The 115343-nt window shown below is 47.7% G+C and carries 104 protein-coding genes (1 of these 104 running past the window's edge); 51 read left to right on the top strand and 53 right to left on the bottom strand.

Features of this window, described 5'->3' with window-relative positions; translation table 11 throughout:
• The 3 genes in view from iolD to rlmB are tightly spaced (at most 42 nt apart) and all read left to right on the top strand, a layout consistent with a single transcriptional unit that may run on beyond the window.
• A protein-coding gene (iolD, locus tag OXH00_24855; GenBank protein ID MCY3744256.1) for a 3D-(3,5/4)-trihydroxycyclohexane-1,2-dione acylhydrolase (decyclizing) crosses the window boundary here: on the top strand, window positions 1-154 show its 3' end. The gene continues 1712 nt to the left of window position 1, outside the view; only the last 154 of its 1866 coding nucleotides appear in the window; its start codon lies beyond the left edge, outside the window; it ends in the stop codon at window positions 152-154.
• Window positions 155-186: 32 nt separating this feature from the next.
• On the top strand, window positions 187-426 hold the full coding sequence (locus OXH00_24850) for a hypothetical protein (protein MCY3744255.1): 240 nt from the start codon (window positions 187-189) through the stop codon (window positions 424-426).
• 42 nt (window positions 427-468) lie between these two features.
• Entirely contained in the window at window positions 469-1209 is a 741-nt protein-coding gene (gene rlmB, locus OXH00_24845; GenBank protein MCY3744254.1) for a 23S rRNA (guanosine(2251)-2'-O)-methyltransferase RlmB, read from the top strand.
• Between the two features lie 5 nt (window positions 1210-1214).
• Here rlmB and OXH00_24840 read toward each other — a convergent pair whose 3' ends face one another.
• Entirely contained in the window at window positions 1215-1961 is a 747-nt protein-coding gene (locus tag OXH00_24840) for a JAB domain-containing protein (protein ID MCY3744253.1), read from the bottom strand.
• Window positions 1962-2283: 322 nt separating this feature from the next.
• Between OXH00_24840 and OXH00_24835 the strand changes: the two genes are divergently transcribed.
• The 6 genes from OXH00_24835 (at window position 2284) to OXH00_24810 (ending at window position 8171) form a co-directional block, all read left to right on the top strand.
• A complete protein-coding gene (locus tag OXH00_24835) occupies window positions 2284-2631 on the top strand; it encodes an STAS domain-containing protein (protein ID MCY3744252.1) in 348 nt (115 codons plus the stop codon).
• Window positions 2632-2692: 61 nt separating this feature from the next.
• The gene (locus OXH00_24830; GenBank protein MCY3744251.1) at window positions 2693-3043 is read left to right on the top strand and encodes an STAS domain-containing protein; all 351 of its coding nucleotides are present in this window, start codon (window positions 2693-2695) and stop codon (window positions 3041-3043) included.
• Between the two features lie 316 nt (window positions 3044-3359).
• A complete protein-coding gene (locus OXH00_24825; protein MCY3744250.1) occupies window positions 3360-4121 on the top strand; it encodes a universal stress protein in 762 nt (253 codons plus the stop codon).
• A gap of 50 nt (window positions 4122-4171) precedes the next feature.
• A complete protein-coding gene (locus OXH00_24820; protein ID MCY3744249.1) occupies window positions 4172-6505 on the top strand; it encodes a PAS domain S-box protein in 2334 nt (777 codons plus the stop codon).
• A gap of 59 nt (window positions 6506-6564) precedes the next feature.
• A complete protein-coding gene (locus tag OXH00_24815) occupies window positions 6565-6984 on the top strand; it encodes a response regulator (GenBank protein ID MCY3744248.1) in 420 nt (139 codons plus the stop codon).
• A complete protein-coding gene (locus OXH00_24810; protein ID MCY3744247.1) occupies window positions 6981-8171 on the top strand; it encodes a SpoIIE family protein phosphatase in 1191 nt (396 codons plus the stop codon). The genes OXH00_24815 and OXH00_24810 overlap by 4 nt, the downstream gene beginning before the upstream one ends.
• 19 nt (window positions 8172-8190) lie before the next feature.
• On the opposite strand, the gene OXH00_24805 is transcribed toward OXH00_24810, so the two are convergent.
• Entirely contained in the window at window positions 8191-8622 is a 432-nt protein-coding gene (locus OXH00_24805; protein ID MCY3744246.1) for an ATP-binding protein, read from the bottom strand.
• Between the two features lie 20 nt (window positions 8623-8642).
• A complete protein-coding gene (locus tag OXH00_24800) occupies window positions 8643-8987 on the bottom strand; it encodes an STAS domain-containing protein (protein ID MCY3744245.1) in 345 nt (114 codons plus the stop codon).
• A gap of 634 nt (window positions 8988-9621) precedes the next feature.
• Between OXH00_24800 and OXH00_24795 the strand changes: the two genes are divergently transcribed.
• The 7 genes from OXH00_24795 to OXH00_24765 all read left to right on the top strand — a co-directional run bounded on the left by OXH00_24795 (window position 9622) and on the right by OXH00_24765 (window position 16771).
• Window positions 9622-12138: a 30S ribosomal protein S1 gene (locus tag OXH00_24795; protein ID MCY3744244.1), complete on the top strand. Its 2517-nt coding sequence runs from the start codon at window positions 9622-9624 to the stop codon at window positions 12136-12138.
• A 253-nt stretch (window positions 12139-12391) separates the two neighbouring features.
• On the top strand, window positions 12392-13516 hold the full coding sequence (gene metK, locus OXH00_24790; GenBank protein ID MCY3744243.1) for a methionine adenosyltransferase: 1125 nt from the start codon (window positions 12392-12394) through the stop codon (window positions 13514-13516).
• Window positions 13517-13556: 40 nt separating this feature from the next.
• Window positions 13557-14819: an adenosylhomocysteinase gene (gene ahcY, locus OXH00_24785; protein MCY3744242.1), complete on the top strand. Its 1263-nt coding sequence runs from the start codon at window positions 13557-13559 to the stop codon at window positions 14817-14819.
• 144 nt (window positions 14820-14963) lie between these two features.
• Window positions 14964-15194: a hypothetical protein gene (locus OXH00_24780; protein MCY3744241.1), complete on the top strand. Its 231-nt coding sequence runs from the start codon at window positions 14964-14966 to the stop codon at window positions 15192-15194.
• Between the two features lie 55 nt (window positions 15195-15249).
• Entirely contained in the window at window positions 15250-15540 is a 291-nt protein-coding gene (locus OXH00_24775) for a BrnT family toxin (GenBank protein ID MCY3744240.1), read from the top strand.
• Entirely contained in the window at window positions 15500-15802 is a 303-nt protein-coding gene (locus tag OXH00_24770) for a BrnA antitoxin family protein (GenBank protein ID MCY3744239.1), read from the top strand. Before OXH00_24775 ends, OXH00_24770 begins: the two co-directional genes overlap by 41 nt.
• Window positions 15803-15865: 63 nt before the next feature.
• Window positions 15866-16771, top strand: a complete 906-nt coding sequence (locus OXH00_24765) for a PfkB family carbohydrate kinase (protein ID MCY3744238.1) — start codon at window positions 15866-15868, stop codon at window positions 16769-16771.
• Here OXH00_24765 and lpdA read toward each other — a convergent pair.
• Window positions 16768-18156 carry a dihydrolipoyl dehydrogenase gene (lpdA, locus tag OXH00_24760; GenBank protein MCY3744237.1) on the bottom strand — a complete coding sequence of 463 codons (1389 nt, stop codon included), beginning with the start codon at window positions 18154-18156 and terminating at the stop codon, window positions 16768-16770. The genes OXH00_24765 and lpdA overlap by 4 nt on opposite strands.
• 249 nt (window positions 18157-18405) lie before the next feature.
• On the opposite strand from lpdA, the gene ggt reads away from it, so the two are divergent.
• Both ggt and gltB read left to right on the top strand, forming a co-directional pair.
• Complete coding sequence (ggt, locus tag OXH00_24755; GenBank protein ID MCY3744236.1) at window positions 18406-20016, top strand: gamma-glutamyltransferase; 1611 nt, start codon at window positions 18406-18408, stop codon at window positions 20014-20016.
• 425 nt (window positions 20017-20441) lie between these two features.
• Entirely contained in the window at window positions 20442-24938 is a 4497-nt protein-coding gene (gene gltB, locus OXH00_24750; protein ID MCY3744235.1) for a glutamate synthase large subunit, read from the top strand.
• A gap of 127 nt (window positions 24939-25065) precedes the next feature.
• On the opposite strand, the gene OXH00_24745 is transcribed toward gltB, so the two are convergent.
• From OXH00_24745 to OXH00_24650, 20 genes are all read right to left on the bottom strand, one after another.
• Entirely contained in the window at window positions 25066-25509 is a 444-nt protein-coding gene (locus OXH00_24745; protein ID MCY3744234.1) for a biopolymer transporter ExbD, read from the bottom strand.
• A gap of 189 nt (window positions 25510-25698) precedes the next feature.
• The gene (locus OXH00_24740) at window positions 25699-26121 is read right to left on the bottom strand and encodes a biopolymer transporter ExbD (protein MCY3744233.1); all 423 of its coding nucleotides are present in this window, start codon (window positions 26119-26121) and stop codon (window positions 25699-25701) included.
• 53 nt (window positions 26122-26174) lie between these two features.
• Window positions 26175-26624: a biopolymer transporter ExbD gene (locus tag OXH00_24735; GenBank protein ID MCY3744232.1), complete on the bottom strand. Its 450-nt coding sequence runs from the start codon at window positions 26622-26624 to the stop codon at window positions 26175-26177.
• A gap of 114 nt (window positions 26625-26738) precedes the next feature.
• Window positions 26739-27743 (bottom strand): MotA/TolQ/ExbB proton channel family protein, encoded by a 1005-nt coding sequence (locus tag OXH00_24730; GenBank protein MCY3744231.1) that lies wholly within the window; start codon window positions 27741-27743, stop codon window positions 26739-26741.
• A gap of 339 nt (window positions 27744-28082) precedes the next feature.
• Window positions 28083-31466: a hypothetical protein gene (locus OXH00_24725; GenBank protein MCY3744230.1), complete on the bottom strand. Its 3384-nt coding sequence runs from the start codon at window positions 31464-31466 to the stop codon at window positions 28083-28085.
• A 469-nt stretch (window positions 31467-31935) separates the two neighbouring features.
• Window positions 31936-32223, bottom strand: coding sequence for a hypothetical protein (locus tag OXH00_24720; GenBank protein ID MCY3744229.1), 288 nt, complete (start codon window positions 32221-32223; stop codon window positions 31936-31938).
• A 131-nt stretch (window positions 32224-32354) separates the two neighbouring features.
• Entirely contained in the window at window positions 32355-33770 is a 1416-nt protein-coding gene (locus OXH00_24715; protein MCY3744228.1) for a hypothetical protein, read from the bottom strand.
• A 57-nt stretch (window positions 33771-33827) separates the two neighbouring features.
• Complete coding sequence (locus tag OXH00_24710) at window positions 33828-34394, bottom strand: hypothetical protein (protein MCY3744227.1); 567 nt, start codon at window positions 34392-34394, stop codon at window positions 33828-33830.
• Window positions 34395-34424: 30 nt separating this feature from the next.
• Window positions 34425-34994: a DUF5683 domain-containing protein gene (locus OXH00_24705; GenBank protein ID MCY3744226.1), complete on the bottom strand. Its 570-nt coding sequence runs from the start codon at window positions 34992-34994 to the stop codon at window positions 34425-34427.
• A 57-nt stretch (window positions 34995-35051) separates the two neighbouring features.
• Window positions 35052-36683: a hypothetical protein gene (locus OXH00_24700; protein ID MCY3744225.1), complete on the bottom strand. Its 1632-nt coding sequence runs from the start codon at window positions 36681-36683 to the stop codon at window positions 35052-35054.
• 271 nt (window positions 36684-36954) lie between these two features.
• Entirely contained in the window at window positions 36955-37689 is a 735-nt protein-coding gene (locus tag OXH00_24695) for a hypothetical protein (protein MCY3744224.1), read from the bottom strand.
• A 23-nt stretch (window positions 37690-37712) separates the two neighbouring features.
• Window positions 37713-38417, bottom strand: a complete 705-nt coding sequence (pduL, locus tag OXH00_24690) for a phosphate propanoyltransferase (GenBank protein MCY3744223.1) — start codon at window positions 38415-38417, stop codon at window positions 37713-37715.
• A 74-nt stretch (window positions 38418-38491) separates the two neighbouring features.
• The gene (locus tag OXH00_24685; GenBank protein ID MCY3744222.1) at window positions 38492-38767 is read right to left on the bottom strand and encodes a BMC domain-containing protein; all 276 of its coding nucleotides are present in this window, start codon (window positions 38765-38767) and stop codon (window positions 38492-38494) included.
• Window positions 38768-38940: 173 nt separating this feature from the next.
• On the bottom strand, window positions 38941-39732 hold the full coding sequence (locus OXH00_24680) for a tetratricopeptide repeat protein (GenBank protein ID MCY3744221.1): 792 nt from the start codon (window positions 39730-39732) through the stop codon (window positions 38941-38943).
• 12 nt (window positions 39733-39744) lie between these two features.
• Window positions 39745-40743 carry a metallophosphoesterase gene (locus OXH00_24675; GenBank protein ID MCY3744220.1) on the bottom strand — a complete coding sequence of 333 codons (999 nt, stop codon included), beginning with the start codon at window positions 40741-40743 and terminating at the stop codon, window positions 39745-39747.
• A gap of 5 nt (window positions 40744-40748) precedes the next feature.
• Window positions 40749-41657: a peptidase MA family metallohydrolase gene (locus OXH00_24670; protein MCY3744219.1), complete on the bottom strand. Its 909-nt coding sequence runs from the start codon at window positions 41655-41657 to the stop codon at window positions 40749-40751.
• 92 nt (window positions 41658-41749) lie between these two features.
• Complete coding sequence (locus tag OXH00_24665) at window positions 41750-42187, bottom strand: DUF3520 domain-containing protein (protein ID MCY3744218.1); 438 nt, start codon at window positions 42185-42187, stop codon at window positions 41750-41752.
• 151 nt (window positions 42188-42338) lie between these two features.
• Window positions 42339-43595, bottom strand: a complete 1257-nt coding sequence (locus OXH00_24660) for a serpin family protein (protein ID MCY3744217.1) — start codon at window positions 43593-43595, stop codon at window positions 42339-42341.
• A gap of 18 nt (window positions 43596-43613) precedes the next feature.
• Window positions 43614-44579, bottom strand: a complete 966-nt coding sequence (msrP, locus tag OXH00_24655; protein ID MCY3744216.1) for a protein-methionine-sulfoxide reductase catalytic subunit MsrP — start codon at window positions 44577-44579, stop codon at window positions 43614-43616.
• A 221-nt stretch (window positions 44580-44800) separates the two neighbouring features.
• A complete protein-coding gene (locus OXH00_24650; protein ID MCY3744215.1) occupies window positions 44801-44983 on the bottom strand; it encodes a hypothetical protein in 183 nt (60 codons plus the stop codon).
• A gap of 38 nt (window positions 44984-45021) precedes the next feature.
• On the opposite strand from OXH00_24650, the gene OXH00_24645 reads away from it, so the two are divergent.
• From OXH00_24645 to OXH00_24620, 6 genes are all read left to right on the top strand, one after another.
• Window positions 45022-45471 carry a hypothetical protein gene (locus OXH00_24645; protein MCY3744214.1) on the top strand — a complete coding sequence of 150 codons (450 nt, stop codon included), beginning with the start codon at window positions 45022-45024 and terminating at the stop codon, window positions 45469-45471.
• Between the two features lie 314 nt (window positions 45472-45785).
• On the top strand, window positions 45786-46703 hold the full coding sequence (locus tag OXH00_24640) for a hypothetical protein (GenBank protein MCY3744213.1): 918 nt from the start codon (window positions 45786-45788) through the stop codon (window positions 46701-46703).
• An 18-nt stretch (window positions 46704-46721) separates the two neighbouring features.
• Window positions 46722-47762, top strand: coding sequence for a hypothetical protein (locus tag OXH00_24635; GenBank protein MCY3744212.1), 1041 nt, complete (start codon window positions 46722-46724; stop codon window positions 47760-47762).
• 58 nt (window positions 47763-47820) lie between these two features.
• Complete coding sequence (locus tag OXH00_24630; GenBank protein MCY3744211.1) at window positions 47821-48816, top strand: hypothetical protein; 996 nt, start codon at window positions 47821-47823, stop codon at window positions 48814-48816.
• Window positions 48817-48864: 48 nt separating this feature from the next.
• Window positions 48865-50391: a hypothetical protein gene (locus OXH00_24625; protein ID MCY3744210.1), complete on the top strand. Its 1527-nt coding sequence runs from the start codon at window positions 48865-48867 to the stop codon at window positions 50389-50391.
• An 11-nt stretch (window positions 50392-50402) separates the two neighbouring features.
• Entirely contained in the window at window positions 50403-51836 is a 1434-nt protein-coding gene (locus OXH00_24620) for a VWA domain-containing protein (protein ID MCY3744209.1), read from the top strand.
• A gap of 22 nt (window positions 51837-51858) precedes the next feature.
• Here the strand turns inward: OXH00_24620 and OXH00_24615 are convergent, their stop codons facing one another.
• The 7 genes from OXH00_24615 to OXH00_24585 form a co-directional block, all read right to left on the bottom strand.
• Window positions 51859-52866 carry a terpene cyclase/mutase family protein gene (locus OXH00_24615; GenBank protein ID MCY3744208.1) on the bottom strand — a complete coding sequence of 336 codons (1008 nt, stop codon included), beginning with the start codon at window positions 52864-52866 and terminating at the stop codon, window positions 51859-51861.
• A gap of 112 nt (window positions 52867-52978) precedes the next feature.
• On the bottom strand, window positions 52979-54103 hold the full coding sequence (locus tag OXH00_24610) for a zinc-binding dehydrogenase (protein ID MCY3744207.1): 1125 nt from the start codon (window positions 54101-54103) through the stop codon (window positions 52979-52981).
• A gap of 21 nt (window positions 54104-54124) precedes the next feature.
• Entirely contained in the window at window positions 54125-55285 is a 1161-nt protein-coding gene (locus OXH00_24605) for a VWA domain-containing protein (protein ID MCY3744206.1), read from the bottom strand.
• Entirely contained in the window at window positions 55278-56234 is a 957-nt protein-coding gene (locus tag OXH00_24600) for a hypothetical protein (GenBank protein ID MCY3744205.1), read from the bottom strand. Before OXH00_24600 ends, OXH00_24605 begins: the two co-directional genes overlap by 8 nt.
• 16 nt (window positions 56235-56250) lie before the next feature.
• On the bottom strand, window positions 56251-57204 hold the full coding sequence (locus tag OXH00_24595; GenBank protein MCY3744204.1) for a hypothetical protein: 954 nt from the start codon (window positions 57202-57204) through the stop codon (window positions 56251-56253).
• A 167-nt stretch (window positions 57205-57371) separates the two neighbouring features.
• Complete coding sequence (locus tag OXH00_24590; GenBank protein MCY3744203.1) at window positions 57372-58742, bottom strand: hypothetical protein; 1371 nt, start codon at window positions 58740-58742, stop codon at window positions 57372-57374.
• Window positions 58743-58775: 33 nt separating this feature from the next.
• Complete coding sequence (locus OXH00_24585) at window positions 58776-59390, bottom strand: alpha-ketoglutarate-dependent dioxygenase AlkB (protein ID MCY3744202.1); 615 nt, start codon at window positions 59388-59390, stop codon at window positions 58776-58778.
• 302 nt (window positions 59391-59692) lie between these two features.
• Here OXH00_24585 and OXH00_24580 point away from each other — a divergent pair, with 302 nt between their 5' ends.
• Window positions 59693-59986 carry a DUF4258 domain-containing protein gene (locus OXH00_24580; protein ID MCY3744201.1) on the top strand — a complete coding sequence of 98 codons (294 nt, stop codon included), beginning with the start codon at window positions 59693-59695 and terminating at the stop codon, window positions 59984-59986.
• On the top strand, window positions 59986-60222 hold the full coding sequence (locus OXH00_24575) for a type II toxin-antitoxin system MqsA family antitoxin (GenBank protein ID MCY3744200.1): 237 nt from the start codon (window positions 59986-59988) through the stop codon (window positions 60220-60222). The genes OXH00_24580 and OXH00_24575 overlap by 1 nt, the downstream gene beginning before the upstream one ends.
• A gap of 11 nt (window positions 60223-60233) precedes the next feature.
• On the opposite strand, the gene OXH00_24570 is transcribed toward OXH00_24575, so the two are convergent.
• The 6 genes from OXH00_24570 to OXH00_24545 all read right to left on the bottom strand — a co-directional run bounded on the left by OXH00_24570 (window position 60234) and on the right by OXH00_24545 (window position 66136).
• Complete coding sequence (locus tag OXH00_24570) at window positions 60234-60476, bottom strand: hypothetical protein (protein MCY3744199.1); 243 nt, start codon at window positions 60474-60476, stop codon at window positions 60234-60236.
• A gap of 83 nt (window positions 60477-60559) precedes the next feature.
• Window positions 60560-62491 (bottom strand): hypothetical protein, encoded by a 1932-nt coding sequence (locus tag OXH00_24565; GenBank protein ID MCY3744198.1) that lies wholly within the window; start codon window positions 62489-62491, stop codon window positions 60560-60562.
• Entirely contained in the window at window positions 62481-63422 is a 942-nt protein-coding gene (locus tag OXH00_24560) for a hypothetical protein (protein ID MCY3744197.1), read from the bottom strand. Before OXH00_24560 ends, OXH00_24565 begins: the two co-directional genes overlap by 11 nt.
• Before the next feature lie 75 nt (window positions 63423-63497).
• Window positions 63498-64481, bottom strand: a complete 984-nt coding sequence (pdhA, locus tag OXH00_24555) for a pyruvate dehydrogenase (acetyl-transferring) E1 component subunit alpha (protein ID MCY3744196.1) — start codon at window positions 64479-64481, stop codon at window positions 63498-63500.
• A 64-nt stretch (window positions 64482-64545) separates the two neighbouring features.
• Window positions 64546-65262, bottom strand: a complete 717-nt coding sequence (locus OXH00_24550) for an SOS response-associated peptidase (GenBank protein MCY3744195.1) — start codon at window positions 65260-65262, stop codon at window positions 64546-64548.
• Window positions 65263-65296: 34 nt separating this feature from the next.
• On the bottom strand, window positions 65297-66136 hold the full coding sequence (locus OXH00_24545) for an SDR family oxidoreductase (GenBank protein MCY3744194.1): 840 nt from the start codon (window positions 66134-66136) through the stop codon (window positions 65297-65299).
• Window positions 66137-66239: 103 nt separating this feature from the next.
• Between OXH00_24545 and OXH00_24540 the strand changes: the two genes are divergently transcribed.
• Window positions 66240-66599 carry a hypothetical protein gene (locus tag OXH00_24540; GenBank protein ID MCY3744193.1) on the top strand — a complete coding sequence of 120 codons (360 nt, stop codon included), beginning with the start codon at window positions 66240-66242 and terminating at the stop codon, window positions 66597-66599.
• A gap of 12 nt (window positions 66600-66611) precedes the next feature.
• Window positions 66612-67406, top strand: a complete 795-nt coding sequence (locus tag OXH00_24535) for a phytanoyl-CoA dioxygenase family protein (GenBank protein MCY3744192.1) — start codon at window positions 66612-66614, stop codon at window positions 67404-67406.
• A gap of 114 nt (window positions 67407-67520) precedes the next feature.
• On the opposite strand, the gene OXH00_24530 is transcribed toward OXH00_24535, so the two are convergent.
• The 3 genes from OXH00_24530 to OXH00_24520 form a co-directional block, all read right to left on the bottom strand.
• Window positions 67521-68021: a tetratricopeptide repeat protein gene (locus tag OXH00_24530; protein ID MCY3744191.1), complete on the bottom strand. Its 501-nt coding sequence runs from the start codon at window positions 68019-68021 to the stop codon at window positions 67521-67523.
• Window positions 68022-68139: 118 nt separating this feature from the next.
• Entirely contained in the window at window positions 68140-68937 is a 798-nt protein-coding gene (locus OXH00_24525; protein MCY3744190.1) for a sugar phosphate isomerase/epimerase, read from the bottom strand.
• Window positions 68938-68986: 49 nt separating this feature from the next.
• Window positions 68987-70069, bottom strand: coding sequence for a Gfo/Idh/MocA family oxidoreductase (locus OXH00_24520; GenBank protein MCY3744189.1), 1083 nt, complete (start codon window positions 70067-70069; stop codon window positions 68987-68989).
• A gap of 217 nt (window positions 70070-70286) precedes the next feature.
• Between OXH00_24520 and OXH00_24515 the strand changes: the two genes are divergently transcribed.
• The 8 genes from OXH00_24515 to moeB all read left to right on the top strand — a co-directional run bounded on the left by OXH00_24515 (window position 70287) and on the right by moeB (window position 77609).
• Window positions 70287-71387 (top strand): Gfo/Idh/MocA family oxidoreductase, encoded by a 1101-nt coding sequence (locus OXH00_24515; GenBank protein MCY3744188.1) that lies wholly within the window; start codon window positions 70287-70289, stop codon window positions 71385-71387.
• Between the two features lie 100 nt (window positions 71388-71487).
• Complete coding sequence (locus OXH00_24510) at window positions 71488-72285, top strand: LamG domain-containing protein (GenBank protein ID MCY3744187.1); 798 nt, start codon at window positions 71488-71490, stop codon at window positions 72283-72285.
• Between the two features lie 230 nt (window positions 72286-72515).
• The gene (locus tag OXH00_24505; GenBank protein MCY3744186.1) at window positions 72516-74960 is read left to right on the top strand and encodes a sulfurtransferase TusA family protein; all 2445 of its coding nucleotides are present in this window, start codon (window positions 72516-72518) and stop codon (window positions 74958-74960) included.
• 132 nt (window positions 74961-75092) lie between these two features.
• Window positions 75093-75428 carry a type II toxin-antitoxin system RelE/ParE family toxin gene (locus tag OXH00_24500; GenBank protein MCY3744185.1) on the top strand — a complete coding sequence of 112 codons (336 nt, stop codon included), beginning with the start codon at window positions 75093-75095 and terminating at the stop codon, window positions 75426-75428.
• Complete coding sequence (locus OXH00_24495) at window positions 75428-75805, top strand: hypothetical protein (protein MCY3744184.1); 378 nt, start codon at window positions 75428-75430, stop codon at window positions 75803-75805. The genes OXH00_24500 and OXH00_24495 overlap by 1 nt, the downstream gene beginning before the upstream one ends.
• 90 nt (window positions 75806-75895) lie before the next feature.
• Window positions 75896-76141 carry a hypothetical protein gene (locus OXH00_24490; GenBank protein ID MCY3744183.1) on the top strand — a complete coding sequence of 82 codons (246 nt, stop codon included), beginning with the start codon at window positions 75896-75898 and terminating at the stop codon, window positions 76139-76141.
• 81 nt (window positions 76142-76222) lie between these two features.
• The gene (locus OXH00_24485; protein ID MCY3744182.1) at window positions 76223-76801 is read left to right on the top strand and encodes a hypothetical protein; all 579 of its coding nucleotides are present in this window, start codon (window positions 76223-76225) and stop codon (window positions 76799-76801) included.
• Window position 76802: 1 nt separating this feature from the next.
• Entirely contained in the window at window positions 76803-77609 is an 807-nt protein-coding gene (gene moeB / locus OXH00_24480; protein MCY3744181.1) for a molybdopterin-synthase adenylyltransferase MoeB, read from the top strand.
• Between the two features lie 304 nt (window positions 77610-77913).
• Here moeB and OXH00_24475 read toward each other — a convergent pair whose 3' ends face one another.
• Genes OXH00_24475 through OXH00_24460 form a run of 4 tightly spaced genes read right to left on the bottom strand, consistent with a single transcriptional unit; the run spans window position 77914 to window position 81731 of the window.
• A complete protein-coding gene (locus tag OXH00_24475; GenBank protein MCY3744180.1) occupies window positions 77914-78675 on the bottom strand; it encodes an SDR family NAD(P)-dependent oxidoreductase in 762 nt (253 codons plus the stop codon).
• A gap of 52 nt (window positions 78676-78727) precedes the next feature.
• Window positions 78728-80062 carry a PLP-dependent aminotransferase family protein gene (locus OXH00_24470; protein MCY3744179.1) on the bottom strand — a complete coding sequence of 445 codons (1335 nt, stop codon included), beginning with the start codon at window positions 80060-80062 and terminating at the stop codon, window positions 78728-78730.
• Between the two features lie 11 nt (window positions 80063-80073).
• Window positions 80074-80982 carry a TIGR01777 family oxidoreductase gene (locus OXH00_24465; GenBank protein ID MCY3744178.1) on the bottom strand — a complete coding sequence of 303 codons (909 nt, stop codon included), beginning with the start codon at window positions 80980-80982 and terminating at the stop codon, window positions 80074-80076.
• A 20-nt stretch (window positions 80983-81002) separates the two neighbouring features.
• Window positions 81003-81731 (bottom strand): HAD family hydrolase, encoded by a 729-nt coding sequence (locus OXH00_24460; GenBank protein MCY3744177.1) that lies wholly within the window; start codon window positions 81729-81731, stop codon window positions 81003-81005.
• 334 nt (window positions 81732-82065) lie between these two features.
• On the opposite strand from OXH00_24460, the gene OXH00_24455 reads away from it, so the two are divergent.
• From OXH00_24455 to guaA, 9 genes are all read left to right on the top strand, one after another.
• Window positions 82066-83634: a HAMP domain-containing sensor histidine kinase gene (locus OXH00_24455; protein MCY3744176.1), complete on the top strand. Its 1569-nt coding sequence runs from the start codon at window positions 82066-82068 to the stop codon at window positions 83632-83634.
• 69 nt (window positions 83635-83703) lie between these two features.
• Window positions 83704-85293: a PglZ domain-containing protein gene (locus OXH00_24450; protein ID MCY3744175.1), complete on the top strand. Its 1590-nt coding sequence runs from the start codon at window positions 83704-83706 to the stop codon at window positions 85291-85293.
• A 241-nt stretch (window positions 85294-85534) separates the two neighbouring features.
• A complete protein-coding gene (locus tag OXH00_24445; protein ID MCY3744174.1) occupies window positions 85535-87115 on the top strand; it encodes an Rne/Rng family ribonuclease in 1581 nt (526 codons plus the stop codon).
• Between the two features lie 232 nt (window positions 87116-87347).
• A complete protein-coding gene (gene rplU / locus OXH00_24440) occupies window positions 87348-87686 on the top strand; it encodes a 50S ribosomal protein L21 (GenBank protein MCY3744173.1) in 339 nt (112 codons plus the stop codon).
• Window positions 87676-87942, top strand: coding sequence for a 50S ribosomal protein L27 (rpmA, locus tag OXH00_24435; protein ID MCY3744172.1), 267 nt, complete (start codon window positions 87676-87678; stop codon window positions 87940-87942). Before rplU ends, rpmA begins: the two co-directional genes overlap by 11 nt.
• Window positions 87943-88098: 156 nt before the next feature.
• Window positions 88099-88512: a DUF4398 domain-containing protein gene (locus OXH00_24430; GenBank protein MCY3744171.1), complete on the top strand. Its 414-nt coding sequence runs from the start codon at window positions 88099-88101 to the stop codon at window positions 88510-88512.
• 113 nt (window positions 88513-88625) lie between these two features.
• Window positions 88626-90272, top strand: coding sequence for an OmpA family protein (locus OXH00_24425; GenBank protein ID MCY3744170.1), 1647 nt, complete (start codon window positions 88626-88628; stop codon window positions 90270-90272).
• A 6-nt stretch (window positions 90273-90278) separates the two neighbouring features.
• Window positions 90279-90587, top strand: a complete 309-nt coding sequence (locus OXH00_24420; protein ID MCY3744169.1) for a hypothetical protein — start codon at window positions 90279-90281, stop codon at window positions 90585-90587.
• Between the two features lie 26 nt (window positions 90588-90613).
• The gene (guaA, locus tag OXH00_24415) at window positions 90614-92185 is read left to right on the top strand and encodes a glutamine-hydrolyzing GMP synthase (GenBank protein MCY3744168.1); all 1572 of its coding nucleotides are present in this window, start codon (window positions 90614-90616) and stop codon (window positions 92183-92185) included.
• 78 nt (window positions 92186-92263) lie between these two features.
• On the opposite strand, the gene OXH00_24410 is transcribed toward guaA, so the two are convergent.
• From OXH00_24410 to OXH00_24375, 8 genes are all read right to left on the bottom strand, one after another.
• On the bottom strand, window positions 92264-92623 hold the full coding sequence (locus tag OXH00_24410; protein MCY3744167.1) for a four helix bundle protein: 360 nt from the start codon (window positions 92621-92623) through the stop codon (window positions 92264-92266).
• A 50-nt stretch (window positions 92624-92673) separates the two neighbouring features.
• Window positions 92674-93843, bottom strand: a complete 1170-nt coding sequence (locus OXH00_24405) for an alanine--glyoxylate aminotransferase family protein (GenBank protein MCY3744166.1) — start codon at window positions 93841-93843, stop codon at window positions 92674-92676.
• Window positions 93844-94013: 170 nt separating this feature from the next.
• Window positions 94014-98714, bottom strand: a complete 4701-nt coding sequence (locus tag OXH00_24400) for a tetratricopeptide repeat protein (protein MCY3744165.1) — start codon at window positions 98712-98714, stop codon at window positions 94014-94016.
• 164 nt (window positions 98715-98878) lie between these two features.
• A complete protein-coding gene (locus OXH00_24395; protein MCY3744164.1) occupies window positions 98879-99838 on the bottom strand; it encodes a zf-HC2 domain-containing protein in 960 nt (319 codons plus the stop codon).
• Between the two features lie 65 nt (window positions 99839-99903).
• Window positions 99904-100488 carry a sigma-70 family RNA polymerase sigma factor gene (locus OXH00_24390; protein ID MCY3744163.1) on the bottom strand — a complete coding sequence of 195 codons (585 nt, stop codon included), beginning with the start codon at window positions 100486-100488 and terminating at the stop codon, window positions 99904-99906.
• A 513-nt stretch (window positions 100489-101001) separates the two neighbouring features.
• Entirely contained in the window at window positions 101002-101661 is a 660-nt protein-coding gene (locus OXH00_24385) for a hypothetical protein (GenBank protein ID MCY3744162.1), read from the bottom strand.
• Window positions 101662-102274: 613 nt separating this feature from the next.
• Window positions 102275-103237, bottom strand: a complete 963-nt coding sequence (dprA, locus tag OXH00_24380) for a DNA-processing protein DprA (protein MCY3744161.1) — start codon at window positions 103235-103237, stop codon at window positions 102275-102277.
• Between the two features lie 607 nt (window positions 103238-103844).
• Window positions 103845-104879, bottom strand: a complete 1035-nt coding sequence (locus OXH00_24375) for an Rpn family recombination-promoting nuclease/putative transposase (protein MCY3744160.1) — start codon at window positions 104877-104879, stop codon at window positions 103845-103847.
• Between the two features lie 432 nt (window positions 104880-105311).
• Here OXH00_24375 and OXH00_24370 point away from each other — a divergent pair, with 432 nt between their 5' ends.
• The 6 genes from OXH00_24370 (at window position 105312) to OXH00_24345 (ending at window position 110564) form a co-directional block, all read left to right on the top strand.
• A complete protein-coding gene (locus OXH00_24370) occupies window positions 105312-106094 on the top strand; it encodes an ABC transporter ATP-binding protein (GenBank protein ID MCY3744159.1) in 783 nt (260 codons plus the stop codon).
• Window positions 106095-106197: 103 nt separating this feature from the next.
• Window positions 106198-106902: an ABC transporter ATP-binding protein gene (locus OXH00_24365; GenBank protein MCY3744158.1), complete on the top strand. Its 705-nt coding sequence runs from the start codon at window positions 106198-106200 to the stop codon at window positions 106900-106902.
• Between the two features lie 149 nt (window positions 106903-107051).
• Window positions 107052-107525 (top strand): hypothetical protein, encoded by a 474-nt coding sequence (locus OXH00_24360; protein MCY3744157.1) that lies wholly within the window; start codon window positions 107052-107054, stop codon window positions 107523-107525.
• Between the two features lie 19 nt (window positions 107526-107544).
• The gene (locus OXH00_24355) at window positions 107545-108366 is read left to right on the top strand and encodes a prolipoprotein diacylglyceryl transferase (protein MCY3744156.1); all 822 of its coding nucleotides are present in this window, start codon (window positions 107545-107547) and stop codon (window positions 108364-108366) included.
• A 172-nt stretch (window positions 108367-108538) separates the two neighbouring features.
• The gene (locus tag OXH00_24350) at window positions 108539-109279 is read left to right on the top strand and encodes a sulfotransferase family protein (protein MCY3744155.1); all 741 of its coding nucleotides are present in this window, start codon (window positions 108539-108541) and stop codon (window positions 109277-109279) included.
• A 742-nt stretch (window positions 109280-110021) separates the two neighbouring features.
• Window positions 110022-110564 (top strand): transposase, encoded by a 543-nt coding sequence (locus OXH00_24345; protein ID MCY3744154.1) that lies wholly within the window; start codon window positions 110022-110024, stop codon window positions 110562-110564.
• 926 nt (window positions 110565-111490) lie between these two features.
• Here the strand turns inward: OXH00_24345 and OXH00_24340 are convergent.
• On the bottom strand, window positions 111491-114493 hold the full coding sequence (locus tag OXH00_24340; protein ID MCY3744153.1) for a UPF0182 family protein: 3003 nt from the start codon (window positions 114491-114493) through the stop codon (window positions 111491-111493).
• Window positions 114494-115343: the final 850 nt, after the last annotated feature.

Raw genomic sequence — 115343 nt, 5'->3', positions numbered from 1 at the left:
TGTTGTGAAGATTGATGTGGATTACTACGAGCAGGTCCCGCGCTACGAATCTTGGTGGGATGTGCCTATCGCCGAAGTCTCCGAAGTAGATTCAGCACAAGAAGCGTACGAAGCGTACGAATCGGATAAGCAGAAGGAACGTTATTTCCTTTAGATAATTGGGTTACTCTAAAACGGAAGGAAATTATGAAGGCTTCAGAACTTTTAGCGAAAGTCAAGTCAGGGGAAGCGATCCCTTGTAGTGCGTGTGGCGGGAAAATCCCAGCAGACGACATTTTAAGTTTTGTGTTTAAATTGGGAAAACTCGCGCCGCTGATGGAAAATGCAAACGTTGGCGATATAACCTGTGTCCAATGCCAAGCGGCGGACCCAGATATCAAAATCACGCCGCGTGGCCCCGATGTTAAATTCGTCCGTGGTAACTAACTTCAAAGGGCGGATGCCCAATCCGCCCTTTTGTACTTGTCTATGCCTGAATATATCGTTGGCAGAAACCCAGTCATAGAACGCCTACAGCGTGAGTCTCAAGATGTGGAAAAAATCTGTATCGTCGAAGGAAACACGCACTCGCGCATCCACCAAATTGTCACAATGGCGGAACGGGCAGGCATCCCCATAAAACGCTGTACACGCCGCGAATTAGATAGGCTTGAACCCTCTGTGCCGCATCAAGGTGTTATTGCTTTTGTGAGTACCCCACATTATAGTGATCTGTCATCAATACTCGCGAAGGTGCAACATGGGGCGCGCGATGCGCTGTTGATTATGTTAGACGGGGTTCAGGATCCGAGGAATTTTGGGGCGATCCTCCGAACTGCCGATGCTGCGAATGCCGACGCTGTCATCATTCCGAAGAACCGTGCTGTCGGTATCACAGCCGCTGTTCACAAGGCATCAGCAGGTGCTTCTGCCTATATCCCTATTGTCAAAGTAACGAACCTCGCGCGCACCATAGACACGCTTAAAAAAGCAGGCATCTGGGTTGCAGGTGCTACTGGGGATACGTCATTGCTATACACCGATGCAGATTTTAATGTACCCTTATGTCTCGTGTTGGGCGGCGAGGGGACAGGCATCCGACGGCTTGCCAAGGAGAAGTGTGACTATCTCGTGCATCTACCGATGTTAGGAAAAATTGCATCGCTCAACGTTTCAGTTGCAGCCGGTGTTCTGCTATATGAAGTGCTTCGGCAACGTGATGCAAAGTGAACCTTTCAAATGAATCCCTCTTCCTTTAGACTCACAAAGATCCCGTCCCCAATGACGACATGATCTAATACTTTAATCCCGATTTGGTTGCCAGCCTCAATCAATTGTTTGGTTGCCCGAATGTCTTCCTGACTCGGTTGCGGGTCGCCAGATGGATGATTATGGACAAGGACGATTGAGTTCGCGGATTCCTCAATTGCGAATCGAAAAATTTCGCGTGGGTGAAAAACGCTGGCGTTGAGTGTGCCTTCAAAAACTGTTGCTTCCGATAGTTTTTTGCCCCAAGTCAAGTCACTATCAAGATCGCCTGCGATCCCCTTTGTGGTTACGCCGCCTTTAGTATCGAGACATAAGACGCAAACGATTTCTTTTTGTAGGTATCGCATTTTAGACATCATCAAGTCGGCGACATCGCTCGGTGAGGTAATCTTATCTCGCTCGGCATGGAAGCGTGCGAGTCGTTTTCCGAGTTCAAGTGCTGCGACGATCTGTGCTGCTTTCGCTTCGCCGACACCTTTGATCTTTTCAAATTGCTTGGATTTGTAATCAGCCATCCGTTTGAGATCACCGCCAAGTGCTGTAAGGATCTGTTCGCCGAGTTGAACGGCAGTTGTTCCTTTGAAGCCACTCTTGAGAATAATGGCTAATAACTCTGAGTCTTTCAGAATCTCTGGTCCGTACTTATGAAGTCTTTCTCGCGGGCGTTCACTTTCGGGCAGGTCCTTGATTCGTAATTTGTATTCGTTATCCATTGCGTCCCTTTCAATCTAATAGAACACTTAGCGGCAATTATACAGAATTTTTAAAATAAAAACAAACAAAATCTGTTAGTGTTTCGAGGGTGTGTCCTTTCGTTGCCTTGTAAAGGTAATAGGGTGTGACCTATAATTTGTGTTGGGACGGAAGGCTACTTGTTCTCTAAAATGCCATTTAAAATTGAAAGGCGTGAACCTTTTTCACGTGATTTGGGGAGAGTACCTAAATTGAAGGTTGACAAATAGTTTAAAATGCAGTAGAATTAGAAAAATAACTTGGTGCTTTCAGTTTTCCAAAAAATCAAGAAGGAGAGAATTCATGGCAACTACGATTCGCCAGCAAGATGGCGTTGCAATCTTGGAACCGAACGGTAAAATAATGGGTGCTTCAGTATCGGAATTACGGGACGTTATCACCTCGCAAATAGATGCCTCCGATGAGCCACGTATCCTTATCAATTTCGAGCGCGTTACGATGATGGACAGTTCAGGTCTCGGGACCCTAATGGGTGCGCATGTCGCTGCAACGCGAAAGAATGGTCGCATTGGTGTCATCCATGTCGGGAAAAACATCAAAAACCTGATTGTCCGGAGCCGATTGGTTAGTATCTTTGAACATTTTGAAGACGAGGATGCTGCCGTTTCCGGGCTATCGAGCGGCGGCTAATCAGCACAATTGAGAGAACGTGCCTACAAGCGAAACTGGCTATAGTATTTAGGAGCAGATTATGGCAATTACCGTATCTGAGAGAGAAGGGGTCGTTATATTTAAACTCAACGGTAGAATGATCACCCCAGGTATCAGGGAAATCTCGGAAGCTGTGGCAGAGACACTTGCCGAGAGCACCTCACCACCGAGGTTGGTGTTTGACTTTAAAGAGGTAACTGGGATGGATAGTTCTGGACTTGGGGCACTCATGAAGATTTATTCCGACATTCGTCCGCGCGGCGGGAAGATCGCGGTGATTAACGTGAACAAACATGTCAAAAACCTCATTGTCATGGCTCGGTTGATCACCGTTTTCAAAAGTTTTGAGAACGAAGATGAGGCTGTCGCCGCCTTGCTGCACCATCCGTAGTTTAGGTTTGATTGTAGCGTGTTCGCGGGCGATCAGAACAGTGTCTGAAATGGAATTCGCCATTACGCGTTTTTTTCTACACTCAAATGATAGATGTTCTAAGAACTTTGACAGACAAGCGTTAAAGCTTTTACGTAGTTGGCTCACTGTTCGAGCTGTCTATCGCAGCTTCAACTATAACCGATGCCGACTATAGTAAATTATACGACATTTTCAGACCAAAATTAATCTTTTTTCAAGGAAAACTTTGGTCTTATTCACGAGGGTGAGACTGTCTCCTAAACCTGAAGGGTTGAGTTTAGTCTCAGTGGAAACTATGATAAAAAATATCCTCGTTGCCATCGGCGATACGGATTACGAAAAAAATGCCTTTGAGTACGCCGGTCAATTGGCGGTGCTTTTAGGTACACATCTATCGTGTGTTTTCTTTCAAGACAGCAGCCATGGCGGGAATGCTGATGTTGCAGCGACTGTTCTCCGCCGAACAGAAGCAGAATGCTCCCTCTACGATTTTCTCGATTATCACGTTGAATCTATCGCCGGGAACCCGCGACAGATGATATGTGAACAGGCTCACTCCGCGGACCTCGTTGTTGTTGGACTTCCTGAAGATGTGAGAAAACGTCGGCTCAAACTGATTCAGAACCAAATTGACGATGTCCTGCAGCATATCACGCGACCGATTATCGTGGTACACGAACAGTGTACACTTTTACGGAAAATTCTCGCTGTCCATCACGGAGATACCTATTCTGACCACGCCTTGGGGCTTGTCGCAGAGATTGGAGAATTGACAAAGGCTGGTATCCTTGGACTCGCACTTTCAAGTACACAACCCGAAGCGACGCAGATTAAGCAGCAGATGGAAGCATACTTGAAATACTATGACGTTCAGACCGGTTTCCTGACCGCTCGTGGTTTTACGGTAGCAAATATCTTGGAAAACGCGGAGGAAAATGATTGTGACCTCATCGCGTTGAGTGCGAGCCATCACGGTAGGTTGTACGAACTTGTTTTTCAAAGCACTACACAGACTGTTGTCAAACTCGCGAATCGTGCAGTTTTGGTGACAAGATAACCGCTGGCAAATCGCAAAATACTCCTACCTCGTCTCTTGGGGAGGCAGATATGAAGCTTAAGGACACAACTCGCAAGCACATCTTATCAGGAGAATCCATTGATTCTCACTGTCTTCTGGAGATTTCCACAGATATGTTCGGGTGTATCAGTTCTGACGGCAGCTTCGTCCCGCTCAACCCGGCGTGGGAGGATACACTTGGATTCACCGAGTTGGAACTCCAAAATCAGCAGTGGTGGACGTTTGTACATCCAGAGGACAAGCAGGAAATGCTCGACAGTGTTGAGAAAGTTGAAACGGGCGAACGCGACAGTATTATCTTTGAAAGCCGCTTTCAGTGTAAAGATACGTCCTACAAGTGGTTAAGGTGGCGCGTAACAAAAGCACCCGGAAACCAACTGTGTTACCTCGTTGCAACGGATATTAGCCGACAAAAACGATTGGAAGCGAAATTAAAAGAGAGTGAAACTCGCTTCCGGCAATTGGCAGTAAAACATGTCCAAGAGGGGGATCTATTACATACCTTGATGGAAAATACCCCCGACCATATCTACTTTAAAGACACGGAGAGTCGGTTCATCCGAATCAACCGTTCTTTGGCAGACCAGTTCGGTTTAAGAAACCCGACAGACGCAGTCCATAAAACGGATTTTGATTTCTTTACGCGTGAACACGCGCAACAAGCCTACCAAGACGAGCAAAACGTTATTGAGTCCGGGAAACCGATCGAAGGTAAACAGGAAAAAGAGACATGGCCCGATGAACAAGATACGTGGGTGTCAACGACGAAAGTGCCGATTCGCGATAGAGATGGACGGATTATAGGCACATGCGGCATTTCACGAGACATCACCGAATACTATCGCGCACAACAGGCAGTTCGCGATTCTGAAGCGAACTGGCGGTCACTTGTTGAAAGTGTACCTGATATTATCTCAACTCTCGACCTGGATTATCGCCTTCAATTTGTCAACCGACTGCCCCCTACCCTTGAATTAAAACCTGAAGATTTCGTTGGAAAAAGCGTTTTTGATTTTCTGCCTGAAGAACATCATCAACGCATCAAGGAAGCCTGCGCAAAGGTAATTGAAACTGGCGAACTGGCTACCTATGAAGTTCAGGGACTGATAAGTGGGTATTGGTATGCCTCCTGTATCGGTCCGATTCAGCAAGACGGTGAGCTCGTTGGGTTCGTGATGGCATCAACGAATATCACAGACCGAAAGCAAGCGGAAATTGAGTTACAACATAGTGAAGAACGTTTCCGACGAGCAGTTCTGAACGCGCCACTGCCTATCATGATTCATGTTGAGGATGGGGAAGTCCTGCAAATTAGCCGGGCATGGACGGAATTAACAGGGTACACCCTCGAAGATATACCTACAATCTCAAAGTGGTTGGAGCAGGCGGATAGCGAAGAAACTGATGAAATCAAAGCACATCTGGCACGGTTGTATCGTTCCACGGAACGCGTAGCAGAGGGTGAGTATGTAATTATTACCCAGTCCGGTGAAAGGCAGGTTTGGGAGTTTAGTTCGTCATTGCTTGGGACACTTCCCGATAAAAGGCAGCTTGGCATTAGCATGGCATTGAATATTACGGAGCGGATAAAAACCCAAAAAGCGATGCAACATGCCAAGGAGACTGCCGAATACGCGAGTCGCGCGAAGAGTGATTTCCTCGCGAATATGAGCCATGAGCTGCGGACACCCTTAAATGCAATCATCGGATTCGCCGAGATCCTGCGCGATGAACTTGTCGGAAGTATCAACGCCGAGCAGAGGGAATGTATCAATGATATTCATATTAGTGGTCAACATCTGCTGGAGATGATTAACGACATTCTCGATCTTTCAAAGATTGAAGCCGGGAAAATGGTGCTGCAATTGGAAACATTTTCTATTGTGGAAGCCGTTGAAGAGGTGAACACGATTATTACTGCGCTCGCTGTAAAGAAGAAATTGGATCTCGACCTGAACTATAACCTGGATTGTATGATTGAAGCGGACCGGGTTAAATTTAAGCAAATCTTCTATAATTTATTATCCAATGCAGTCAAATTTACACCAGAAGGCGGCAAGGTCGCGACCCAACTGAGGGTCAGCGAGACAGAACTGTGCGCCGAGGTTGTGGATACAGGTATAGGCATTTCCGAGGCAGATCAAGCAAAACTTTTTGCGCCGTTTACACAGATTGATACCTCGAAATCTCGGCGGTATGGAGGAACTGGGCTTGGTTTGGCTTTGACACATAGGCTTATCATGTTGCATGGCGGTGAAATCAGCGTCAAAAGTCAAGAAGGGAAAGGCAGCAGTTTTACTTTAAGAATCCCTCTGCAACAATTAAAGGGCGATACCGACGCTAAATCTGATACAGAGGCGTAATGGACTAAAGCACAGTGGTCTGGTACGACACTACTGCTGGTTTGAACAAAGGACAACCCGTGAAAACTGAAAACCTACCTCTAGCTGAAGGACAGCCAGAAACGTCCAAGCGGATCTTAGTAATTGAAGATCAAGAGTTGAACCGAAAAGTTGTGCGGATTGTCCTACAATCAAGAGGCTACACAGTTGTGGAAGCGACTGATGCTGTGGAGGCACTCGCCAGTTTAGAAGACGCGATACCACAACTGATTCTCATGGATATTGCTTTACCCGGACAAAGCGGTGAAGATTTAACAAAACGGATCAAAGCGAATCTGGCGTGGGTAGATATACCTATTATAGCGCTAACGGCTGCAGCGATGTCTGGCGATAAAGAACGTATCCTCAAAGCAGGATGCGATGATTATCTCAGTAAGCCGATTGACATTAAGGTCCTCGTTGAACGTGTAGAGACTCATCTCAGAAGGACAGAGGCATGAACGATGAAATGACTTCTGAACACCAAGAAACCCCGAAAATCCTCGTTGTTGATGATGAACCGAGAAATGTCAAAATTCTCCAAATTCAGCTCAAGGCGCGAGGCTATACGGTTTACACAGCCGCAGATGGACTTGAGGCACTTGATGCTGTAGAGAAAGAGATGCCAGATCTCATCTTATTGGATATCAACATGCCAAGGATGGATGGTTTTGAAGTTGTCAAACAAATTCGAGGAAATGCAGCCACTGAGTTTATCCCGATTGTCATGATAACCGCGCTACGCGATACACGCGAAAATCGAATCAATTCTATTGAAGCAGGTGCTGACGATTTTATTGAAAAGCCTTTTGATAGTTTGGAAGTACTGGCACGGGTCCGATCCCTATTGCGAATTAAACACTACCAAGACACACTCGCAAAACATAACGCTCGATTGGAAGAAGAGCTCCAAATGGCACGGAGCATTCAGGAAATATTAATTCCACAGGATGGGGTATTAGAATTATCGGGATTCCGTATCGCTTCGCGTTGCTGTCCTGAAATGGCAGTCGGTGGGGATTTCTTTGATATATGGGAAATTGCACCGAACCGGCTCGGGGTTTTTATTTCTGATGTTATGGGACATGGCGTTTCAGCTGCGTTCGTAACAGTTTTTATTAAAACAGTTTTGGCAGAATTCCAGCAACAGGTTGAGGATAATCCAGGATACCTTCTTGAAATCCTAAATACGCGTTTTAATGATTTGATTAGTTCACGACTGTTTATGTTTGCAACGGCTTTCTGCGGTATCATTGATCTCGACAAAGGCGAACTTATCTGTGCCAATGCCGGGCATTCATTCCCATTTTTGTACAATACAGACCGGCAGGCCTACGACATCGTTGGTGATAAGCACACGGGAAATGGGCTCGGCATTTGGCAGGAATCGGTTTATGAGACTATACATTATCCATTTGACCTGTCGAGTAAAATGTTTCTCTATACAGACGGTGTTTATGAAGCGAAAAACCCGCAGGGTGAAGAATTTACGGTAGAGCGTCTCCAACAATTGGTATCCGCTTGTACAGACCAGTCTGCTGCGAAACTCATTGCTAACATCTCAGAGGCTATTGATGTCTTCACCGATACCTGTCCTAAAGAAGACGATCTAACACTCATTGCTATTGAGGTTGCGAGGGAAGGCTAAAGTTTAGGGTCGCTGGATTTTAGAGACCAAAAACAACTCGGACATCGGTCCCGCCTACCGAGTTGGGATGCATTTCGTGGGTATCCGCGAGCGATTTGGCGATGAAAATACCGTGTCCACGCTCACTGCTTGGTGAACGGTTCTCTTCGATTTCCGAGAGCCTTTCTTGTGTTAACCAGCTTTTTTCTCCTGTCTGTGGTGAACCCGTGTCTCTCACTAAAATCTCGAGGGAGTGCGTGTCAATCCTGATTTGTAATTTAACGCCAACTGTAGCATCAACTGAGCCATGATGTATTGCGTTGCTGCAGATTTCATCAAGCACGAGTTGGATGTCTGCGACACGTTTTCTGGAGAATCCGAGGCTTTGTGCAAGGTTTCCAATAAATGCCCGAATTGGTTCTATATAGAAGACAGTGCTCGGAATTTTGAATTTAATATCTGATTTTGCCATGTGCTAAAATCTGTTTCGTTTTAAAATGCGGCAAGGGCACTGTTTTCTGACTCGTAGATTTCGACAACACTGGAAGCACCGATCAGATTGAAAGTGCGTGTTAGGTTATCGGCGAGCGCGCAGATCTTAAGGTCCCCACCGTTTTGACGAAGCCGTTTTGCAACACCCACCAAGGCACCCACAGCGGTACTGTTGATATGACTCACCTCACTGAGATTGACGACAACTCTCTCAACTTTCTCTGCTAACAGATCCTCAAGCACCTTCCGTAAATCAGATGCCGCGTAGCTACTCAAGTCTGTTTTTATCTCAAGAATTTTGATCCCAGACTCCTCTCGGAGTTTCATTAATTTCGTCGAATCCATAGAAATCACCTCTCGTATATCAAAACTATAGTAAAATATACAATTACTTATACATCAGAGGATTGGCAGGTTACAAACCCATTGCCGGTGACAAATGGGTCTCCCCTTGTCAGCGAAGGGTGGAGTGATTCTGCTGTTTGTGTTGCTCCTTGGAATGTCCAAGTATTTTCATATTTTGCTGTAGTTCCGGTAACCTAAGTTGCCATCTTAACAACCGCTGATTTAGTTGCTAAAACCGTAGAAAGACAATATTATTCACATTATAATTTGTTTAATACTGATACCCTTATATGGTAATAATAGTATAATGCAAAAAATAGACCAAGATAAAAAGTAATAACTTTTAAAGGTAGCAACTTGGGTTAGGGTATTGAGAACATTTTAATCTTATCCCAAATAGATAAAAAAGTCAAACAAAATTCTTCAGTTGATTCACAAATTAGACAGATGTTGCCCGGTAGGAAGTCTATCAAAAGATCAAATTGTACGGATAAAGAAAATTCTTGTTGCTTTTCTTTATATTTTATGATATACTATTGCGTAACCGATTTGAAAGTGTTAAAAGCACTTTGAATATAAGGAGGAACTGGCGGATTAACGCGGTCACGCGTTTTTAAATGGACCAGGTATCTTAATGAACAACGAACAAGCAAATACAAATGTTTCCACCGTTGATGTGGAAGAAGAAAAACACTCAGCTGAAGGATCAGTTGACGTGAATCAGGAAGTAGTGAGCGAGGCAGAGACACCAGAAGATGCGCAAGCAGCTTCAGCAACCGATGCAGAGGGTGAGGGGCAAGAAGAAGTCACGAGTAGTGAAGAGGAAGCGACTGCTGACGATACTGATCCCGATCAAGCTGATGAGACTAACCCCGAAGAAGCGGTAGAAGCAACCGTTAGTGATGCTGATTCTGAGGAAACGGCAACGCTCACCGATGATACCGCACTTGAGGAGGCAGCAGAAGTTGCTGCGCCTGAGGTTGATGTTGATGCTGAGGTAGCGACAACGCTTACTGATGAAACACCTCCGCCTGAGGAAGCAGTAGAAGTTGCTGTTCCTGAAGAAGCGGCAACGCTTACCGATGAAACACCTTCACCTGAGGAAGAGGAAACAGTGGCTGCAGCGGAAGAGCCACCGGAGCCGATGAGTCCGGAATCTCTTGAGGAAGCGTATGATAATTCGATAAAGGCGTTTACAGATGGAGAGATTGTTAAAGGTGTTGTCGTAGATGTCAATCGTGATGAGGTAATGATTGATATCGGCTTTAAATCTGAAGGCTATATCCCGGCAGCAGAATTTGAGCCTGGGCAAGAAGGGTTACCTGCTGTACAGGTTGGTGATGAAATCGATGTCTACATAGTACGGCGTGAGGACTCCGAAGGACAAATAGTCCTTTCAAAGAAGATAGCCGATCAAACTCTCATTTGGGACGAGATAGCGACCGCGCATGAAAGTGGTGCACCGGTGCAGGGTCGTATCACTGAACGGATTAAGGGTGGATTGCGAGTGAGCGTCGGATCCCTGCGCGGCTTTTTACCCGCTTCACAAGTGGAATTGCGTCCTATCCAAAACCTTGAGCAGTATGTCGGGCAAACGCTGGATATGAAAGTGATCAGCCTGAGCAAGCGGCGGCATAACATCGTTTTATCGCGCCGTGCGTGGTTGGAAGCTGAACTTGTCCAAAAGCGCGCGGAAGTTCTCAATACACTTGAAGTTGGTCAACTTATAACGGGCGTAGTGAAAAATATTACCGCTTTTGGTGCGTTTGTTGATCTTGGGGGCGTTGATGGTTTACTCCATAAAACAGATATGGCATGGAAGCGTATCCATCATCCGTCCGATGTCGTCTCGGTGGGTGAAGAGGTTGAAGTCCAAGTTATCGGGATCAGCCAAGAGAACGAGAAAATTTCGCTGGGCTTGAAGCAGAAGACTCCGGACCCGTGGGCAAACATTGAGGAAAAATATCCAGTTGGCGCTACAGTTCGCGGGGTCGTTGTCAATATTGTGAATTATGGTGCGTTCTTACAGTTGGAAGAAGGCGTTGAAGGTTTGATCCATGTCTCTGAAATGGCGTGGACGCGTCGGAATGTCGCCCCCTCGCGAATCGTCAATAAGGGTGATGAGATTGAAGCCATTGTGCTTGAAATCTCAAGGGAAGACAAACGCATTTCACTCGGACTCAAGCAGCTGCAACAAAACCCATGGGAACTCTTGGAACAGAGGTCCCCTGTCGGTAGCAAGATCACTGGTCGTATCCGAAACTTGACGAGTTTTGGAGCGTTCGTTGAAATTGAACCCGGAATTGATGGGTTAATTCATACTTCTGATCTCTCGTGGACCAAGCGGGGTGCCGCAGCCAATGAAGCACTTAAGGAAGGTAGTGAGATTGAGGTCGTTGTCCTACAGATTGACGCGGCTGAACGCCGAGTCTCATTAGGACTCAAGCAGACGCAACCCGATCCGTGGGAAGAAGTACCCGAGAAGTATAAGGTCGGCTCTGTCGTCCGCGGTAAGGTTGTTAATCTCACCAGTTTTGGAGCGTTCACGAAACTCGAAGAAGGTATTGAAGGACTAATTCACATCTCTGAACTCGCTGACCGGCGAATAGAAAAGCCGGAGGAAATTGTTTCCGTAGGTGATGAATTAGACTTGAAAGTGATCAACCTATCACCGAAAGATCGGCGTATTGGCTTGAGTTTAAAGGCACTCCTTGCTGAGCAAGAACGCGCCACAACACCTGATGAAGAGGAAAAGCCAGCAAGAACACGTCCAGAGCGTCCATCTCGCTCGCGACGAGAACGGGAGCCGCGACGACAATTGCCGGCACGCGAAGAGACTGTCACCACATTGGGTGCCTTGCTTAAAGAGGAAATGGGCAAGTCAAACGCTGAAAGCGTTGAGAGCTCTGAGAGCGTCGAAAACGTTGAGACTGCCGAAGGTGCTGAAACCGTTGAAAGCGTCGAAATCGTTGAAGATGCTGAGAACGTTGAAAGCCCTGAGAGCGTTGAAGTGGTTGAGGATGTTGAGGCTTCTGAGAGCATCGAAGACGTTGAGATTGCTGAGAGTACCGAGGCTTCTGAGAGCGTTGAAGATGCGGAAAATCCCGAAAGCACGGAGGATTCCGAGGATACGGAAAACTCTGAGAATTAGCATTTTCACCGCTTGATTTCAAAGTTATACTTCGGGATAGTGATAGAATACAAAACCAATCTTGCTACAAATGTGTATCTACATTTAAAATGTGGGATAGGTTTTGTATCCTTCCTCTTTCGTTATTTCAACTGGACGGGTGGGTTCATATACCCACCCATTGTCTCTTGGGCGAAGACTTGAAAAGCCACGGAGACCTTGCCCTACATACAAAATAGGGCAGAAACTGATACGTAGAGTAGGAGAGGTGGAATTGAGTAAGAATTTTCTGTTTACGTCCGAATCTGTCACTGAAGGACACCCAGACAAAATTGCGGACCAAATCTCTGACGCAGTACTTGATACAATATTCACAACAGACCCGATGGGTAGAGTTGCCTGTGAAACTTTGGTTACAACCGGGCTTGCTGTCATCACAGGCGAGATCACGACTACCGCTGATTATGATGCACAACAAATTGCACGGGAAGTTCTTACCGATATAGGTTATACTGATATTGAATACGGTTTTGATGCCGAACGAAGTGCTGTATTGAGTATTATTGATAAACAGTCTCCTGATATCGCAATGGGGGTGAATCCCGGCGGTGCTGGGGACCAAGGGTTAATGTTTGGGTATGCATGCACCGAAACCCCTGAATTGATGCCGCTACCGATTACCCTCGCTCATCAATTGGTGCGACAGTTGGCAAAGGTTCGTAAAGATGGCACCCTTTCCTTTATCCGTCCCGATGGAAAATCTCAGGTAACTGTTGAATATGTTGACAACAAACCTAAAACAGTGACCACAGTTGTTATCTCCTCTCAGCACGATCCGGATGTTGTGGATACTGAGTTGCGGGAAGCAATTATTGAAGAGGTAATTAAAAAAATTATTCCTAAAAACCTTCAATCTCCAGACATCAAATATCATATCAACCCAACCGGACGTTTTGTGACTGGGGGCCCACAAGGGGATGCCGGGTTAACAGGCAGAAAGATTATAGTTGATACGTATGGCGGTATGGGACGCCACGGCGGAGGCGCACTCTCAGGAAAAGATCCGACCAAAGTAGACCGGAGCGCAACTTATGCAGCACGACACGTCGCCAAAAATCTCGTTGCAGCGGGACTCGCAGAACGGTGCGAAATTCAGATCTCTTATGCAATTGGCAGAAGAGACCCTATTTCTATTATGGTAGACACGTTTGGCACGGGGGATGAAGCAGCACTCACGAAACTGGTCAACGCGCACTTTGACTTGACCCCGGCGGGTATTATTGAACGGTTGAAATTGCGCCAGCCGATCTATCGGAATACGGCCGCGTATGGACATTTTGGGCGCGAGGAACCCGGTTTTACTTGGGAAGAGACCGATTACATAGAAAAACTCCGGTAGATTGAATGTGTTCGAGAATACCGGCGAACAAAGGAAATTAATGAACTACGATATTAAAACGACAGCGCTCGCAGGAGCAGGCAAACAACGCATTGATTGGGCAAACCGGTTCATGCCTGTTTTAGATTCTATTCGCGCACGCTTTGAAAATGAACGTCCTTTAGACGGGTTGAAGGTAGCCGCATGTTTGCACGTCACAACTGAAACTGCAAACTTAATGAAAACTCTAAAATCAGGTGGTGCCGAAGCCGTTGTCTGTGCATCGAACCCTCTCAGTACGCAGGATGATGTCGCCGCATCTCTTGTTGTTGACGAAGAGATCGGTGTTTTTGCCATTAACGGTGAAGATACAGAAACCTATTACAAACACATTGATGCTACCCTTGATTTACAACCGACTATTACTATGGATGACGGTGCCGACCTTGTTTCCAGGCTTCACTCTGAAGAAACGAATCCGGCTTTAGTTGAGCAGGTCGTTGCTGGAACGGAAGAGACAACAACCGGTGTTATCCGGCTCAAGAGTATGGCGGCTGAAGGCGTGCTGAAATATCCGATTATCGCTGTAAACGACGCGCGGACGAAGCATTTTTTTGATAACCGATACGGCACAGGACAAAGCACATTGGACGGTATCATCAGAGCAACGAACCTGTTAATTGCCGGAACGACAGTTGTCGTTGCGGGTTATGGATGGTGCGGCAGAGGGGTCGCGAGTCGCGCACGCGGCTTAGGTGCGAACGTAATTGTAACCGAAGTTACCGCCTTGAAAGCATTGGAAGCGGTAATGGACGGCTTCCGGGTGATGCCGATGCAGAAGGCGGTTCAGGAAGCCGACCTCATTATAACGCTCACAGGGGATATTCATGTTTTGCGTAAGGAACATTTTGAGGCGATGAAAGACGGCGCGATTATTGCGAATTCCGGTCATTTCAACGTCGAGATTGACATTCCTGCGCTCGAAAAGTTGAGCGTTGATAAAGGGAACGCGCGCCCCTATGTAGACGCGTATATCCTTGAAGATGGTAGGAAACTCTACCTTGTCGGTGAAGGCAGATTGGTAAACCTTGCTGCTGCCGAGGGGCACCCGGCGAGCGTTATGGACATGAGCTTTGCCAACCAAGCTCTGTCTCTTGAATACATCGCTAAAAATCATGAGCAATTTGAGAATCGCGTCTACGATGTTCCTGAATCTATTGACGAGACCGTTGCGCAGTTGAAGCTGCAAGCATTTGGTGTTGAAATTGACACGCTCACGGCAGAGCAGGAGAAATATCTCAACTCGTGGGAAATGGGAACTTAGTGTTGTTCCTCCGTTGGCACAATTCAGATATTGTCGTGACGTGCCGCTATTGCTATCAGTTCAACGATTGTTTTTACTAACGAGGTTTAAAACCTCGTTGGTTTTTAAGAAGGCTTGAGTGTTTTCGCTTTGTGAGGGATACGTATGAAAAAATCAGAAATTTTGGAAGGCGTGATATTACTTCTGTCGGCGGTGCTGTTGTTACCTATCTGGATGGCATCTGCTGAAAAAATAGAACTCTCACCGACCTTGTTGAAAGTGCTGAGTTTTTTGCAGTACCCAATAATCATCGTGCTTGGTGTGATTTTCGTTCGCCGACTGCGACGAGTGATCCGTGCGTTCCGAGAAAATAAAAATAGACCTGGGCCTTTCTGAGCTACATTAGAAATGCTGATAAATGGATTGAAAATGTTTTTGTACATTTGGAAGTATGTCAACACAACAACGATTTTCTTGGGATCCAAGAAAAAACCGGACCAACATTGCAAAACACCACATCAGTTTTTCCAGAGCAGCGAAGATTTTTGATGGCCCGCGCTTGGAAAAAGAAGACACCCGTAGAGACTATGGCGAAAAACGGATGCTTGCCCTGGGCCGAAGTGAAGGACGGATTCTTCGTGTCGTCTATACACGGCGCAATTCAGGCATTCATATCATTTCAGCTAGAAAGGCGAATACCCATGAAAGAGCAGAATACATACGTCGAATACAGTCGTTCTGAGATAGACACGCAGCCGGATGAGACCAAGTGGAGCCGCTTTGATGCCCTAACGGATGCAGACATTGATACTGCTGCAGTGTCTGATGCGGACGACCCTAAAACAGATGCCACCTTCTGGAAAGATGCAACCGTAGTAATGCCAGAAAATGTTATCACTATTGATCTAGACCTTTTGGAGTGGTTTAAAACACATGCACCTGACTATGAAACGCAGATTAACACAGTCCTTCGGGAATACGTTGAGGCAAATGCTGACAACTAACCAATCTTTTGTCCAGAAGCGTGATGCAGAGAAACGGAAGCATGTCATAAAAGGATTCACAATATGGGCGTTTTAGTCGTTGGGACGGTTACTTTAGATACAGTAGAGACACCAAGCAAGCGGGTTGAGGATGTTCTTGGGGGTTCTGGTGTCTATGCTGCTGTCGCAGCGAGTTTTTTTGGGAACACGGTTCAACTTGTTGGTGTTGTCGGTGCTGATTTTCCACACGCGTACACAGACTTCCTCCAAACGCGTGGCATTGATCTTCACGGGTTAGAGCGGGTTGAGGAGGGCAAATCGTTTCGATGGGGTGGTCGTTATGCTGAAGACTTTAACGTACGTGATACCCTCTTCACAGAGTTGAATGTTATTGAAGATTTTCAGCCCGTTTTGCCTGAAACTTACAAAGATACCCCCTATCTTTTCTTAGCGAATAACTCGCCTGTGTTACAGTTGAGTATCATTGAACAGGCGACAAATCCGGAACTTATTGTCTGTGATACGATGGATTTTTGGATTAATGAACAGCGGGAAGCGTTAGAGACACTCTTAGCACGCGTGGATGTCCTCATCTTGAACGATAGTGAAGCGCGACTCTTGACGGGTGATGCTAACTTGGTGCGCGCTGCGGAGGCAATTCTACGCTATGGTCCAGAACGGGTTATCGTCAAGAAGGGCGAGCACGGTGCAATCAGTGTCACGGAATCGTCCTACTTTAACGCGCCAGCATATCCGCTCACACAAGTAACCGACCCGACAGGTGCAGGCGATAGTTTTGCCGGTGGGATGATGGGATACCTCGCTTCTGTTGGAAATACATCAGAGGCAGCGATACGGAGTGCTATGGTATATGGGGCGGTTGTCGCCTCTTTTAACATTGAAGATTTTAGCGTTGAGCGGCAAAAGCGTGTAGCGTTTTCCGAAATTTCATCTCGGTATCAAGAACTTCAAGAAGCTGCACATTTTTAGTGTAGACTATGAATCGCCCTGTCGTACGCTGCTTCAGCGGATTCCATTACCATTTCTGAAAGGGTCGGATGGGCGTGAACAGTGTGCGCTATATCCGCTGCAGATGCTCCCAAACGCACCCCGACCGCGGCTTCATGAATCAGCGTCGAAGCCTGTGCGCCGACGATATGAACGCCAAGAATATCCCCGCTATCGGCATCAGAAACAGTCTTAACGAATCCATCCGTCTCGCGTAGTCCCAATGCCTTCCCGTTTGCAGCATAAGGGAAGCGTCCTATTTTCACTTCGTAACCTTCATCGGTTGCCTCTTTCTCTGTCATGCCGACGTGTCCAATTTCGGGCAAGGTGAAAACACACCACGGAATCACTTGGTAATCCATCTCAACAGGGTTGCCGAGACAGTTTTGTGCCGCAATCTTTCCTTCTGCTGATGCGACGTGTGCTAACAGGTACCGGCTTGCGACATCTCCAACGGCATAAATACCTGGTATGTTCGTCTGCAACCGTGTATCCACGATGATTTTTCCGTTCTCTGTGCGAACACCAACCTTTTCTAACCCAATGTTTTCGGTGTTATAACGTCTCCCAATCGAGACGAGCATTTTTTCTGCTGTGAATTCTTCACCTGATTCGAGGACTGCCGTGACATCCGTATCCGATTTTTTAACGTGTGTGAGTTTCGCACCCGTATGGATGGTGATACCTTTCCGTTTCATGAAAAGTTGGATGTGTCGGATAACTTGTACATCTTCAGTCGCCAGAATAGTCGGAAGGAGTTCCAACACGGTCACCTTGCAACCGAGCGCGTTAAAAATTGCAGCAAACTCACATCCTGATACGCCACCCCCAACAATCAGCAGGCTTTCAGGAAGTTCTGTGAGGTTGAGAACACCTGTTGTTGTCAAGACTTGGTTCTCATCAATTTCAAAAACAGGTGGTTCCGCAGGTTCGGAACCCGTGGCGATGATGATATTTTTCGCATGTAACTGCTCAGTCGTACCATCGGGTTTACTGACGATAATTGTATTTTTGTTGGTAAGTGTTGCTGTCCCATTGAAGGTATCAACCTTGTTTGCCTTCAGCAGTTGTGCGATGCCGCCTGTTAGCTGCTTGATGACTGCGTTTTTGTGAGTTAATACCTGTGGATAGTCAATTGTCGCCTCACCACTGATATGCACACCAAAGTCAGATGCTTCTTGGACCTGAGTGGCGAGGTTAGCGACGGCAAAAAGTGTTTTCGTTGGGATACACCCTCGATTCAGGCAGGTACCGCCCCACTCGCCTTTTTCTATAAGGCAGACGCTACCACCGAGTTGTGCTGCCTTGATAGCCGCGACGTATCCACCGGGGCCGCCACCAATAATTCCGACATCATAAATAGACATGATTGCTCCTGTTTTGCGAGATGAATTGAATTTTATCACAAAGGCTGGGGGTTGTCAAGTTGAGACGACTTAACAACAAAACCATTCAGTCGTTCCATAGTTTGCATAATTTCATCTGATACTTAGTGAAGACTTACGTTCTTGTATAGCATAGTGTGTCTATAGAAGGTCAGTGTGTACTGGTGCTAAATTTGACAAAAAGGGCGAGGCGTGCTATAGTGGTAGCAGTCTGTAAGTAGGAGAAAGAAGATGTTTGATGGGTACTCCCCAAACCAATTTGGGCCTGGACGTTCTGCTGTCATCTGCCAACATGGTGCAGTTGCAACGAGTCAACCGCTTGCGGCACAGGCCGGATTACAAATACTACGCGACGGTGGAAACGCGATTGATGCGGCGGTCGCGACGGCTGCGATACTCAACGTCGTCGAGCCGATGTCAACGGGTATCGGTGGCGATGCTTTCATGCTGGTTTATCAACCGAAGGATGGCACGATTCGCGGCTTAAATGCAAGCGGCAGGGCACCTTACGCCGCAGAACTGGAATTCTTTACCAAGCAGGGGTTAACCAGTATCCCCGCTTTTGGGAGCATGTATCCCGTTACAGTGCCTGGCACAATTGATGGATGGGCGACTCTCCTTGATGAATGCGGGACGATGTCATTGGCAGAGGTACTGCAACCTGCCATTGATTACGCAGAGAATGGATTTCCTGTCAGTCCGCAAATTAGTCTCGCATGGCAAGACAGCGCGGCGATGTTGGCACAGCATCCCGATACTGCAAAGACTTATCTCACAAACGGCAAAGCACCGACACCGGGTGAAATTTTTCGCCAACCTAACTTCGCACGGACGTTACGGTTGATTGCTGAAGGTGGACGCGATGCCTTTTATCAAGGCGAGATTGCCGACAAAATCGTCCAGTTCTCCGATGAAAATGGAGGGTTGTTCACGCGACAAGACTTCACTGACCACAGGTCTGATTGGGTTGAGCCGATTTCTACGAATTACCGCGGTTATGATATCTATGAAATTCCACCGAATGGACAAGGCATCGCTGCGCTGCTCGCACTCAATATCGTTGAGGGATTCGATCTCGGATTAATGGGACATAATAGTTCTGAACATCTACACTACGCAATTGAGGCGATGAAATTGGGATTCGCGGATCTCTACAAATACGTGACGGACCCGACGTTTGTAGATGTGCCCGTAGCCGGATTGCTTGCTGGCGAGTATACAGAAAGCCAACGCTCGCGTATCTCGGCAGAACGAGCCAGTGTGGAACCAAGTGCCGGTGTTCCGGGTATGGGAAGCGATACGGTGTATCTCTGTGCCGTTGATAGTGATCGAAACGTTGTTTCTTTTATTAATAGTCTCTTTGCTGGTTTTGGCTCAGGTTTAACTGCTGGTGATACAGGTATCATGTTGCAAAATCGGGGTGCAGGTTTTTCGCTGGATCCGAACCATGCCAATTGTATCGCACCGCATAAACGGACGTTGCATACGATTATCCCGGGTATGATTGCCCAAAATGGCGTGCCGTTGGTTACCTTCGGTGTCATGGGAGGGCAGATGCAAACACAAGGGCATTTACAGTTTGTGTCTAATCTCGTTGACTTCAATATGGATGTTCAAAATGCCTTAGATGCCCCTCGGTTTCGGGTAATGGATGATTCTCGGATTATGCTGGAGGCGGGCATTCCGATGAATACACAAGCCGAGTTGGCGCGGAAAGGACATCATATCATACCGGGGAACACTTTTTTTGGCGGTGGACAAGCCATTTTTATTCATCCGTCTTTTGACACACTTGTCGCAGGTTCAGATCCGAGGCGTGATGGGTGTGCAGTTGGCTATTGAGACTCAAGAGAATGTACTTGACTTTTGGCTTAAATTGAGGTATAATATTAGGACTAACAGTCGGTTTAGACTCAAAAAATGAAGTTCAAACTGAAGCATGTAAGCCCGCCAAGACGGTCGCGAATCACCGTTGATGCGATCGCGGATCGCTGTTGATTCGAGAGGCTCTCTCTTGCCTTGGGGCGCGCTATTTTCGGCAGGATACGAGTAGTCAGCGTCCGACTTAAGCAGAACAACAGACCTATCCAGCCCTGAAAGCGAAATCCGTTTTCCGATTTATTTGTATCCATGATAAAAAAGGGTATGGCGAAGGCACGCGAATCTCGCCCCGCAAATTAAATACGAAATGGCGAGGCATAAAGAACTCGCTCCAGGATGCCGATGGAAAAGAAACATAGAAGAATGTATGGAGAGTTAGTTTACAAATGTACAACGATTTAAAAGAAAAAGATGCTTGTGGTGTTGGTTTTATCGCGAACCGCTTCGGGAGTCGGAGCCACGAGATTATCAAGATGGCGACGCAAGCAGTAACAAACTTAACGCACCGGGGCGCGGTGGCGGCGGACGCAAAGACAGGCGACGGGGCAGGTATCTTAACACAAATCCCGGAGAAACTATTTCAAAAAGAACTTGAGAAGCTCGGAGTCCATCTTGATTCGATAAATGACATCGGTGTCGGGATGATTTTCCTGCCACGGCACAACCGAAGCGCACAAGCACAGGGACGCGCACTCGTCGAAAAGACGTTACAACAATACGGCGTTCCGTTCCGCGGATGGCGTTCGGTGCCTCTGGACCTTTCTGCGCTTGGTACCAAGGCTTTAGAAACGATGCCGGAAATTCAACAGGTATTGGTAGAACGGCCAGAACAACTCACAGACGACGCTTTTGAGAGACGCTTGTACTTGATATGCAAGGAGTTAGAACATCGTATCACGGCAGCTGGACTTGACGAATTCCATATCGCATCCTTTTCACATCGAACTATTGTCTACAAAGGATTGTTGGTAGCACCACAGCTTTCGCAATTTTATCTCGACTTAAAAGATCCGGATTTTGAGGCAGCACTTGCTGTTTTCCACCAACGCTACAGCACGAACACCTCTTCTACATGGATGCTCGCTCAACCCTTCCATACACTTGCACACAACGGTGAAATCAATACTTTGATGGGCAATCGGAACTGGATGCGAGCACGCGAAGCCGATTTGCAGTCCCCCCTCTGGAACGAACATATCCAAAAACTTGTCCCTATTATCAATCCGCACGGCAGTGATTCAATGAGCTTGGATAGTGTGTTAGAGTTGTTAACACATTCTGACCGCGACATCCTGCACGCCATGATGTGTTTGATCCCGGAAGCGTATGAACAGATTTCGGATATGCCGGATGTGCTCAAAGCCTGTTATGAGTACCTCTCATGTGTCAGCGAACCTTGGGACGGACCGGCGGCGGTCGCATTTACGGATGGTGTGGTTGTTGGGGCGAGTCTGGATAGAAACGGCTTACGACCTGCACGGTATAAAGTCACAGAAGACGGAACCGTTGTCATGGGTTCTGAGGTCGGTATTATTGAACTTGACGACAGTTGCGTTGTGGAAAAGGGGCGTTTAGGGCCTGGACAGATGATTGCTGTCGATACAGCGCAAGGAAAACTGCTGAAAGATTCGGAGATTAAGCATCGGGTTGCTGAGCAGAAGCCTTACGCTGAATGGGTACAGAAAGGCATCGTAACGCTTCCTACTGAAAAAGACGGTGCTTCTGCTACGACGGAGACTGTTCCTGAACAGCTGCCGATATACCAGAAAGCCTTCGGTTATATGACTGAGGATGTGGAACGCTTTATCAAACCTATGGTGACGGAAGCGAAGGAAGCAGTCGGTTCGATGGGCGATGATACACCACCTGCTGTGATTTCTCAGCATCCACGTTTGCTTTACAATTACTTCAAACAACGCTTCGCTCAGGTAACCAATCCGCCTATTGACTCGATCCGGGAACGCTTGGTTATGTCGCTCACAACTTACCTCGGGCGGCGGCATAGTCTGCTCACGGAAACTGAAGCACACGCTCGACTTATCCGGTTACCTTCACCAATCCTAACAAATACGGATCTACAAGCCTTACGAGAGTTGGATATACCCGATTTTCAGATAGCAACGCTTTCTGTTTGTTTCCCTGTATCTTCTGGCAAACAAGGCTTAGAAACCGCGCTGGAAACGTTGTGTCAACGCGTCTCTGAGTCGGTTGATGCGGGAACGACGCTGCTCGTGCTAAGCGATAAAGATGTCAATCCTAATGCCGCACCGATTCCAATGGCACTTGCCGTTGGTGCGGTTCATCACCATCTGATTCGAGAAGGAAAACGGATGCGAGTAAGCCTTATCGCTGAAACTGGAGATGCGCGGGAAGAACACCATTTTGCTGTTCTCATCGGTTATGGGGCAGCGGCAGTCAACCCTTATCTTGCGTTTTCAACGATCGTTCAGCTCGCTGAGGATGACGAACTTGCAGGACTCACAGCAGCGAAAGCCGTTGAAACCTATAAGGCAACCGTCGAAAAAGGCATTTTGAAGATTATGGCGAAGATGGGGATTTCGACGGTGTCAAGTTATCGTGGTGCTCAAATTTTCGAGGCACTTGGCATTAATACGACTGTTATTGATAAGTGTTTCACGGGTACCACCTCACGCTTAAATGGCATCGGGTTTGCCGAAATCGCTGCAGAGACGCTCCATTTCCACACAAAAGCGTTTTCAGGAAACGGAGATGATGTATCGCTTGAAGAGGCAGGCTACTTCCGATTCCGTCGAAACGGCGAATTTCATGCGTACAATCCGACAGTGTTTAAATCGCTCCACAAGTTCGTCAAGGCAGGTAAGTCGGAAGATTATGAGAAATATGTTGATGCTGTTGAGACCGGTGAACCTTCCAGTTTACGCGACCTACTTGCATTCAAGGCGAGCACACCTATCCCAATTGAAGAAGTAGAACCCGCGGAGGATATTGTTCGTCGTTTTACAACCGGTAGCATGTCTTTCGGAGCATTGAGCCGTGAGACACACGAGACTTTGGCTATCGCTATGAACCGCCTCGGTGCAAAATCCGGAAGCGGAGAAGGCGGTGAAAGCCCTAAACGTTTCAAGCCGCAGCCGAATGGAGACCTCGCTTCGAGTGCTATCAAACAGGTGGCATCCGGACGTTTCGGTGTCACACCAACATACCTAATTTCGGCGAGAGAATTGGAAATTAAGATGGCGCAGGGTTCTAAACCTGGAGAGGGTGGGCAGATTCCGGGGCACAAAGTAACCGCTGAAATTGCTTCTATTCGTCACTCCGTACCGGGAGTTCCGCTAATTTCGCCGCCACCGCACCACGACATCTATTCTATTGAGGATTTGGCGCAGCTCATCTATGATTTGAAACAGGCAAATCCGCGGGCAAAGGTTGCCGTAAAACTGGTATCCGAATTTCTGGTTGGAACCATTGCATCAGGTGTAGCAAAGGGCTACGCTGATGTTATTCAAGTGAGTGGACATGAAGGAGGCACTGGTGCATCGCCGCTGAGTTCTATCAAGAACGCGGGTACACCTTGGGAACTCGGAATTGCAGAAACGCAACGCGCACTGGTGGAGAACGAGTTAAGAGATCGCGTCGTTCTGCGGGCAGATGGCGGAATGCGTTCTGGACGCGATATTATCATTGCTGCCATGCTGGGTGCAGAAGAGTACGGCTTTGGCACAATAGCAATGGTTGCAACGGGATGTGTAATGGCGCGCCAATGCCATCTAAATACATGTCCTGTTGGTGTAGCTACGCAGGACCCTGCGCTCCGTGCGAAGTATCCTGGGACTCCTGAGATGGTTGTTAACTTCATGTTGGGCGTGGCGAACGAGGTTCGAGCCATTCTCGCGAATCTCGGACATAGGTCTTTGAACGACATTATTGGTCGTCCCGAATTGCTACAGCCGATTGACCTTGCAGATTATCCTAAAGCTGCGATGCTTGATTTAAGTGAGATTCTGACTCCTGCGGATCCAACTGGCACACAACCTCGCTATCATCTGCAGGAACGGAACGATCGAGAGGATATCCCGCTTGACGATCAGATTCTGGCGGATGCAGAGGAAGCGATTGATGAGAAAACATCAATCCAGCTCTCCTATGCTATCCGGAACACGCACCGAACGGTGGGCGCGAAGTTATCCGGTGAAATCGCGAGGCGGTATGGCGATGCTGGTTTGCCTGATAGAACAATTCAATGCCACTTGGAAGGCAGTGCCGGTCAGAGTTTTGGTGCCTTCTGCATCAGTGGTGTACAATTTGTGTTGACAGGGGAAGCCAATGACTATGTTGGCAAAGGCATGGCAGGTGGAGAACTTATTATCAAACCGGCACCAACAGCACCCTTCCGAACTTATGAAAATACGATCATCGGAAATACGGTCTTATACGGCGCGACGGGTGGAACCCTCTATGCAGCTGGCGGTGTCGGTGAACGGTTCTGTGTCCGAAATAGCGGCGCGACTGCTGTTGTTGAAAGCGTCGGGGACCACGGTTGTGAATATATGACTGCAGGGACGGTCATCATTCTCGGCGAAACGGGTAGAAACTTTGGAGCGGGGATGACAGGTGGCACTGCCTATGTCTTAGACGAAAAAGGGCAGTTTGAGAAGAAGTACAATCCAGATTGGGTGAATATAGAAAAGGTAACCGGTGAGGCGGATATTAAGAGCATAATGGCACTTATACAAAATCACGCGACTTATACAGGCAGCCAGCATGCCGAAAATATTCTCGCTAATTGGCAGACATTCCTTCCACACTTTTGGAAGGTTGTAACGCCGCCACCGCCACCGCTGCCGGCACCCGTCCAACTTAAAAGAAGGGCGGCATCAAGGAGAGAACGAAAGAAGCGTTAGAAATCCTGATTAATTCGGCAAACGTAATTTGAAAACACCATGAAATAACGCCGTGCTTGCGGGATCCAACGCGCACGGCGTATTTGTTTGTATATTGACATTCCTTAGTTTATTGGAGAAACCAGACTTAATCAATAATCCTGACGCTGGTATTGCCAGCGCGAGCGAACCCAATTCTATCAATGCCTACTTGTTTGAGGATATCCATGACCTGGACGATTTGCTCATGGAAAACCTCATTACCTGCTTGGATAATCACCATTATTTTCGCATCTTCAGGCGCGTTGATAAGCCAATTAAACATCTCTCCTGTTTGCACAATTTCTTCTCTACTCTGTTGGCGTATAATGATTGTACCTTCAGTCTCACCGGGGGCAGGGTTGGCGATCGTTACGACAATACCTCGGTCGCGTGTTATAGGTCTATCAATAGGTGGAGGGAGTTGTACTCGAAGCCCTGGGATAGGGGCAAAGGTTGTTGACACCATAAAAAAAATCAGGAGCAGGAACACACAATCAATCATAGGTGCCATGCTAAGCGTTGGGGGTTTGTGTCTCTTCAGATGTTTCATGCTAACGTTCCTCCGTTTGTACGAGAGAATAACGTTCATTCATACGACCATTAGTTTTAAAACACCTGAAGGTTTATGAGGTTACGATGTTCTTCAAATCGTTTATCGCAGCACTGGATTAAGGTGATTTATAGTGCCTGCAAAAAAAAAAGGCAGCAAATGCTGCCTTTTTTAAGTACATTGCATTCCTCAGTCTTCTTCCGACACCGCGAAAGCGATTTCAAGCCCTTCCGTTTTACTGGAGCGCATTTTTGCCCGTTCTACCACGTCAATGACGACACCGTGCTTGGCACGTTTATCCGCTTTGATAATCAGCGTACTAATCTGGTTTTCATGAGCCGCAATGAAAAGCTCCATGTCTTCCAGTGTTAACATCTCTTGGTCGTCAATCGAAATACGTCCGTCACTGTTAACGAAGAGGTTGAATTTCTTCCGAGTGAATTCGTGTTTCGTTGCGGAATCGGGTAAAGTGACGGTGAAAGGCGGAGGAACCTTCATAACAGCAGACACCATGAAAAAGATGAGCAACAAGAAGACACAATCAATCATTGGAGCCATCGGAATGTCATCGTCTTCTTGTGTTTTCCGCCGTTGAGCTAAGTTTAAAGCCATCTGAATTCTCCTTCTATAGAAAGAGGATTACTATTGCTATCGCTTGAGGGTTGTCAGTCTCTCGCGACAATAGCGAATCCGATTTTATCTATACCTGCCTGTTTTGCAATATCCATTACCTGCACGATCTGTTCATGCAGTACATCCCGCTCAGATTGGATAATCAGCATGTTTTTGGATTCGTCCGGTGCGTTGATGAATTGGTTGAACATTTCTTCGATTTGAACGACCACATCATTCAACACCATAGTGCCTTTATCCTCGCCCGGTTCAGGGTTCGCGATCCGGACAGTTAGCCCTTTGGGTTTGTCAGGTGAGGGTTTCCCCGGTGGGGGAAGCTGCACACGGAGGCCTGGAATCGGCGAGAAAGTTGTTGACACCATGAAGAAGATCAGAAGCAGGAACACGCAATCAATCATAGGTGCCATACTGAGCGTTGGCGGCTTACGTTCCCTAATTTTGGTCGCAAGCAGACTCAATTTGGCTTCACCGACTTGTTGCATTTCAAAGTCTCCTTTCTCGTTAATGAGACTTGGGCTAAGGTTTAGTACCGTAAGTACCCAACAAAGCCCATCAGAAGTGGGCGAGTAGAATCACCCGCCCGTTCTGTTACAAGACTAAGCACCGCTAGATTCACCAACAATCAGTTGGTTGACGATTTCGGTAGAAACCTGTGAAATCTCAACCATATGTCTGTTAACCCAGCTATCGAAAAGTTGGAAGAAAATCAAGCACGGAATAGCGACTGTCAGTCCAGCAGCAGTTGTGAGAAGTGCCTGAGAGATACCACCAGCGAGCTGCTGCGGGTCACCAGTACCTTCAAGTGCGATTGTGGTAAACGCACTAATCATACCTGTAACCGTTCCAAGCAATCCAAACAGCGGGGAAACAACTGCGACCGTACCGAGAACCGGTAGATTTCTTTCCAGTTCTGGGATTTCAAGGAGGCTTGCTTCCTCAATGGCTTCCTGAATTTCTTCTTTGCTAATATCTCGTTCTTCAATCTGGGCTTGGCTGTATCGCAGCAATCCTGCTTTAAGAACATTCGCGAGCGGTCCACCGGCTTCTTCACAAGTCGAGACGGCTTCCATAATGTTCTCTTTCCGCAATGAGTCGGCAATACTGGCGATAAACTGTTCAGTTCCGATTCGAGAACGACTCCGCACAAAGGTGAAAAGTCTTTCAATAATGAAGGTTAATGCCGTGATGGAGCAAAGGGCGAGTGGCCAGAAGACGAATCCGAACTTCTGGAAGAAGGTGACGATATTGTCCTTTTTGGTCATCTTCAGTGGAACAAAGTGGTCACCGCCATTAACGACTGTGACGGCTTTTCCAACCCGATCGCCGTATCCGTCTCTATAGATACTAATGAGGTAGCGGCCTGCGGGGATGCCTGATTTTTCGTAATCTCCGTTGACATCAGTTGTTGCGGTGTGCTCTTCTCCGACTGTGGCAACAATTCTAACATCAACGCCTTCAATTGGGTTCTGTGCTGTGGTTGTATCGACAATTTGACCGCGGACGGTTCCACCGCCCGCTCCAGCATCATCTTGCGCGAAAGCGATGCCAGTAGACATACCGACACAAGCGATTAACATTAAAACAAAACTAAAACGAATCATTCGTTCTGATCCTCCTTAGGTGACTTGCTAATTATTTTTGGCAAGTCTCTGCAAGTTCATAAAGTGCTGTATGGATAAGGCACGGGAACCGTACCTTAACAACTCAGTTTTATTTTTTAACGCGTGAGCGTTCCATCTACACAAATCTTCAGGTTAGGAATCAATATCTGTATTTGTAGATTGCCTCTACTGTTTACAATGCCGTTCTCATTAAGAACACCTGAGTGCCTAAAAAGTTACGCGCTCTATTTGCGTGTTGCTGAGGGCGACATCATAAGGTGATATTGCTAAACGCGATATCGCTGGACACGTCTTCGTGTCCAGCGATACACAAAACATTTAGAAGCCCATCATTGCTCGCACGAAGGTAGTGTTACTCGTCGTGTGGTCGAGCAAGATAGTCGTTCGCCGATAACCCGCGAGGATGACGATGTTGAACCCAAGCCATTCACCACGATTGATTGCTTGGACTTCAAAGATTCGGGTTCGCAAATCCGGTCTGTAGAGTACGGGAACATCTTCATCTTCCGGGAAGTTTGTCAAATAGTTTTTGAAGTTATTATCCCGGTTGGTGAATTTCCGGTATTGGAAACCGCCAAGAATGTTCATCCTTTGCGAGAACTGATAGTCAAGTCGTACACCGAGTACATCTTCACGGCTTCTACGATTGAAGCGGAGATATTCAACGGGTTCGTTATCAGTGGGAACGAACTGACGTGGGTTGAGTGCGTCAGGAATTTCCTCAGCACCCCGGTCAAATGCGCGATCCCAGATGTACTTCACCATCGGTGTGAGTGTCAAATCTTCGCCGATTCTATCGACAAATGGCAGTTCACCGAGAGGGATCTCGTATCTCGCTTTGAGAATCGTCTGTTGGTTGCGGATATCGCGTTCCGGGTAGCGCCGCGTTTTCCAGTTTTCGGGGTCATAGATTAAACCCGGGTCTTCGGGATCAAGTGCGTTAATCCCGTGATCTGGATAGAACGGGAACTCCCGTCTTTCACCGCCAGCACGGACCTGTTCAACAGGTACCATGAAATCGACACGTTGATCGGCAGTAAGCGGATCGTCGGCGTTGTCGGGGTCTGGTGCCTCAACATCTAAGAAAATAGCATCTGCCTCATCTTGCTCAAACTGTTTTTGGAGCACAACGAGGAATTTCGCTTCCAATGTGAGGTTGGGAACAGCGGTATAAAGGAACTGGAGCGTTGTCGTATTCACGCGAGCGTTATAGAAATCAAGCTCATCGGAAATTTGAACGGGTTCCAATTCACCAACACGCAGTGTAATGGTGTAGTCTGGAATATCGTCTTGGACTCGGACGAAACGGTTTTGGAAGAGCACGGTTCCGAAATCAGGAATGTCACGTTGATAGGTAACATGTAGATATTTGGAATCATTCTTCCGTCGGCTTGAGACTTCGTTTTCGTTGAGCCATCCGACTTTGAGTGAAAGATTATCAAGGAGGTCATATTCGGCGAAAACATGGTATCCTTCCCTGTCAACCCCATACTCGTACTGGGGTTCAAAATCGTCCTCAAGCGAATCAATCGTGCCGTTGTTATTCAGGTCAACGAGGTCAGTGAAGACCGGTGGGTCGGCATCAAAGATGAGGAAGTCTTCTTGGAAGTCCAAAACGCCGTTCTGGTCTCTATCGTCGGCGCGTGGTAGGACACCATCAAAGTCGATGTCATCCGGCCAGTCATCATCATCATCATCATCTTCAATGAGAGCGTAATTAGTTTCGTCCCACGGATCTTGTTCAGACTGTGATTCAGGTGTCCGTGGCAGTGAGTAGGGTTGATCTCTGTCAGAGTTAGAACCGAAATTGAGATAAGTTGTTGTGTAACCAGGATCGATATGATAGTAGACCCCTTCGAGGTACAACTTTCCGAAGCGAGATTTGAGTTGGAGGAACCATGCGGTTTCTCTGCCCATTTCTCCGTCGCCGCTTTCATCGGTTCCGTCGCCACCTAACCTGGCTTCAAATCTTTCACCCTCGGTCTCAGAGTAGGTAGGTATCCCATTTGCGTCTAATGGCAAGCCGGTTGCTGGATCAACGGAGATACCGGTTTCTTCTTCGCCATCTTCACCTTGGATAGTTGTTTTGAGCCGGCTAAATCCGATCTGATCTTTCGGGATGGTAGGATACTGCTTATATTTACCGTTAATGGAGTAATGCGCTCGGACAAAAACATTACCGATCGTACCTTCTAAGTCAAGCCCATAGAGAAGAGCAGCACGTGCTGCGCCATATTGATAACGGACTTTACGCGGTCTACCCTCACCGCTCCACTGACTCGGGTTGTCTTGAAGCGTTGCCCGGTTACTGGTGTAATCTGAGGACTGCCCGTAGTTACCGGGTGCTTCAATAACATCACGGTAGGGCATTTGGATGTGACCGTCTTCAGTTTTAATCCATTCTTGGATTTCAGGGTCTGACTCGGCTTTGTTGGCAGCACTGGATCCGATAATGGCGATGTTGTAATCACCTGCTACGATCATTTCAAAGGTAACAGATTGAACAGTGCGTGGATCTGCGTCAATTTGAAATGCCCCTTCTCCGAGAAGTGTTGCGGCTTCGGGTGAAGGTGCTCCGTCTGGATCCACAAAAACGAGGACGGCTTTCATCTTATTGAAGCCATCAACGATCTTCCACTCTCCGTCAACAGAATCGCGAATATCAGAAGGCAGTCCTCCGACAGGCATCGGGATGACATTACTGATGTCAAGTGTTTCTGAGATAGTTTCTGCAGGTAACGCCGTAGGTTCAGCACCTTCTTCAATTTCTTCAGGCGTTAATTCTTCCAACGCTTGGGTGACAACAGTGACTTTCATTTCCTTGAACGCTGCACCGACGCCGCCCTGAATATTCTCGTTATGTAAATCTGGATCAAAGCCGGAGAATCGGGTGACAATAATGTGATTGTCTTCGGGTGAGTCATCTCGGAAGATAACGGAAATTGATTCTGGCGGTGTATTGGCTACAGTACCCATAAGCGGGTTTTCAACACGTTCCGGGTGTTCTTTGTGAAGATTGACATAAGTAAACCCGACGCGGAAAATGTCGCCCAAAAGCCCTTGCGCCCGGAACCCTACAAGGCGTGCGTTTTCAATGTGCCGCACTCCCGCGTCTTCGTTTAGACCATTCCGACGACCGAGCGTCGGTGCGAGGTTTGCCGCTGCGTCAGTCAATTGGACAGGGTTTGAGATACGAGAATTGATGAGTGTGAAAAGGTGCCGTTCCTGTGCAAAAGAGATATCCCATCGAAGCCCATCAAATTCTGTTTTGTAGAGGATGTAGCGGTTTGGGAATAGCGTAGACGGCTTAAAACGCATGCTATCACCGATAGCAAACTCTGTGTATCTGCCACGGTAACTATCTTCAGTTAAAACCGTTCTATCCAACTGTGCCGAGAATCTTTCACTATCCAACTGACCGGTCCAACCGACGAACAATTCACCGTTCTGGTCAAACTCTTTCTGCTCACGATAGTTATAGACCTCGTTACCTTCAAGCAGCTCTTTTCCAAACAGATCATAGAAGAATTGCGGTTCTTCCTCTAATTGGAAACGCGCTGAGAATTTAGAACTCCCCTCAATCGTTGGCAATAGGGGTTCTTGTGGACCAAGGCTCTGTGCGCCACAACCATAGAGCACGAAAGCACTCAGAATACAGGTCGCTACAAGTAAAACATCAAGTGATTGTTTTAGCCTGTTCATTACTTTGTTTTTCCTCCTTGGAGATAATGAATCGGATGTTTGGGTAACGGAGCTGCGATATGAGTATTTCATCATTCGTTCTCTATACCCCGGTTTCCGACAAAAAACCTTGGGAATGGACGAAAACTGCTTTGCGTTTGAACGAAAAGTGTCAAAATTGCGTCGGTTAAAAATAAAGCCTATTCAATTTCTGTACCGTTCGTCACTGTCGGATAGAATATCCGTAAATCGCGAATACCGCGCGAAGCGTGTAAAAAGCGAGTCTCCTTCCAACAAATTAAGGGTTTGTTTTGCGGATTTTTCAATAAACACGTAATAAAATGCCTGCAAAACTGTTCTTAGCCTTTAAAATAGCACTGATTCAAATTTCTGTCAACTTTTATTTTTAACAGAAAAAGCGCACGCATTGGGGTGGAATTTCAGATAAGCATACCACAAATGTAATATATTTTCAACTTTAATGTCAGTACTATTCATTTTCATTGTTCATTTTCATTATTTCGCCTGTTTTAGAGAGCGGTTGCAATTTCGGAATTGCACACTTAGACACTTTCGGCGAAATGACACCAATGGACGCTACATAACGCCACTGATGTAGACTTAATACCCGCTTGCTTACCGCCTCCCTGAAGACGGCAAAACCGATAACGAAATCGGGATCGGGCACTCTCGGGCACGCCTCGAAAATACCGACAAGCCCAAAGATTGATGTAAGTATCCGCAATGCCAACGGATGTATAAATACCCGATTGCACATTGGACATACTATAATTATACTACAATTTAAGAAAAATTGACATTTTTTTTACAAAGTTATCAAAATAATGAAACCTCGAACCTGAATTCGAGGCTGTAATATTTCTAAATAAATATTTTTAAACAAGATGTTCACGTTTTTAAATTCGCAATAGCCCTATTAAAATATTCAATAAATAGGACAACTGTGACACCTAAAATTAAGCCAGTGATTCCCGCGATAACAAGGATAAACCGAAGTTGCGGACTAACAGGAATTTTTCTCGGTGTAGCGCGATCAACGATTTCAATGCCGCCTATTTGGTTCCGAGAGGTTGGCATCTTAGATTCAGCGTATAATATTTCAGCCTCAAGGGAGCGTTTGGCAATTTCTTCAGCCATCGCGTTGGTTTTCTGAATCTTGGCACCCTTTTGTGTAAGAATAATCTGATTCTCGGGGATATGTTCTATTAATTTCGCCAATTCAGTTTCGAGTGTATCCTGTTTCCGCTTGAGGCGTTCCGCAGCATTTTCATACCGCGAGAGATATGGAACAAACGTTATCAGCTGATTCTGTATGTAAGTGTAATGGGCAGAAGCACCGGAGGTAACCGTCGTAGTTAGCGGCGAGGTCTCCTCATTTTTCTTTTGAATTTCAGCGATTTGCGCATCAAGGCCTTCCAAATCTGATGAAGTTGTGCCGACTTTTTTGGCATCAGCAACGCGTTGCGATTCAAGATTGAAGAGTTTCTCTTGCTGGAAGAGCCAGATGGGGTTATGAGAGGTGGTTTCTGATAGTGGTGTCTGCTTAGGCAGGTTTTGTAGTTGTTCTTTTAGGTATGTAATGTGGGCATTTGTTGCGTAGAGTTGTTGTTGATTTATCTCAAGATTTTCTCGAACACGCGCAAGGTGCTCAAGCAAATTGGTAAGCGTCGGTACCCATGTTTCTGCACTTCCATTGTCGCGAACAAATTGGAGGATATCCTCTAAATCTTTATCTATTTCCGCTTCGATTTCCCGTTGTTTATTTTCGAGGAACTCCATAAGTTTTCTGAGTTTTGTTTCTTCATTTCCACGCCTCAACATTTGCATATCTTTTGCAAGCTGATTGACGAGGAGTGCTGCATTCCGTTCACCGCCTTCTGCCTCGGTTAATTCAACCGAAATATTGATATAATCAGAATCTGGATCTACTTGTGCTCTCACCACTCGTTTGAGTTTTCCTACCGGAGGTAAAAGCACAGCTGCATCCGAGTGTCCGTTCACCTCAAGGTTTTCGATTGCTGTATTTAGCATGGACTCTGTAGAGAATCGGGTGCTGATTGTTTCCATCTCTCGTCGGTCAGCACCGCCGGAGAGCACATTTTGAAACAAATTTGCTGAAGGAAGGGAATATGTCGCGCTGGGTTGGACGAGTAATATTAAGGTGGAAGCAGCGTAAGTTTTGGGCAAACGAAGCGAGATAATTAGGGCAGTTCCTAACACTAATAGAATGGTTAGGCAGAGCGTAAAGGCATGCTTTTGAATGAGCTGAAAATAATCGCGTAGGTGTTCCTCCTGTTGCGGCATGAATATACAGTATTTCTACCCGCCCTTTGGGTTAGAAATTGCCCTCCTTTTCTGAACCTATAGGTTATTGGCAATGCGAATTTCTTCCTCGTTAAAGGCTTCGTCATGCCATTCGGCTATACGCCATTCATCATTTCTTTTTTCAAAGATAAAGAGATTATCACCTTCGGCGTATGCGCCGGTGTATCCACCCTCAAGTGTCTGACCGTCCGACACAAAGAATTGGATTCTGTAATGATTCCGTACCTCAGCCTCTGTGCCATCGTCATTCATCTGAATTTCCGGCGGAGAAGAGAGCTCTATCTCAATATCTTGAAACCGTGCAAAGACACGAGTCGCGGAGGCGCGTTCCTCTCGGATGTCATCAAACTCAACATCGTCTGTTTTATCGCCATCTGTTCCCATATCAGAGACATAAAGAAAGCCATCTTCCCAGAAGGTCCCGATGTAGGTGTTAACATCTTCTGTTTCGTAACCTTCTCGCCATCGGTCTAAAACATTACTAATTTGAAGGAGTTCTTCAGCCGGAATTTGTCCGACCTTATCAGCGTCTCCACACCCCATAAGATTTGCGAGTAGGAGCAAGATGAGTACGCCGCTGACTTTGGCGAAATTCCTGAACATAGTAAGCGTTCTCCTTTTTTAATTTTTTTTTTAAAAGGTTTTAACAATACCGAAATAAAAATGTGAAGGGGTCGCGCCGATTTCGATCCCTAATTTTTCAATATTTTGTGCATCCTGTTCAATAGATTGAATCAGGGTAGTCGCGTTGTAAAAGTTAGCACTCACGTAAGAGTCGATAAGGCTATACAGCCAAATACCGATGCCGGTATACATAAAAAATGTCCTGAGTTTATACCTCTGGTTTGCATATTCATAGCTTTCTACTATCGTTTTTTCGTTAGAGAAACCATCCCAAACCAGTGTCTCATAGGCATTGTACCGATTCCTAAAGGAATTTTGTGCTAACAAGGCCCCGATGATGGAGCCGCCTACTCCTAAAACAGTCAGGCTCCCTCGGAAGTAACTACGACTGTGAAATTGTCCCCATCCAGGGACAACAGCGGAACGCACTATTGCTCCGATTGGCGAAATAAGTCTTACCTGTTCCGCCGTTTCAGTTTTAGTTGTTTGCTGTTCGGTATTTATGCCGTTTTCAGCCTCCTGCGCAAAACTGGCATGGAGGCTGAACAACAAGAGTGAAATAATTAACAAAAACCGCATGTAGTCTATGTAGGCTTCACACATCCAAACGGCTATGCGAAGCCAATATTGCTCCTATTAACGTCGCCGTTTCGTCCGTTGCGTTGTCCGGCTTCGATCGTCATCGTCATCGTCGCTGCTACTGCTTGAACTGCTACGCGATGAACTCGAACTTGTTGTCGGACGCGTTCGAGTCTTTGTAGAAGACGAGGAACGACTGACGCTTGATCGTGAACGCGACGAACTTGAACTCGAGCTTGAACGGCTCACGCTTGATCTCTCACGCGATGAACTTGTCGTTGATCGGCTTACACTTGATCGCGAGCGAGATGAGCTCGAATTTGAAGTAGTCGTTCTATACTGCGGGCGCGAGTTACTGCTTGTGCTCGACGAGAACGACCGGGTCGATGAGGGAGTAGAACGTCTGTAAAGCGGTGTAGTCCGTTGTGTCTCAGACCTTCTGTAGCGATTCGCGTTCTGCGTTGTAGCAGTAGAGTGACGCCGTTGCTTACTGAGTGTACTCCCTGTATTCCCTGCAGCATAAGTGCTTTTTCGGACGTTATTTTCACGGATTGCCGAGGTGGAAGCACGGGCACGCAGTTTCTGCGTAATAATTGATTGGCGCGCAACCCGTTCCGTTGTCGCCGGGGTCTGTTTCCGGTGGTTTTCAAGTGTAGTGCGGACACTCCTCCGGACTGCTGTCCGACTGTCTCGTTGACTGTTCGCGGATAATCGGCTACGGCTGTATTGCCGACGCGTCGTTTCGTGTTGTGCGCTCCACCGATTTAACTGCGTCCGTCGCTGATAAACCTTCGGTGTACCACGGTAGTAACTATGGTAGGAACCGTAATACGGCGAATAGTAGCGATAGTAAGCACTTGGATAGTAGCCGCGGTAGCGTCCGAGATACCCACCGTAATACGAGCGGATTGAGAGATAGTGGTGGTCGTAAATCGGATAGCTCCATCGGAGATAATAGTCGTAATCCGTCGCGTAATAGACGGGCCCGTCGTAAAAGTAGAGGTAAGTGTAACGATGCCACGGACGCCAACGGTAGGTTGGTGTGTAGCGTTGAATGACTCTAACTTTTGGCTGTCTGCGATACGTGGAGACTTCAAGATATTCTACATCAATCTGCTCGCCGCCTTCGGCGACAATATGAAGCTCCATCCATCCATCTTTGACATGACCCACTGCAGGAATCTTAATGTGTTCGGATCGGTTTTTCGCTCGAAGGACAAAAGTGTCACCGTAACGTGTTTCTTTAGCGTTTTCGTCATAATAACCGCTGCGTGTTGCCTCGCGCTTAGTGTTACGAATCCATGCGCGACCTGCGATCGGTTCGTCGTAGTCTTCAATTTCTAAGCGATGCGGTTCCCCTCGGTATCGCACCAAGACTTCAATATATTGTGTCCCTGCTGGAATTTCGAAGAGATATACCGCGCTGGCGATTGCAAATTCGTAGTTGTCTGTGTTCTGAGCGTCGTTTGCCCAAGCGGTGAGTCGAACGCCATCCTCAAAGCGTGGGCTGGCGGTGATCGTCGCATTCCCGCGCTCTATCCATTCGTCAACATCGCTTGCAACGCGATGCTCACGACTCAACCGATCTCCGTAATAATCGTAATCAGCATTCACCGGGGTCGACAATCCAGCGATTACAAAACAGCTGATGAGGCATACTACGCTTAAAATCGAAATCCGGATCTTCATGGAACTTTCCTCCTAATGTTCGTGTCCTTCATTTGGCGTTGTCAATAGTTTTTTCATAACCTATTGCGCGCGGTGCCGTGTGAGTGTCAAACTCCTTTATCATCTTAAGTACAAAACTATCACGGAAATGATACAATTTTCTACAAAAATTGTCAAGGATAATCAAAGTTAGTTGATTTTTCCGTGATCCGACGTCCTGATCGCGGTTCCCCGTTTGAGATAGACAGACTTTACTATTAATGCCGACGAAAATTAATGGCTCTGGTGCTTCTTAGCTTTTGGGTATTAGTTTAATACCTCTCTTTTTTGCATGCTCACGGGCAAGTGGTGTAATAATCGCCTGTTTTGCATGAACCAGCTGTTGCACGTTCGTGTCCATGTTTAAAATGGTTGTTGCGCTAATTAGAGGTCTGTCCAAACTGGTAGGTGAGTTGTCTGTTCTGTTCTTAATCGACTCGGCAATCTGCATCATAGGTACCCATTGAACGCCAAGTTCGGATAAAACGTTTACATATTCAACCTCAATAGCATTAATTTTTGCGGATGACCCATTTTGATTAAGGGCATCGGGGCTTGCTATGACTGTTTTTCCTTTAGAAAGTGCTTCAAATACAAGATAGGTGCAGGGGGTATCCACTAACCTTAACGCGAGTTTTGCAGCCATCGGATGTGAGAAAACAGGAAGCACGATCTGCTGATACGTATCCACAAAAGTTGCTATATTGGTGAGTGTATCCTCCCGTAGGACGTTCTCTTTGCCAAATATAGCATGAATCGGTTCCGGATTTATGACTTTAGTTGCGAGATCAGACAAAATTATTGTAATTTTCCATCCGTCTTGCGTGCAGGCATGAAGCTGCTGGAGCGGTTCATCCAATTCGAGTTGAGTCGCTCCCAAAATAGCGAGTAGTCGTTTCTCGTCTGCAATTTGCGTGGTGGTAGATGCTTGCTCCTCCAGTACCCTCTCCACGATTTTCCGAATTTGGTCAATCAGTTCTTGGTTCATGTTGCTTCAAGTATACGGAGGACCTAACGCACGATTTCAACAGGTTCGCCACCCTTCAAACCTGCGGCATTGGAATCATCGGTGTCTAAGTGCATCTGAAGCACATAGCCTTCGGAAATTTTGGGTCGGACATTTTCAAACGTCAAAGCTCGCTCACCCGGGAAGTGGACCTTTAGAAGATCTTCTTCGCTAATATTGAGCGCGTCAGCATCACTGGGGGTCATGTGGATGTGCCGTGTAGCACAGATAGCCCCTTCCTCTAAATAGACGCTCCCTGCGGGTCCAATGAGAGTAATAGGTTCTGCCCCAACAAGGTCGCCTGAGTCTCGGATAGGTGGGCTTAAACCGAGACGGATCGCTTCTGTTTGTGCGATTTCTACTTGGGAATAATCCCGCACAGGTCCAAGAATACGAACGGCTTCAATAGCCCGCATCCGCTTTCCGACGATGGTCAGTGTCTCGTTCGCAGCGAATGCTTCAGGTTGATATAGAGGCGCATAGACGGTGAGTTGGTGTCCGGCACCGTAGAGGATCTCAAGATGTTCTTGCGTTACATGGGCATGTCGTGCTGAAACACCAACGGGGATTTGCTGCTGCTGTGTGACGGCATCACATGCGCGATTTCCGGCATCACAACTTCTCAAAGCACAACCACTACACGCTTGGTCCGTCGTCAGCTTGTTCACGACACGGCGGGTAATCAACTCAACAAGGGCACGGTCTGGCATTTATAGTTCGCCTTTTCTGTTAGGATGTTGCAAACGTTCTCAAGCGACGTGTTGTCAATCCATTTACGCATAGTTTACGCTTTCTTTAAGATGGTCTCGACTTCAGCATGTGGACGTGGAATTACGTGAACAGAAACAACTTCGCCGACGCGTGCAGCTGCTTCAGCCCCGGCATCCGTTGCGGCTTTCACTGCCCCGACATCACCACGCACCATGACGGTCACATAACCACCACCGACTTGCTCGTAACCGATAAGTTGGACGTTCGCTGCTTTCACCATCGTATCGGCAGCTTCAATACTCCCAACTAAGCCTCTCGTTTCAACTAAACCCAATGCATCTCCGGTCATATTAACCCTGTTAGCCTCCTGTTAAAAAATCCGAAATGAACATAAGTTTTAACTTGCGAATTGTTGTGCAATAAGAGCGATTCTGCTCACAAACACCGAGAAAAGCCAAGCGAAATGCTAAACATTTCTCCTTTAAAGTATATCACAATTTTGGGGTTTTTTCAAGAAAAAACTCAAAGCGCGTTCATATAATTTATTAGCATTTGTGTGATTAGAGCTTGTATTATCTGTTTGTCGAGTGCCTCGATCAAAAGTCTGTTACCCTGTCTGGTATCTCGGCTTGCTAATGTGTGATCCCCGAACCGCGTGTGGACCTGTGCACGACTGATATATGCACTCGCGAAACGCGGTTCGAGAACGATAGCCTGATCCAGGTCTACCAGGGCAAGTTTTAAATGGTTTTTATTACCTTGAATAGAGAGTTGAAGGTAAACGTTCCCGCGCCCATAATATGCTATCGCTGAGGGATTCCGTTTAATCAGATCATCGTAGTCAGCAAGTGCTTTTTGAACGTCTCCGTGTTTGAAATAGGTTTCTGCTCGTTTCTGTATAACATGGGGGCTCCGCCGCCTCTTAAGTGAGGCAGAGTAATCTTCAATCGCGCGCTGCATATCGCCCAACGATTGATATGCGGCACCGCGGCTTGCGTAGGCGTCGGCTTGATACCTTTTGAGTTTTAACGTTTGGGTGTAATCTGCGATAGCGGTTTCGTACGCTGCAGAACGATAATAGGCAAGTCCGCGTTTCACATAAGCTTCGGCATACTTCGGTTCAATTTCAATCGCGCGCGTAAACGCTTTGATCGCTTGTGGAAGTTTCCATGATCTGAGTGCTGTTGTTCCTTTTTGAACGTATGCCTGTGCTTGTTGATTCTCGCCTTTAATGGCATCCCACGTTACAAAGCGAGAGGCGAGGAGGATCGTGAGAATCAATACAGGGGTCATGATGTAAATGAGTGGTCGCATGATGTGGGTCTGTTAGTCCGATTTTGGTTTTTTTGTCTTGTTATACAGATGATGAATGTTTACCCCTAACTTCAGGGCGTGGACAGAGGTGTATGTTTCTGATAGGTCAATTTCGATATAAGTTGGAATTCCGGGCGAGCCGCTATAGCCCGTCGAAAAGATGAGTTGATTCTCACCGAATGTTGCTATACCATCTCTGACGTTTTGTGAGGGAAAATAGTGAATGGGGGTATGTCCAACGACCAGAAGATTCGCATGGATGGCTTCAAGAAAATTTTTTATATGTGTTAGGGTGTAGCCCCCAGGGTATGCTATAACAGGACGGGGCCAGAGAAGCTCCTCAAGCGTTTTAGGACTCGGATTAACGAGGTCAGTAAGGTTTCTGATGAAACGGGCGGGCCCGGCGTGAATGCCGACAAAACCGTTTTTTGCGATAACAGCTGTTGGCAGATTCAAAAGGAATTCATAGTGAACGTCTGTCATTCTCTCAATGAAATTGAACTGCTTGTAATAGGCACCAAGTGGACTTTCGTATAATAAACGAATAAATTCCGCCTGATTTTGTGCTGTCATCCCCTGTTTCTTCAGCATTGCATAAGCATCTGCGGCGGCAAATTCGTGGTTTCCTCGGAGATAGATAAGTCTTTTGCCCTTATCGCCAAGTTGTTTTTCGAGTTCCATAACTCGGTCAAGAATTAAAGTATCACCATAAGGCGGGTGTCTGGGTTCATCTGGCTTATAGTCAATTGCGTCACCGAGTATCAATCCATAGACATCTTCGCCCGCTTGAATTCGCTCGACAAGTTTTGTGAGTCGCAACCATTGATTAAAGTCGTCCCAATGGGCATGCAGGTCGGAAACGATATAGACGGTGCCGTGGTCGGGTAGAACGACGATATGCCCGTCGCGCGTGAGTTGATCCGGGTACTGTGTGAGTTGTTTTGATTGTGCTGTCGCCGCGACGGCGAAAGAGATAAAACAGAGCGTGAGATAAATGAGAGAGGTATTCATTAAAATTAAGTCCTGAAGAATGTGTCCATAGTATCTTCCTGTTGTGAGAGTTTATTGAGGTGCCGCTGTCTACGATTCCGGCGGACCAGATAACCGAGGAGTGCCAATCCGCCGAGTCCGCCCCACAAAAAGTAGGAATTGGAGAAGAGGGATGCCCATTTGTAACGTTCCGCTAATGATTCACGCCAAAGGACATCAAAGGTCGCAAGATCCCATCCAACTACGGCTTCAAAAGCAGTATTGAAATTGTTCCCCGCATGGAGTTCCGAAATAAGCGAGAACAGCACATCGCTACCTTTGACTTCAACCAACCAACGGAGGGCATCTTGGCTCTCGGCATACGCCAGATCCGCACCAATTTGCGAACTCGGAAAACCTCGCGTTAACGCTTGAAGCGGTAGGATGGATTTAGAGAAAATATGCTTTAGCAATGTTTCGTGACGACTCGGCACCCATTCATCCGCAAAGTAGATCGCTATGCCTTCTATAAACCACAGCGGAATTTCTTTAACGGCTTTGCGTGTACACTGTCCAAAGAGGACATGCGCGATCTCGTGCCGAAGCACTTGGACTAACTGCAGTTTCGCCAGCGCGATGTGTTTCGGATTTTGGATAATGATACGTCGACTCAAAGGGAAAGCACATCCGACTGCCCAATCCTGAATCGGGGCGTGAACAAAATCCTGAAATTCCTTTTGTGTATCGCAGACCCAGATATCAATCATTCCTGCCGGCATACGGTCTGTTAATTGTGGCATTTCGGCGTAAAAATCCTCAGCTATCTGAAGGATTGACGTTGGATCTACTGTACCCTCTTGGTAGTAGACTCGAAAGTGTGGACTCTCCACTGACTCCCACGAAGCGGATGCTGAAAGTATCGGCAGTATCAGTAAGAGGAAAACAAGGCTTTTCATAATCTTCTATGCAAACTGTAGGGCTTACGCAAAATTGGAACACATCCTGAAACCTCGCCAGCAAGTGTAGTGGATTACGTTAAGTCCTATACTTATTCGCTCTCGCGAGCCTTAAAGCGAATTGCTTGACTTATCAGATGGCTTAGTTCATCCACCCGTTCATTGGGAATTTGAGGAGCAATACCTTCAATGCTTTGCTGTACCGCTTCTAAGCTCCCTTCTTGTGCCCAGAAACTCTCACGCAGGATTTCTGCGAATTCTGCTACAGTCGCGGCGAGTTGAAATTCAGGCGATGCTGCTTCAAATGTGGCGTTCAGTTCTGTTGTGAAAATCTCCGCATTAATTTCCGACACACGATGGGTATCTGGGTCTTCATGACGTATAAAGACCTTCGCCAATTGTCCGGTGGCACCTTCATGAAGTTTAATCTCATAGAGGACTGTGACACTGTGCCCTGAACCGATTTTGCCACCATCAGCGTCGTCATCACGGAAATCTTCGTGCTCAAGACGACGGTTTTCATAGCCGATTCATCAGAAATCCCTTTTTTATCAGTAAAGGTATGCGACAACATCGCTGCCATAATTTTAGTAAATTATCGCCGCTGACACCAATAACTCTTGCTGTGGCGTTGATCAGCACGAAAACTTGTGTTTATCTGAATCGTGAGTCGTATTCTATCTAAGGATCTACGACACTGCCCATAAATAGTACAGTTTTTGTCTCATTATCACGAATCGCGAAGAAGAATGGTCGGTTTGTCATGAACGCGGGTGGCGCGCTCGTTGCACGAATTCCAACACTGGTGACTGCTGCGGCTTCGGTGCCTTCTTCATTGACTTCGACGACAGCTTTATGGCGTACTTCTCCGATATACAAGTTTTGACCCAAAACTTCTAAATCTGCCATCCGACTGAAATCAGCAAGCCCAGATGCAAATGCTATCCCCATACCGAGGGATTGCAGCGGATTGTTAAGCGTTTTTTCATATTCTAACTTAAATTTGGGCATGCTAAGAAATACTTCCTGTTCGTGAAGCTGCGATATCCAATTCTCCCAATTCTCAGTGTTTAGACTATTTAAAAAGGTGTTGAGGTCAGATTCACGATAGGGAAGGAAGATGTACATGCTCATTCGTCCATCGCCGTAAGGAAGGCTAATCGCTTGGAATTTTTCCTCATGGTTTTCGTAGTACGGGTAATCACCGGTTCTTGTCATCATCGGTATCTGCTTTTCGGCACCAGTTGCAAGATGGAAGATTCCGTCGCGCGTGTGAGAGGGGTCGAATTCTGTCTGCCATGTTCCTTTGAAATAGATGGCATTAATCAGAAATAACACCATATCCGGATTGATTTCATCAAGGATTTTTGTAATTTTGCCGTTGGTATTGGTGTTTACCCACTGGTTAATTGTTGGTAGCGTGTTTGGGGCCGTGAAATCGAGTGTTGAGACCTCCGCTCCGAAAAATTGGGTGTTTCGCTGCAGGAAATCCTGCTTGAACGGAACATCTTGGCGTGCCCAGAGTGAGTTTGCAATCGTGAGTGTCACTTTTGGATCTGATGTTTGAAGGGCATGGCGCAATCCGGCATAACCGGTGTTTATTGATGCGAAGTCTAACCCTTTTAGTTGCAGTGTATTCGTCATCGCCTGTTGGGTTTCACCGGATGCTCCATTTAAAGTCATTGCTAGAGCAATAGAGATACTGAGCGGAGAAATAAAAATATTTTTATCTTCCTCGGTTTTGCGGATGTCATTGAACAGATCAAAACCGAATTGCGTATTTGCCGTGGCCACGTTTGTATCAATAGAGATAGTTTCAGGTTCGACTTGTACCTGATCACGAAAGATAGCACCCAGATCATTACATCCGGCAAATATTAACGAAACCAGATAGGTCAAGCATAGAAAAGATTTTCCACTTGTCTGTTTCTTGTTCATTTATTTATTTTCTCCGTTTTACCTTTCGTAAAGGTGCGCGACAGCATCGCCATAACCGTTATAGATTAAGGTGGGGAGTCTTTTGCCAGTGCCAATCATCCGCTCGCTGGCTTGGGACCAACGTGGATGTGGGACGTTAGGGTTGACGTTTGCTTCAAAGCCGTACTCCCTTGGTGCAAGCGTGTTCCAGAAGGTGCGCGGCTGTTGATCCGTCAATTCGATACTAACGATGGATTTGATACTTTTGAACCCGTACTTCCAAGGCACGATGAGCCGGATGGGTGCGCCATGCTGTGGCGGTAAAATATGTCCATAGATGCCGACGGTGAGTAGCGTCAAGTCATTCATCGCCTCGGCAAGTGTTAGCCCTTCAAAATAGGGCCACGGCAGATAAGGATCTCGTTGTTGTGGTGCCATGTCAGCATCCAAAAATGTAAGCATTCGCACATATTGCGCTTCAGCTTTAGGCTGTACTTTTTCAAGTAACGCTTTCATCGGGAAACCGATCCACGGTACTACCATTGCCCACGCTTCGACACAACGGAACCGATAAATCCGTTCTTCAAGTGGCATCTGTTTTATCAGTTCGTCTACATCTATCGTCATCGGCTTTTCGACGAGCCCAGATATTTCGATTTCCCAAGGGCGCGTCTTGAATTTTTCCACTTTTTTCCAAACAGTGCTCTTTGAAGTGGTGAATTCATAGTAATTGTTGTAGGTAGCAGCGATAACTTCGTCAGTCATCTGTCTTTCCACAGTGAAATTTGCGTTGTTTTCTGCGGCAAGTGTTTGCGCGCGAAAAGGTTCTAATTGTTTTTCAACCCCTCTGCCTTGGGCACAAGCATTTGAAGTGGAAAATAACAGTGTACCTGCGCTTGCCAATCCCAAATCTTTGATGAATTTCCGGCGATTGATGTAGTCTGACTCAGATGTTACCTGATTTTCGGGGATTTCCCATCCTTTTGGAACCTTAATGTACGCCATGATATTGCCTCCGTTGTTGTTATCGTGGAAAATGGAGCGCGACACTTCAGAATGTTAGTTTTAGCGTGCGGTTTGTCAATAGTATATATCATTCCTTATTAAAAGACAACCTAAGTTCTAAATTTACCGGCACGCCCAACGAACCTGTACCAATGTTTGTGGTGCCTAAATTCTCTATATATTTGTTGTAATATATTTCGTTTTTCATTAAAAATAGAAGTTTAGATCAGTAAATTATCAATCGGCGGCATCAGCCGTTGGGTCGCCTCTGTCGTTGCTATGAGTGCTTCTGGGAGCAGCCCTTTCGCTTTCAACCGTTTAATTTGGTGTATAATTCTGATAAAATTGTTTTTTCTTGCAACTTTTTGAGATTTTGGTGTATAATACTTTAAAGTTTGATTCAATTTCCACTTTCTGACGAAACGACGGAGTTTATTGAACAATGTTGCGAAAACATCGGCAGGTTCTTATCTTACTCGTGGGGTTATTGTACATCTATTCGGTGTGCCCACTCCTCTGTGCGACTTTTGAACAAAAGTTCTGCCATGATGTGTCTCAGGAAATGCTGAGTGGAGATACTGGCACCCGCGGAACTTGCTGCCAAAACACTAAAACAGACACAGCGGGTGAAGCCGGAAATCCATTGGAAAGTGGTAAGCTGTGCTGTGCAACTGATTTGGAACTTGTGCTTCCAGACATCAGAGACAACATCCCCGAATTCCGTGAATTGATCGGACAGTCTCTGATCTCGATTCTTCCGATCTCGGCGACTTTACCTGTTGCCCTCGAAGAGTCTTTTAAGACTTCTTCCGTCCCTTTAGTTTCTACACTTTTCCCCGGTCACCCTCTAACCCGTAGAGGACCTCCTTTTGTCTCGTGCTACTCGTGCTAAGTGAGTTCCACAAAGAACTTTTCAAGTACTTCCCTATCTTTTACTACTAAACTTTTATATATTGTTTTCCTGAGTTTTCTTTTCTCATAGAAGTTTGCACTGGAGAACTGCCAATAATTCTGTAGCGTAGGGTCTTTTTTCTGGCTCGCTATGCTACAATACTTTAGGATAAATTACAGATCATGAAAATGCGTTTGTTTTTACACGTGATATTGCTCAATTGGGTGTTTGTTTCTTTTGGGTTTGCCCAAGAAAGTTGTCCCGCTTGAAGCAACCCCGTCTTACCGCCCAGCGGTATGATGAGTGAAGTCAGTTTGGCTTCAAAAGAGATAGATCAATTTCAAGTGAATGTTAATATGTTAATGTCCCCTGATGCAAAAGGGGGTCATCTTGAATCAAGAGGACTTTCACCAACAGGAGAAGTGGTGGATGCTCCTTTACATCGGCACCACGTAGCGTTGAGTACTTACCGAATTGATGTTGGGTTACATTACTCACTTAGCGACCAGTGGGTGTTGCATGCGAATGTTCCGTATGCAGTCAAAAACCAGGAAGCAAGTGTTGAGTGGATTAAGCCGGTCAGTGCTGAAGAGAGGGATGCGATTTTACGGAGTAGGGATATCCATCATCGAAATGAAACCTATACCGGACTCGCGGATTCAGATTTGTTCTTAGGCTATGAAATTCGCGGACTTTTTAAAACGGGTGACGTATTGTTTGCCCGGTTAGGCACGACGATCCCAACCGGCAGAACTGAGGATAACCCCTGGAAACTTGGAGATAGAGGCATTGAACACCTCCATATCCAGTTCGGGACGGGTACCTTTAACCCGCTTGCCAATTTGCGTTACAGTTTACCTCTCTACCGGGGTTTGATGATCACTGCTTCTGCACGTGGAGTGTTGCCTTTCTACGAAAATAGCAAGACTTATCAAGGTCCAGTGGAGTTGAGCTATACGGCTGGCTTTACGTATCGTCTCTTTGATTGGTTCTCATTTAACGGAAACTATCTCGGATTTTATCAATCCGCTGCCTCATGGGCTGGGGAACGCGATATTAATACTGGGCTACGTTATACCATGGCAGCATTGGGTCTGTCCATGGTAACGCTGAACGATATTTCCGTATCTGCTAACGTCATGTTCCCGTTGACGCAAAAGACACTTTATAATGAAGGCGATGCAATTGAATTCGGCACTTTAGTTTCCCTGAACACATCTTATGCGTTTTAATTTCATGGAGGAATAACAATGCAATCCCGGAATTTCCCTTTTTTTTCGATTTTTCGTATTATAGCGAAATTTGAATTGCTATATTGCATAGGGGTGATAGCTGTTGGTGTGCTGTTTCTTGTTGAAGTAAGTTTCGCTAAAGAGCATGTCGGACATAATGCCCATAAGATGCACAACACTTCATCTCTCAGTGTTATGCTTCACACCGAACCGCAAACTATTCAGGCAGGAACACCAACGACACTCACGTTTCATCTTACCGATGCAAAAGGTGAACCGGTTACCGATCTCATGGTGCATCATGCTCGCGTCCTGCATGTACTCGTGGTCAGTGAGAATTTACAGATCATCGGGCATATTCATCCCGAGGATTTTGAATCCCGTGACATTATGATGGAATTGGAAGGCATGTATACCGTCCACTTTACATTTCCAGCGGCAGGAAAATACATCCTCGCTGTTGATGTAATGACCGCGGATGCCGAATTCGCGAAATATCTATATGTGGATGTCGCGGGTGAGGAAAAATTGACGGATACGGTGCAGGATTTCCGCCGTGAAAAAGTTGTTTTCGGTTATACTGATGAAGGCGGTGATAGGTATACAAAGGCGGTTTCTTTAACCGATGGAGAAGGTGCTTCTACATATCAGGCGAAAATGGAGGCACCAGATCGGATTAAAGCAGGTGAAATGGTTCACATTACCTATCACTTTTCGCAGGACGGAAAACCGCTTACAGATCTCGTTCCATTCTTGGATGCACCGATGCACTTCGCTATTGTCAGCACACGCCTGGATGGTGTTGTACATACGCACGGGACAGTTCTCGGAACTGAAGATGCCAGCAAGATAATGAAAGAGGATCCACACGCCGGACATAAAATGGAAAAAACATCCGCAACTGGGCATCAGCATCAGGGCATCACGCCGGAGAAATTTGGTCCCACTGTGATGCTCATGACAACATTTCCCGAAGCTGGCGTTTATCAGATCTTTGGACAACTTAAACATGGCGACCAAATCCTATGGCCCAGTTTCATGGTCGAAGTTACGGAATAGAGTGAACTTGCTGTTGCGACACGCGTGGCGTAACAGCGTCATAATAAGGAGATTACAGATGTTTATCCAAATCTACCGCCGGCCTCGGGCGGGTGTTCTATTGGTCCTCATTTTTTTCATGGTAAGCACACCACTACTTGGTATCGCGCATGAAACGGAATGGCCCGGTCAGAAATTAGCAGCTATTTTTCCAAAGGCGAAAAAATTCGTTCAGCGGAGTGCCGTACTCACCCCTGAAAAGATCACCACAATTGAGAAAGAACTTGGAACGAAACTTCGAGCAGAAGACCTGAAACCCATTTTTTATATCCCGCTTAATGATAAAAAGAAGCCAATGGGCTTGGTTTTGTTCTCTGACATCAAGGGGCCGCGTGGTGTTATTGAAGGGGCTGTCGGACTGGATATGAAAGGGAAAGTCGTAAAAGTCGCAATCTATGAACACAAGGAAACAGATGCAATTGCAGGTGGAAAGTTCCTCAAGCAATTCATCGGTATGGGCATAGATGATACCTTCAAGGTTGGAGAAGGTATTGAAACTATTGACGGACACGAGACCGCTTCAAATGCCGTTGCCTTGATTCCGAAAAAGACATTGGTCATGAGTTATGCACTCTTCCTCAAACGGAAACCGAAACCCGATACCGAAAAAACGCCTGAGCCGGTTCCTTCAAAAGAAGAGATACCTGAAGAAGAAGAGATGCCTGAAGTCGAGGACTTGAAAGCCCTCATGATGTTGATGATAGATGACTATTTTGTGATCGTTGACTACTTTGACGACAAGGTGGGCAAAACGGAAGCCACCGCAGCGGCGAAACGACTCGCTAAATATGCAAAGAGCATCTCAAATTTTGAACCGCCGAAGAATGCCGATCAGACAGAGGAATATGTCTATCTGCAGGATAAATTTAGTGAAACTCTTCTTAAATTTGCGGAGACACTTGAGGCGGCAGGAGTTTCAGAAGAGACACGCAAGCAGTGGGACGCTATTGTTGAATTGGTCAATCAGGCGCACCTCCGATTCAGCGAGGAAGAGATTGACTTGGACACATATTAATCTTAATCGTAGACATTCGCTTACTGCCTATTTTACGAGGAATCAATCATGCGTAAAACTTTGCTGTTTTGCTTAACAGCACTTTTCTGCGGGCTGATTGCAGAGCACTCCGCGTTTGCGCTGCCCGCATTCTACAAGATGTTCCGCGCTGAATACAGGTGGGCAGGTGGTTGCAACGTTTGCCATTCGTCAAAAAAGGGTGGCGATTCGCCGAATCCTTACGGCAGAGCGTTCTTACACAATGGTATGAATCCATCGACCTTTCTGAGAATCGCAGAGGAGGATTCTGATAAAGATGGATTTAGTAATCTTGTTGAGATTATTGCCCGCTCTTATCCGGGTGACGCGGCGAGTACGCCTGAAAACGTTGAACCTATAAAAAATGCCTCTGAAACAGATGATGCCCGTGTGGAGGATGATGAAAGTATCTTTAGTTTCAGTGATGCAGATGAAACACAAAAGGCGGATACTTCTGGTTTTCTTAGCGATGCTTTCGGAAATCTTGTCTTTGGTGGTGCATTGGATATCCGCCGTATCACTCGCGGACAGGATTTAGTGCCTGATGGTAGCAACTGGAGTACTGGGACAACACTCATCCATGTCGCTGAATTCGTCGTAACAACAAATGTAGGCGATCATGTGAGTGTTTTGGGAGAACAACTCCTAACGACGTCGCCACTCGGCACGCAAGTGGCGGATGATCACGGGTTCATTTACGCGATTCTCACAGGGCTGCCGATATTACCGAAGGGCGCGTCGCTCAAGATCGGACGATTCCGGCACGCTTTCGGCATTGATACTAAGTCGGATGCTGCCGCGAACCCTTTGTACAACTTGGTCAGAAAGAATATTGGTTTCATCTCTGACCGTGGGTTGCAGGTGAATGGGTATATCGGACCGGTTGCCTATGTAGCATCGCTTGCAGATGGACCGGATTCACTGCGTACCGTCACGGACGGAACTGTGGAGTCTGGTATCCGAATCGGTCCGCACGGGAGCGGTGGCGGTATTTTGAAACCAATCCGAAATAACAGTCCACCTGTATTTCTGCATGTTAACGGCACGCCTTCACTCTTAGGCAAAAGGATATGGTTTGGTGGATCTTACTTTGATGGCAACAGTTATCCTTTCAATCCCAACAACGGGGATGTCAATCCATCTACACTGTTTTACAAACGGCGATTCGGGCTCGCGACAAAGTTCAAAATTTGGCGACTTGATCTTGCTGCTGAGTGGGTGCGCGGGACGGACACCTACCTCTTGAAATACGCGCAAACGCCAATAAAAGGGGATCGGACAGCAACAGTGGAGGGGTACTATCTGCATGCGGAAATTCCCTTGACAGAAACTATAGATGTTCGGTTAAAATATGATGTATGGAATCCGAACACGGGGAAGTATAGCACGTTTAATTTTATTAGATCACGTGATGCAGAACTGTGGACAACATTCGGTGGTGCATTGACGTGGCATTTTACTGAAGGCGCGCTGGCACGGTTGGTTTATCAGGTGAATAACATTGAAAAGTCAACACGAAATGCGACAATTGTTCCGCAGCTTTTGGTTGAATTTTGATTGGAGATGGTATGACTTTTGTTAGGCAAGTTTTGGTTTGCAAGCTGCCCCCAAAAACCTGGATATGTTGCTTGTGCGTTGTGGGTGTGTTGGTAGGTACGCTGCAGGCAACGGCACAGGTTCGTCCGCCTCGACGAAAACATAGAATACTGGTAGACCGGAGTGCCAAGAAACCGGATACTGTCAAGGCGGATATAGGTGAAAGCCTTAAAGACATTGTGAAACGCGCGACGCAACACACCCAGCCCTCGAAAGTAGATGTCGTGTTCTTCGTTGACGGTAACAAACGGATGTTAGCATCGCTTGCTGTTCTTGAAAAGAAACTTATTGATATGCTTGCCGTTATTGAGGCGAAAACGATGGACTATAGGTTCGCCCTCATAAGTTTTCAATCGGTACAAGGGGAACCGCTTTACACATTTCATCCCTGGACCTTTGATTACCTCGGTATTGAAAACGCCTTACAAGATATACGGGCGAAATTCGACAATAAAATTCAGCCTGGATATGGACTCGATGCAATCGTGAAAGGTTTGAATGAGTTGGATTTCCGAGAAGGGGTTACAACACAATTTGTAGTACTTAGTAATTCGCGGATGCGCACCTTATGGACAGAAGCAGATGCTAAGCGGAGAATTAGTGAACAGATTGTCAATCGATGTCGGCAAAACAGTGTACAGCTTAGTTTTATCGGTCTGAGCGAAAAGGTACAAGCGGAACTTACCGATCGGACAGGTGGCAAATGGTACCCGATTGATTCATATCAACGGCGGATGGATGGACAACGGATCCAGAGTGGTGAAACAGTCGCCGATAAAGCGCTGCTTCGAGTGGACGGGGTGTTTAAACGCATTGCTGAAAGTTTAGTGCAGAGTGAACCCGGTAAAGTGGACATTGTGTTCGTTTTCGATTACAGTCTAAGCATGGAACCTAAAACGGAGGCGGCGTGCAATGGCTTGGATCTGATGGTCTCTGTGTTTAAGTCGGCGGGGTTAGATTATCGGTTTGGGATTATTCGGTTTTGGGCAGCAGTCGGTGGTGGTGAAAGCACTATCGTCGTAACCAAGCCGCCGTTGGAGTCCGAACAGGTGAAGGTGATGTTTCGGCTCCCAAAATCTGGTGATGAGCATCTGTTGGATGCCATTATTGAAGGCGTACCGAAACTTCGGACTGAACAGGAGCGTGACCTTGTGCTTATCATTGTCACGGACGAAGCAACGAGTAAGCGTGCCGAAAAAGGGTATACAGCGGGGAAAGCAGTTTCAGTGTGCCGTGGGGCGCGAGCAAGAGTTTACGTCATCGGCGGTGTCACCTCAATGAGAACGGGTTCCATTGGAGATGATTTCCAGCGGCAAGTCGCCCAACTTACTAAAGGTGAGCACTACATTATGCCGGGTGCCAGTGCACCCGTGACCACGACAGGTGGCCCTGACCAGCGACGATAAGGATGCCGCCTTCACTTCTTGGTTATTTTGCCGATTGTTCTACAGCAAGTTCATCTGCTGTTTTGGCATGTATCGCGATGAGCACGAAACAGGTGGACTGCAAATTCGCGGTCGGTTTCGTCAGTTCAATCGGGGTATTGCTGATAAAGCTGCCATCTTCTTGCCGTGTTTTTGCCAAATAGTTGATCGCAACACGGCGCGTGTTGAGCGGATCGTTTCCAGCCGCAAGTGCCATAATCGCAATCGCAGTGATTTCTGGATCGCTGGGGCTATTTCTATATCTTCCGAACCCGCCATCCCTGTTCTGGAGCTGCTTTAACCATGCGATTAGTAGGTCAATATCGTAAACAGGTTCTAAACCTTGTATCACCCAAGATGTCAAAAAAATGTCGGATTGCCTGCCGCGTTGCAATGCCCAACCTCCATCATGATTAATGGCTCCCTCCAACCAAACCGCGCCTTTAGAGACGGGTTCAAAGCTCTGTTCAAAACCAAGTCTCCTGAATCCTGCTAAAACAGCGGCGGTGTAGAGAACATTGTCTGGGCTTCGCTCCTTTTTACCCCAACCACCGCTCCGATTTTGGACTTTTTTCAACCACTGTAGTCCTATGTAACGGGCTTCGGGATCGGTTTCTGCTGTCGTTAGAGCGATGAGTGCAAAGATAGTGTGTGCGGTGTTATTGTTCCAACTTCCATTATCCATCTGTGTATTTCGCAGATACGCAACACCTGTCCGAATGACTTCTGAACCGGTGCCCCACCCGGCATCAATCAGTGCCCAAACCGCGAACGCGGTACTTTCCACATTGCTATCTCCGCCAGGGACCAGGGGCCAACCCCAATCTCGGTTTTGGTGCTGCACAATATAGGTTTTCGCGCCCTCTATGGTTTTGAAGAGCGGAGGCCCCTCTGGTATTTTATTTGAAGTGGCGACTTCGGTATCCGCAGCAGCACTTCCGCTAATCCCGATAACGAAGTTCAACAGGATATAACAACAGGTTACCACGAAAACGCTTTTGTGGTTTTTCATTTAACGTACCTCCATTTGTGTTATTGTTAGCTTTAAAACACCTGAGGATTTGTGGAGTTACGCGCGTTTTTTCAAACGAATCTTTCTTCTTAAAAGAGTATTGATTACCACATTACGACTGTGGTTCAATTACGACCTTGTAAACGCCTTCTTGTCCAAGCATATCAATGCCTTTTTCCAATTGCTGCAGCGGTAGATGATGCGTTATCAATTCATGCAACGGCGCGCGTGTTATTTGAAGAAAATCCAACGCTGTCTGAAATTGTATTTGCGGGTATGCCCATACGCCACAGACATCCAAATCTTTATTACAAATTTGGTGAGGTCGTACCCGTATATCCCCGGAATCTGTGTAGTGTCCGACTTCAATAACTTTCCCACCGCGCCGCACCACGTCTAACGCTTCGGCGAAAACTATCGGTAACCCCGCACACTCAATCGCGATATCCACGCCAACACCGTTTGTGAGTTCCTGAATTTGTTCAACCCGTTCTTCAGGCGTTGTGTCTCCGACATTGATAACTACGTCCGCGCCCATCTGTTTCGCCATATCCAACCGACTATCGACGAGGTCGGTGGCGATGATCGTACCGGCACCACTATCGCGTAACACAGCGACAACGAGCAGACCAATAGGACCACAGCCAAGTACTGCCACACTGCTCCCGATGCTGTATCCATCTCCGACTTGTGGTAACCCTGGGGCACATGCGCGTTCAACGGCGCGCGTCGCAACTGCCACCGGTTCTGTCAACACACCTATTTCTTCTGGGATACCTTCCGGCATTTTGTAAACCCAAGAGTTCCCATGGATATAGGTATACTCAGCGAATTCTCCGTTCAGATATGGCGGCGTTTCACTATTGCTAAAACCGTAGATGGTTCTGCCGGAACACAAAGTCGGACGACCCGGCACGTGCAAGCAATAGTAGCATCTCCCACAATTTTTTGAACCCGGTACCACCGTCACACGGTCGCCAGCCTTGATGGGACCGCCCATCACATTCATTGCTTGATTCGCGTTTTTGCCGATCTCAGCAACTGTCCCGACGACTTCATGTCCTGGAATGACCGGAAATTTCAGGGCAGTGTGTCCGAGGTACATGTGTTTATCGCTTCCACAGATACCGACGCGGTCCACTTGTAGCAGGAGTGCATCATCTGCGGGTGTCGGTTTCTCAAATTCGCGGATCTCTATCTGCCCGGGTTGGAGCATCACCGCCGCTTGGACTTGCATAGTTAGAATCCTTGTTTTCTTTTATTTTGACCAGAGCGGAATTAATACTTTTGTTAGTTGCGCTAAACTCTCCAAATTGTGTGCTGGAAGGAAATAGTCCACATACGGCAACGCCGTGCGGATACCTCGACAGATTGGCTGATAGCCGTCGCTGCCGAGCAACGGATTAAGCCAAATTAACCGGTACGCATGCCGATGCAACATCTCCATAGAACGCTGCAGCACATCTACATCGCCTCGGTCCCAACCGTCGCTGATGAGAATGACTACAGTGCGATACGCCGAAAAGGATGGCGCAAACTGCCGATAGAATTCCAGCAGGCTTTCACCAATCTTCGTCCCACCTGACCAATCTGGTACGACATTTGCCACTTCATTCAAGCCTTCTGTCAACCCTTTCCGTTGAAGGAGTCCGGTGATGTCTGTCAGGTGCGTGCTGAAGACTGCTACCTCTACTTCTCTCAACTCCTGTTGCATGCCGTAGATAAATTGGATGAGGAACTTGGCATAACAGTCCATAGACCCGCTCACGTCACAGAGAAGCAAAATCTTGGTCTTTTTAATCTTCTGCTGTTTCCGAATTAATTCGAGAGGTTCGCCGCCATGAACCAGACTCTTTCGCCAACTCCTGCGAAAATCAATAATTTTGCCCTTTTTGCCGACAACCTTCCGACGACTCAGTTTTGTTGCCAACACCGCCGCCAATTTCGCAACGATCTCCCGTGCTTTCTCCATATCCTCGCGTGTGAATTCACTGAAGTCCTTTCGGGTTAGGACTTCCTCTACACTATAAGCGAGCGGATCGTCTTCTTCTCCTTCTTCCTCATCGTCTTCGGTCTCGGCATCCAGCCACTGTTCTACCATGTCCTGTTCGTCAGTAGCGTCCGAAAGGTCTTGAAGACTGGACGGTTCGGGTGCCTCTCCACCGGTATCAACGGCTTGAAAATCTGGACGCGGATATCGCCAAAACAGGTTAAAAGCGAGGTCAAACGTCTTCAGATCTGCTTCCTTCGTGATGAGGTTCGTCCGTGCTGTATGATAAAACGCCTCACGCTCACCGATGTCGATCAGTTCAACGCTTTTGCACCAACTCAATTGGTTGGTTGTTGTCACGTTAATGTCCATCTGTCGGAGCAAACGGCAGAAGTCTGTGATTTGTTGGAGAAGTGTCTGATCAGTCATTTTCTTGTTTCTTCAGCCACGTTATGAACGCGTCCAATTCTTTGGAGACGCTCGGGAATACTTTGTTCACTCGCTCGGCATTTTTGAGCATTTGCTCATAGTCTAATTTAGCACCGTAGATGTAGACGAAAACGTGACGGAATCCCAGAAGATCCTGTAGTTCCGTAAAAGTTTTTTCGGACAGGACAGGTACCCGTGTCGTTCTTGGTTCCGCCATTTGCTGTAGGAGAGCTTTATGCCACTCTTCCCCTACAGGCAATGTGTTGTCAATCTCGCGTGCAATGTGCTCGAAAATATTTTCCAATTGCTTATAGAAATCGTAGAGGTACCTGGCAATCTCAAGTTCTATACTCCGTCTGTACCGCGCGGGGGCATCTTCAATATTTTCTAAAGCTTCCCCGATGAGTCGAACTGCATCCGCTACGTTTGTGTATCCATCGGAAATGCGCTGTATTAATTGCTCCTGATTCACTACGTTAGTTTCCTCTCTGTTTATCAGGGTTGCTTGGCAGTTAGGTCCAGTGGTCGTGGCGAAGCATATCTCATTTTTTTCAATAAACACAGCTTGATTCTGAATACGTTCTCGAAACTGGCCTTTACAATTGTCGAAATTGACTAAATCGATTCTGAATTCTTGGCTAAACCCGATAGTTTGTGCAACAGCACGAAAATATAGATCAGATGGCATCCCCCAAACTGCAATATCAATATCTGACCCTTTTGAAAACCATTTCTGTCCCGCGAGTGATCCAAAGACAGCGATTTGTGTTGCTCCGAAGTCCTCATAAAGCATAGCGGCAACCCGATGTGCAGTATGCCATGCGCGTTGTAACAACGCCTCATCCACCTTCCGGTTTTGAAAGTGTTGATCGAGTCGCTGACGGTATTCCGCTAACTCTTCTGGTGATAGGTTTTTCGCTGTGCGATGGGTGTCTATAGGTTGGGACATATTGCTATCTCATGAATTATGCATCCGGATTCTTTAACCATACTATGAACACGTCGAGTTCTGTAGATAGACCGTCAAATATATCGCAGACCTCTTGTGCGTTTTCAACGATTTTTTCGAGTTCCAATTCAAATACGTATATGTTTCTAAAACGGTGGCGGAACTTTAAAATACGAGTTAAAGCGGCAGCTGTTTTTTCGGAAATCACAGACGGACGCAAGGGGCGCGACATTGACATTTGTTCTAATAAATCTGTATACCAATTTTTTCCGTGAGGTTCGTCCATGTCAATTTCTTTGGCAATCCGTTTGAAAATGTTCTCCAATCCCATATAGAAAACAGGGAGGCGCATGGCAATCAGGTCTTTAAGATCTTCCCGATCTTCAGCAGATGCCGCTTCTATTTTTTCGAGGCGCGTCTTGATTTCTTCAACAGTTCTCGCTATTTTTTTTCGTTCATCAGCGATTCGATTGATGAGTTCTTGATTGTTCATTTTGCCATCAATTTTTTCCCTTTCTGCGCGGATTTTTTGACATTCAGAGATTAATCTACTGCAGTCTGTTTCTCCCTGTTGAACTTGGATCGCTTGGCTTTGAATCCGCTCGCGAAATTGTCCTTTCGCGCTGTGAAAGTTGATGAGATCAATTTTGAACTCTGGACTGAAATTCCTGGTTTCCCACAACGCGTCGAGATATGTATCATCAGGAAGTCCCCAGACAGCAATATCAATATCTGATCCTTTTGAGAACCATTCTTGTCCGGCAAGCGAACCGAACACAGCGACTTGTGTTGCACCAAAATCTTCATAAAGCATTGCCGCAATCCGATGTGCAGTCTGCCATGCGCGTTGTAGTAACGCCTCATCTACTTTCCGATTTTGGAAGTGCTGATCGAGTCGTTGACGGTATTCTGCTAACTCTTCTGGCGATAGGTCGTTCGCTGTACGATGGGTGTCTGTGGGTTGATGCATATCGCTATCTCCTTAGAGAGTAGGATAGCATAAAACGGTTTGACGTGCAAGAAAAAAGAGACAGGATGATTACATGAAAGGTTTGTCTATTTGATTATCGGTTTGCCTTTTCCAATTTCACAATTAATGCTTTTTCAACACGGCCATCCAAATAAATCTTACCGGGTTTACGGAATTTGAAGACTTCTTTCCAAAAAAACAGTCCTTAATTCTTTAGGAATAACTTGAAGAATTGGTTTGAGATCAACACCGTCCCTACTTTCAATTTCGGTTTTAAAATCTACGCTGTGATCAAATTTATCTTTCAACTCAAAGCAGAATTTACCAAGTAATTCCTTAACGTCTGGATATCGAGCACGCTCAATGATTAACATGACTGCACCGGACTTCATTTTCCTCACTATCTGTTTTAAGTTTTCAAGCAGTTGTTCATTCTGTGCATTATGCTTTTCATTTAGACAATGTTGAATGACGAGTAAGTCGGATTTGCTAACCCATTTTTCCGAATCATTTGGCAAGAAATCTCTGGGGTTTCCTACGAGATTTGACCTGAATTCGTGAATTTCTGTGCTCCGTAATAGGTGCTCAAAGACAATTTTTCTCGCATTTTTCCAAGGTGCTATATCCAACATAGCTGCGGAAATATCAACACTTGATTGAGGGCCACCTAAGTAATGCATAAGTCCGTAAAGTTCTGGTCCAGGTCCGCATCCAAAGAAAGAGGCAGTTAATGTGCCATCTTCTGGTAGTTGATATGGGAAATTCTTCTGTAGGATCAGGTGATTAAGCAAGTAAGGAACAGGTTGAGAGTATGGCAAAAAGTAGCGTAGCAAATATGCCTCTTGATAATACGGTTTAGAATAGTCTGGTGAAACATTATGTTGCTGGTATTCTCTGCTTAATTCCTCAGAAGCTTTTAGTAGGTTATTAAGAAGCGTCTGTTTTTGCTCGTCTGTCTTGATACGCCCTGCAGCGTAAATTGCATCAAGAAGTATGCGATACGCTGAAGAACCAGAAAGTTTTAATTCCTTTTCAAGTTTGATTTTGTTTTCGCGTTTCTGCCTCAGTTCGACGGAAAGACGCTTTTGATTACTTTCTAAGTTCGCGTTTCGTTGATTTGCTTGTGTCAATTCACCGGTAAGCCGTTCATTATGTTGGCGGGACTGATCCAATGAAAAATTAGAGGTGGCTAATTTCTTTTCCAGATTCGTAATGCGCTGGCGTTCTTGCTTCAATTCACTAGCAAGGGGCGTGTTTTTGCTGGAGAAATCCTCAGTTTTCTGATTAACTTGTGTCAAACTGCTTTCAAGGTTTGCGTTACGCTGGCGTTCTTGCTCCAATTTGTTTTTAAGATTCATGTTGTGGTGATGTTTCTGTTCTAATTGATTGGAAAGACGATTATTTTTTTTCTGAGCCTGTGCCAAGTCCGTTTCAAGTTGTGCCTTGTGTTGATGAACTTTCGCCAATTTGATTATTAAAATAGGGATAATAAAAAAGACAGAAATAACAGAAATGGCAATTAAGGTTGGATTTAACATGTTTTGGATTCCACAGATAGTGACGCAAGAAAACTACAATATGATTCTGAAAGTTAAATTTATTCTCGGACCTATTTTCCGAGTCCGTTTTGGTATCTGGTGTAACCAATGATGTTGGGTACTCCCAGCCATTTCGAGATAACTGCCATCTGGCAAGTCTCTGCTGACTGTTAGTGACTTATCCGTTTTATGTTTTAGTTGAAAGGTCCTGACATCACCAAGACTGACTGAACCAATGATTGGGTTTTTGCCTAATTCTGGTTCGTCATCGCTATGCCAAGAGACACTATCGCGTTCGTTTCGGTAGTAGTTGAGTAGGACGCTGTTGAATGTTACAGTTGAAACCTCCTCAATTCTGTTTTTGATTTCTGATAATGTTGGTGTCCACGGTTCAGGTTCAACCGTTATTCCTGAATACATATAGGTTTTTCCTGCATCGCCAAACCATGCGGTTAAGCGAGGGAACGGTATTTTTCTGCCATATAATTTGATCTCTTCTTGTTGCCACTTAACTTTTTCTGTTAGTTGATTGAAAAAGGTTCTCCTCTCTTCTGGCGAGAAGAGGTGCGGATAGAGACGTAAAACTCCATCTTGGATTGGAATTTCTTCTATTTCCTTTGGATTTTCTTCAAATAGTGAGTTGATCATTATTTCACCTTTCAAGACTTCTGGATGCTTGCCCTATAAGTCCATCTAAGCGATTAGACACACTTTAAATTAAGTTTAACACATCATATACCGATTTTGCAAATCAAAGTGGTCCCTGGTCCCTTGTTTTATAGTCAACCAAACACGTGTCACGCCTCGTTTCTACAATATCTTGAGAGTATTGAAACTGTTTGACTTTCGAGAGGATTCGTGATATACTTTACTTTGCATATAGGGTTTTCGTTCGTTAGCATACATGTACCGCAATTCCGAACCTGGGATTTTCACTTATAGGAACAGACGTGAGAAGGAGCAGAGTTCTTCTATCAATCCAGCAAAAAGTCGTTAGGAATTTCTATCAGATAACTGAACATGCCTTAGACGAGATGCGAAAGGACATGCTATCGACGGTTGATGTGAAACACGCAATTCGGAGAGGTCGGGTGGTTCAGAGATTCACACGCGACCGGAGAGGTATCCGATATAGACTCCAAGGACCTGCACGCGATGGAAAAGAGATTAACGTGATTTGTCGGATTTTAGATTCGGGTGAATTGCGGATCATAACGGTCTACGCAACAGAAGGGACACAATAATGAAGGCTTCTAAATGTGAATATTGCAATGGTGAGATTCGCCAGAAGAAAGTTACTGTTGATCACTGGTATGAGGGAAAGTTGGTAATCATTAAAGATGTACCAGTCGGTGTCTGCCAAGAATGCGGTCAGCGATATTATGCAGCTGCAACCTTAGATCGACTTGATACTATGGCGCAGAATAGCGATACCGCGCCGGAAAGAATATCTGTCCCAGTCATGGTGATGAACCCGTGAACCTGCTGAACCTATGCTTGTGAAGCAGACAACAACACCTTTTCAACAGTGACAGGCAGTTGGATGAGGTGAAAACGGTTGGTTGTGTAGGCATAGTCTTCGCCGCTTTCATCTATGACGCGGATATAACCGTGGGATGCTGCTTCGTCATCCTGAATCACACGATATACTTTCCCTGATTCAAGAGATGCAGCATGTCCTTCGTTATTAAGGCATAGACCGAATTGTGAAAATAGGTTCTCTTTGGTATTCATCAAAAAGATTATAGCACATCTCTAACGATTTCTCAAATTAAAACCCCTAAAATCAGAGACGCACACAAAAGCGTTGTTTTGACTTAAGGCCAGAAATTATACATCGGCTGTTGTGTCACGACGCTGACGAGGCTCCAAATTCCGCCGACAGTGAAATCACCTAACATCAACCCAATCGCAAACATCACGAGCTGCTGTGATGCCCGCGGTCCGCCGATCTTCAAGACGCTCCACTTGATAATCGAACTCACCAGCATACAACTCCACAAATACCGCATCCCCCAATCGCTGGAAACAACGAATCCAATCGGATGGAAGGGCCACCAGAAGAAACGCGCCCGCATAAACATCAGGAGTGTTGAGAAGAGTAAGCCGAAAAGGATGCCACCCGTGGCATAGAAATTCGGTTCGGTCGGATAATAAAGCCAACGTTGCAGTCCGTTGAAAACGCGCCCACCAAAGCCTGTTGACCAACTACTGCTGCCACTCATGTTCAACGCACCGTAGGTATAAAAGAGATAGAGGATTACACCGAAGACCATCACGGCAGCGAACCCTGAAACGCCTAACAGTGCGAAAAACAAGCGTCTCGTCGAGATTCCCGAACGTTCCGAGAGTTTGAACCCCTCTAACTGGTGCGGCATCGGGTTGCTCGTGTAACTTCGGTTGAACCAGCGGTAGAGCGTCAATGCGACGAGGTTGTTGGTACCTAACGTGCGTGTGCCGAAACCGTCAACGAGGATATGGTGGTTCGGCATGTTCTCCATCGCATGCACGGGAAACCCCTGCTCCGCGCGCATCCGCGTTAGCACCAAGACGATGATGAAATAGATCCCGAAAAAGATCGGAATCAGCCAGAGTGACATACCGATACGCTTGGAAAAGATAAAGAGCAGCGCGAGTCCACCAACAATACCCCACAATGCAAACCTATAGGAGACAGGCTCATTGGCATCCTCGCCTGTACGACGACGCGCAATGCGGAACACACCTCGGAAATGACGAAGGTTCAACACTAACACAGAGATGAAAATCCCGATCGCAGCACCGAAGCATTGTCTGTCAATGTATGGAAATCCGGGTAGGCTGGACAGCCCGACGGCACTTGTGAATACTAATTGTGCCTTAAAAAAAATAAAAAAAAACCAGCTTGAGAACGAGAGATCCAGCGGCATCAGCAGTCCAAGCCCAATGACAAACGGGTAGTAAGACATACTGATACCACCAATGGCGTTCCACGGTTTTTCTGTGAACAGGTGTCCAAATCCGCGCCAACCTCCGATCCGCTTAATCGGTAAGGTTGGGAGTGTCGGATATAGAAAACTGAAGCCGTTGAGGATGGCTATGGATGCGGCGATCCCGAAGCCGAGCCACGTGATACGGTGTGAAAATAGCGATTTTGTGTTATGTGTGACGTGAAATGCAATCTGAGTGATTGGATAGGCGAGTCGTTCGCGTTCTACCCACTGCTTCCGCAAAATGACATTGATACACAACATCACGAGGACCAAGACCGTCATGAACCCTGCCCAAGATAGGATTGGCATTATCCATGCACTGAGGATGTCCAATGTGGAGAGGTTGGTTTCACCGATATAGTAACCTGCCAGAACCTTTGGATCGTCCACGAGGAGCCATCTCGGTAGATAATCCCAGAAAAGCTGCTTCCACTCATTTTCAGGCGTCGCGAACCAGAAGGCGTGCCCGACGGTTGTGACGAGAATCGTCATCAGGGTGATGGACGGGAAAGCGCAGGCAGTGCTGAGCAGGATGTATATCGTGAGCAGTTCCGCATTGGTGAATAGACGGCGGCGAACGGCGAGATTCAGGAGGGTAAAGGTGAATACGACAAAGACGACGTTGTAAAACGGGACAGCGTAAGTGTTCAGTGCATAACCGACAAGCCCGACTTCGCCAGCAATGATCCAGTAGAAATTAAACGGAATCAATACAAGCGTGATGGCGATAGATTTCCATGTGACACCATGCGATTTTGGGCGTTCATCAACCTTCATGAGTGCCTTCGGTTTCGGTTAAAAAAGCGATCAACGTATCCAGTTCTTTAGAAACGGTTGCAAATAGGTCCCCAATCGATTTGGCATGTTCTTCGGCTTTTTCGTAAATCAACTCGTCGCGGTAAATGTTATTGACTTTGTGTCGGAAGTCTAAAAGTGCTTTTAATCTCGGTAGAGTGTTTGGGGAAATCACGGGCGGGCGTCCTGGCCGCCGTTCTGCCATTTGTTCAAGTAGATCGTTATGCCAGCGACTTCCTCTCGGTATTTGCATATCTACCTCACGGGCAATTCGCTCAAAAATTCTCTCAATGCCGCTGTAAACTTCAGCGAGATCAGAAGCGATTGTCTTTTCTACATATTTTTTGTGGTTAGCGGCAATGATTTCAATATCTTGTAATGCATTCGCGATACCTCGGACAGTTCGTTCTATTTTGGTGCGTTCATCAGAGATGCGTTGAATGAGTTTATTTCGATTCACTCTGTAAGTTTCTCCATTTTCTCGGTACGATGCGTTTACCAGTGTGAAAGCGTCCGTTCCGGCTTTATCAATAGGGATAGCTTCGCTGAGAATCCGCTCACGGAATAAACGGTCAACGGATTTAAAATTGATAATATCTATTTTAAATTCAGAATCCAAGCCTTTTGTTTCCCAGAGTGCGTCCAGGCATTTATCGTATGAGACCCCCCAGACAAGGATATCGATGTCTGAATTTTGTCTGAACCGTTTCGGTTCAGTGAGGGAGCCGAAGACGGCAACTTTCGTTGCACCAAAGTCTCGATAAAGTACGATGGCGAGACGACGCGCCGTCTCCCACGCGCGTTGAACCAGTTCTTTATCAACCCGACGGTTTTCCCACTGGCGTTTAAGGTTTTCTCTACATTTCGCGAGTTCTGATGGAGACATTCCGCTTATCGTGGTTTCGCTATGCATATTTAAGCTTCCCTGTTATCTGACTTGATTCTGGCGCGGTTGAAACCGCGCCTACATCTACCGAAAATCGGTTGTCTATGGCTGGATGGATCCGGCGTAAACGTCATTCAAAGCATCTTCGGGCAGCGGTTCCGGACTGCTCTTGGCAAACTCAAGTGCTTCTTCGAGTTCGTTTGCGAGTTCCGTCTCAAGTGCCGTGAGTTCGTCTTCACTCACACCTTCTTTTTCGGTGAGGACTTCAGCGAGTCGGCGAATCGGGTCGCGTAGGCGTTCCTGCTCTTGCACTTCTTCACGGTCGCGATAGGACGTGCCCGGATCGCCGATATGGTGTCCTCGGAATCTGTAAGTATCGCAGTTGAGGAGTGTCGGTCCGCTACCTTCGCGTGCGCGCGCGACAGCTTCATCTGCTGCAGCGTAAACCTTTAGCACGTCATTTCCATCAACGGTAACACCCGGTATATCGTAGGATGGGGCACGGACAGCGATATCCTCTACCCGTTGGTGCTCGTGTTGTGGTGTTCCCATACCGAATCGGTTGTTTTCACAAACAAACACGACAGGCAGCTCCCACACGGCAGCGAGATTAAGCGTCTCATGGAATACACCTTGGTTCGTCGCACCGTCACCGAAGAAAGACACGGCGACCTGCTGCGTGCCGCGGAGTTTCGCGGAGAGTGCAGCACCAGCGGCAAGTGGAATTCCTGCACCGACAACACCGTTGGCACCCAGAATACCTGTCTCCTTATCGGCGATGTGCATTGAACCCCCTTTACCTTTACAATAGCCGGTCGTGCGCGCGAATAACTCCGCCATCATCCGGTCGCGTTTACCACCCTTGGCAATCAGGTGACCGTGCCCGCGGTGTGTACTCGTGATGTAATCATCATCTTGCAAATGGGCGCAAACACCTACGGCAGTGGCTTCTTCACCAATATAGAGATGCAGGAAACCCGGAAGTTGACCACTCTGATAAAGTGTACCAGCAGCTTCCTCAAATTGGCGGATTTCTATCATTTTGCGATACATATAAAGCATCTGATCTTTACTCGGTTTTGACATAGTTCCTTTCCTATTTTCTATCTGAATATAAACGTTTGAGACGTTTTGGCGGTTCCATAGATGTTCAGTTCAAGGACTGGGTGACCTCGGATGGAGCGATACACTCTGGTGAATCATTCGTAGGACGGTTGACGAACCGTGATACTGGATACGCCTCTATCTCGTCATCTACGTATGGGATGAGAAGCGGTTGAAGTGCATCGGCTGACTTTGCTTCTGGTGAAAGCCACGCCGCATAAGCGTCTTGCGGTAAAATCACAGGCATCCTGTGGTGAATCTTCTCCAAGAAAGCATTGGGGGGACATGTAATGATAGTGCAAGAACGGAGCGGTTTATCCATCCCTTCCACCTGCCATATCTCCCATAACCCCGCCAGCGCGAACGGTTCTTGCGATTTGAGACGGATATAAACCGGTTGTTTGAGCCTGTCGCCGGGTACCTGTTTCCATTCGTAATAGCCGTCTGCCAAGATGAGGCATCGTCTACGTTTGTAGGCACTTCGGAAAGACGGTTTTTCCGCGAGGGTCTCCGAACGCGCATTGATCATCCTGTTTCCGATTTTCGGGTCTTTCGCCCAAGACGGAATAAGTCCCCAGTGAAAGAATTCTACTTGCCCCATTTCTGGGTGTATCTCCGTATCAGTTGGTGTATTGGCTATAACAGCCACGTCTTGTGTCGGTGAGATATTATAGCGCGGCGACAAGTTCATCGGCATCGCGAAATCGAAGAAAGTTTGAGTCATGGTTTCGGTGTCACTTGCAAGCGTAAATCGTCCACACATTTTTAATTCTCCTAAAAAAAGGTAAGAATTTGTTCTACGAATCCTCTTTCGGTTGTGGGACCAGAATATCGTCTCTCCAGCGGAGGCGGAAGGATGGGCGTACAAGTGCTTCTGGCGATTGGAGCGTCAAGCCGCCATCCGCGGTCAACACGATACCGGTAACGAAATCCGCTTCATCGGATGCGAGGAAGAGTGCAGCGTTGGCGATATCTTCAGGTTTTCCGTAGCGTCCAACTGGATAGCAATCACGCGAGGCTTGTTCTTCCAAATCATCTTCAGCAAGCGAGGCTTCACCGCGTTCCCCGACAATCTGTCCGGGGGCGATAGCATTTGCCCGAATACCTTCTCTGCCGTAATCAAGCGCAATGCTGCGTGTCAAGGCGTTTAAGCCACCTTTTCCGGCACCATAAAGTCCAAATCCGGGATTCGTAATTGTGGCATTAACAGTGGAGATGAAGACCAAAGTACCACCACCGTTTTGAATCATTTCTGGGATACAATACTTTGCACCGAGCCAGGGGCCACCAAGCGTCACGCCGAGACTTTCGTTCCATTCTTCCATCGTGAATTCTATGGCTTTTTTGGTGTAAGAGTGTGCCGCGTTATGGACGAGTGTTGTTATTTTTCCATAGTTTGACAAAGCGGTTTTGACGAGTGCCTGCCAAGTTGACTCATCGGCAACATCACCCATGACAGAGACCGCCTCACCACCGGCATCTTGGATACGTTGGACGGTCTCAGCGAGTTTTTCTTCGCGGCGGCGCGTATTCACAACGACTTTCGCACCTTCACAAGCAAATCTATAAGCGGTTGCCGCCCCGATACCACCCCAAGCAGCACCGGCGACTATCGCTACTTTTCCTTCCAGTCTCATAATAAACCCCTTTCCCTATGAGGCTATAATCTACTGACTATTATACCATATTTTTCATTTTTATGCTACAATGATAATAATCGTAATGAAGGGAGAAACGCGAGTGAAATCAGTAATAAAAGAATGGCTCGACAATTGTGTAGAAAAACTCGACGCGGGCGAGTTAACTGAGGCTGACCTGCGCGGTGTGACCACCGCCTTAAATTCCGAGAAGCAGCTCCTCCTCTATCTCTATTCCAAATCGACGAACTTACGTTCACCGCTGGGTGCATGGGCATTGTACGACGCAACCGCGCCGGACGAGCCGGTGCTGCCGTCCCAGGAGCCGCCTTACACCTCCGTACTTGACGCGGTGAGCGACGGTTGGCGGATCGTGCAATTTCCGCGTCCGGAACTCTATAACTTTACAGATGTTGATAACACCTATCTTACTTATGAGTTTATTTTAGAGAAATATGTCTAAAGGAAGGACGAAATGATTAACGTTGAACCGACGCTAAACGACCACGAGGTCATGCAATTTATCCACAACGGTTATATCACCTTAGAGAACATCATTGATCCGGATTTCAATAAGGAATGTGAGTCTGTAGACGGTGGACGTCTCAACGATTTTGTGCTCACGGATGAATTTCGTCGGAACGTCCTGCTCCATCCAGAGGTTGCGGGGGTTGTACGTTCGCTATTGGGTGCGAATTTTCTCGTGCCGACAAGCGCACACCACCATCTCTTTGAGGCGCCGCATCGTGGACAAACGTGGCACTCCGACGGGATCACCGAATACGGATACGGTATCACGCATCTCCAGTGCTACTACTACCCGAAAGCGGTGAAGATTGAAGACGGCCCGACAATGATATTGCCCGGATCCCATCAGCGACTCGTGGACAGGGAGGCAATCGCTCACTACGGCGATATTCTCGGACAGCTTTCCCTCACCGTTCCAGCAGGCACCGTCGCGATGACACGCTACGGTATCTGGCATAAGGCGGGTCCGAAACTCAATGCTGACAGACGCGGGATGATTAAGTTCTCCTATTACCGAATGACGATGCCCAAACGCGATTGGGTGCGCGAGTCCGATGAGATTCCGCCTTACCAACACCAGGGACGGCATCCTTACGTAACGGAGATAGAATCCTACCGCGACCGACGGAGGGGTGAATTGACATGGAACTGGTTATGTGGGTTGGCAGAAGTGGAGGAGGAAATTCCACCGATACAGATGTTTAACAGCGGGATTCCGTTATCAGAAATTCGGCCTCAGTAGCAGGGCAATTCGGTGGATGCACTAATGATATTGATGGACAACCGCGCTTTCTGCGGTGTAGGTGCCTACCACGAGATTATCAATTGCGGTTGACTCCTCGCGGCTATGAACACATTATTTAAATTGGAGTAAAAAACTTTCAACATCGTCTTTCAACTTTACATCTGCTTGCGCCTCTTCGGAATTTGATTCGTCTTGAGCTAAGAAACTTTTAATGTCATCTTTCAGTGCTACATCGCCCGCTTGTGCTGCGAGTTCCAAAGCAGTTTGAAAATCCTGTATCGCCTCTAAAGTCTTATTGAGAGTTTTCTTTACCAACCCCCGACCGAAATAGGCATTTGCGTCATCGGGGACCAACCCAATCGCGGAGTCATAGTCGGCGATCGCTGCCTCGTATTCACCCAGATGTTTCTTTGCGACTCCCCGATTGTTGTAGGCAACTTCGTAATCAGGATCCAGGCGGATAGCGGCACTATACAGTTCAATCGCCGCTTTGTATTCACGGTGCTTTGCCTTTGCTACCCCACGCCTATTGTAGTCCGTAGCTTTCTCCAATCCACAACCAAAGCAAACGATGCACATCAGGAGCGCAGTCAACAGTCTTCTATCTTTCATCGCGTTTCTCCTCCATCCTATTTTAGATGGTGCAAGGTATCTTCAAGGAGATATACTTAATGTATTTAGACAATTTCACGAGTAGGCAGGCTATTAACCCACCTACTTGATTTAGGAATTAGCGCGCACCACACGCTTGTAGACACGCCTGCATGTGCCCACGCGATTCTGCTGCAATCGTGCAGCACTGCTCTAAGTTATATTCCCGCGCACCGATGACTTCAAGGTTCAGCGGACCGGTATAGTCGTTCTCGTGTAGGACACGGATGTAGCCGACAAGGTCGATGTCGCCACGTCCATTCGCTTGCAATTCTGGGGTGCCGGGACCGCGTTCCATCCCCTTACAGTCCCGGATATGTACGTGTTTAACACGCGAGACCACAGCGGCAATTGCCTCGACAGGATTTTCGCCTGCACGATGGATATGCGACGGATCCATATCAATCCCGAATGCTGGCGACGAGATTTCTTCCATCACACGGAGGGTTGTCGGTGTGTTATAGATGCTTGCACCGACATGTGCCTTGACGCAAAGTGTCACACCATAATGTTCTGCTCGTGCGGAGAGATTTCCCAATGAATCAACCACTTCGGGCCATGCCGATTCATCATCCGATGAGCCGCCGGGCCCACAGTTGATAATCGGAATGCCTATCTCAGCTGCCGCTTGGAATGCGAGTTCCATTTTTTCTGGATCGCGTGAAGGCTGCTCCATTGCTAACAGTTCCAGTTCGTACGTTTTCGCGAACCCCTTAATGTCGTCAGCCAGTGCTTGCCAGTTTGCGAGGACGAGATGCTGGCTCATCCCGTCAATCGCAGAGAGTTCAATACCATCATAACCAGCCATGGCGATGTGCTTGAAGGCGGTTTCCATATCGTAACCGCCGAATAGCACCGAATTTGCTCCTAATTTCAAATGTAATTCTCCTTCTGTGAAGTCGTGAAGACGGATTTTTATATTTGCCTTATAGTCCTTTCAAAGGCGGAAGCGGATGTGGACGGACTACGATACCACCCTGTTCATAAGACTCCATCGCTGCCCAAGTGTATTCAAGCGTGGCAAGCGCATCTCTACCGGAGGCACGCAGCTGCTCTTTCGGTACACCGTTTGTGATGTCTTCTAAAAACGCATGAATTCTCAGTGGGAAGGTTTGACCGAAGTCACTGATGCCGGACTCAGTGACAACGGGGTCACCGGAGAAATCAGGGGCACCCGGGGAAGGCCAGTAGGTGACCTTCTCGATACAGTTTTCAATGCAGAAGGTGCCACGTGTGCCTGCCAGTTCGACGCTCCACCAACCACCGAGACCGAACGTAGCATCACCACGTTGGCTCAACAGGTAACCGATACACCCGTTCTCAAAACGAAGGTGTATGCTGTTAATGGAGACCATCACATCTCCAGCACCGCGTCTAAAATGAGGACGATTCATAAAGGCTTGAACGTGTGTCACATCACCGCAGAAGTGGCGCATCACACTGAACGGGTGTGCCAGAAAGGCTTTCACATGGAAGTAGGGAAACCCATCAGAACGCGGGGCGTTTGAATAACTGTAGTTGAATTCACCGCCAGCAAATCCCATTTTATGCAGACAATAAACCTGCTCCCCGATGTGTCCATCGTTGATGTATTTCTTCGCTTGCTCCGCGGGCGGCGTGAAATAGTGGTTCAGATTGCAGCCGAGGTAAAGGTCTTCTTCCGTGGCTTTCGCGACCATCTCTCGTGCCTGTCCGATGTCGTTGGAAATCGGTTTCTCAACGAGGACGTGCTTCCCGTTATCAAGAGCCTCCATTGTCGGTTCATAGTGCCAACTTCCGTTTTCATATCCACCCGTGCCGACATCAACAATGTCCAGGTCCGGTTCACCATCAATCATGTCAGCGAGTTTGTAATATGCCTTTACACCGAGACGTTCCGCCGCGCTGTCCGCACGCTCTTTTACAATATCGCACACCGCAACCAGTTCCGCTAAGTCGTCATTCGCGTGGCAATTTGCATGGTTATTACCGATGCCACTCATGCCAACAACGCCAACTTTTAATGCCATTTTATTCTTCCTTCCAATAGATGAAGTTTGGTCTGCCCGTAGGGAAAACTTGCAATTTAAATTTGTGCTTGCTTGTAACCCCCTAAAACAGGCTTTGTGTTTATTATAAGACTGTTTACGGTTTTGTCAACACATATCTTGAAAATATGCTTGACAGTATTCTCAATACATGCTATTTTTTCATCATTATATTATCAGTGTTGAAGGAGAAAAGCGGATGAGTATCAGTGTCGGGATGGTAGGCTTAGGGATGTTCGGCCCGTCGTTTATCCAATCCTATAAAGCGCATCCAGATGTGCATCGGCTTGCGCTCTGTGATTTGCGTGAAGACAGATTGTCGAAATGGGCAAAACAGTTTGAGATTTCCGAAACGTATTCGAGTCTTGATGAGATCTGCAAATCGGATTTGGATGCACTTGTGATTATTACACAGCATTGGATACATGCGCCGCAAGCGATTCAGGCGATGGAATCAGGGAAGCATGTGTATACTGCTGTTCCGGCTGCTGTATCGTTGGATGAATGTGAACAGCTTGTCAGAACCGTTGAAAGGACCGGCATGATTTACATGAACGGCGAGACGAGTTATTTCCGTCCGGAGGCGGTTTTCTGTCGTCAGAAAGCGGCGGAGGGCGCGTTTGGGGAATTTGTTCACTGCCGCGCCGAGTACTTTCACGATATGGATCACGGACTCTACGATGTGGCAAAAAATCGGTGGGGTGCGCAGTGGGGACGCGACAAGATGGGTGGGATTCCAATGTACTATCCGACGCACTCAACCTGTTTCCCGATCTCTGTGATGAAGGCACACGCGACATCGGTTTCAGCGCAGGGGTATGTCTATCCAAACGACGATTGGTTTCGGACGGATACCATTCACAAGAACCCGTTCTCCAATGAAGTCGGACTATTCGCGATGAGCAACGGCGCGACGATGCAAATCTGTGAGTTCCGGCGGATTGGACATCCTGGATCCGAACGCGTCAGCGGTATCTACGGGACAGAGGGCAGTTACGAGCAGAGTCTCGCGGGTAGCGTTTGGGCAGGTAAACGCGAGAGAGAAATCGTGCAGCCTTCACAAACGCACGAATCCCTTCCTGAAGCACTTGCGGCGGATCTCGGCGGACATGGCGGTTCACACGCCTATCTCGTACACGAATTTGTGGATTCTGTCAATCGTCAGCGATTACCGCGCGTTAACGTTTGGGAGGCCGTCCGATACTGCGCGCCCGGATTGGTCGCACATGAATCCGCGCTACGAGATGGCGAATTACTCCCGATTCCAGATTGGGGAGACGCGCCAGAGACGGGCATTTAACTTTAATCTGTTTTGGCAATTTTGATTTTTTTAGCGTAAACTATAGCCAGTTAATACTTCACTGAATATCACTTTGAAAGTGATGAGGGAGATATAAAAGATGAAAACTACGGTTGCAAGATTAAAACTATTATGTATCAATTTCATGGTTATAAGCCTGATGTTTGTAGGTATCAGTTCCGCTGAAATTGACTTTGGAACTGCCGTTGGCGTATGGCTCTTTAATGAGGGCGGTGGTGATGTCGCCGAAGATGCCTCTGGGAAGGGCAATAACGGCACAATCCACGGTGGTGCAGAATGGGTTGATGGCATGTTTGGCAGTGCTTTGAAGTTTGACGGTTCAGATGATTACGTCGAAATTGCGCACGACGCCTCTTTAAACGTTGGCGGCGGGCACACGATTGCGCTTTGGTTTAAATTAAATGCGGTCCCCGGCGGTGGTATGGGTGTTATAACCAAAGATGATTGGGCACCTGGATTTTGGTGGGATGGGAATATCATCCGACATCACACGCATGACCCGGCGGCTACGCTTCATTATGTAGATGCCGCTTGGGAACCAGATACAGACTGGCATCATGTCGCTGTTACTTGGGACGGTGAAGGGTTCGGCGTATATCTGGATGCTGAAGAGATTGGTTCTGGTGTCAATGGTGCAAACATAGGAAGGAACCCGTTAACTGACAAACCCTTTTTAATAGGCATCTATTTAGAAACTGGACAGCACGGTCAGTGGGGTGAGTTTCTCGGGGCAATCATTGACGACGTTGCTGTCTTCAATACGGCGTTGAGCGTTGATGATATTGCAACGATCATGAATGATGGATTAGGAACAACAACTGATGTTGAACCTTCAGGTAAACTCACTACGACTTGGGCTGCTATTAAAGCGGATTGATCTGCTTCCCAATCCTTACTGTTTCCAAAATGTGGGCATCTACACGCGATGCCCACCCTGCATCGAAAATTAGGTTTGCTTTTTATTGCTTTTTCTGGTATACTATACTATTTAAAGAGTTTCTACTCGGAGATCCTGTGCAATATCGGCTTGCAAGTTTCGCCTGAATAGAAAACGATCGGACATTAATCAAGGCACACTACGAATTTGAGGTTAATAAGGAGGCCAGAATGGCTATTGAATACGCGGGTCCCTTCGATACATCGGCTATTCCACCAGATGTTGCCCGCGAAATTGAAATTTATGAGATTCAACTTGGTCGGGTCCAAGCCGGTCAAGTGGAAGAGACCCTCTTTACCGAATTTAGACTTCGGCACGGGGTTTACGGGCAGCGCGATGATAGATCGCAGATGATCCGTGTCAAAATCCCGTTCGGCGGGCTTACAGCGACACAACTCGAAATGCTCGCGGATGTTGCCGAAGAATTTTCGGATAACATCATCCACATCACCACCCGTCAAGATGTACAATACCACTACGTGGATATCAACAACACGCCTGAGTTGATGCGTCGCCTTGCAAGCGTTGACATCACAACAAAAGAAGCGTGTGGTAATGTCGTGCGAAACGTCACAGCATGCCCTCTTAGTGGTGTGTGCCAAGATGAGACATTTGACGTAACACCCTATTCTAAGGCGTTGTCTGCCTTCCTTTTGGGGCACCCGGATGCCCAAGACTTTGGTCGTAAGTTCAAAATCGCATTTTCTGGGTGTGAAGAACACGCTTGCGGCTTAGCAAATATGCACGACATTGGTGCAGTTGCTGCGGTTAAAGAGGTAGACGGTGAAGTCAAACGCGGTTTTAAACTTTATGTCGGTGGCGGACTCGGTGCGGTGCCACATCAGGCGAAGGTCTTTGATGATTTCGTCTCCGCAGAGGAACTCCTGCCAATCTCACAATCAATTTGCAGAGTTTTCACCCGTTTAGGTGAACGCAGAAATCGGAATAAGGCGCGCTTAAAGTTTGTCATCGCCAAATATGGTATTGAAGAATTCCGTAAGTTGGTGCTTGAAGATCGTGAAACGCTACGGCATGATCCCGAATGGACAGCATATTTGGATAATTTAGATGCCTACGATGAGAGTCCTCTCAAAGCACCGACACAGCTCAACGGTACCACGAAACCCGAAGGGTTTGAAGCCTGGTATCAATCTAATGTGCGGTTACAGAGTCAACCCGGCTACGCTTTTGTGACGATTACGCTACCGCTTGGCGATATTACCGCAGATCAGACGCGGGATTTGGCAGATATTTCGCGGAAATACGTTAAAGACACTATCCGTGCCACAGTCGAGCAGAACATTGTGCTCCGCTGGGTGACGATGACGGATCTGCCAGCACTCTATCGCGAATTGAAAGAAATCGGTCTCGGTGACCCAGGGGCGGAGTCTATGGTTGATATTACGGCTTGCCCGGGCACGGATTCCTGCAAACTCGGTGTCTCTTCTTCACGTGGTCTGGCAGCGCACCTACGAAACTATTTCATTGAAACCGGTGTGCAAAATGAAATCAAAGACTTTCGGATTAAGATCAGCGGATGCCCCAATTCCTGCGGACAGCACCACGTCGCGAATATTGGTTTCTTCGGTTCCTCACGCCGGATGGGTGAGCATATTGCGCCTTTCTATCAGGTACTACTCGGTGGACACATGATCGAGAATGCCAGTTCCTATGGACTTGCCACTGGAAAAATCCACGGCAAATATATTCCGGCGTTCATTGAGGAATTAACCGGTAAGTACACGGTGGAACGAAATGCGGAAGAATCCTTCACCGATTACGTCGCACGGCTCGGTAAAGCGGAAATCAAGACCATTTTATCTAAGTACGATAAGATTCCGACTTACGAGGAAGCACCGGAATTCTATGTAGACACTGGCGATACGAAAGATTACCAGCTCAAAACAGGTGTCGGTGAGTGCGCAGGAGAGGTCGTAGCACTTGTCTCTATGAAGTTAGAAGAAGCAGATCGGCTTATCTATGAATCTGGCTTGAACTTGGAGAAGGGTGAATATCAGGATTCCGCGGAGTTGGCTTTTAATGCGATGATCAGAGCCGCAGACGGACTTTTGACAACGGTAGGGTTGCAATATATTGATGACGCGACCACCGTCAACGACTTCCGCCCGCACTTCTTTGAACCCGGTAACTTCTTCCCGGGTTACGGTGCGCATATCTTCAAGGCAATGGAAGAGGATATCTCTACATTCGATCACGAATTGGCACACCGTCGGGTTGAAGAAGCCACTCTCTTTGTAGAAGAATCGCATAACGTTTATAATCGTATGCGCATCAAGCAGGAAGAAGAGGAAGAGAGCCGTCGTAAAAAGCGCCGCTCGCGCCCGGCACGGAAGCCGAGAGTTGTCAAGGAGACGAAACCCGTTGAGGAAATCGTTGATAGCCTCGATCTTAAAGGTGTTGCCTGCCCGTTCAACTATGTCCAAGCAAAAGTCCGCTTGGAAACAATGGACATCGGTCAGCTTCTGGAGGTTACCATTGACGATGGTGAACCCTTCGAGAACGTGCCAAAGAGCCTTAGCAATGATGGGCATGAGATTGTTGACACCAAGAAGGTTGGAAAACACTACCGCCTTACCGTCCGGAAAGGTGAGTAAAGTCTAAGATTGTGGTTCATCGGAACTAAGTTTCACACAAAGGCGATTGCCGCCCGCGCCCGAAACGGGCGGGTCAGGCAATCGCTTTTTTAGTCTACCAAAAGTTGCCCAGGGGAAATGAATTAGTCGATAATGCGTGACGTACATCCACGAGAAATACAAATCTACCGCACGCCAAATGGTCGACAACCTTTCATGCAATGGTTGAGATCGATTAGGAATCAAAAGACACAAAGACAAATTCGTGCGCGGCTTGCTCAGTTTGAAGATGGCAATTTTGGTGATTACAAATCTGTTGGTGAGGGGGTTTTTGAATTGCGTCTTCACTTTGGGGCAGGTTATCGCATCTATTTTGGACAAGTAGGTGGGACAATAGTGCTTTTGCTCTGTGGCGGTGACAAGTCATCACAGACGCGCGACATTGCACGTGCAAAAGAATATTGGTTGCAATACAAGGAGGTTCGCTAATGCGAAAAATGGGAATATGGCGCGACTATCTCATTGAAGTACTTGCTGATCGAGATGAAGCGATTGGTTATCTTCAGGCAATTCTTGACGACTACTACATTTACAGGAGTCTTGCTGTGGTTCTAAGGGCACTTGAAACTGTTGTTGAGGCACAAGGTGGCGTTTCCGAACTTGCAAAACGTGCCGATATGGAACCCCAGGCGTTTTCAGAGATGCTTTCCAACAAAGAGACACCGCTGATTGATGCGCTTGGCACCGTTCTCAAAGCACTCGGCTATCAACTTTCAATCAAGCCGTTGGCGTGCGAAAATGCTAACCTTGAAGCCGATACTTTACAAAAGGCGCATGTGGCAGAGCGACCAACCGCGCCACAATAAAAATTGACTTTCACGCAAACTTGCGCTATAATAAAGAAGCAGTCAATTCGGCGAATAACCCTGAAATGCAGTATACCTACGGAGAAATAGATGGCAACAATCGTTAAACATAACGAGACAGGCAAACGTTACTGTATGCTCGGTGCGGGTTTCGGGGTCTTTCAATCCTCGAAACCGAATGTTTTTCTCGGAAATTTGATGGCTGATGTGGAAGAAGGCGAGTACGCATTAGTCTGTGTCTGTAATAGTAAAGGCGAGATTTTCTGGTTAGAGGCGACACAAGTTACCGTTGTTAGCATTGATGGACAGAATGTACAAGAACTCGCAGCCGAATAGATAAGTCTTAGTGTTTTTATTCAGTATAGGCATCCCTAACTGCCTTGTCACTCACTGACGAAAGGAAATTTTTTTAGCAGAATGGATCTACAACAGATTAACGTCAAGGTTTTTACAACCGAAGAGAGCAAAATCAACTACACCAACTTCATCAAAGTCTTCAATCGCTGGATGGAGGAGGCGGATTCAGACGACTACCTGAACTACGCTGACTACTCACACGTTGATGCGGGACCGGGTGTGTTGTTGATTTTGAAACAAGCCAACTATAGTATTGATAACGCTTACCACGAACACGGTTTCCTCTACAACCGGAAGCATGCAGTTGAAGGGGATAACGCTGGTAAGATTCGCCAAGCACTTGCAGAGGTGCTTTCCAAATGTGAGCAACTTGAGGCATCGGCAGAGTTGGAAAATGCAGTACATTTCAACGGTGGTGATCTCCTGTTCATGATAAACAACCGCCATATTGCACCGAATACATCGGAAGTTGCTGCATCTATTGAAGCGGACCTGATACCTGTCTTACAACAGATGTACGGTGGTGACGATTTCACGGTGGAACGCACCTCCGAAGACGCACGCGAACGGTTCGCGCTGCGAATCTCAGCGAATTCAGATAAACCGATTTCGGAACTCCTTTCCAATTTGGGAGCATAAGATGTTTAACTTCAGCAACGAACAGATTGAACGCTACAGCCGACATATTATCCTCAGCGAGGTCGGCGGGATGGGGCAGACGAAGCTGCTGGAATCAAAAGTGCTGCTCATCGGTGCAGGGGGGCTTGGTTCGCCTGTTGGTGTCTACCTTGCTGCGGCAGGGGTCGGCACACTCGGTATCATTGATGACGATGTGGTTGATCTCAGTAATTTGCAGCGCCAAATCTTGCACGGCACGAGCGACATCGGCATCCCAAAAACGAAATCCGCGGAAGCCACTATCGCAGAGATGAACCCCGATGTCAAAGTGATCCCTTACACTGAACGGATTACCTCGGAAAACGCCTTCCAGATTCTGGAGCAGTACGACCTGGTTGTGGACGGATGTGACAACCTACCGACGCGTTACCTCATCAACGATGCATGCGTTATGCTCGGCAAACCGATTGTTCACGGGAGCATCTTCCAGTTTGAAGGTCAAGTTACCGTCTTCTATCCGGGTAAAGGACCGTGTTATCGATGCCTCTATCCGGAACCGCCGCCAGCGGGAATGGTACCGAGTTGTCAAGAGGCAGGGGTCTTTGGTGTCCTTCCCGGTATCATCGGCACAATCCAGGCTGTTGAAGCGATCAAAATTCTTTTAGACATCGGCGATTCCTTAATCGGAACGCTTCTGCTTTTTGACGCGCTAACGATGAATTTCAACCGACTCAAACTCCGACAAGATAGTAATTGCCCGGTGTGCGGCGAAAATCCGACTATCCACGAACTGATTGATTACGAAGAATTTTGTCAGGTGCAGTGGTAGATACTGGTTTTGAACCCCCAAGCTCGGTAGGCGCGGTTTGTAACGGTGCCGGATTTGAAAAAAGATTGAGAAATTTAGACAATCCGATAGTTGATTTAATTTGAAACTAAATGCCCCTAACGGCGGAGTTTGTTGGGTATGCTCGCTTTTATCTCATTTATTGTAATTACGACTCTTCTAATCATAATAGCCAGGTTGCTCAGAGATATTGAAAAGAGTCTATATAAGATTGAGAAACATCTTGAGCGGAATAGTGAAGAAAACAGGGATAAAAGATAGCGGGAGCCAGCTTTCCCCAGTTCTATTACGCCAAAACCTCCCGTCGAATTGGCGAATCTATGAATAGCGAATCGCCACCATCAATCGTCAACTCCAATCCCGTGACCCACGCCGCCTCGTCCGAGCAGAGCCAGAGTGCTGCATAGGCGACATCAATCGGGTTCCCGAGTCGTTCCAGCTGTGCTGATGCTGGCGCGATTGCTCCGTCTGGTAATGGATCCCATATAATACCTGGAGATAACGCGTGGACGCGAATATTTTTATCATACAACTCTTTCGCGAGGTTTTTCGCTGCCGCTACCATCCCGGCCTTCGCGACAGCATAAGCACTGTTTGCATCTTGCCGTACCCGTTCACCCGCAGAGATCGTAATTAGGCATCCACCGCCGCGTGCCTCTAAAATCGGGACAAGCCGACGTATAGGGTTGAACAGTGTTTGCAAGTTATTTTGTAATGCCCCGTCCCAGTACGTTGGTTCCATTGCCGTAATATCGTGTTCGGTTGAGAAGAACCCACCCGCTGCGTGGATAAGGCAGTCAACGCCACCAAATTCTGCTACGGCAGCGTCAACCAGTGCGTCTACCTGTGTTGCGTCCGTCAAATCGGTCTGATGCGTTCGTACATCGCCGCCGTTGGCACGGATGCGTTCTGCTGTTTCGTTCATTGTCTCTGTCGTGCGTGCGGCGAGGACTACCTTCGCGCCCTCTTGTGCGAAAAGTAGCGCGGTTGCGCGGCTCATATTTGAACCGGCACCAGCGAATAACGCAACTTTATCTTTCAATCGCATTTTCAATTTCCTTTCTGGGATATTGTCTTATAAGCGCGCCTATTGAGGGCTATCAATTTTCTTGGCTATAGGCTATCGCCGATTTCATGAGTTTCAACGCTGTGTGAATCTGTGGGAGTTCCTCGAACCCGTAAGATATGCGTAACTGCCGCTTCCCGACCTCAACCATATCGCCGTTTGGATGGACACAGTGTTCACCCGGAATGTAGATTACTTTTGGGTGTTGGGCATCCGAAGGACCATCGACGGCTTCGTGTCCAGTTGTTCGCGTCAGAAACTTGAAAAAGTCGGAGGTTGCGCCTGTTGCGATATTTGCCAGTGTCAAATAGAAGTAGAATCCCGCACTCCCACCGCGGCATTCCTGAATATTATCACCAAGCAGTTTCGCCATCCACGTTTTCACTTGTTTCGCCTTCTGTTGGTAGCCGTTATTAACCCTCTCAATTTGTGTTTCAATACCGTTGTCGAGCAGGTAACTTGCAATCTCCTGATTGATTAACGGTGCACTGAAACCGATGTCGCTTGTACGCTGGATGATACTCTTGAGAAAGGGACCTTTAGAGCCGATGAGATAGCCAATGCGCAGCCCTGGGGCAAGAATCTTTGACAAGGTGCCGACTTCGTAGACAATGCCGAGTGTGTCATAGCGTAAGGCGGACACCAAAGGTTCGACGGTACTGTCGTGTACAAGGTCACTATACGCGTTATCAAAAAAGAGTGGGATTTTCCGTCCAACTTCGTAGGATAGTCGGGTAGCAATATCGACGAGTTTGCGTTTACGGTTATTGGACAGGATTGTGCAGGTGGGGTTATTTACGGTCACAACGTAGAAAAAACGGATAGCCTCTTTTTCCTTACCAAGTGCCGCGAGTTTTGCCTTCAGACGTTCGGTGTCAAGACCTTCGTCATCTTCGGGGATCGCTACAACCTTGAAACCTTTCCGCTCCAAGTCGTTGCAGTAGATATAATACATCGGGTCTGCGGTAAATATGATACCAGCAGGGAGCAGGTGGGTGATGCTCTCCAACAAACTCGTTGCGCCGTTCGCACCGATAACAATATCTCGGTTATTTAGTGTCTGTTCAGTGATGCCGCCAATGCGGTTCTCAATATGAAACCGTCTGAGCGACGCAATCAGGTTAGGGGAACCCTGCGCGCCGCCGTAATTCAGAGCAGCACGATACTTTTCGGGGTGAGCGAGAACTTTTTCACAGGCAATTTGAATCTGTTGGTGCGGAATTGTCCGTTCATTGACATATCCGACACCGAGGTTGATGTCGCATCCGTCTCGAAAACCGACAGCAAAATCGGTCATCAATTGATTAACCGGGGACGGTATACTTGAAATTTTTCCGTATTCAGAGAGGAGGACATCGCGAATCATCATAAACTGTGCATCTATAGCAAATCCCGCAAAGCAGATTCAAGCGTTGCGTAACGAAATTCGTAGCCGCTCACTTCCGTTTTCTCTGGAACCACGTTCTGGCTCAGTACGACGAAGTCCGCGAATTCGCCCATTATGAGTTTCAAACCAAATGTCGGAACGGGAAACAGCGTCGGACGCCGTAGTACAGTACCGAGCGTTTTTGTGAACTCTGTATTTCTGACAGGTGTAGGTGCTGTTGCGTTCAGTGGGCCTCGGATTTCGCTATTTTCTAAAGCGTGCAGCACAATGCCTACGACATCATCGACATGAATCCAAGACATCCACTGCCGGCCACTACCGAGTATGCCCCCAACTCCCATTTTGAAGGGTGGAAGTACCTGTGCCAGCAATCCGCCACCTAACCCAAGCACAAGCCCGATGCGAACTAAGACGACCCGAATCCCGAGATTGATTGCTTTCTGGGCTTCCGACTCCCATTCTTGGCAGACTTCCGCGAGAAAATCGGTGCCAGCTGGCGAAACCTCCGTAAAACGTTCATCACCGCTGTCCCCGTAGTATCCAATTGCGGAGGCACAGACGAGTACATCGGGCTTTGTGTCTGCTGCCGCAAACGATTCAACCAGGTTCCGCGTCGAAAGGATTCGGCTATCCCGTATTCGTCGTTTTTTATCGGCGTTCCATCTGCCCGCGATCGTTTCACCTGCCAGATGAACGACCGATACTGCATCCGATAGGGCTTCCGAAGGCAGTTTCTCGGTTTCAGGGTCCCAACCATAAACGGTTCTTGCTGATTTCAATTTTGTTTCTGCGCGCTCAGGATTTCGGGATAACACATGCACTGTATCGCCTTGTTCGTGGAGCGCGGTGCAGACTCGACTACCGATAAATCCGGTACCGCCGGTGACCAACACGTTTGTCATTTCTTTCTCCGTAATGTTCTCTATGCTGACAACTCAGTGATGGTGGTTTCCAATTCTCTATAGTCATCAACAACAGCATCACTGAGTGTGTCATCTCCATCTCCTTTGTTGAACCCTGAAAAGCGGATTGCCTTCATTCCTGCGTTTTTTGCCCCGACGATATCCGTTCGAAAAATATCACCGATATGCACTGCTTCCGCGGGTTTGGCATCCAGTTCTGTCAGTGTTGAATGGAATTGGACAACTTGGGGTTTCGTATAATCTGTTTCATCGGAGAAAGTGAAAGCTGTAAAGAATTGCAAAATACCATCGCGCGCCATCAGCTTCCGGGCAAAACGCCCCGGAGTCAGGGCCGAGTCTGAAATGATTCCGAGCGGATAGTTTTCACTCAACCGGGAAACGACAGGTTTGACATGCGCTATCATACGCGGCGGTGCGTCTAAGAAAGCAGCCCCAAGGCACTCGATTAATTGATCAAGATCGACTTCTTCAAGCCGAATCTCAAGCACTTCCGCAAATCGCTGCATGCATCGCTTTACTGAGACCCCTTTATGTTGATGCCATAAGGTCATCACTAAATTGTATGCCTCTTCGAGTCCGAATTCCACATCAGTTAACCTACAAGCATAACCACGGCTATTCAGATAAGCGTGGCACCGTTCAACACGTATTGCTTGACGTTTTCGCCAATTCTTTTCAGAATCTGCATAAAGGGTTTGCCAAAAATCAAATGTAATTGCTTTAAGCATCAAGGATTCTCGTTTTAAGTTGCGTTGCCTTCCAATTATAATTGCGAATTTATTCCGAACGCTAACGCAACGGTAAACATAAAAAAATACGCCTTATAACTCCTAATTTTATTTTACCCTATTTGTCGGAAAAAGTCAAATGATATGTCCTTTTAAGGCGATTTAATTTTCGGTTCCGATGTTGGTTTGGGTTGGCAGATGTTAACCTTTCGACGCGAGATCGCGAGCGCAGCTCGCTCCTACAGTCCCGTAGGTGCGGTTTCCGAACCACACCGGTTTACAATGTCTCATTAATTCTCAGATCTACTATAAATCGCTCAGGAGTAAAATAGGCTTGCAATTTCCTTTTAAAGATGATATTATTAATGTTGAGGTTTGCGTCCGAGTTGTACGGAGGGATACGAAATTGCGGTTGAATCGTCGAATTATTCCAAGGTATACGACCACCCGTTTAATATTTGTCTACTTTATCGTTGGACTCGGGACGCTCATATTTGGATTTGCTTATTACACGCGACAGATCTCGCAGCTGAACGCGGACATAGTGGCACAGATAGACATCTTCGCCAATCTCGCGGAGGTCATTCCGAGTGTTGAGGACCGGGAATTACAACAGAAACTAAATGAGATCGTAAAACAGGAATCATCTGCCATAGACAGAGCGCGCGCGTTTTCATTTATTATCACGGATGCTGAAGGTAACGTCATGGTTGCGCGAGGCGTTGACCCAGAATTGGACGCAAAAATCGACAATTTGGATACGACAAAAGTAAACGCAGATGAGAAAATTTCGTTGACAGAAGATGAGAAGACTTTGCTGGCGGTAACATTAGCGCGCATGCAGGAAAAGAATCCGCCCCGCGAAATACCCATGCTCCTTGAAGATAGGCAGCTAAAGGGATACGTTTACTACGGTGATGCTGACCCGAGCGAAATGGCGCACTTGCCGTTTGTGATAACTGATACTGCTGGTGTCCCACAAAAATGGCAGATATGGGATGATGTCGTCATCGCGGATAACGCGACTGTGCAGGAACGAGAACGGGCGAAAATCTTCGTTCAGAACGCACCCGCATCCTCGATGATTGTAACAACTCCGAAGAGTCACAACGGTTATTTTTATTATGAGAGCAAACCGTACTATGGGTTGGTGGTGCCTTTCATAGTACCTTTCGTCTTATTAGTATTCGGGGTTGTCTGTTTCCTCGTTTACCAACGGATTAAGTCTTATGAACACTCGGCAATTTGGGGTGGCTTAGCTAAAGAGACAGCACATCAACTCGGAACGCCGATTTCATCATTGTTGGCATGGGCAGAACTCTTGCATGAACGGAGCAGAGAAACAGGCGATGCAACACTCGCTGAGCTCTCCGAAAGCATGCGAAACGATCTGGAGCGTTTAGGGAAAACAACTGCCCGCTTCGGTATGATTGGTACGCAACCGCCACTGACCGAAGTGAACATGGCTGAGATATTTGAAGAAGTCCAAGCGTACTTTGAGAAACGGTTGCCACACATTAGCCGACGCGTTGAAATTCAACTGATGCTACACGAAGTACCATCTGTCCTCGCAAATACCCAACTGTTGCACTGGGTGTTTGAAAACCTGATACGGAATTCGCTGGACGCTATGGATAAAGCGGATGGATGGGTTCAGATTGAACCGACGCATGACAAGCGACACAACGATGTTGTTATACGGTACGCCGACAACGGAAGCGGTATAGACCGTGAGAATCAGCGAAAAATCTTTGAACCGGGGATGTCTACGAAGACACACGGATGGGGACTTGGATTAACTGTGGTACAACGTATCATCCGTGAGTATCATCACGGCAGTATCCGCATGGTTAAAACGAGTCCTGAAGGTACGACTTTTGAAATTCGATTGCCGGTCGCGTGAACATCAATTAACGCGTGGTGTAAAGAGAACAGCGGAGACGGTTCTGTCCTGCTTTTCTGGAGCGCGGCTGTGCATTTTTACAACTTGAGTATGGCACAAGCACATCATATCTTATGGATTGACGATGAAATAGAAGCCTTACAACCGCACATTCGCGTGCTGCGCGAACGGGGTTACACCGTCACGCCTGTCACAAATGGCGAAGACGGCATCGCGCTTTTAACGAATAGCGATACGCAGTACAATGCCATTCTCCTTGATCAGGTGATGCCGGGTAAAGATGGGATGGCGACGCTTGATGCGATCCGTACGATTAACGCACAAATCCCGGTCATTCTCGTCACGCAATCGAGTGATGAACAATTTGTTGAGATAGCGCTCGGTAAACAGGTCACAGATTTTCTGGTAAAACCCATCGGTGTTGCCCAGATCGTCTCTACCCTCAAACGTGTCCTTGATCAGACGCAGATCGTCGTAGATCAGATCCCGAGCCGGTACACCGCGGATTTTAATGCGATCCGCACTCTGAAAGATTCCGCGCCCAGCTGGCAGGAATGGGTGGATATCTACCTCAAACTCTTACAGTGGGATTTAGTGTCTGAAAAACTCGCCGACGGTGGGTTAGAGGAGACACATCTTGGGCAAAAAAAGGAGTGCAACACCGAGTTCTCCGATTTTGTGGAAGCGAATTACGCCAACTGGGTCGCTGGCGGTTCGGATGCCCCACCCCTATCTGTTAATATCTTGGATCGGTACGTTATTCCCCAACTTCAAGCCGGAAAATCCGTCTATTTTATTGTGGTTGACTGCTTTCGCTTGGACCATTGGCTGGCAGTGGAATCGCTCCTGTACCCCTATTTTTCTATTGAACGTGAGTATAGTTTTTCAATCCTACCGAGTGCAACGATGTATTCACGGAACGCGCTGTTCAGTGGTTTATTCCCCGCGGAGATCGCGGAACGCTATCCGCAGTACTGGCAAGAGGAATCTGATGGCGACACAAGTACGAATCGCTACGAACGGCAGCTCCTTGGAGAACATCTTAAGCGCAGAGGTGTCAAGTTAAAATCAGCCCCTCAGTATTTCAAGATTTTTGACACCCGAGGTGGAAACACCTACAAAAAGCGGGTCGCTGCGAATACACGTGTTGAACTTTCGACGCTGGTTGTTAACTTCATTGATATTCTGACCCATCAACGTTCACAGTCAGATGTTCTACAACAACTCGCCCCTGATGTATCCGCTTTCCGGGCGCTCGCGCGTTCTTGGTTTTCACATTCCGTACTTTTTGATATTTTGCGTATGGTTGCAGCGCAGAACGCAACTGTAGTTCTTACCAGCGACCACGGGTCGGTCTTCTGCAACCGCGCCACCCGTGCACGTGGTAACCGCGAGACCACCACCAGTCTCCGGTTTAAAATCGGCACGAACCTCGGCTGCGAAAAGAACGAAGCCGTACATCTCCATAATCCAGGGGAATATCGGCTTCCCGCGGAAACCGCAAGTAAGGATTACATTCTCGCGAAAGACGATTACTATTTCGTCTATCCAAACGATTTTTATAAGTATAAACGGCAGTTTCAAGGAGGGTTCCAGCACGGTGGCATTTCAATGGGTGAACTCATAACACCCGTCGTAACCCTGACACCGAGGCTGTAAAGCGCGGCTCGGAAGCCGAGATTAAATCGCTATAATCTATGCCAAATTCACTTGAAATAACGGAGCACTGAGACACGGAAGGATCGTCTCACTACACGGGAATTTGGTGCCACTCCAGCCGGGGGTAACCGTATACTTGACGCTGTTTTGTAGCCCTCACGACTTTTGGCAACGCTGCCGATTTTTGACATGACAATATGAACCGAGGTGCCTCTTAAAAAAGGCACGATAGGAGGTAATAATGGAAAAGGAGATACTTATTTCTGATGATGAGTATGAAACACGCTGTGCGGTACTTGAGGAGGGGGTGCTAAATGAAATTTATATTGAACGGAAAGCAGCGGCGCAGACATTGGGAAATCTTTACAAAGGAAGAGTCGAGAACGTTTTACCCGGAATGCAGGTAGCCTTCGTTGATATTGGGCTGGACCGGCACGCCTTTCTACATATTTCTGATCTCAAATACGAGAGTGCTAACGAAGATGAAGCTGAAGATGAAAATGTGAATGGAAACCGGAAACTCGACAAAGATGTTGATACATTGGATTTGAAAGCAAAGCCTACTAAACAATCCCGTGGGGGGCGCGGGTTCCCATTTCTCATTAGCGACCTCATCTCAAAGCGGCAAGAACTTCTCGTGCAAGTCGGAAAAGAACCTATCGGGACAAAGGGTGCACGTGTTACCAGTAACATTACACTTCCCGGACGCTATGCCGTCTATATGCCAAATTCCTCTAATATTGGCGTGTCACGCCGGATTGAGTCTGCCACTGAACGAGATAGGTTGCGCAATATGGCAAAGACGGTTAAGGCGGATGTTGAGGGCGGCTTTATCATACGGACTGCCGCGGAGGGGTTAAACGAGACCGAATTTGCATCTGAAATCCGATACCTCATCAACCAGTGGAAGCAGGTCAGTGAGCGTGCCAAGCAGAAATCGGCTCCCAGTCTCGTTAGTAAAGACCTGAGTTTTACGAACAGGATTGTCCGGGATATGCTGACCAAAGATGTCAAGCAACTCCTCATTGACTCAAAGGCGGGCTATCAAGAAACGATGGACTATGTCTCTTCTGTGATGCCTGATTTGAAACCGAGGGTCTCGCTTTATAAGGACGATGCGACCCTTTTTGATGCCTATGGTGTTGAGCGGGCACTCAAAGAAGCACTCAGTGAGAAAATTTGGCTCAAGTGTGGTGGGCATATTATCATCCAACAGACTGAAGCCATGGTCTCCATTGATGTCAACACTGGACGGTTCGTCGGGAAATCTGATCCTGACAACACGATTCTCAGTGCCAACCTTGAGGCGGTTGAGGAGGTCGTCCGCCAGATTCAATTACGTGATCTCGGCGGCATTATCGTCGTTGATTTCATTGATATGGAAGAGGCAGCGCATCGCAAGCGCGTCTTCAAGATGTTACAGGAAGCACTTCGGAAGGACCGCGCCCGTACCAACATCCTCCATTTCTCAGACTTAGGACTCGTTGAGATGACGCGCCAACGCACCCGGCCGAGTCTCTCTACGCTACTTATGGAAGAATGTCCCTACTGCGATGGACATGGCACTGTCCTATCCATCGAAACCGTCGTCATTCAGCTGCTCCGTGCGGTTAAGATGGCGCATAACCAGTCGGGACACTCGGAACTACGCGTTATCGCCAACGACTATGTTGTCTCGCATATCAAGGCGCAGATGGCGAATAAATTGCGGGATCTCAAGAAGTCGTTGAAATTAGATTTAACGCTGGAAGCGGATGCCGATCTGCACCTCGAAGATTATCGGATCTTCGTCGGCAGGGGTGAAGAACTGTTTTTGGATTAAGGGGTTATTCGTTGTCAGAGGAAATCGTTATCAGTTGTCAGTTGTCAGTTGTCAGTTAAAGAGGTATCTGATTAAACCGTACCCCTCTTTTACTGACAACCGATAACCGATAACTGACAACTACTGAAAACTGAAAACTATAAAAACCGAACTGACAACTGAAAACTGAAAACTAATTGACATTGGTGCGTTTTGGGGGTATAATTTAAGCAGAAAGGAGTGATGTTGAAAAATGTATGCAGTTTTTGCGAGCGGTGGGAAACAGCATCGCGTAGAAGTGGGAAACTTGATTGATATTGAAAAACTTGACGCGGATGTTGGCGAAAGTGTTATATTCCCATCTGTCTTGGCTGTCGTTGATGATGACGGTCAGTTGCAAGCTGGCTCGCCCTACCTTGAAAATACCGCCGTTACAGGCGAGGTAGTTCAACAAGCACGCACGAAAAAGACGATTGTGTTCAAATCGAAACGACGTAAGGGGTACAAACGCAAATTAGGTCACCGTCAATCGTTTACACGCGTGAAAATTACCGCAATCGGCGCGGTGGAGGAAGAATCTGATGGCTCATAAGAAAGGCGGCGGAAGCACGCGAAACGGACGCGACAGTATCGGAAAACGACTCGGTGTCAAGAGATTTTCTGGAAGCTATGTCACCGCAGGAAGCATTCTCGCCCGGCAACGTGGGACTCATATACACCCCGGCAACAACGTCGGTCTTGGAAATGATTATACGCTCTACTCGAAAATTAATGGATATGTATGGTTTGAGCGGAAAGACAAGTATCGCCGGAAGGTGAGTGTCTATACAGAGCGTCCTGAATTTTAGCGAAGACCTCCGCACCAGGAACGAACGACGAGAAGCCTCGCCTTAGGGTGCTGCATCGCGCGCCACCCGAGCGAGGCTTTTTTACTCCAAGATTCCCGAATGTTCACATAATTCTAAAGCAGTCTCTTGCTGCAAAACGGATAGGAAAAGACCGATATGAGATGGATAATCTACCTCATCACCTTAACAACAATGCTTGGATTGCTCGGGTGCGGTGGGCAATTGCAGCAACTCGCCGTAGAAACAATGCAAAACGCGCAAATCGCGCTCTCCTCCGCGGAGGCGATGGGCGCGCAGGAAACCGCAGGGGCACCGCTCAGCACCGCTCAAGAGCTGTTTACTACTGCTGAAAATGCGATGAACGCTGGTGATGCGGAACAGGCATATCGGCTGGCACTGCGTGCCTATCTCCATGCCCGCATCGCAACTGAAACCGCTATTGCTGTGCGCGAGGAAGCACTCCTTGAAGAGGTAGAAGCGCAACTCACGCTCGGCGAACAGAGTGTTGCTGAGGCCCTCCAGAGGCTTGCGTTGATAAAAGCAGAACTTGATGCATTGCGTGACGAATAAAAGTGAGTTATCAGTTGTCAGTATTTGGTAGGTGCGGCACGGTGATCTCACATGCGAGTGTTTGTAGGTAAAACTTGGGTTAAAGCTTCACTATCACGGTTGAGGATGAAGTCATGAAATTTTACGGATGGCTACTCTTATGCACTTGCCTCGTCGTTTTTGGATGTACGAAACCAGAGATTGATGAAGTTATGCTGGCGACGCAGTTCCAAGACGGGCAACAAGCCATTAATAATGCAGCTGAATTGGGAGCCGAATCTTTGGTGCCAGAGGAATACGGCCGCGCAGTGAAACTCATGAGTTTCGCTCGGAACTCGCAAGAGAAGTCGGATATTCCGCAGAGTTATGAGTTCGCGTATCAGGCGGAATTGGTGGCACTGATCACTATCGCAAAAGCACGACAACACCACGCGAAGCAGAAGGTCATCTCTATCCGAGAACAGATATATCAACAGGCCCTAAAGATACAGGAGTATGAACTCGAAATCGAACGTATCCGTCAAGCGATCACCGAAGAGCAGTTTGCTCGGGCTTTGAGATCAGGTGATGAGAGCCAACAACAGGTAGAACAACTCTCAGCCGAAATTGCGGATTTAAGAACAAAACTACGTCAAGCCGAACTCCGTGTCCCGATTGCCGGTTTAGAGTTGCTTGTGAATATTACGGTAGATATTTATCCTGCCATTAAGGAGACCGCTGACTACGAACGCGTTCAAACGGCGGTCGCTTCTATAACGAATCTTATTGAACAAAAGGCGTTTCTTGATGCCGAAGATGCCACGACTGATGCCCAGAGACTCGTGAATGATCTTTACCAATTGGCGGTGCAAAAACGAGAAGCAGAGGGGACGGCAAAGGCGAACGCGCAAATCGCAATCGCGCAGGTGGAAGTTATCATCCAACGTGCGCAAATCCTCAATGCCACTCAACATGCGCCGAAGCAGCTGCAAGAGGCGAGTGCACAACTGCAAAGCGCGAAACAGGCATTGGACGCGAATCGCTATGAGCAGGCGCAGCAGTCCGCACAACAGGCGCGACAATCCGCCGACGAGGCTGTCGCAACTGCGGAGGTCAGGGAATATAGGCAACGCGCCCAGCAGGAATTAAATACGCTGATAGCACGTGCCCGACGGGCTATTGAGGGTTTAGGCGAAAAGATCGCCGCGCAGACTGAGACACAGGTGCCGCAGCTGGAAGCAAAACTTTATGAACTCGCAAATTCGGCGTACGAAAAATCGCAATCCGCATTCGCTGCTAAGGAATATGACGACGCGATTAAAGCAGCTACGGAGGGAGAAGATTACCTACGACGCGCCATTGCAGGCACAGAGCGGGTAACATCGGCGAAGTCAGATTTGCTGCTCGCCGCGAAGCGGATTCCTAAGGCTGCCGTCACACAACAAAGCGATAGTATCCTAATCCGTGTTAGCGGTAATGCGTTTGCCTACGGGAGCACACAGATCCGACCAGAATTTATTGATACGTTCGCGCAGCTTGCAAAAGTCCTACGAACGGCTGGATTCAGTAAATATCCGGTACGCATTGAGGCGCACACCAGTTCTTTAGGAAATGCAAGGGTCAATCAAAGTGTAAGTATGGGGCGCGCGGATTCAATTAAGAGATTCCTCACTACGGACGGGCGGGTAGACGCAGGACGGATTACCGCAGTAGGCTTAGGAGAGACCCGACCTATTGTTGAGGAGGGACCGAACAAAGAAGAAAAGAACCGCAGGATTGATGTTATCATCAAGACTAACTGAAAAATTGTGCAACATGTAGATCCTTATGTCGTCCATCAGATCGCGATGAATCTGTTTGGAGACAGATATATTATCATTTACGGAAATACAATTCAGTTCCACAACCACTGCTACCACGTGCGATGTATCAACACACCGAGACACACGCATCGCGGGCACTACTACTTAGAGGACGCGAATACTGGCTTGGCTATGTTAAATGATATTGATTTCGCACCTCCCGGAGCGTATGGTGTCATTTTCGAGCCGCAGACCGGCGATATAATTGATTGCGAGACAGTGCCCAACCCTCTAAAAGATAGTGGCGACCTATAGACAGACAACCGATCTACAAACATAATATGGACTATACCGACAACACTGCATCAACACAACAAGAGACTATCCTCATTTTGGATTTCGGTTCGCAATACACGCAGCTGATTGCACGGCGCGTCCGCGAGCAAAATATCTATTGCGAAATTCACCCGTATACACTGACGCTGCCCGAAATAGAGGCTATCGCGCCCAAGGGGATCATTCTCAGTGGCGGACCTGCAAGTGTCTATGAGACGGATGCCCCGAAAATTGATGCGAAACTCTTTAATCTCGGCATACCTGTATTAGGTATCTGCTACGGCATGCAGCTCATGGCAGTGCTCTTAGCGGGTGGGAAGGTACATCCAGCCACTGAACGCGAATACGGGCACGCTCCGCTTCAAGTGCTTAGCAAAACGGATCCGCTTTTTGAGGGACTCTCTTCCTGCTTTTCTGCTTGGATGAGCCACGGCGATCGGATTGAGGCACCTCCCATCGGTTTTGAAACAATTGCACAGACAGAGAATGCCCCTATCGCTGCTATGGTAGATACCGAACGCGCGTTTTACGGTTTACAATTCCACCCGGAGGTGGAGCATACCCAAGATGCTGACCGGATTTTGGCGAACTTCACGCGGGAGATATGCGGGTGCCGCAATACGTGGACGATGCGTGCTTTCATCGCACGCGCGACAGCACAAATACAGGAACAGGTCGGTGATGCGCGCGTCCTCTGTGCAGTCAGCGGCGGTATTGATTCAATGGTGCTGGCGACGCTGCTCCATCAGGCGATAGGCGCCGCGCTCGTATCCGTTTTTGTGGATAATGGACTCCTCCGAAAAGACGAAGCCGCTGAGGTCATCAAAACTTGCAAACAGATCGGGATTCCTCTTGTCGCTGTTGATGCAGTAAAGCCGTTTCTTGATGGGTTGGCAGGGGTTACGGACCCGGAGCAGAAGCGAAAGGTCATCGGGGCACAGTTCATTGAAACTTTCAAACACTCGGTGGCAGAGATGGGACATAATTTCCGTTTTCTCGCACAAGGCACGCTCTATCCTGATGTCATAGAAAGCGTCTCTGTCAAGGGACCATCTGCTACGATTAAGACGCACCATAACGTTGGCGGGCTGCCATCCGATATGCCGTTTGAATTGCTTGAGCCGTTCAGGGAACTGTTTAAGGATGAAGTGCGAGCCGTTGGGGCAGAACTAAATGTTCCATCACATGTCCTTGGACGACACCCGTTTCCTGGACCTGGGCTTGCTGTCCGCATTTTAGGTGAGGTAACCTATGAGCGTTTGGAGATACTCCGGGCAGCGGATGCGATTTTTATTGCTGAGATTAAAGCGGCAGGCTTGTACGACCAGATTTGGCAAGCATTGGTGGTGCTTTTACCTGTCAAGAGTGTCGGGGTGATGGGAGATGCACGCACTTACGAAAACGCTGTGGCACTCCGGGCAGTCACCAGCAGCGATGCGATGACAGCGGATTGGGCGCGTATCCCGCCGGATGTACTCGCGAGAATCTCGAATCGGATCATCAATGAGGTGCAAGGCATCAACCGTGTCGTTTACGATATTAGTTCAAAACCGCCAAGCACGATTGAGTGGGAGTAGCGGATTAGCCGTCAGCCGTCAGCCGTCAGGGCGGTTTTTTCTACGAAAAAACCTGTCAGCGGTCAAAAAAAATAGCGGTCAGTTTTCAGTTCTAATATTCCTTAGTAAAGCAGTTAACATCTTCTTGAGACTAACGATTGTGTCGATTAACTCAACATACTGAATATCATTGAGGTATTTCAGGTCGTGAGCGAGAAGAGTAAGATATTCTGTCTCACTTGTTGACCCCATTGCTATCTGAAGAAAACGGGCGAATTCAGCGGAGCTATCTCTTCCACAGCCTTCAGCGATATTTGTTGGGATTGAAGCACAAGCGCGACGGATTTGACTTGTGAGTCCATATATCTCATCGCGCGGGAATTGAGATGTTAACTCGTATATCCGTAAAGTTAAATCGTGAGATCTGCTCCACACCTGTAATCTCCTGAAATCCCGCATACTTTCTCCTAATAACTGACCGCTAAAGGCTGACGGCTGACAGCCGACGGCTAATACACCTGCGATGCCGCATGAACAGCCGTACCGGGTGCCACGCTATGCCCGAACTCGATCAGCAGTTTCTCTAATGCGTTGAGAACAAGCATGACATTCCGCTCATTAGCAGATTCGCCCATCAGTCCAATTCGCCACGCCTTTCCAGCAAAGGTCCCCAAACCGGCGCCGATCTCTATCCCGTAATCCGTAATTAAACGTTTCCGAATGGTCGCGTCATCAATACCGTCGGGGATGCGCAGCGTGGTTAGCATAGGCGCGCGGTAACCCTCTTCCGCTGCGGGCTGCAATCCGATCGCTTTTGCACCTGTGAGGAGCGCGCTGGCGTTGAGTTCATGTCGTTCATAACGCGCCGCCAACCCTTCTTCTAAAACGACGCGTAGTGCCTCTCGTAAGGCGTAAATCATTGACATCGAAACCGTGTGATGATAACTCCGTTTCTCGCCGTGCCAATAGTTTTCAAGAAGTGTCATATCGAGATAGAAACTCTGGATAGGTGTTTTTCGGTTCCGAATTACATTAACAGCGCGTTCATTGAAACTGATGGGCGAGAGTCCGGGCGGACCGGCGAGGCATTTTTGCGTGCAGCTATAGGCAATATCAATACCGCGGGCATCCATGTCCACAGGCTGTCCACCGAGAGAGGTTACGCAGTCAGCGAGAAAGAGGGCGCCGCTGCTGTGTGCGATCTCAATTGCATCTGCCAAGGGCTGAAGGATACCGGTAGAGGTCTCTCCATGCACCAACGCAAGTAGTTTCGGGGCAGAAGTCTTGGCGACGGCTTCGGCAATCTTTTCGGTGGGAATGTGTGTGCCCCACTCGGCTTCTACAGTTGTAACGACCCCGCCGCAGCGTGCAGCGATGTTGGCGATCCGCTCGCCAAAGTAGCCGTTGATACCCACAACGACGCCATCGCCAGGTTCAACAACATTAGCAAGAGCGGCTTCCATACCTGCGGTTCCAGTCCCTGAGACTGGTAAAGTCAATCTGTTTTGGGTTCCAAAGACTTGGCGGAGCAGTGCCACCGTGTCATCCATCACTTCGACAAATTTGGCATCTAAGTACCCCAGCATCGGGGTCGTCATTGCTTTAAGAACCCGCGCGTTGGCTTCACTCGGTCCGGGACCGAGCAGCACGCGCGGTGGCACTATTAATTCATCATACACTGTTTAGCAGGCTCCTCAGACGTCGTCTAAATCGCGAATTTTCGGGATTAGGGGTTTCAGGATTCAGGCGGGTTCATAAGAACGGAGGATACCTGACGGCATCCTCCTTTAGCGTTTAGAGAAGCCCCGCTCAGGAGAGCGGGGCTGCAAGAAACTGGAAACTCTGGCGATTATTCGCCACCGCCAGCGCGGTCAGCACCCTCGCGAATTTCCAGGTTGTTTGCTCGCATATAACTCAGGATAACCTGTACCTGGTTCTGAGCATACGTGAGAGCACTATTGACTTTTGTATCAACCGGCTTATTGACTTCATATTTTGCCCAGAGACGGTTGAAGTATTCCAAAGCGTCGTTGAAATATATATCGTCGGCGTCCGCCAACACCATGTAGGCTTCACCGATCTGCACGAGACCGAGGTCGGCGTATTTGCTGGTCGGGTAGGCTTCAATAATCTTCTTGAACGCCTCGATAGTGGTTTCAACCTTCGTTTTCTGTTCATCGCCACTTGCGAGTTTCGCCTCAGTCAGCATCAGATTTGCCACATCGTATTCGTAGTAAGCGAGCGCGTTGGCAGTATCGTTGAGATAGCCTTGCGCTGTCGATTTCGATTCGGCACCGATGCCCGGTGTGTTAATCGCTCTCTGGTAGTGATCAATTGCCTGTTGATAGAGGCTGATACGTGCTGCTTGCTCGATACCTTCCTCCGAACCGGCGTTGAAGTACTTGTTACCGATATTGATAAGCGCATCAGCGGTGTACTTGCTATCTGGGTACTCCGCAGCGAGTGCTTCATTGGCGGCGAAGAGTCGATCGTACCAACGCTGCTGTGCCTCGGCATCGCCTGCTTCTTCGGCGGCTTCACTGAGCAGCTGCGCACAGGTTGAGATCGCATACAACGATTCAGGCGCGCTCGTGTGGTTTTTATCCACTTGGCGGACCTTCTCGTATTCTGTAATAGCGTTCTCAAATTGTTGCGAAGCGAAGTAGGATTCACCGACGTGATATTGCCAATAAGCGGCATCTTTAGCGTTTGGATAGCGACTGACCATATCACGGAACACGTCTGCAGCAGCGACAAAATAATCGACCGCTTTCTCAGACATCTCACCGTCCATACCTACCTGCATCCGACCCAACTCAAAGTTCGCGGCGGCGAGGTAGTTCAGAGAGGTCTCTGTGTTCTTACGGAGTGCATCCGATTGCGGGAACAAGCCTTTATCGACGTGGGCGACAAACGTTGTTAGCGGTGTGAGCGCGCTTACCAAGTCTTCTGGCAGTTTCACGCCGATACCGACAGAGTAGAAGATCTGACCGGCTTGGAACAGCGAGTTCTGCACGTACGGAATCACTGTCTTCTTATCGGCTTTTTCAACCGGTGCTGCGATTGAGCTCACTTCAAAGAAGGAGCCGGCAGCTTGGCGGCTCGTATCAATGTACGGTTGGAGGTCGGTTCCGGGTGCGTTAGAGAAAAGGGAGCGCGCTTTGTCGGAATAGAGGAAACCGAGGTTGTACTGCGCAGCGGCTTTTTCTGCGACACTTGCATTCGGGTTCGACTTCGTCCGGTTAAGTGCTTCCACCGCTTCAGCGATGGCTTCGTCTAAGCGTCCCAATTCGACATAAAGCGTCGAGCGACGGATGCCAGCATCAGCGACCATTGATGCGATATTCGTGTTGTCTGAACCGCTGTACTCACCGACGAGGGTTTGGAAGGTTTCCAACGCTTTATCGGATTGTTTGAGTTTGTCCTGATAAATCAGTCCCATTCGGTAGTAGGATTGCGCTTTTGTGAGCGGATCCTCGACCAATTCAATAGCGTTCTGGTAGCTCATCAAGGCGTCCTGATTTGCTTGGAGTTGTTCCTCTTGCGCGAAAGCCATTGCGAAGTAGGAACGCCCCTTCAGGTCAACGTCTTCAGTATTTTCAATAATGTACTGGTACTCTTGCACCGCGGCGGCGTGGTCGCCAAGGGTGCCGTTGAGTTCAGCGAGCCGTGAGTGTGCTTGGAAGACAAGCATCTTCCGCGCTTCATCCTCGGTTTTGCCTTCCTGCGCCGTAACCCGTCGGAAGGCATCCGCTGCACCTTTAGAGTCCTCTAACCCTAACAAGGCTAAACCTGCAGTGTAATTAGCACTGATCAGGTTATTCGCGTCATTCGTCAGCGTTGATACTTTTTCAGCAGCACTAACGGCGTTCTGGAAGCTCAGTTTCTTGCTACCAGCATCTGTTGCGGCTTGTGCGATTTGATAGTGACACACGGCTGCTTGGTATTGGGCGTTCGGGGCGAGTTCGCTATTCGGGAAGGTTTGCACGAAGAAGAGATACTCGGCGAGGGCTTCGTCGTAGCGTTTTTCACCGTAGTAGGTGTGCCCAATCTTCAATTGTGAACGACTGCGTACCTCTTCTGGCGCGCCGGTATTTTCAACAACACGTTTCAAAGAAGCCACGAGCATATCAAGGTCAACCTCTTCGCTCGTGTTTTCAATTGCGGTCGCTTTAATCAATTCAATTTGGCCGAGTGCCTTCAGAACGAGTTCGCTGTCGCTCGATCCAAATTTTTCGTGTGCTTCGTCAACGAGCGAAAGGATGAGGGTCCATTTTTCCGTATCGTTCTGTTTTTGTGCGGCATCACGATAGGCGAGTGCCAAGCCGTAGTAGGCCTCAACGGCGTTAGGGCTATCGGGATAGTCGGTAATCACGCGTTTGAAGGCGGCTTCTGAGGATGCCAAGAGTTCCGGTTTTTCGGAAGCCACTCGGTAGTAGCAGAGCCCGACGAGATAGAGTGCATCGTCGGCATATTCACCGGCTGGATTACCATCAACCACAGCTTGGTACTGGACAGCGGCTTCTTCAAACCGTTCCTCTGCGCGGAGCAGGTCAGCGAGTTTGATTTCTGCCAACGAGCGGTTGTCAGCATCGGCGAGTTTGTCTAAAATCGTGTTGTAGTAGTCAATGGCGCCCTCTTTATCGCCTTCTTTAACATGACTGTTAGCAACGAGGAGGAGTGCGCGTTCGTAGTATTCGCTCGTTTCTGGGATAGAGGCGTACCGTTCGCGCGCTTGCAGCCAGTTACCGAGCATCTCGTGGGAGAGTGCTTCGTTCATCAGACAGGCTTCTACCCGTGCGCCCCGTTCACTGAAGTCGTCATAACGTTCCTCAGCGACCCCGGGGAGGAAGGCATCGTCATTAAACATAGCGACGGCTTGTTGATAGGCTGCAACAGATTTCTGAAGGTGTTCTTGATTGAAGCCTTCGCCAGCATCACCTTCCTGATACCCTTCAGGTTTCGCGGCTTCGTAATAGGAACGACCTTCAAAGAATTTACCCATCAACTTGACGAGATGGAACTTCGGTAGATCGCGGTATTCCCACAACTTGGCATATTCTTCGGCAGCTTCAACGTACTGTTTGAATTCCGTCCGTTTGATGTCGGCGAACCGGAGTTGTACCTCTGCTGCGAGGATGTCGAATTCGTTATCGTTTTTGTTCTTTTCGATAAACTCACGGGCAACCGTTTCGAGTTCTTCCTGGCGTCCCAAATCGTTCAGTGCCCAAATCGCGCCGTAGAGCGCGTGCGGTGCGACGGGGTCTTGCGGGTATTCGTCAATTGTTTTTTGATACCACTGCAAGGCGAGTTCGAGTGTCGCGATACTGGTTTCGGTCTCTCCAGCATTCCGTTGATTTGTGCCGAGTTTGTAGTAGGCTTCACCGATTTGGTAGGAGCAGTAAGGGATGAAATCTTCCGATTCTGGATGTTCGTTGATAACGCGTTCGTAAGCGACTGTCGCCTCGCTCCAGTTATCTAAACGGAAATGGCTATCGGCGATACCGATTTTCGCATCGGCGATGAATTCACTTTCCGGATATTCTTCGAGGAGTGTGGTGTAGGAGGCGATTGCGTTTTCATAGTCACCCTGATCGGAGTAAGTCCGACCGATAGCGGACTGGATTTCGGCTTGCAATTCGCGGTCAGCAGTGTTTTGGAGTGCCAACTCATAGTTGACGCGCGCGTTGTCATAGTCTTTTTGACGCGAGTAAATCGCACCTTGGTCAAAATACGCTGCTGTGACGTATTGGCTCTCCGGGAACTGCGTGATGAAGTTCGTATACCGCCCGATCGCCTCATCGTCGCGACCGAGTTGGTTCAAACTGAAAGCCGCTTTATACATCGCTTCGGCTTGCAGCTCGGGATAATTCTTGTATTCTTCTGTCGCAATCTTGTCGAATTCCTGATAAGCCTGTTCATAGTTGGATTCGTTGAGGAACGACTGTGCAATGAAGTATTGTGCATCGTCCTTAAAATCAGAATTCGGGAAACCGTCAAGAACAGATTTGAAGGCTTGACGCGAGTCTTCGTAGTTCTGCAGTTTATAGTTCAGCTGCCCGATAGTATACCAAGCATTCTCAACGAAAAGACTGTTCGGGAAGTTCTCAATCAGCTGCATGAACTTCGGTTCAGCGAGTTCAAACTGCTCGGTTCGGTAAAGGATGTGCCCCCAGAGATATGTTAATCCCTCTTGGTGTTTCGGAATCGTTGCTGTCGGCGCAACCTTTTCAATGTACTCAATCGCCGTATCGTAGTGATTGACATCACCAGACTGTTCGGCGAGGCGTGCGTAACAGACACCGATTTTATAGTTGGCGAGCGTGTTAAAATCCTTGTCAATAACTTCGGTTTTCACACCACGCTTCGTTGATTCTTCGAGTGCCTCGGTATACTTGGCAATTGCGCCTTCATAATCCGCTTGCCCGTAGAGGTCTTCAGCGGAATTGTAGAGCTGCTCCACCTTTTTCGAGCTGCCCATCATGAAGGGTGACAGGAGCGCGACGACTAAGGCGAGACCTCCAATAATGCCCAAAATCCTTGGGTTCATTATATTCTCCTTGTGTAAATGGCTGTCAGCCGTCGGCTGTCAGCAATCAGTAACTGGCTATTAGTAAAAATAGATATCAACTTTCAGCAAAAATAACTATCAGTTGTTAAAAAGAGATGCTTGGTTTTCCCTGAACCTCTTAACTGACTGCTGACTGCTAATTACTACAACTCTATTGGATCATAAACCGCTGCGACGGATAACATCTCCAGCGGTACATCTAACAATTTTTCTGATATTTGTGAAAAACCTTTGGATTCACTGCGTTTGCGTTCATACTGTTGGAGTGCGTGCTGTCCTGTGTTGATACCTCGCAACAATAGCAAGGTGTACCTACCCTCGGTTAGGACATCTCGACTCGTCAGGCGTGCCCAGATTGCCCCTTGTGTAGGGGATTCCGCATAAGCCAGCAATGCCGAATCAATGCCCAAGGCGACGTTCGGCGGCGCGTCTGAACTATTCTTACGGAGTTTAGCAAAGATATATCCATCTACCATCGGTTCATCTGTGAATTTCCAGACATCGGAGCCAGAATCTACAGTCGGTGTCTCCGTTGTCCGTTCAGAGTTCATATTTCGGCGGATGCCGATCGGGTGTGCCGCAGTCTGATCCTGCTCCGTAGCAAGTGTTACGGCAGGTTGTAAGGCGGATGGCAAGCGTACATATTCTCCGGTATTGTGTAGCGAAACTTGTGTTAAAAGAAGCGGTGCTGCAATCAACAGCGTCACCGCTAACGCGAGAACATAGTACGGTAAAGCGTGTCGTCTTATGGAGATAAATCTGCTTGGACGGAAATGATCCGTGTATCGGTACATCTGTGTCAGCAGCTGCCATCCGAGACGCGTCGCGACTGCAGCGAACCGTTGATGCGGTGCAGTTGGCGCACTGTGTTCAATACGTTGCTGAAGTTGCGTTGTGAACTGAGTATAATAGGCATCGGACGCATCCGGTTCAACGTAGAAGTTTTTCAGGAGGTGCCGCGTTTTTTTCAGGTCGGCGACTTCTCGTTGGCACGGTTGACAGGAACGGATATGTGCCGCAACAACCGCTGTCTGCCGTTCCGATAGCGTCCCATCTATATAGTCAGAGACAAGGCGTTCTATTTTATGACACTTCGTTCTCATTGATATTCTCCACGACATTGCGTGCAGTTAGTTAATTTGAGCGGTGTCCAACTAAAACTGTGGTGCTAAATCGCACTGGCTTCCATGTAGGGTTTGAGTAGCGTTCGGAGTTTCTTACGTGCATAGTGTAACCGAGAACGGACTGTCCCTTCGGAGCAGTTAAGGATTGAAGCGATCTCTGCGTGCGTTAACCCTTCAAATTCATGGAGGATTACCACTGTGCGATGCTTAAGCGACAGACTATTGACTGCTTCTGTGACGTATTGCCGGAGTTCAGCTTTTTCTGCCTGCGCGTGCGGGTCATTTGCAAGCTGCACGTGGTAGCGGGTGGACACCTCGTATGCTGTTTCTGGTGTTGTCTCAATTGTGGTTTCGCGGTGCCGTTCTCTGCGTCTGACGAAGTTAAGAGCCTCGTTCACGGCGATCCGGTAGAGCCAGGTCTCGAAAGCGGCATCTCTCCGGAACGTGTGAATTGAGCGGTAAACCTTAATAAAGGTCTCCTGCATCACGTCGTCAGCATCAGCATGGTTCTTGGTAATCTGCACGGCGAGACGGTACACCATCCGTTTATATCTTTCCACTAAGGGGGCAAGGGCTGTCTCGTCGCCTTCACAGAGATCGGCAATGAGCAAAGCTTCCGTTCTATCCACCGAACTTTCTCCTCAAGATTTCTAACTGATTCATGGGTTAGACAACACTTTTTCAAAAACCGTTCAAAAAATTTTGGTTCTCAGTTTTCAGTATATTTTCACAAGATTTTTGACTGCATTATAACATTAATGCAGGAATTGTGTAAAGGAAATAGTTTTCGGTTCTCAGTTCTCAGTTTTCAGAGGGAGTAGTTCTCAGGGGAAATAGTTGTCAGTTATCAGTTGTCAGAGGAAATAGTTATCAGTAGTCAGTAGTCAGTAGTCAGTTATAAGAGGTTTTTGATGATCCGAAAGCCTCTTTTTCTCGCTGCGAGGCAGATTGATAACTCTTAAAACTGACTGCCTATTGCTGATGGCTGACTGCCATTCTTTCTGAAAACTGAAAGGTTTTTTTGAAAAAAAACCGAACTGAAAACTGAAAACTACTGACAACTGACAACTGACAACTGTGCCGAAAAAAAAAGGCAGCGCATTAAAAATACGCTGCCCTTGTTAATCGAAATAGCCTCGATTTTACTCTTTACCCTTAGTTGTAAAGGTTACACTAACTTCAGTTTCGTTACCAGCAGCGTCGGCGACTTTACCTTTGATAACATAGGTCGTCTCGTTGCCGATTTCTTTGCCCTTGACGAGCTCGAGTGTGCCTTTGTTCCCTTCAACTTTGCCGAGCCAGCCAACATCGTCGCCAGCTTCAGTCTGCAGTGCGATGTTACCAGAGACATCTTCACTGAAGGTAACTTCGATCATCCCGTCACCATTGATTGCTTCGGGATCAACATCTTCGTCGCCATCAGAGACGGTTCCGCCAGTGACTTCGGGAGCCGTGTTGTCTGCGGCTTTAACAGTGTAGCTCAAAGAAGTGCTACCGCCACCGTTTGTCCAAGAGACGTTGAGCGTGAGTGCGCCTTCTGGGAACGGCCCCGTGACTGTACGGGTTTTACCGGAACCTGCGACGGCCCCTGGGCTCACCGTTACATCGCCAGGATCACTGCTAAAGGTAAGTGTAATGGTAGCATTCGCGGCAATCTCCGAGCCTCCCGCCGGTGCTGCTGATGAAAATTCAGCTGCTGCGGCTTCTTCTTCTTCTGTATCACCGCCGCCACAACCGACTATAAGCGAGAGCGCAAACAGGGCTGCCAATACTAAAGCGAAGGTTCTAAACAATTTTGCCATTAGAGTTAACTCCTTAAATTGTAAGTTTATCAAAATCACCCTTCGGATAGGGTGTCCTAAAGCTTTCGGTCCTTTCCCATTAACACTTATGAAACTGTGTTCTTGGGAAATTTTTGGTTCCGCTTTCGGTGTTGATTGTACAATTCAACACTGTATGGAACCCACGATCATATTCTCGTTAAGTCGAGTAACGTTGGGCTATTTCGTTTGTTGTTCTCGTCGCAGTGCGTCAAGAACGAACCGACACGTTGAGAACAGAATTTCGCGAGGACAGTTAACTGTAAAAAGATTCCATTGGAACGTTAAACGCCTCGCCCGAAAGTCAATATCTAAACGAGTACCTTAAAGTTTAGCAAAAATTGCAAACTTTGTAAAGGTAAAATACGGATTTTTCCGAAATTATACAAAAATTAGTCTCTTTTGTCAAGAGAAAACTTCATTATTATGCAAATTCTACCTTAAATCTAAACGTTGTCAAGAAAAAAAGATACGCGCCTATAACGCCTAACCGAAAAGAGGTCCCCCATTTCGTATGCCTTAATTATACTACATTTTTAAGGTGTTGGCAAATCTTTTTCAATAGCCATCAGCGGTCAGCAAGGATAGCTGACCGCTATTCTCCCTCAAAGAGTCCCATCTGTTCACTTGCAGTACCGCTCGCGTAGGTCTCAAGACGTTCTGGGTGTGTCAATACATCGACGACCTTATCAACCTCAGTCGGTGCGAACGGAAACGCGCCCGTCCTGATGAGTTCCCGGGGTCCCTCGCTCAGCGGGTGCTGTATATCCCACCGACACGCCAGCACTGCTCTGTCTTGGCGTTGTGCGTACCGCGCCGTATGCATCGCGCCTCCAGTTTTGGGTGCCTCAACGACAATTGTCGCCATAGAAAGTCCACTAATAATACGGTTCCGTTGAATCAGATTGCCCGGCGACGGTGTTGATGGGAAGGGGTGTTCCGAAAACAGGCAACCGTGCTCATAGACCTTCATCGCGAGTGGATTGTTCTGCGCTGGGTAGATCGCTGACAAATCTGTACCGATGACCCCGACGGTTTTTCCCATCCCCGCAAGTGCGCCGGAATGCGCGTACGTATCAATACCGGCGGCGAGTCCACTGACAATCGTAAATCCAGATAGGACGAGTTGTGTCGCAAGTGAGAGCGTCAACTGGATCCCTTCTATACTCGGTGCCTTGCTCCCTACAATCGCCACACACCGTTCATCAGGTTCGGTTAATGTGCCGACGCTGCACAAAATGCCTGGCGCGTCGGGGAGGTGCTTCAGTTGGGAGGGGTAGGTGGCATCTTCAGGACACATCACCCGGACCTCCTGATCTCTGAGTGCGTCGAGTTTTTCGCGAAATGTCGGGAAATTACCTGATGCCGTGAGTATCCGTGAGGCGAGCACTGGGTTAAAGGAGGGCAACCGCGCGATTTCTGGGAGTTCTGCTTCAAAGATTGCCTGCGCGCTCCCGAAACGTGCTATTAACCGTCTAATCCGCACGCTGCCAAGCCCTTCAACCGAGGCGAGGGCTAACCAGTATTCGAGAGGCGTTTGCTTTTCTGATTGTGTCATGGGTGTTATCAGTTTTCAATTTTACCTAATTTGAACGTCAAAACGCATTGGGAGCGATTCAAGGTCACATCTGCTGTGAATACTTGATACAGTATAACACAAACGCGGGTAGATGTCAAATTGGCAGTTAGTCTGCTGCAGGACTGTTTAGTTTTAGGTAAATTGTAAGTCTGAACTGTGATTTCTGTGATTTTTGTGATAGGGTCTCTGCTGAAATTTTTCGCGAAGTATCCGGTGCGGTAAGGAGACCGCACCATAGGTGTCAATTTAGGGATTTTTCGTTCGATTCTCGTCCTATTAATTCTGAACTGTGATTTCTGTGATTTTTTTGATTTTTGTGATAAGGTCTGTGATGGGAAATAAGCTGCTGATTGTGGTGTTGAAGTTTCTACAGAGATGCCGTTCCTACGGAACTGAAGAGGGTTTTGAAGTCATCAAGGTTTCCGCGTAGTATCCGGTTCGGTTAGAAACCGAACCTACCGGCCTGGGGGTCGCGACGGTTATTTTTTCTTAAATTGACAGTTATGGTGCGGTAAGGAGACCGCGCCTACCGGGCCTGGGAAAATGTAGAATTACCGATCTATTTTTTTAGACTTCATCTAACCGGTTAGTTTGAGTTGGAGGCAGAATGTGTATCTATTTCTTCTAAGCTTTGCGCGGTTATGGCTTGCTCTAAGAGCGTGTCGAGGAGCGATAGGTTGTGGATGTTGCGGATTTCACGTGAAAGCACTTCAGGCACGTTCTGAAATTGGAGCTGCAGGAGTTTGAGGATTGCGTCCTGTTTGCCTTCGGCTTTGCCTTGTTCTATGAGAAATTCGGCTGTAGTCTGTGCCATCGTTTCTAACTCCTTTGGGTCTTGAATGTGTTGTCTGATAATGTCTACTAACGTATCGCGCTCGTCACGAGAACGCCGGTGGAATATCAACTGCACAAAATATCGGAGTGCCTCGGCAACTTGCGGTGCGAAGCCTTCATCGACTGACGCTATATGCGACATAGCATCCGCTAATGCTTCGCTTATCTCTGTCTCGTCGGCATGCTCCTTTTGAAGCACACGGAGCAACCAACCCAGCGGATGCCCGGATTGCGTCAACGCCTCTGCTTCCGTCTCCTTGACCCCTAAAAACAGCGTGTCGAAACTCGGAACGAAACGCTCCAAGATTTCAGGGACATCCATGATCGCCGTTAGGGACACCGGCACTGTCCACGGACGATCACCTGTATAAAACAGGATCGGCAAGATCGGCTGTAAACGTCTTTCATTTTCCGGAGTCTTCGCCGTTTCCCATTCCCGCCGTTGCGACTCCCAGATCTGCACCATGTAGGACAATAACCGAAACCCCATCGTTTTATCCACTGTAGATTGATGTTCAATGAGGATATAGATGAACAGGGCATCGGTATCTATGGCATCTATGTTCTCTTGAAACGGGACACTCAGTAGCACATCTGACTCGCGTTCTTGCAGTGCTTTAGAGATAAAACTTCTTTTCTGGTATGTGATCCGGTTGAAGTCGAGAAATGTTTCGATGTCGGGTGCGATAATTTGGACTAACCCGCGCACATATTCCTTGTCTTGAAGCAAGCGTCTGAGGCTCCGGTCAGGGAAGTGTTCTATCTGAGTCTCGTGTGTTTCGGGCATAGATGTCTATACTTTCAATCGTTGAGGAAAAACGTTTTGCAAAGTATAACATAGAAATCCCGAAAAATCAACAAGATATGGCGAAATGCTGCGACAGGCTGCGATAGGCTGCGAATTTTTCAGGGTTTTTTCAAAAAGCATAACATATATTAAGTATTAATACCTGCGAAAAGGACAACACCAAAAACGGACAATTGAATGGCTCTGGACTTGCCCCTCAGAGCCATTCAGTTTTAAGAAATTATAGAGTTTCTCGTACTTTTTTCAGGATCCGGTGCGGTTCCAAACCGCACCTACCGGGCCTGGAGGGTCTAAAATTAAACGAAAAAACCGAAAACTGAATGGCTCTGGACTTGCCCCTTTTAAATTGTTGACTTGCACCCTTTAATTAAGGTATACTTTAACAGCAGACACTTAGATGAGGAGACGGAAATGGAAAACACTACTATACGCCTCCTCTCGACGAACGAACTCAGCCGACACTATGGCGGAGTCATCGCGTTGTCGGGAGTGACGATGGCGGTGCATCCCGGACAGATTTTCAGCCTAATCGGACCCAACGGTGCCGGAAAAACGACACTTTTTAACTGCGTCACTGGCTTGGATAAACCGACGCTCGGAAGCGTCGAATTCTTAGGCGAATCGATCACTGGATTTCGGCCCGACGAGGTCACGGCGCTCGGTGTTAGTAGGACATTCCAGAATATACGGCTCTTCGCCGAGCTGACCGTCCTTGATAACGTCAAAATCGGTCGGCACCCGCGCACGAAAAGCACATTCATCGGCGCAGTCTTCCACACCAACGCGCAGAGAAGCGAAGAAGCAGCCATCGCCGCGCGCGCACACGAGATGCTGGAATTCGTCGGATTAGATAACCTCAGCGACCAGACCGCTGGTAACCTCTCCTACGGGGATCAGCGACGCGTTGAAATCGCGAGAGCATTGGCGACCGAACCGAGACTCCTGCTTCTCGACGAACCCGCCGCCGGAATGAACCCACAGGAGACACAAGAACTCATTGATCTTATCTATGCCATACGCGAACAAGGTATCACCGTGCTTCTCATTGAACACGATGTGAAACTGGTAATGCAAATCTCCGATTGGGTCACAGTCCTCGACCACGGCGAAAAAATCAGTGAGGGTAGACCGGCAGAAGTGCAAAACGATGAGCGTGTCATCGAGGCGTATTTAGGGACAGCGGAGGAAGAATAGCAGTCAGCAATCGGCACTCAGCCATCAGCAAAGAAGCGGAGCGGATGCCCTGATTTCTGACGACTGACAGCCGACAGCCGACGGCTGATAACTACTAAAAACCATGCTTGAACTCAGAGACATTCATACCTACTATGGCAATATCCGAGCTGTCCGCGGCATCTCCATCACCGTCAATAGCGGTGAGATGGTCTGCCTCATCGGTGCAAATGGTGCTGGAAAATCAACGACACTGATGACCATTTCCGGTATCCATGCACCTGTTGAAGGCAGCACGCATTTCGAGGACCGAGATATCACACAGACTTCCGCAGAAGAGCGTGTCTCACTCGGCATCTCCCAAGTGCCAGAAGGACGGCTCATCTTCCCGGATATGAGCGTCCTTGAAAATATTGAGCTCGGTGCTTACGCGCGAAACGATAAGCAGGGCATCAGAGAAGATATCGACAAAATCTTCCAATTCTTCCCTGTCCTCCAGGAACGGCAAAAACAGCGTGGCGGTAGTCTCAGTGGCGGTGAACAACAGATGTTGGCAATCGGACGGGCGCTCATGTCGCAGCCACGGCTGCTTCTGCTCGATGAACCGTCCTTAGGGCTTGCTCCGCTCATCGTTAAACAGATTTTTGAGATCATCCAGCAGATCAATGCCGACGGTACAACGATCCTCCTTGTCGAACAGAACGCGCAGATCGCGTTACAAGTGACCGATAGGGGCTACGTCATGGAGACCGGCGAAATTACAATCGAAGGCACCTCTGCTGATCTGTTAGCCGATGAACGCGTCCGACAGGCTTACCTTGGGGAATAAATATTTTATAGGACTTACGCAATTTTGATTTTAGCGGTTCCTGTTAAGTGGGGAGTTTGGAAAAAACGCAGATGTTCTCTTGGCACAGGCTAACAGCCTATGCTACAAAAGAGCAGCATGCGTAAGTCCTAATTTTAGAGAGATACGCCATGAAAACTATCATTTTTTTCTCCATACTCTTTTATGTAATCACGCTGCCTGCGCTTGGTGCGCTAACGGAGGCGGATCTGAATAAAATCCGCTTGATTGTTAATGATGCCGAAAACCGTATTAAAGCGGAAGTCAAAGCGGATATCAGTGCACTCAGAAAGGAACTCAAAGAAGATATTGCCTCAGTCAAAAAGGAACTCAAAGAAGATATTGCTAATTCCGAGAAGCGCATGAAAGAGCATATTGACGTCAGAATGAACAGCGTCAACATCGAAGTGGATAGCGTCCAAAAACAGATGGAATTCCTGACATATATGGTGTATGCCTTGATCGCGCTCATTGTCGGGGCGATTGCGATCCCGCAACTCATCGTGACATGGCGGAGTGGAAGGGATCGCTCCCTCGAAAGACAGGTTGAGATACTCACACAGGAAGTAGAAACACTGAAGCAGCAGCGGATTGTAAACCCGTAACTTAACGGAATAAATATCTATGTATCCAACGATCTACGATTTCGGTCCCTTCGGCATCCATAGCTACGGGCTGATGTTAGCGACTGCCTTTATTACGTCTACCTTTGTGATCCAACACGAACTGAAACGGCGCGGTTTTGTTTCAGAACTCGCAGGGACTATCGTCGTCGCGGCGGCTATGGGTGGGGTTATCGGTGCGAAAATCTATGCGGCACTCTTAGACGGCAGGATCACACTCGCCGAGATTTTCTCTACGAGCGGGTTGGTCTGGTACGGCGGTTTCCTCGGCGGTTGTCTCGGTGTCCTCATTGTCGTTGTCCGGTCACCGAACCCGACACTCCCTACGATTGATATTATCGGTCCGACGCTCCTTCTCGGCTACGGGATCGGTCGCATCGGTTGTCTTTTGGCTGGTGATGGTGACTATGGACCCCCATCCGATCTCCCTTGGGCGATGGCGTTCCCGAACGGCACTGTCCCAACGGATGTCCCTGTCCATCCGACACCTATCTATGAGACGCTCATATCCTTCACGTTTTTCGGGATTCTCTGGTCGCAGCGTCGCAAGTTGGAGGACATTCCCGGTGTCCTGTTTGGTAGCAGTCTAATCTTGTTAGGTGTGGAGCGATTTATTGCGGAGTTCTGGCGGATCACGCCACGCGTGTTGGGATGGATGACAGGTGCGCAGCTTTTCAGTATTGGCGCGTTCATTGTCGGCATCGTTTTGATTTTTTGGGCGCGCTCCCGTCCGCCTGTCGAGGCGGTGGTAGAAGCCGTTGCAGCGGAAGCGGAGCCCACTAAACAGACACCGCCCCCACGGAAACGCCGCAGGAGAAGGTAATTAGTTATCAGTTGTCAGTTGTCAGTTGTCAGTTAAAAGAGGGTTGGGACAATGCAAAAGGTCTCTTTACTGACAACTGAAAGGTTTTTTTGAAAAAAAAACCGTACTGAAAACTGACAACTATTTCCTCTGATAACTATATACCTTAATATAAAGGAACGTTAAAGAAAACGTGCAAACAAAACGGATCTGCCTCTGGTCGGGGCCTCGGAATGTTTCGACCGCACTCATGTATGCCTTCGCACAACGCAGCGATACGCAGGTCATTGACGAACCGCTCTACGCACATTACCTCCATACAAAATACGGCGCAGCTGCTGCCGATAGCACGCATCCGGCGACCGCTGAAGTCATCGCATCAATGGCAACGGACGCGACCGAAGTGGTCCGTGATGTTATCCTCGGTCCCTGCGACGCACCTGTGTTGTTCATGAAACAGATGGCGCACCATCTCATCGAGATTGATCTCGGCTTCCTTGAACGGACCCTCAACATCTTCCTCATCCGCGACCCGAAAGAGATGCTCCCCTCGCTTGCGAAGGTCATTGGGCTCCCGACGCTGGCTGATACTGGACTCAAGACGCAGCACGATCTGCTTATGTCGTTGCGCGCTGCTGGACAATCGCCGCCGATTCTTGATGCGCGATTGCTCTTGGAGGCACCACGGCGTGTCTTGCGCCAACTCTGTGAACGGCTCGATTTACGCTTTGATGCGTCTATGTTGTCGTGGGAAGCGGGTGGTAATCCTGCGGACGGGGTATGGGCGCCGTATTGGTATGGCAACGTGCATCGGAGTACAGGGTTCGCACCGTACCGTCCGAAATCGGAGCCGTTTCCTACGGAATTAGAAGCCGTGTTAGCGGCATGTTCGCCGCATTATGAAGTGCTCCGCCGGGATGCGATTATATCATGAATTGATTGTTGATGATTGGGTCGTCAGAAGTGCGATTATTTTGTCGTCAAACTTCCCGTAGGTTGGGTAGAACGGATGCCTGCGAAACCGGCTAAATTACAGGAGAACATAACTTTCTCCAGAGACGCAACTGCTACCAGAGCCCGAGTGAAACCCAACGCTTTTGCTGTGAAGTTTTCGGGACCCTGACAGTGTAAAGTTGGGTTTCACTGGGTTTCGGAGTATATCTTGGGGTATATTATTTTCCTGTGTGTCTGGTCTATCACTATCTGCCTTCTGAACGCCGTTCAACCCAACCTACGGGATTGAAATCGTTGGGTTTCACTCCATTCAGGAGTATATAGGGGTATATTATTTTCCTGTGTGTCTGGTCTATCACTATCTGCCTTCTGAACGCCGTTCAACCCAACCTACGGGATTGAAATCGTTGGGTTTCACTCCATTCAGGAGTATATAGGGGTATATTATTTTCCTGTGTGTCTGGTCTATCACTATCTGCCTTCTGAACGCCGTTCAACCCAACCTACGGGATTGAAATCGTTGGGTTTCACTGGGTTTCTGTTTGATATAGCAGGTATGGCAGGATTTAATCTTCTGTTGTTTTTGAGGGTTTTTTGTGGTATGGGTTCAACCCAACCTACGGGAATGGCGTTGAAATTTTTTGATGGTGAAATGGGTTGTGTGGATACTATTCCGAAAATGTAGAGGCACCCAACGTCATACCTTAAAAAGAGAGGCGTAGATGAGATATCGTCGAACAAAGATTGAAGGTGGAACATATTTTTTCACCGTTGTTACCTACAACCGTAGACCTTTCCTCTGCAATCCAAACAACGTCGAATTGCTACGCCAGGCATTTCGGGATACGATACAGCGACATCCTATGGAGATTGATGCTATTGTTCTGCTGCCTGATCACCTCCATTGCATCTGGACCTTACCTGGAGATGATCACAACTTTTCCATGCGATGGCGGGTAATTAAAAGTTATTTCAGCCGTCACTGCCAAGACAAAGACGATGGAATCATTTCGGTGTCACGTCAAGGTAAAGGGGAACGTTCGTTTTGGCAGCGCAGGTTTTGGGAGCGCACGATTCGAGATGATCGAGACTTTGCCAATCATGTTGAGTACATCCATTACAATCCGGTCAAACACGGTTTGGTAACTGCCCCAAAGGATTGGGAATACTCCAGTTTTCATCGTTATGTTCGGGCTGGATTGTATGATGAGATGTGGGGCGCGGGAGATGAGGTTTTATTTTCTCCGGAAATCGGTAGTGAGTAGTCCTCTTTATTTTTTTCTTGTAGGTTGGGTAGAACGGATGCCTCCGAGACCGGCTCAATTACAGAAGCACATAACTTTCTCCAGAGGGGCAAGTGCTACCAGAGATGTAGTGAAACCCACCGCTTTTGCTGTGAAGTTTCTGACCCTGTTCCAGTGTAAAGTTGGGTTTCGCTTGGTTTCGGAGTATATCTTGGGTTATATTAGTTTTGATGTGTATATGTGGTATCACCCTCTGACTTCTCACCGCCGTTCAACCCAACCTACGGGATTGGAAGCACATAACTTTCTCCAGAGAGGCAAGTGCTACCAGAGATCGATTGAAACCCACCGCTTTTGCTGCGAAGTTTCTGACCCTGTTCCAGCGTGAAGTTGGGTTTCGGAGTATATCTTGGGTTATATTAGTTTTGATGTGTATATGTGGTATCAACATTTGACTTCTCACCGCCGTTCAACCCAACCTACGGGATTGGAAGCACATAACTTTCTCCAGAGAGGCAAGTGCTACCAGAGATCGATTGAAACCCACCGCTTTTGCTGCGAAGTTTCTGACCCTGTTCCAGCGTGAAGTTGGGTTTCGGAGTATATCTTGGGTTATATTAGTTTTGATGTGTATATGTGGTATCAACATTTGACTTCTCACCGCCGTTCAACCCAACCTACGGGATTGGAAGCACATAACTTTCTCCAGAGAGGCAAGTGCTACCAGAGATCGATTGAAACCCACCGCTTTTGCTGTGAAGTTTCTGACCCTGTTCCAGTGTGAAGTTGGGTTTCGCTGGGTTTCGGAGTATATGTAGGGTTATATTGGTTTTGATGTGTGTATGTGGTATCACCCTCTGACTTGTCCCCGCCGTTCAACCTAAGGGAAACACCCAAGCAAAAACACCTACGGGACTATGGTGTCCGTTTCAACCGAACCGATGGGACTACCGATCTCCGATTAGGTTGCCGAGCTGCTTGAAGAGTTCATCCATCTCCGCGCTGCTCTTCTCATTTGCTTGGCGGATCTGCTGCAAGACATCCCGCGCCGTCAACACTGCCTCACCATTCGCTGCCTGCTCACCGTTTACGGGTGCACCTAAGAAGATCACGTCCAACGCGGCGTCAAACGTCTTCGCTGTTCCGAGTTCACTGGTGCCTGCCTTCACGATAACCATCTCCAACTTCGGACGCCGTGGCTGATTTTCGTCAATCTCTGCCTTCTCGCCCTTCTTCGGCTTCGGCTCCTTCGCTTGCAGATAGATCGGCTCAATATAAAACAACGTGTCCGCGATCGGGATAATCAGTAGATTGCCGCGAATGACATCACTCGCCTTCTCCCAACCGACGAGATATTGACCAATCTCTTTGTTGATGTCCTCCTCAACCTGCGTGGGCCCCGCGACATCGGTCGTCAGGATATAAACGAGCCGTTCGCCATAGTGGGGTGGATCGCAGCGGGCGACGAGCCATGCCTTGAGTCGTTTTTCGCGTTTCGGCGGTGTCAGCGGAATCATATTCACGAATTCGACGGTATCCGACCCCGGGAGTTTGAGCATGGTATAGTAGGGCATCATCTCCTGATCTGCTTCTGAGGAGTAGTAGGCCTCTTTCGGGATAGCCCAGCGGTTCCGGTGCTCATAGAAATCGGCGGCGTTCTGGTGATAATTCCCGTACATCTTGGCTTGAATCCGTGTCAGATAATCTGGGTATCGCAGATGTGCTGCCAAGCCGTCCGGCATCTCAGTGACGGTTTTAAAGAGTTCCGGGAACGCCTGCTGATAAGCCTGCATCACCTCTTCATCTTCCTTAACAGCATAGAAATTCACGGCACCACTGTAAGCGTTGACGACAGCGACCCCCGAATTCCGGATGTAGTTGAACTTATCGAAATCCGGTTCTTCGTATGATTCGCTTCCCGGTGTCAACTGTGCCGTATCATCGATATACATTTGCGAGTTCGGGTAATACCGGCTCGTCACATAGAAGTCGATGATCCAGTATAATTGTCCGTCGTTAATCACGATGTACGGGTCGGGGTCATAATTAAGGAAAGGTGCGATATATGAGACGCGATCTGAGACAAGACGTTCCTCGTGACGGGTGCCGATCTTCCGACGGAACATAATCCGGCTTTCGGGTGTAATCCGATCCGACCGGAGGACCCGAAAGAAATCGAATCGGAGTGCGAAACAGAGCCGTCGGAACCAACCGCCTAACGGAATCCCGCCTGTACCGTCTTCATAGGTATGTGCCAACGCTTCAGCAATTTTTTTCGCGTTGACATCTACATCCGTACTGCTGGGAACGCTTGCCGTTTCGACGTTATCCTTGGTGCCGTTTGCCTGCCGTCCCGCCTTTACGATCACATAATTGTGCGTCATTTCGCCATAATAAATCTGTGGCTGCTCGACTGTGAGTCCGAATTTGCTTTCTATCGGTACCTCGCTGACCCAGAAGTCAGGATAACCGTCCTTAACGAAAACGTTGACCGGCGACATGCAGACCCCATAGCCGTGTGTGTATTCGAGTCTCAGCTGCTCCCAGCCCGTAATATTGGATTCGGGATCGACCTCGCGTGCAGCGATCAGTACTTGGCGATACTCATCATTTACCTTGTATCTATCGACATCTGTGAACCGGTGGAAGTTGTAGTGTGGCACAATCTGTTTTTCGCGGAGTGCCTCATGAAGCACACGCCGGTCCCAGATTTGGATATTCTTTTTGATGTCCTCATTCTCGGTGATCGTTTCGAGTGTTGCGGGGGTTTGCGTTTGCTCTTGGGTCACCCGCTGGATCGTATCGAGTTCAAAAGCGCGCTGTGTGTCTTTGATGTGCTGTGCGAGATACGGTTCTTCTTTAACGATGACGTCGATCCGTGCGTCCCAGAGATAGATCCCGATCGGGTAGACGTGGAGGAGTAGGACGTAGCTGAGTCCCCATGCCCCGGCGGTCACGTACCACAACAACCGCCGTCGCCAGAAGATATTAAACACAATAACGATGGCGATGCCGATCAGCACGCCGCAATAGAGTTTCGTCGCAGCCAGACGGTGGAAGTCAACATAAAACAGACCGTGGAGCGATGAGATTTCCAACGTCAGTGGTGTCTTATAGACCGTGCCCCATAAATTCACGTGGCTCCCCCAGGCATTGACGAGCAGCAACAACAGCCAGAGTGCTGTTCCGTGGAAAATAATGTGCCGTTTCACGCGCGCCATCGTGTGCGCATCCCGACGGTAGTAGAAATTATACAGTAACCCGACAACGGCGCATGTCACCCATAACAGTATCTGTATCCAGAGGCTCAACCATTTGTGCATCGGGTAGCTGAACAGATAGAAATTCCGGTCTTTCCCGAAGTGGTGTCCATTTTCTGCAGGTGCTGCTTCCGTACCGGGTTCGCCGTCCGGTACTGCTACATCCGTTTCACCGGCGACCGCCGCAACCGGACTCTCAGGTTGATGGAGATACCGGAGCGCGATGTCGTCGAGCAGGAGCATCGGGGTCGCCATCAGCAGCCCGAGCACGATGGTGATGCAGATGACCGTTCGATGGAAAGAGAACGTCTGGGTATGTGTCCAGCGTCGGAACTCGCGCGATTCTGGACACAGTATATTCGCAATCGCAGCGTTGATGTTCATAAACCCTGCCGCAACGATGAAACAGAGTGCGAAGAACCCCCAACGGATCTTATGGAGTCCCCAGAACACGTCGGCGTAACCGAGGTGTTCATACCAGAGATGTTCTGTATATAAGAACGCCAATGGGTAAAATGTACTGATTGTGAGAAGTCCACTCAAGCTCCAGAGGAGATAGGCTTGTAATCTACTATGCCGATCCCGTCGGTAGTAGTCGCCGCGGCGGTAGCGGAAGATGCCCCAGATAAAGGTAACGCTCACAAGGAGCGCGCTGAGTACTAATTGTGCGATCGCGAGATTCGCTGTCATGGTGAGAAGCCTCCTATATACATTAATTATAACACAGGTCTGTCGCGTGGCGCAAATTGGTTTTTATGCGCGTGCGTTTGCTAAAAGATTTTGGATTCTGAACTGTGATTTTTTTGATTTTTTTGATTTTTTTGATAAGACCTCTGGTGGTAAATAAGATGCTGATTGTAGTTCCCGTAGGTTGGGTAGAACGGTGTTGAAAAGGTATATGTCGGTGTGCTAATAGCCTGAAATCCAACCAGCCATCGTATACATCCAAACACGCAGTGAAACCCAACTTCAGCCCCTCAAGTGCCCGGAAACCGCCAAGGCGTTGGGTTTCACTCGTTTTTCTGTTTGGCGTGCGGTCTCTGGTGTGGTCTGAGTGTTGTGTTCCTTTTCAGAGTTTTGGGAGTATGCGTTCAACCCAACCTACGGGATTGATAAATGGGTAATGCTTTGTGTTAATTCTGAACTGTGATTTATGTGATTCAATGATTTTTGTGATAAGATTTCTGTTGTAAGGAATGGAAATGTAATACAAGGAACGGATTTAGTCTAACCCCAGACTAAATCCATTCCTTGTATTACACTCCGAACCTACCGGACCTGGGGGTCGCGACGATTATTTTTCTTAAATTGACACTTATGGTGGGGTTAGGAAACCGCCCCATAGGTGTCAATTTAGCATAGTATGTAATCCAAATTGCGACTCACAAATTTTCAACGTTCCCATAAGGTTTTTCAGACGTTCTTGCCACCCCGTAGGGGTGCTATATCTATAGAAAACGGTGTGTGCCAGCAACCGCACCCCGTATGAAGTTTAAGAAATAAATTGGGTAATTGTTTAGAGTCTGTTATGCTGTTTGCT

This window comes from Candidatus Poribacteria bacterium (genome assembly GCA_026706025.1).
GTDB lineage: Bacteria > Poribacteria > WGA-4E > WGA-4E > WGA-3G > WGA-3G.
Note: the sequence above shows the minus strand (reverse complement) of the source record. Positions and strands in the feature narration are given on the sequence as shown.

Coding starts and splice junctions, on each gene's coding strand:
- OXH00_24625 (MCY3744210.1), top strand. CDS start 48,865: ATGCGTAAAACTTTGCTGTTTTGCTTAACAGCACTTTTCTGCGGGCTG.
- OXH00_24735 (MCY3744232.1), bottom strand. CDS start 26,624: ATGCAACAAGTCGGTGAAGCCAAATTGAGTCTGCTTGCGACCAAAATT.
- OXH00_24500 (MCY3744185.1), top strand. CDS start 75,093: ATGCGTGACGTACATCCACGAGAAATACAAATCTACCGCACGCCAAAT.
- OXH00_24615 (MCY3744208.1), bottom strand. CDS start 52,866: ATGAAAAACCACAAAAGCGTTTTCGTGGTAACCTGTTGTTATATCCTG.
- OXH00_24595 (MCY3744204.1), bottom strand. CDS start 57,204: ATGCATCAACCCACAGACACCCATCGTACAGCGAACGACCTATCGCCA.
- OXH00_24670 (MCY3744219.1), bottom strand. CDS start 41,657: ATGAAAAGCCTTGTTTTCCTCTTACTGATACTGCCGATACTTTCAGCA.
- OXH00_24745 (MCY3744234.1), bottom strand. CDS start 25,509: ATGAAACATCTGAAGAGACACAAACCCCCAACGCTTAGCATGGCACCT.
- OXH00_24485 (MCY3744182.1), top strand. CDS start 76,223: ATGGATCTACAACAGATTAACGTCAAGGTTTTTACAACCGAAGAGAGC.
- pdhA (MCY3744196.1), bottom strand. CDS start 64,481: ATGTCAAAACCGAGTAAAGATCAGATGCTTTATATGTATCGCAAAATG.
- ggt (MCY3744236.1), top strand. CDS start 18,406: ATGTTTGATGGGTACTCCCCAAACCAATTTGGGCCTGGACGTTCTGCT.
- pduL (MCY3744223.1), bottom strand. CDS start 38,417: ATGCCAGACCGTGCCCTTGTTGAGTTGATTACCCGCCGTGTCGTGAAC.
- rlmB (MCY3744254.1), top strand. CDS start 469: ATGCCTGAATATATCGTTGGCAGAAACCCAGTCATAGAACGCCTACAG.
- OXH00_24710 (MCY3744227.1), bottom strand. CDS start 34,394: ATGTTCAGGAATTTCGCCAAAGTCAGCGGCGTACTCATCTTGCTCCTA.
- OXH00_24495 (MCY3744184.1), top strand. CDS start 75,428: ATGCGAAAAATGGGAATATGGCGCGACTATCTCATTGAAGTACTTGCT.
- OXH00_24370 (MCY3744159.1), top strand. CDS start 105,312: ATGGAAAACACTACTATACGCCTCCTCTCGACGAACGAACTCAGCCGA.
- OXH00_24740 (MCY3744233.1), bottom strand. CDS start 26,121: ATGGCTTTAAACTTAGCTCAACGGCGGAAAACACAAGAAGACGATGAC.
- OXH00_24780 (MCY3744241.1), top strand. CDS start 14,964: ATGAAAAAATCAGAAATTTTGGAAGGCGTGATATTACTTCTGTCGGCG.
- gltB (MCY3744235.1), top strand. CDS start 20,442: ATGTACAACGATTTAAAAGAAAAAGATGCTTGTGGTGTTGGTTTTATC.
- OXH00_24605 (MCY3744206.1), bottom strand. CDS start 55,285: ATGACTGATCAGACACTTCTCCAACAAATCACAGACTTCTGCCGTTTG.
- OXH00_24510 (MCY3744187.1), top strand. CDS start 71,488: ATGAAAACTACGGTTGCAAGATTAAAACTATTATGTATCAATTTCATG.
- OXH00_24795 (MCY3744244.1), top strand. CDS start 9,622: ATGAACAACGAACAAGCAAATACAAATGTTTCCACCGTTGATGTGGAA.
- OXH00_24565 (MCY3744198.1), bottom strand. CDS start 62,491: ATGAAGGTTGATGAACGCCCAAAATCGCATGGTGTCACATGGAAATCT.
- OXH00_24535 (MCY3744192.1), top strand. CDS start 66,612: ATGATTAACGTTGAACCGACGCTAAACGACCACGAGGTCATGCAATTT.
- OXH00_24775 (MCY3744240.1), top strand. CDS start 15,250: ATGTCAACACAACAACGATTTTCTTGGGATCCAAGAAAAAACCGGACC.
- OXH00_24410 (MCY3744167.1), bottom strand. CDS start 92,623: ATGCGGGATTTCAGGAGATTACAGGTGTGGAGCAGATCTCACGATTTA.
- OXH00_24345 (MCY3744154.1), top strand. CDS start 110,022: ATGAGATATCGTCGAACAAAGATTGAAGGTGGAACATATTTTTTCACC.
- OXH00_24385 (MCY3744162.1), bottom strand. CDS start 101,661: ATGGCAAAATTGTTTAGAACCTTCGCTTTAGTATTGGCAGCCCTGTTT.
- OXH00_24660 (MCY3744217.1), bottom strand. CDS start 43,595: ATGAACAAGAAACAGACAAGTGGAAAATCTTTTCTATGCTTGACCTAT.
- OXH00_24365 (MCY3744158.1), top strand. CDS start 106,198: ATGCTTGAACTCAGAGACATTCATACCTACTATGGCAATATCCGAGCT.
- OXH00_24725 (MCY3744230.1), bottom strand. CDS start 31,466: ATGAACAGGCTAAAACAATCACTTGATGTTTTACTTGTAGCGACCTGT.
- OXH00_24360 (MCY3744157.1), top strand. CDS start 107,052: ATGAAAACTATCATTTTTTTCTCCATACTCTTTTATGTAATCACGCTG.
- OXH00_24375 (MCY3744160.1), bottom strand. CDS start 104,879: ATGCCCGAAACACACGAGACTCAGATAGAACACTTCCCTGACCGGAGC.
- OXH00_24730 (MCY3744231.1), bottom strand. CDS start 27,743: ATGATTCGTTTTAGTTTTGTTTTAATGTTAATCGCTTGTGTCGGTATG.
- rpmA (MCY3744172.1), top strand. CDS start 87,676: ATGGCTCATAAGAAAGGCGGCGGAAGCACGCGAAACGGACGCGACAGT.
- OXH00_24700 (MCY3744225.1), bottom strand. CDS start 36,683: ATGAAGATCCGGATTTCGATTTTAAGCGTAGTATGCCTCATCAGCTGT.
- OXH00_24515 (MCY3744188.1), top strand. CDS start 70,287: ATGAGTATCAGTGTCGGGATGGTAGGCTTAGGGATGTTCGGCCCGTCG.
- OXH00_24400 (MCY3744165.1), bottom strand. CDS start 98,714: ATGAACCCAAGGATTTTGGGCATTATTGGAGGTCTCGCCTTAGTCGTC.
- OXH00_24465 (MCY3744178.1), bottom strand. CDS start 80,982: ATGACAAACGTGTTGGTCACCGGCGGTACCGGATTTATCGGTAGTCGA.
- OXH00_24770 (MCY3744239.1), top strand. CDS start 15,500: ATGAAAGAGCAGAATACATACGTCGAATACAGTCGTTCTGAGATAGAC.
- OXH00_24720 (MCY3744229.1), bottom strand. CDS start 32,223: ATGTGCAATCGGGTATTTATACATCCGTTGGCATTGCGGATACTTACA.
- OXH00_24705 (MCY3744226.1), bottom strand. CDS start 34,994: ATGCGGTTTTTGTTAATTATTTCACTCTTGTTGTTCAGCCTCCATGCC.
- OXH00_24715 (MCY3744228.1), bottom strand. CDS start 33,770: ATGCCGCAACAGGAGGAACACCTACGCGATTATTTTCAGCTCATTCAA.
- dprA (MCY3744161.1), bottom strand. CDS start 103,237: ATGACACAATCAGAAAAGCAAACGCCTCTCGAATACTGGTTAGCCCTC.
- OXH00_24645 (MCY3744214.1), top strand. CDS start 45,022: ATGTTGCGAAAACATCGGCAGGTTCTTATCTTACTCGTGGGGTTATTG.
- OXH00_24630 (MCY3744211.1), top strand. CDS start 47,821: ATGTTTATCCAAATCTACCGCCGGCCTCGGGCGGGTGTTCTATTGGTC.
- OXH00_24820 (MCY3744249.1), top strand. CDS start 4,172: ATGAAGCTTAAGGACACAACTCGCAAGCACATCTTATCAGGAGAATCC.
- OXH00_24575 (MCY3744200.1), top strand. CDS start 59,986: ATGAAGGCTTCTAAATGTGAATATTGCAATGGTGAGATTCGCCAGAAG.
- OXH00_24530 (MCY3744191.1), bottom strand. CDS start 68,021: ATGAAAGATAGAAGACTGTTGACTGCGCTCCTGATGTGCATCGTTTGC.
- OXH00_24590 (MCY3744203.1), bottom strand. CDS start 58,742: ATGTTAAATCCAACCTTAATTGCCATTTCTGTTATTTCTGTCTTTTTT.
- OXH00_24830 (MCY3744251.1), top strand. CDS start 2,693: ATGGCAATTACCGTATCTGAGAGAGAAGGGGTCGTTATATTTAAACTC.
- OXH00_24825 (MCY3744250.1), top strand. CDS start 3,360: ATGATAAAAAATATCCTCGTTGCCATCGGCGATACGGATTACGAAAAA.
- OXH00_24550 (MCY3744195.1), bottom strand. CDS start 65,262: ATGTGTGGACGATTTACGCTTGCAAGTGACACCGAAACCATGACTCAA.
- OXH00_24805 (MCY3744246.1), bottom strand. CDS start 8,622: ATGGCAAAATCAGATATTAAATTCAAAATTCCGAGCACTGTCTTCTAT.
- OXH00_24620 (MCY3744209.1), top strand. CDS start 50,403: ATGACTTTTGTTAGGCAAGTTTTGGTTTGCAAGCTGCCCCCAAAAACC.
- rplU (MCY3744173.1), top strand. CDS start 87,348: ATGTATGCAGTTTTTGCGAGCGGTGGGAAACAGCATCGCGTAGAAGTG.
- lpdA (MCY3744237.1), bottom strand. CDS start 18,156: ATGTCTATTTATGATGTCGGAATTATTGGTGGCGGCCCCGGTGGATAC.
- OXH00_24600 (MCY3744205.1), bottom strand. CDS start 56,234: ATGTCCCAACCTATAGACACCCATCGCACAGCGAAAAACCTATCACCA.
- OXH00_24470 (MCY3744179.1), bottom strand. CDS start 80,062: ATGATGATTCGCGATGTCCTCCTCTCTGAATACGGAAAAATTTCAAGT.
- OXH00_24520 (MCY3744189.1), bottom strand. CDS start 70,069: ATGGCATTAAAAGTTGGCGTTGTTGGCATGAGTGGCATCGGTAATAAC.
- OXH00_24505 (MCY3744186.1), top strand. CDS start 72,516: ATGGCTATTGAATACGCGGGTCCCTTCGATACATCGGCTATTCCACCA.
- OXH00_24810 (MCY3744247.1), top strand. CDS start 6,981: ATGAACGATGAAATGACTTCTGAACACCAAGAAACCCCGAAAATCCTC.
- OXH00_24395 (MCY3744164.1), bottom strand. CDS start 99,838: ATGAGAACGAAGTGTCATAAAATAGAACGCCTTGTCTCTGACTATATA.
- OXH00_24835 (MCY3744252.1), top strand. CDS start 2,284: ATGGCAACTACGATTCGCCAGCAAGATGGCGTTGCAATCTTGGAACCG.
- guaA (MCY3744168.1), top strand. CDS start 90,614: ATGGACTATACCGACAACACTGCATCAACACAACAAGAGACTATCCTC.
- ahcY (MCY3744242.1), top strand. CDS start 13,557: ATGAACTACGATATTAAAACGACAGCGCTCGCAGGAGCAGGCAAACAA.
- OXH00_24355 (MCY3744156.1), top strand. CDS start 107,545: ATGTATCCAACGATCTACGATTTCGGTCCCTTCGGCATCCATAGCTAC.
- OXH00_24460 (MCY3744177.1), bottom strand. CDS start 81,731: ATGCTTAAAGCAATTACATTTGATTTTTGGCAAACCCTTTATGCAGAT.
- OXH00_24340 (MCY3744153.1), bottom strand. CDS start 114,493: ATGACAGCGAATCTCGCGATCGCACAATTAGTACTCAGCGCGCTCCTT.
- OXH00_24675 (MCY3744220.1), bottom strand. CDS start 40,743: ATGAATACCTCTCTCATTTATCTCACGCTCTGTTTTATCTCTTTCGCC.
- OXH00_24765 (MCY3744238.1), top strand. CDS start 15,866: ATGGGCGTTTTAGTCGTTGGGACGGTTACTTTAGATACAGTAGAGACA.
- OXH00_24840 (MCY3744253.1), bottom strand. CDS start 1,961: ATGGATAACGAATACAAATTACGAATCAAGGACCTGCCCGAAAGTGAA.
- OXH00_24475 (MCY3744180.1), bottom strand. CDS start 78,675: ATGCGATTGAAAGATAAAGTTGCGTTATTCGCTGGTGCCGGTTCAAAT.
- OXH00_24490 (MCY3744183.1), top strand. CDS start 75,896: ATGGCAACAATCGTTAAACATAACGAGACAGGCAAACGTTACTGTATG.
- OXH00_24680 (MCY3744221.1), bottom strand. CDS start 39,732: ATGCGACCACTCATTTACATCATGACCCCTGTATTGATTCTCACGATC.
- OXH00_24570 (MCY3744199.1), bottom strand. CDS start 60,476: ATGAATACCAAAGAGAACCTATTTTCACAATTCGGTCTATGCCTTAAT.
- OXH00_24635 (MCY3744212.1), top strand. CDS start 46,722: ATGCAATCCCGGAATTTCCCTTTTTTTTCGATTTTTCGTATTATAGCG.
- OXH00_24445 (MCY3744174.1), top strand. CDS start 85,535: ATGGAAAAGGAGATACTTATTTCTGATGATGAGTATGAAACACGCTGT.
- OXH00_24430 (MCY3744171.1), top strand. CDS start 88,099: ATGAGATGGATAATCTACCTCATCACCTTAACAACAATGCTTGGATTG.
- moeB (MCY3744181.1), top strand. CDS start 76,803: ATGTTTAACTTCAGCAACGAACAGATTGAACGCTACAGCCGACATATT.
- OXH00_24695 (MCY3744224.1), bottom strand. CDS start 37,689: ATGAACCAAGAACTGATTGACCAAATTCGGAAAATCGTGGAGAGGGTA.
- OXH00_24685 (MCY3744222.1), bottom strand. CDS start 38,767: ATGACCGGAGATGCATTGGGTTTAGTTGAAACGAGAGGCTTAGTTGGG.
- OXH00_24610 (MCY3744207.1), bottom strand. CDS start 54,103: ATGCAAGTCCAAGCGGCGGTGATGCTCCAACCCGGGCAGATAGAGATC.
- OXH00_24850 (MCY3744255.1), top strand. CDS start 187: ATGAAGGCTTCAGAACTTTTAGCGAAAGTCAAGTCAGGGGAAGCGATC.
- OXH00_24800 (MCY3744245.1), bottom strand. CDS start 8,987: ATGGATTCGACGAAATTAATGAAACTCCGAGAGGAGTCTGGGATCAAA.
- msrP (MCY3744216.1), bottom strand. CDS start 44,579: ATGGCGTACATTAAGGTTCCAAAAGGATGGGAAATCCCCGAAAATCAG.
- OXH00_24545 (MCY3744194.1), bottom strand. CDS start 66,136: ATGAGACTGGAAGGAAAAGTAGCGATAGTCGCCGGTGCTGCTTGGGGT.
- OXH00_24425 (MCY3744170.1), top strand. CDS start 88,626: ATGAAATTTTACGGATGGCTACTCTTATGCACTTGCCTCGTCGTTTTT.
- OXH00_24560 (MCY3744197.1), bottom strand. CDS start 63,422: ATGCATAGCGAAACCACGATAAGCGGAATGTCTCCATCAGAACTCGCG.
- OXH00_24585 (MCY3744202.1), bottom strand. CDS start 59,390: ATGATCAACTCACTATTTGAAGAAAATCCAAAGGAAATAGAAGAAATT.